We start from the raw sequence: 98,738 nt of genomic DNA on the forward strand, positions 1-98,738 counted from the left end.
AATATGTTCACGCTTCGAATGGAGAAGAACGATTACGAGTTATTCTCGTTATTGGATTCTATGCTTGTCCCTGCGGTAAATAAACATCTCTTTAAGGAAAATACAAAGTTTACAAACTTTACGCTTGTATACGATGATGGAACAGAGTATTTCCGTAGCGGTGAGTTATGGGTAGGTAATTTCTTACCAATCTTAAAAGATATGATACTGGCACATCTTACGGATGGAAACTATCTTGGTTTCCGTGATAGAATCGATGAGGTCGGTTCAAAACTGGTAGCTACAGAAGAAGAGGTGCAGGCAAAAGAGGACAATAGTATCTCAAAAATCACATCTGCAAGAGAAGCAATTGCTCAGCAACAACGTAAAAGAGCGGCGGCAACTCGTTAATAGGAAGGCAGTAGACTCATGTGGGTCTACTGCCTTTTTCTATACGCTAGATTTGATAAGAGTTAGGCAGTTTAGTCACGCAGTAGGTGGTATGCTACGAGTATAGAAAACACGAAAACAAATGCAGGGGGTTGTTTTAATGAACGGTTTATATGAACAATTTGAGGGTCAAAATATTCAATTGTCTGATGGGTATGAAGATGAAATGATGGAGCAGTTAATGGCTACGGGAGATAATTATCAATAAGACAGTAACTAGTTGTAGAAACAAAACTGGTACGGTAACTAAATATATGAGGTAAACAAAGGTCTAGTTGTTTCTAGACCTTTTTTCTATGGGAGGTTGTTAGATATGCCAACACAGGAAGATAAAATAAAAGATAGTTTAGAGTTTTGTAGAGTGACGATAGATACATTATTACGTAGCGAGTACGGACTAAGGTTACAAGCTCCGGTGGTTGTGAATCCCTATTTACGTAAGGCACACGGGTTAGTGAGGGTAGCTTCTCTTAAAGGGACAGGAAAACCTGATGTAACAAAAACGAGAATTGAGTTCAATAAAAAGGTCTTGTTAAACGCAAGTAAAGAGCATTTGCGTGGGGTTGCAAGGCACGAGGGAGTCCATTATGCGTTATTGATGCTTGGAAAGCCGCATAGGGACGGCACAAAGATGTTTGAGTCTGAAATTAAAAGGTTAGGAGTTCCGAGTAATTTTGGAGAGGTTACAGAAGAGAGCAGGGAGTTATATAAAGACTCAATTAAAGGCTCATTGTGGTATTTCTGTGAGTGTGAGTCCTGCGGGAAGTTAGCGAAGATTTGGAAGAGAACACCCCCTAAAGGTGCGGTGCAGAAAATGGCTCGGTATCGCTCTAGTTGTTGCCGTTCGAAATTGGTCTATAAGGGCGGAGAAGATGCGCAGGTAGTTATGGGTAGAGTTGTAAAACAAAACGAGGAAAGCCGGGCAAAGAGGGGCTTAAAATAGGCATAGGGTTTTAGAGTAAAAGAAACATAGGGTTAGGGGAAATGAAGCTATAAAACTAAGATAGAAAAAGGGGTTGATGTTATGTATGGAGATTCACTGACGGTAAAAGAGAGATATGCGTTACATGCGCTATGGGTGAGCTTTGCTTCGTTTTGGGGTGCGGTAGGTTACGTAATATATCGACTGGTAGCAGGTGTATAGGATGTGGAATCCAGTATTGTTTGGGATTTTAATGTTAGGTGTTTCGTTGGTACTTTGCGGAGTGGTTACGCATCGGTTAGAGGTAAGTAAGAAGAAAAGAGTAGCGAAGGAACGTAAGGTATACAAGGAAACAAATCAGAAAGCACAGTGATAGGAACAACACAATAGATAATGAACAATGATAAGAAAGGCAGAGTCACAAATTCGGTTATGCGTTAAGATAGAGGTAGAAAACCTTTTGAGCTGTAATTCGAAATAGGCGCTGTCTTTTTTGAATTAAGAAAGCAGGTGATTTAGTTGAAGCAAGGCGTATTTGCAGACGGAAAATGTATCACAACGTTTGAGGATGAAGCGGAAGCAAATAAGGAGTTTGCTATACTGAATAAACTGATGCCTACTCGGTACGAGTTACGACCTGTGGAGGGTAAAGAAGGTGAAGATAGTCAGTAAATGGAGGGATAAGTTATGAATCGGATACCAAAAATGCCGGGGGATTTGTATTTATTTCCGGTAGCAAAGAAAGAAGTAAAAAAGTTAGATATCCTTAGGTTACTGAGTGCTATCAGACATATGGAAACGATGCAGGATAACGGATTCCAAAAACTAATGATAACGTTCAGCGGGTGGGACGATAACCCGAATGATATTTATGAAATCCCTGAGATTCGTGCGTGGGTAAAGATGGTTGTAGAGCGTATGCCACATATTTTTTATTTCATTACGGATATTGAGAAGATGAATAGTCTAGTAGCTTGCTGCTATTTTGATGTTTTGGTACATCATGAGGGCGAGAAGTTAACGGAGAAAGAGTGGGCGGAACGTGGTCAATTTACAGTAGACTCTCGACCTACCAATCGTATTGCAATTACGTGGGATAAAGAAAAACTAGCTAAAATCCATAAAGGGTTATTGGACTACGGAGAAACAATTGGGCAATTAGATTTAGCAAATAAAGCGTTCCGAGATATTACAGCTGATAAAGAATAGGTAATGTAGGGGTCTGTGAGGTGTTGTTGTGTATACATCATTATGTATAAAGGATTTTGAGGGTTGTAAGCGAGGGGACTTTTTTGATACGTATGAGGAAACAAAGTATACTTATGTTAGAAAAGAAGATGGGGGCAGTGGTGAGTTTATAAAGATACTCAGTAGGGAATTTAAAACTTACTTTTGGCATACATTTGATGCGGTGTTTGTTCCCCATGTGGTTAAAGAAACAACGTTTAAGTTCTTCTCAATTAAATTTACGAAGGATACTGACTACGACGAGCTTTATAAATTTGACTTTGAGTTAGAGACAAAGTACTTGAGGAGAATCCAAAGAGAAATTATCTACCCTATCCATCGAATAAAAGATAGGGATTTCCTTAAAAACTTTTCGTCTACGTTGAATTATACCTTGGGTAGTCTAGTAGAGTTAGCGAAAATGCATAAGGATACGGATGTAGATTTGGATGCTGAGATTACTAGAGCGGCAAGCTACTGTAGTGAGTTAGAGACTTTGTATTTTAGTGCAAATAAATTACCTAGATTGCAGGTAACACATATGTTAGAGGAACATCATACGCATATGGATGCAATTGTGAAAACGATGAAAGAAATGAATAAACAATAACATGGAGGTTTGATACCAATGATGAATAGGGTCATACTGGTCGGGCGATTAACAAAAGACCCCGATTTGAGATACACGCCAAACGGAGTGGCGGTTGCTACGTTTACGCTTGCGGTTAATCGTCATTTTGCGAATCAGCAGGGGGAACGTGAGGCAGACTTCATTAACTGCGTGATATGGAGAAAGCAGGCTGAGAATGTAGCAAACTATTTAAAGAAAGGTAGTTTAGCAGGGGTCGATGGACGCTTGCAGACACGTAACTACGAGGGGCAGGACGGTAAGCGAGTATATGTTACGGAGGTTCAGTGTGAGTCAGTACAGTTTTTAGAGCCACGTAATGGCGGAGCGCAGCCTTATCCACCTGCAGGTAACGGTGGAAGTCAATTTGGCAATCAAGGTGGAAGTCAGTTCGGTACTGGTGGAAATTCTGGGTTTAGGAAAAACGATGACCCGTTTAGTAGCGCAGGACAGCCAATTGATATTTCGGACGATGATTTACCATTCTAGGTTAAGGGAAATAGATGAGGCTAGTGAAAGTAGGCAATAGGTAATGTAAACAACAACGCCGTTGCATACCTTTCTAGGTACGCATGTAGCTGTCTTAAACGTTATATGAATTTCATATAACCTCTCCTTTATAACATAGATAAAGAGAAGCGGGGATTACCGCTTTTCTTTCGGGATGTCTATTGACTGAAATATAATAAACTGGTATAGTAAAAATAACAAAAACAACAAAACAAAAGGTGGTTCACATATGAAGAAAGTTGTAAAGCCTTGTGTAGTGATTACGAAAAAAGATACAAATATAGTAGGGTTACGTCTGGTACAGGTGATGCCTGTGGATTATATAAAAAAGAATTATGGTGATTTAGATAGTTTTTATGATTCTTTAGAAGGAACGATTTTAGAAGGTGGCGTTTGTAAGATTCAAAAGTCTAACGAATACGATGAGTGTTTCATTGTAGCGTAAACAAAGGAGAGGTTACTGTTGAAAAAAGAGTATAAAGCGTATCCGAATGCCCATCTACTCTCAAATTGGGGAGAGTTAATCAAACTAACTAGAGATGAAGTTGTAGGTATTATGGCTGACTGGGAAGAAATTGAAAAGTACAACGATGGATTAAATAAAGAAATGTATACAAAACGACAAGAAGAGCAGCAAAAAGCGGTCACAGCTATGCAGTCGTTAGGGATTCAAGTGAAGAAGTATAACAGAAGGAGCTTAGTGCCTAAGTTTACAGGGTATGTTCCTTGGTTTAAGAAGAACGTACTGGATGAGTTAGATAAAAAATACCCTTCTTGTAATCGTGATAAGCCGTATGCGCATATGTGCGAAAAAGAGGTAGATGGAGTTAAGCTTTACAACAACCAATCACCTACAAACTTGGTGCAGTTATATGACCGTATAACGTGGCAGTACAACCGCAAGATTAAAGAGGTAAGTAAAGCAGATAAATTGCTTGTTAAATCTATTCAGTACGCTGCTGAGAACGGTATTAATATCGAAGGGCTATCACCAAAAGATATTGTAAAGGCAGTGGATGAGGTAGCGAGAGATAAGTACCGTGAGGAAATCGTAACTTGGGAAGAAGTTGATTTAAAACATGGGTGTTCGGAGTGTAATACATATGTGATGGGTGAACATCGCTGCTCCTGTGGTAACGCTAGAATCAGTATCAATATTGAAGGCGATATTTTAGATGGATTTTACTACGACTTAGAGAATTGTTAAAGAAGATAAAGGTACTTGCGTATAGGCGTGAGTACCTTTTATTGATTACAATAGAGGTACTAAAACCAAGGAAAGCGGGGTGGGTTAATGTTAGATAATAAACTAGGAATTGCAACCCAAGATGAGTTAGACAAGGCAGAAGAACGAGTAAGTAAAGTCAGCGCAAAACGACTATATGACTCTGGGGATATTGATAACATAGAGGTAGGGACGTATAAAGGGCTAGTGGATATTCATACCTATCTGTTTGAGGACATTTATGATTTTGCCGGGGAGATACGTACGGTAAATATAGCAAAAGGGAATTTTATGTTTGCACCTGTTATGTATTTAGAAGGTTCTCTTAGGGGTATTAATCAAATGCCACAAGCTAGCTTAGACGAAATTGTTGAAAAGTATGTAGAAATGAATATAGCGCATCCGTTTCGTGACGGTAACGGTCGGAGTACACGTATTTGGTTAGATTTAATTTTGAAAAAAGAATTAAAAAGGGTTGTGGATTGGGGTGTAATTAAGAAAGAAGAATACCTTTCAGCAATGGAACGAAGTCCAGTAACTGATTTAGAGATTCGTAACCTTATTGGAGGAGCGTTAACGGATAAAATACATAGTCGTGAGGTGTTCATGAACGGTATAGATGTTAGTTACTGCTACGAAGGTTTTTCACATTATCGTATAGATGGGTTATAGATAAATATAAGCAGATGTGCAGGTGTTCAGTCAGACACCTGCTTTTAAATTATTTTCAATTTTACATTGACCAAAATATAATAAACTGGTATAGTAAAGATAGTTAAAACAAACCAAATTACTAGGAGGAAATACCGTGAATAAAGAGTCAGTTCAAAGATGTTTAGATAAAGCGAAGGAAGATTTAGCAAAAGTACGTAAGAAAAAAGCAGAATTGGACATGCAAGAACGTAGATTAGAAAGTGAAATACGCGAGTTTGACCTTGAGTTACAAAGAGATAAATACGCAGGTATGACACAATCTGAATACTTTAAAACAATTTCGGGTGTTGAGTTCCAAGAGGGTGATTTCCAAGTAGTAATTGGTGGGTTATATGGGAACGGAGTGTATGTGTTTGGTAACGATGGAAGCATGGAATTACAGCTTAACGGTTTATTCGGTGAGCAAGCTAAAAACGAGCTTTGGGTAAGTCGTGCTAATGTTCCAGGTAAACAGGATTACTACAAAAAATATCAACCGGGAGAAGTACCTAAAAATAAAAAAGCTATTTACGATGCAATGGTGTCTGTTAAAAATAAATACGGTAAGATGATGGAGAACGGGGAAATCGAACCGAAATAAGGTACAAAACAAAAAGGAGACCTACCTACGGGCGGGTCTTAACCTAGCAAATGTGGAGGTTATTGCTGTGGGAACATCATCTAAAGTCGAGAAGTTACAAAATGAGTTAGCTAGGGTTAATGCAGAGAGTGAAGATGTAAAAAAGAAAATAAAAGCGATGCAGAGAAAAGAATATAAATTGGAGAAAGAAAAAGAAGATATAAAAGGTAGGCTAGAACGAGCTAAATATTATGGAATGTCCCGTAAAGAATATCTTAAAGCAATCAAAGGAATTACGATTCATGATGAGGGTGTTGTAATTGATGTCAGGGGAAGTGCTACTGTATACGTGACGTGTAGTAATGCGGATGTGAGGTTCTGGGTGTGCGGTGCGTTCGATAGGTATAAGGTAGCTCTAAACGTAGAGGAGACTGTGGACGGTAAAGTTAAGTATAAGCTGTATCACCGAATACCGAAAGATAAAAAAGAGATTTATAATAAACTAATTTCAATTAAAACAAAATACGGAAATATGATAGAAAACGGGGAAATTGAACCACATAAAGATGTAAAATAACTAATCAAAAAGGGGATGTAGAAATGCATTACGTAGACAAAAGTGGTAAGAAGATTACAGTAGGTAGACAAAACCTTACGAAAGAGACAGTTGAATTAGTGGACGGAAATAAAAAGGTAGAAGCACCGATGTTCAGTGATGAAGATGGGGATATTGGTTTCGTATATAACGGCGAGGAAGTATTCTTTAGGTTTTTAAAACCATATTGACCAAAATATAAAAAATTGGTATAATAGAGGTAACAAAACGAGCAACGGGAGTGGTTACTGTGGGTAAAAGAAAACGTATAGCGATTATGTGGTTAGCAGAGGATATGTTATATCATAGTAGTGATGAGGTAAGAGCTAAAGCACATAAGGAAGATGCTAAGCCAGTGTGGGTAGGTCTGGATGATGATTACTTTATCGGGACGGTACAACACGTAGATGTAGCAGAAGGCTTGATTTTTGATAGTGTGAAAGAGGCTGAAGAAAAGGTTAATGCTTACAACGAAAAACTAGTGGTGTAAGTAAAGGCATTCGTTGAGGATGCCTTTTTATTACGCTAAACTATTGACTAAAATATAAAAAATTGGTATACTAAAGCTAGTTAGAACAACAAATAATTTTACGTATACCTGTGATAACGGGGTACGAGAAACGGTATAAAATTCTACTTATAATAAATGTATACACTGGAGGATGGTGATTATGTATTACTACGTACATAAAGAACATATAAACGAGCTAGAGGTGTGTAAAGGGGAGTTAGGTCTACAGGATGCATTAGATAAGATGGTTGCAGAGGATAAAGGGTTTCAGATTATTTCTGATTTCACTAACTTTGCCGCTGAGTTCGAATTTTTCCCTTTGAATCCTGATGACGATGCTGTAGATGAGATTGATGTTATGAATCTTGTTAAGCGTATGGAGTATATTGATTCATATGTGTTGTATACAGTTGAGGATAAGACTCCACCATTAAATCGAGCGGATTCAAGTGCTGGGTTTGATTTAGGAGAGTTGGTACGTATAGGTACTAGTAAATACTTTGATAGTCTAGAGGTTATGGTTCGGGAGTCTTTAGAGACAAAGAAAGCATTCCGTGTACCGGATATGGATGCGAGTATTGTGTATAAAACGTTTGGTACACAGTTCAATATGTATATCTTTATTGATTGTGAATTTGAGGATTCTACAATGGGTGTACTAACTAAGGACAGTATGGTTATGAATGTAAATAATACATTCCCAGTTGCTAAACTTGTGGAATGTGTCGGTAAGGATAGTGCGATTGTGTGTATCCGTGAAGATAGAGTTATGTCGGGGTTCTTGGGTGGTTTAGAGGCTGCGGGAATCCCGTGTGCGGTAGTTGTTCCTCGTTTCTTGGGAACTGCTGACGACTGGTTATAAACTAAAAGGCTGCTCCAAGAGAGCGGTCTATATAATAAGGGGGTAGAAGTATGAATTATTATGTACATGCAGAACATCATGACGAGTTGGTAGCCTATGAAGAGGGGTTAGAGCTGCAACAAGCCTTAGATGTGTTAGTAGAAGCAAACAAGGCGTTCAAGATTCCAACGGACTTCAGCAACTTCCCGAGTCCGTTTGACAGAGAAGGTGTTGAGCAGTTGCAAGATATTACGAAGATGCTAGTGTTTAGTGATAACTTTGTGAAATATGAGGTTAAAGATGTTGAGCCTACAAAGAATGTGTTTTTAGATGGGGAGGGTGAAATGCTATCTTCTCTGAGTTTGACGGCAATACATAAGTTTTACGAAGATGTAAAAGGGGTTATTCGGTATGCGGTAGTAAAAGGAGATACATTCCGAATTGCAGACGGGGCAGCCACTCTCATTCCGCATTACTTTTTAGATGAGTTTGATGTAATGGTTTGTGTAGGGTACAAATTCGGGTTCTACGATATGAAAGACCTTGTAAGGCATATGGAGTTGCTGCAATTTGATGATGCTACACAAATGAAAGAGGTTGCGGAACGGAACAAAGGCGAGAGAGCGCTTGTACTGGTTAGCGAAGAGTTTGCAACCGATGAGGTACTGGAGGAGCTAAAAGAAGCCCGTATCCCTTGTGGGGTTATTATGAAGTGCTTAGGTGTTGAGGAAGAGAAAGAGGCACTAAACATTACGGTTACGATTGAAGAAAAATAAAAGGAGGTAAGGAAGATGACAAACAATAAGAAAAACAAACAGGACGTACAGTCGTCAGGATTAAGTGAACACATTTCTAAAGGGTATCTAGATAATGTAACTAAAGGACAACGAAAAAACGAGAGTCTAGATATGTTAACGGCAAGTAACTACCATTCTGGTAAAGAAGGTGAGAAGTTGCCAGTACCTGAGGGTGGTTGGGTTTCTGGTTCTTATGCAAAAACAGTCATAACTGAGGGCACTATGGATGACATGAGATTAGCTGAGTCGGGTATCGAAATGATGGAGTATGCTGCAGGGGATGTGGATGCGGTACGTGGTATGTATATCGTACAGAAAATTGCTGATATGCTGTCTAAGCTAGAAAAAGGCGAAGATTTCGAGGTTAAAGATTCTGAGTTGTACTACCTGCGTGAAGCAATTAAAAAGACAGGTAAACGTGCAGTAGCTATCGGAAGTTATTTAGATGAGGAAGATGAAAACGGGGTTACGATAGTAAAAGATGACTTAATCGATGCGTTACGTGTACCTATTTCTTTTGCGGTTGCTAGTGTACACGACAGGGCGGTTATAAGCCGACAAGAAGGAGTTTTATATATCTGGGTTAGAGACTAAAAAACACCGTCTGGAGCGCTTCTAGGCGGTTGAAACGGTAAGAAATACTGTATAACTAAAGATGGGAGGGAGTAAGGTATGAAAACACATGAAATTTTTGCTTGTTTAAAGCCGGGATATAAGGCAGTTTGTGTCGGGAATGAGCAGGTCGAGGTCTTTTGCAATCGATACGGAATCTATTTTCAAGTAGATGAGTTCGGGGTGTCCCATGATTTTAAGCCAGAACAGTATGAAGATGTAATGTGGAAGTTGGTGTCTGTGAAGTGATAGGTGCTGAGGAGATACTTGGTAGCTTAGCTAAGAAAAAGAGTTTTGTAGTACCAAAGGAAGATAGAAGTCTAGTTATGGATGTACTTGCAAATAAAGGTGTGGCATATCCACATATTACTGATGTACCGGGAGTACACCAGTATACGAATTCGAAAGAAGGGATGTGCAGGAGGTTGCAGCCCTTCTTTCGTAAATACAAAGATGAGTTTGATTGGTTTCTTGTGGATACGAACGAGAAAACCTTTGTTTGGAATATCGATAGTGAGATAAGGCAGATTTATCTTGGTGTTGAGGTAGGAAAGTTGGTTCTCGTAACCGCTGCGCTTGTTGTGGCTGTTTGGGGAGTTTTCCATTTTGGACTACGGTTAAATATTATGTAGATGTGATAGGGTGAGGTAAATGAGTGATTTAGTAGGTGCGTTTCAAAAGATGTACCAAGGAGAAAGTTTTCATGCAACAAAAGAAGAGGCAAAAGCAATACGTGAGATATTCGATACGGATGGGGTTCGTTACGTTCATATTGCAAACTGTCCGGAGCTGCGTGAAAATGGGATTGACCCTGAGGTACTGGGGTCTATTGCGCACAGCCACGGCGTAGGAGCTAAATGGTTAATGTTAGAGGATAAAGACGGGGAGTTTCTTTGGAATATAAGCGATGAGTTTTACAGTCGTCCTTATAGAGGAGATATTCCTTGGATAAAGAAACACTTTGGGTTTGTATTTTTAGGCTCTGCAGTATTATTAATCGCACTTACGTATCTTCTACAGGGTTTAGGTCTATGAAGATTCAGTCTAAGGAAGATATGTACAAGAAAAGAAAGCAGATGTGGTTAGAATATAAAATACTGACGGAGCTTTTGTATGTTGGTTCGATACTAGGTATTCTAGCGACAGCATTGGCATTACATAAAGTATTTATAGGGTAACGAATTTGAAAGGATGCTTTGTATGTCTCGAGAAGAGAAGGTAAGTAAAAAGGGAAAAGGCTTAGGTCGTTGGAGATGTTTCGATGACATTACGATTAAAGCCAGTATCCCTGTGTTTCTTATAATGGTTGGGATTGTTATGTATGTACTTTATTTGGATTTTTACGAACCTCAGGTACAAGAAGCGGCAATTAAAAAGGGTAACGCTACATACGTGACAGTGCTTGAAAAGAGCAGAAACGACAGGGGTAATGAAGATACACGGTACGAAATCCGTGTGAATGGTGAAGGGGAAACAATACAAATTGGTGTAGACGATAAGGTATATAAGGATGTAAAAATCGGAGATACGATAGCGATTACTGAGTACAACGGTAAATTTTATGTAAAACAAGTATGAGAGGGCGGTTAATATGGATAATAACGACTACTTTTTAATTGTAACGCAGGAGGATGGAATTAAGTCTTATTCTAGGTTAATAACACATGAGAATTTCGGGTTAAACTTAGAGATGAATGGGGATAGAGACCTTGTGTTAAAAAGGATGGTTAGTGCTATCAAATCGGGAGAAGTTATCGGTAGTGAGGTTTACACTCCTGATAAAGTTATCAAAGTTGGGGTTAAGAAGCTGCATGTAGGGAGATTAGACAACCCACTACACAAAGGTGAAATCAACGATGATATTCAATTAAAACTTAAAAATGGTGCAGTGATATACACTTCTACATCTGAGGCATATTACGCAGAAAATACGGCTTACGGTAATTAAGGGAGAGCTTGTAGATAGGAGGGTTCGCATGTCTGTAGAAAATAAGTTAAAAGAGACGGATAAACGTAAAGGAAGTTTCGCTTTACCTTTAGGTCTTTTCTTTTTAGGTATGGTCTGTCTGATGGTAGCTAAATTTATTTGGGATGTTATGTGAGGTAATAATAAGAAAAGGAGAGTTTCACTAATGAAGAAGTTCGATGGGTGGTTTGCTGTTATATTTGGGGTTTTCTTTATTGCAGCGGTTTGTTTAGTGGTAGGGAAAGGTATTTGGGATACGATAGGTGAGCATAATGCCTTACAAAAAGGGGATGTACATTACGTACAGGTTAGTGATAAGGAAATAAACGAAACAAAGAAGGGCGAACCGCCTATGTATAAGATAAACGTACAGGATGGTGACGGAACTCGTGTAATAACCGTAGACAAGTCGGTGTACAAAAAAGTGAAAAAGGGTGACGACCTGCCGGTTGTGATGTATGGAGATAAAATGTTAGTAAAGGACTGATAGCATATGGGTGAATCAAAAGGTATGTTTGGTCTATTAGTTACTGCGGTAATCCTTCTATTATTTATGGGGAGTATGGGGTATAACTTTTACCAACTTGCTGTAGGTACGTCTGAAGATGCTACAGATGGTGCAGAGGTCGTGAGTGCTACTGTTGTAGGTAAGGAAGAAGTAGAGAATGAGGTAACGGAGAGTAGTTATGTAGCTATGTTGACTGTTCCGGTTATTATGCCTGTGTACACAAACTCGACTGCAGATGGTGTAAGTGATTGCTATATAACCGTTCTGGTCGATGGGAAAGAATACAGGATTCTTGTGGATAAGGATACCTACAACAAAGTAAATAAGGGGGATACCTTGGAGGTAATGAAGAATCTAGATGTTGTTTGGTTACAAGGGAACGGTGTCCCGATTACTGAATTTAAACGATAAAGGCAGGTGTCTTAATGTTTGAGAATACGAAGCAGTGGTTTATTGCAGCAGGTCTACTGTTGGTGTTCATTGGGGTATCAATCGGGTTTTCGATAGATAAAGGTTTACGGGAACAAGAAGCCTTGAAGAATGGTAGAGAAGTACAGGCAATTGTGGTAGATAAAGAAATGGTACAAGGTGGTTCGAATATGCTCCTAACAAGTGGAATGCCGATTCCACTTTCAGATGACCCAGATACTTGCAGTATTAAGGTCTATATGGGGAAGAAAAACCACGATATAGATGTAGATGATAAGGTGTATGAGTCCTTACAGATTGGCGATAAAATTAATGTTATTGAATATGAAGATAAGGTTATATTGAAAGACAAGTAGGATATAAACAAACTCCTTGAAAGTACAAATAGATAAGTGAAAGTCATTTGTACAAGGAGAGGTTACATGAGTAAAAAGAAAGCGATTATCGCATTGGGTGCTGTTTTATGTACGATTGTAGTTTCTGTATCTGGGTTAAAGGTGTATGCGCATACAGAGAAACAAGCAGTTATTGAGAAAGGTAAAAGTGAGACGGCTTACGTTGTGTCTAAGGAAGTAACAAGTGGTTCTGATAAGTCCTATGGGGATTTAAAAATAGATGTATCTGGTAAAACGTATCTTGTAGGTGTAAGCAAGGAGCAGTATAACAAGGCAATAGAGGGTACAGATATTTCTGTTTATGAATATGAGAACAAAGTAGTTATCGATGAAAATAGAGGATAATGAGGGTTGTGTCCGAGCAATCCTTTTTATTTTGCCTAAAAATGTGTGTGACTTTATGTAGACGTAATGTGAGTTTAATGTAGACTTTGAATTCGACTATATGCCTTTGATATAGGGGAAGTTATGTATGAATAAAGGGAAGAAGAGTCTATGTTGACTTAAGTACACATTTAAGTTGACTTTATGTAGACTGTTTAAAGTCGGTGTAGAAATGGAGTATGTTCTGAAAAGGGTGTAGTTGTATAGAAAGAATGTAATGGAGGACGTTTTATGCGTAGGGTTGTTGAATTTTATATAGGTTTATTGGGAAGTACATTCGGTGTGTTGGATACGATTTTATATGGGTACAAATTGCAAATGTTTGATTGGAATACATCTGGAGCGGTTGGAGTTATTTTGGCTGCTCAGGTAATAGCCCTCGGGTTAAGTGTAGCTATGACAAAGATAAACAGGTTTGTGTACGGAACGTGTATGGTAGCTATCGGAGTGATGTCCTTATGGGTATCAGTATCGGGGTTATTGATTCCGGCGATACTTGAGGTATTGTGTGGTGTGTTAGTGTTTCGAAAAATTAAGTTGGTCGGTAAGGAAGCCTAAGGTTATGGGCTTCTTTTTTGATACAAACAATCGAGATTCTTGGGTAGTCTTTTGATATAGTTAAAAATAGTAAGACGGATATGTATTGACTAAAATATAATAAACTGGTATACTAAAGATAGAAAATACGGAAGGGTGAATGTAGTATGAGTCAAGAAATTAAAAAGAAAATCGATGAATTACGGGGTGAAATTATTCACCACGATAAGCTATACGCTGCAGAGCGACCTGTCATTACAGATACGGAGTATGATGTGCTATACAATCGACTTGTTGATTTAGAGCAAAAGTATCCAGAGTATAAAAGCGAAGATTCACCTACACAACGAATTTATACGTTTGTGCGTAAAGGTTTAATGGAGGTAAAGCATCGTAATAAGCTGCTATCTTTAGAGAAAGCTACCGATAGAGAGGGTCTAGTGTCGTTTACAAATCGTTTCCCGAACTGCTCATTTAAAACAGATGATAAGGAAGATGGATTAACAATCGGGCTTACATACATAGATGGGTTGCTCCTTCAAGGGGTCACTCGTGGTGACGGTACAGTAGGTGAGGATGTTACGCATGCAATTCATGTATTACCAAGTGTACCGAAGGTTATTGATGCAAAAGGTCTAGTTGAGATTCGTGCGGAGGCTATTATCCCGTTTGAGGACTTTGAACGTATCAATGCGGAGCTAATTCGTGAAGGAAAAGAGCCGTACGCTTCTCCACGTAACCTTGCTAGTGGTTCAATTCGTTCCTTCGAGGCAAAGGTAGCATTAGAGCGTGGAGTACAGCTACGAGCATATCAAATTGTTGAAAACGGAACGTCTACGGCTATGGGTGACATGGAGCTGCTGCGTAAGTGGGGCTTTACAGTAAGTACAACAAAACTATTCCAGTCCGATGAAATTGAAGAGTTAATTGAATATTGCTTAACGTACGCAGAGGAAAAACGTCCTCATATTGACCACTTAATCGACGGATTGGTTATTACGGTTAACGAGAAGGAAGAACATATCCGTGCGGGTTCTACAAACAAACACCCTAAATATGCGATTGCGTTTAAGTTCGATTCAATGGATGCAACAACGAAGATGCTAGATACGGTTTGGACGGTAGGTAAAACAGGGCAGTTAACACCAAACGCAGTATTAGAGCCAGTTACGATTGCAGGGGCGACGATTAGACGAGCATCTCTTGCTAACATTTCAAACATCCAGAGACGAGATATTCGTGTAGGGGATACGGTTGTAGTGGCTAGAGCTAACGATGTAATTCCACAAGTCACTTCTGCGGTTAAAGAGCTGCGAACTGGGGAAGAGGTAGAGATTCAAGAACCTACAGAATGCCCTGTATGTGGGGGTCATGTAGAGCGTGTTATTGGTAAAGATAAGCATGGCGATGAGTCTATTTCTCTGTACTGCGTAAGTAATAGTTGCCAAGCACAGGTAGAACGTGTCTTGCAGTATTTCGTGTCTCGACCTGCTATGGATATCGATGGTTTAGGTGAGAAAACAGTAACCATGTTATACCAAAAAGGGTTTGTGAATGGAATTACAGACATCTTTAAGTTACAAAGCCATGCAGAAGAGATTGCGGGATTATCTGGCATGGGTAAAGGTAGTGTTGAGAAAATGCTAAAAGGGATTGAGCAAACAAAAGGAACGCCATTATCCCGTGTTATGTCTAGTTTAGGGGTTCGAAACATTGGTAAAAACGTTTCTAAAATCCTTGCCGATAAGTATCACAGTTGGGAACATATCGTGAGAGCCTACGCAGCAGGTACGCTTCATGATGAAGTGATTGAACTGGATGGAATCAGTCATGTACTGGCGGGTGAAATCGTCAATTTCGTAGGTAATGAGGATGTACGAGAAACAATGCAGTTCCTACTTTGGGAAGGGTACTGTGTCGATGAGCCGATTGAAGAACCATCCGAAGTTGAACCTTCATTAGATGGGTTATCGTTCGTTATTACAGGTAAGTTGTCAGAGTCTCGAGACAATATCGCAAAGCGTATTAAAAGCCTTGGCGGTAAGGTTAGTGGTTCTGTCTCTGCAAAAACGTCTTATCTAGTCTTAGGTGGCTATAATGATGAGACAGGGGAGTTTGAAGGTGGTAAAATGAGTTCTAAACATAAGAACGCATTAGACCTGCAAGAAAAAGGGTCTGAGATTCAAATTATCTCTGAAAACAAACTAAAAGAATTGATGTAATTGAGAGGGGGCTTTATGTCTCCTTTCTTTATGAAATGTATAATTTGCAGGAGGGTAATTATGAATTACAGTCAGGAAGAAAAATTTAAACCATTTACAAGTGAAACATTGGAGTACAGAGATGGTAAGTTGTTCATGGTACATAGCGATATTTCCTTTAAGTGTTTAAAGGTTGTGGGAAACCGTTATAAGGTATTTGTAGATTACGGGTTTAAAGGGAATTCTCGATATGCAGACGATAAGAGTGATTACTATGTGGTGGATACAAAAGGTAATACACTCCTTAAGCCATTAGACTACAGTTTCGCGGCACTTGTTAAATCGTTAGAAGATAAGGTTGAAAAAGAGACGCCTACAGAGATGAAAATCGCACCGTTTGTTACAAATACACGAGTGTTTACTATGACTATACAGAATTTGGTTCATGATGGTTGGGTATTTTCAGAGTTAGATAGCGGGGATTTAAAGGTTGAGAACAAAGGACTTGGAATAGAAAAAACGTTTAAAGATGAGCAAAAATTCGAATCTTGGGTTTTTGCTGAATCGGAGAATTTCTAAGAGGTTAGTGTAAAGGACGGGGTTAGTTTGTTTCAAAACGTAGATTTGATGTCGTTAGTTCCTGATACGATTATGCTACTTATTTGTATTGGGTTAATGAAAGGGATTGAGTGGAAAGCTTCTGAGAAAGGTAAGTATTCCTTTTTCAAATTTGACCATAAAAGGTTAAACGGAACGGGGTTAATGCTGCCGTATATGGTATTAATTCTCATGTCTGTCTGTGAAGCAGGAAGATGTGTAGCGAAGATGTTGGGGGTGTTGTAAATGAATTGGGTGGTCGAAGCATTGTTGGCTATTGTTCAGTTTATAGGGGCTATAGTTATATCTCGTTATTTGCTAGGTTGGTATCAAAATAAATACGCAAAGGATTGTAAGAGATTCGAGATTCGCAGAGTTTACAGTCTTGTACCAAAAGAGCGTAAGGTAAAGTACGTTTGTGGGATAGTGGGTATATCCTTGCTTTTTGTTGTAGCAATAAAAAGAACAGTAGAGGTTGTTGGGTATCTATTTGTTTAGGGGTGGTTGTGTGGATTATCTAGTTAGGTTTTTATTGTCGTCTGTATTTTTATTTATATCGTTTCGATGGGTTGTGTATATAAAGGATACTTACAAATATACAGGTGTTGTGCGTATAGTTATGGGGTTATGTAAATTCTCAGACTCTAGGCTAGTTGGTGTGTGCTTGGTAGCTTCATTGTTTGCATGTATTGGGATTTCGGGACTTATTTTTGTTTTATACCAAATGGTTTACGTATAGAGGGTGTGTACCCTCTATTTTTTATGGGAATGTAAACAGAGTGGGAAAGTTCTTTATAAGGGTATAAAGGAGTAGGAGGTTCTGAGATGGTTAGGGACTTAAACATTTCGGCTAAAAAGGAAGAAAAGGCGAATAAAAAACCGAAAAAGCGTGGTGTAGGTTCGCGTATTTTACAGATAACAGCAGCGGTTGTTGTTATTATACCTATCGTTTTTGCAGTGTATCTGTTTTATTGGAAAGACATTAAAGATGCGGGTACAAATGTAAAAAGCGGTGTAGACACTAAGGTAGATAAGGTAAAAGAGAGTGTAAAAGAAGATAACGAGAAGGGGTCTACGGATTTACCTAGTGATGGAAATTCTTTTATTAAAGACAATATGGATAAACTATTCAAGTAAATAGGGGTGTTGGTAATGGGTGTAAGTGGATTACGTTTATGTATACATAATGATAGGGATATGGTACTTTCTATACCGGTCAATGATGGGACTGAGGTAAAGGAAACTTTTACAGTAATGGAAGATGCACTCGGGGCAGTTTTATACTACGAGGAGCATGGAGCTGCTGTAGAGGTGGTTGATGAGAGGGTTGCGCTTAAATGCGCATAAGGCTGCGGAAGCCTTTTCTTTTTATAATTCCATTGACTAAAATATAATTTCTTGGTATACTTAATATAAGATAAACGAAAACCACTGGAGGGATTGCAATGTTATATATTTCAAGAGAGAGTCGTGAAAATTGGAACGGTACTATTTCGGAGTTAAGACCGCATGAGTTTAACGGTAAGAAGTGGGATGAAATGTTCGGTTCAGTTGAGGAACTCGTTCAGTGTACTAAAGAAATTGATATTGAAAAATTCAAGAGTGCAAGACATAGTGGTTGGGGTTATATAAATAGTTTTGTTAAAAGATTAAACGATGATGGTGAGCTTTCACCCAAACAGGTTACGCAGTTAAAACGTTTGGCAAGCGAAGTGTATACATATACTTGGAATGTAGAGAATATTGAGAATTACGGAAAAAGAGCCATAGATAACGGAAGATAGAGCTAACAACAATAGCGGGTTATGTAGAGAACCGATAAGGTTAGGTAATCCTAACCTTTTTATTAAGGAAACACATTGACTAAAATATAATAAACTGGTATATTTAAAACAACAAAAAGGAAATGGGGATGGGGAATATGAGAAAAGATGTTGTACTATCCGAAAGAATCGATAGAAACGGGACAAAACACCAAATAGTGGAGACAAACTGTAGCAGATGTGGTGGGGCAGGTTTTAGTGATAGATGGAAGCTTACAGGACGGGTATGTTACCAGTGTGGCGGGGATGGGCGCATGAATGCGAAGCGTAAAGTATATACACCAGAGCATGCTGCTAAACTAGAGGCTAGAAGACAAAAACGAGAAGAGAAAAGGTTGGCAGAACGTCGGGAGAAGGCGAAAGAAACAAATAAGCAGAAGATGGAGGACTTAGGTTTTCACAAAGGGACAATACACATGGTACTTGGGGATATATTCTCCCTACGAAAAGAGTTAAAAGAGGCAGGAGCTAAACATATATCAGGGGTGGGTTACTACTTTACAGATAAACCAGAGAAGTATCCAACAGCTGAGTTAAACGTGGAGGAGTTAGTTGCTTATACGGATTATGGTGCTGTATATGTGTGTAGTCCTGAGTTCACAAAGGATTATATTAAATCGGTCAGACTTGCAAATGAGTATCAAAGCCAGTACGTGGGGGAAGTTGGGGATAAACTAGAATTAGACCTAACGGTTATGGTTTCTATTGAGCTTGAAGGTATGTATGGCTACACGTATATTAATAAAATGCAGGATGAAAAGGGTAACATATTTATGTGGAAAACACAGAAAAATCTAGAAGCCTATGCAGATGATGACAAGAAAATCAAACTAAAAGGAACGGTTAAAGACCATACTGAATATCGTGAGGAAAAGCAAACGGTATTAACTCGATGTAGGGTAGTAGAGGACTAGCGATAGTCCTCTTTTTACTTTCTATTGACTAAAATATAATAATATGGTATATTAAAAACAACAAAAGATATATAACGAAAACAGGAAAGGGAGCGGTCAATATGACAGAAAGTCCATTAGATACATTACAAGGTGCGGAGGATTATAAGAAAAGTCTTGAGGGTTATATAAAAGAAATCGAAACCGATATTCTAAATAAAGGTAAGAAGTTGACTAAGGCGTTAGAGAAGGCAGCTAAAAAAGGTGATTGGCACGATGTATCACATTTAAATCATATGATAGGGTTAAACTTACGTCACAAGCAGAAGTGGGAAGATAAGTTACCCGAGGCAAAATACTTTATTGAACGTGCGGGATGGATAGAGTCAGGACGAAGAGTTATTGTTGATTTCTTAGACCGAGTTTTCGAACACGATATGAGATGGTACAGAGACATACAGGAGAAATATGGGAAGGACGTTATGACGGACAGTGAACGTAGTAAATTAGTGCGTGAAGGAAAAATCAGTAAGGCAGATGTCTCATTTGTAGTTAAGACAGAACTAGAGGCGGAACGTTGGTTTCGTTTAGATATAATCCAGAGGTATTACGGGATAATTGGTAGAGTAGAAAAGAAAGCAGGAAAGATTGTTGATGCTTCCCATTTACATATTAACGCAAAAGGTGGTATCGATGGTTATGTAGTGGGGGAGATTGCAGAGGTTCAGTTGAATACTATTCCTGCGGGTGGCGAGATACAGCGTTTCCATTATCGTACTTTGGTTAAAGAGGTCAAAGGTAGTCGAAAGTAGCGGTCTTAGGGGATTTCCCCTATTGACCAAAGTATATAATGGTGGGATAAAATAAGGAAGGTACTATAAGGGGGTTGGTAGGATGGTGTTAAAAGACGAAGAGCGTAAGCAGGATATTTCCGATAGTATTAAAGATATTGAGGAAGTTATTGTTAAGTACAGTAAGGAGTTAGCAGTAGCTGCAGATAAGGCTGCGGTTAGTGGTAACTGGGGTGAGGTAAGGAATCTGAATAGACTAATCGGTAAGAGTTTGAAAACAAAACAGAGATTGGAAGATACGTTATGGAAGCTAGAGATACCTCTACATAATAGCCATGTTAGAGTGACTGTAGAGGAGTTTGATGAATACGTGTATTTGGCAGCGATTGAGGTGTCTCCCGGTTATAAAAACAGGGGTCATGGTAGCAAAGCGTTACAAAAAGTTATTGATTTCGCTGCTTCTAGAAAGAAACCACTACTGGCGTTTGTTACAGGTGAGTTGGGCGGCGATGTAGAGAGGTTAAAGGTTTGGTATAAGCGATTCGGGTTTTATGAAGAACATAACGTGATAAACGCTGAGTACAACTACAACTTTAGGAGAGATTGGTAGGGTTTCTATGTATGGAAAAGTAGCGGATGTATGGTACAAGGATAAGGAATATCGGGTGTTTGTAACCTGTACGTTTAGGGATACACCGGAGGATTTGAGTCGGATGGGTTTGTACAGGTTGACAAACGCTCTGTTAGAGAATCCAGAGCTTACAGTAGATGAAGTTGTGGATTTGATAAACGAAGGAAAACTCTAGGGTTTTCCTTTAAAAATAGGAATATAGGTAAAAGATTTATTTTTGATAACAATGATGAACATGAAAAACAAAAGGCGGTATATACTAACCTTAACAACAAGTTAGCTGCATGTTTTCTAGTATGTGCGGATAAGAAGATTAGTAATATAAATAAGCCTAGTTTTAATAGCTAAGTACATGAATATGTGTTTACGGACTAAAATAAAGGAAGTCTGGGGGCTAATATATTGTATAATGTGTATAGAAAAATATTGAAAACAATAAAAACAAAAACTATAAAAGGAAGAGGGAATTACAAATGAAAAAACAATATAAGAAGATGGTTGGGGTTGCCGCAACTGCTGTAATGGCGGTTACAATGGTATCAGGAGTAGCACAAGCACAAACAGTAGATACATTAAAAGTAGGTGAGGCTGCTTATGTACAAGGAGTAGCACAATACAATGTACCTATTACATTTGATAAACCTGAGTATACTGTTAAAAAGGGAACACAAGGATTTGTACATAACTTAGTAGATATTTTAGGGTTAAAAGCTCAGGTACAGACTTCAGAAGGCATTAGAAATCTAGATTACTATGTGAAGTACGATGTTAATTCTGTAGATGTGAATCAAGTAGGGGATTATCGTGTGATGTTTAATTTAGATAAGACGGACGATAATGGGTTAGCTAGATTTGTAGGTAAAGGTGAAGCTGTAGTGCATGTTGTGGAGTCAGGAAAGCCTATCATTTCGTTTAAGACTGAAGATATGGTGGCATATGTAGGGGATACATTTAACCCTGCTGATTACATTAAAGCCATTGATGACGAGGATGGAGACATTACGGGTAAGGTTAAGGTGTTCGATTTAAAAACATGGAAGCCGCTAAGCGTACTAAGTCAAGAGGGCGACTACAAATTACAGTTTACGGTTAAAGATAGTGATGGGAATCTGGCTGTGGAGGAAAAAATCTTAAAGGTGTTACCTAAGAAGCAGGTAGAAGACCAAGCACCTGTGCTGAACGTTCCGGGCGAAGTTACAATTACTGAGGGTTCTGAGTTTAAGGTGATGGATGGCGTAACTGCTAACGATAAAGAAGATGGGGATATCACTTCTAAAGTAACGTACAGCGGAAATGTAGATGTAAACGTACCGGGAGTGTACGAGGTTACGTATAAGGTTGTTGACTCAAAAGGGCATGAAGTTACAGCAAAACGAAAAGTAACAGTAGAAGTTAAACCAGAAGTTAAGCCGGAAGTTAAACCGGAAGTGGATGGTTCAGCATTTACAGATGTTCCTAAAGATAGCTGGGCTAAAAAGGCAATCGACCAATTAGCAAAAGACGGGTTGGTTAAAGGTTACGGAGACGGACGCTTTGGTTTTGGAGATAACGTGACTCGTGGTCAGGTAGCTTCTTTAATCAGCCGCCATCTGAAACTAGCAGATGTTCAAGGTGGAACAGAGTTTGGGGATATTAAAGGCGATATCTTTGAGCAAGATATCAAGAATGTAAACCATGCAGGGATTATGGTTGGTGATGGTTCTGGTAACTTCCGTCCAAACGATGGATTAACACGCTACGAGCTATCTGCTGTACTTAAAAAGGCGTTTAAACTAGAGGCTAAAGGGATGGAAAACTTTGCGGATGTACCTAAGGGACATTGGGCATATGATTACACTCGAATCCTTCTAGGTAACAATATCTCAAACGGTATGGGAAATAACGAGTTCGCAGGTAACACAGTAGTAAAACGTGAGCAATATGCACAGTTCTTATATAATGAAATTGTAAGAAAGGCATAAATCGCTATACACGAGAGTATGTAAGTTAGCGGGGGTTTAGGTACTCCCGCTATTTCTGTATAAAATACTAGGGAAGTAATGGGGGTTTACGATGTCGGCTTGGTTTAGTGACTTTAGGCAAAAGCTGCAGTACACAAAATATGATGAGGATAAGACAAAGGGGTTGCTCGATACAATAGAGGAGCTTGATGAGTTTACATTTCGAGATATGCCGGGGTTTAAGAGGATACATACAAAGGAAAATGGTAACGATATTACGCTTTTTATTAAAGTAAGTAAGGATAATCGGATACAGGAAGTGTATGTAAATAACGGAAAAGTGTACAATGCACCTAGCGATTTAGCTACATGGGGTTGTCTAGGCGGGATAGCGGTTATTGTGGCTCTTGTAGGGTGGTTTTTAGTTTCTGTGGTGTCAGTCTTCATGGATGGTGTAGAAACGGACACAACGCCCGACAACCCGTATATAGAGGATTTTAACGGTGATGGTTTAGGAGGAACAAAAGAAGACCATGATATATACCATAAATACTACAAGTAGAAGGTGGTTATTGTGGAAAAACCGTATAAGAGTATAGAGTCTGGGAGTTATCCTCCATCTGTTGTCCCAGAGGATGAAGAAAGTATATGTAAAGCGGTGTACGAATCTTGTTCCATCACTTTTCGGTTTTTTGAAGATGAGGGGTCTGCTGACCAATTTGTGGGTATGTTCCCTAAATACGTAAGGGTAAAAACGTGGAGTGAGATGGGTTTGTCGGGTACTTCTGGAAATAAGTCTAAGAGTTTCCATGTTTTGTTCCATGTGAGTAATGAAGTGACTAAAGTTACCGGAGAGAGGAACGAAGCAGGAGATAAAAGGCTGAAAGGGTTATTGAAAACGTTAAAGAGATATAAGCTGATTTCGTAAAGAGGTCGGCTTCTCTATTGCTTTACTATTGACTAAAATATAATAAAATGGTATAGTAAAGGTAACAAGTTAAGTAACAAATGGAAGTAAAAAGTGTGTTATATAAACTAATCGGAGGGAAAGAAAATGGCAAAAACATTCACTAAAGTACGTAAATGGGTAAAAGAACAAGGGCATGAAATAGAAGATAGAGAAGCGTATGGGGATGAAGTTTGTGTGGTTATTCGAGCATCTCTAGGAGACCGTGTACTTTCTTTCCGGTTAGAGCAACGTGAAAGCACAATTTATCATAGCATTCGAGGAATGAAGGGTGACCCAAAAGGTATGTACTTATCGGTTATTGGTAAGCGACGTTGTTCTAGTATGTTGCAAAGTTCTCAAAAGGAAGCAATTACTGAAATGGAGCGCTTTATTGCTGAAGAAACAAAGAAGGGTAATTAATGGTTTAATAAATATAGATACTCGAGAGGGGCTACAGGTAATGGCAAAGACAAGAAATAGATATTATAATCCAAATCCTAAAAAGAATGATACAAGCGACTGTGTAGTTAGGGCGCTTTGTAAGGCTACGGGTAAGGACTGGGATACGGTATACAATGAGTTGTATGCTATAGGTTTTGAGTTGAAGGTAATGCCAAACGATAAGGATGCGTGGCGAGAGTATTTAAAACGAAACAATTTCATTGAATATAAGATTTCAAATAAGAAGGGGACAAAACGACCAAAAGTACAGTCATTCGCAAGCAGTAACAAGGAAGGTACGTTTGTATTGCAGGTAGCAAAACATATTGTGACTTGTGAAGATGGGTATTTCTATGATACGTGGGACTGCGGGGGTTCAGCACTGTACAGTTACTGGGAAAAGGCAAGTGCGTAACAAAGCGGAATAGAGAGGAGATAGAATCATGAGTTTTACGTGGGAGCAAATGTTAAATTACCTTAAACAGTTTAATGGGAAGTTTTATCATAGGGATAACGAAGAGGGTGTATTGGAAGCAACAAAAAAGATTGAGGAAATCTTAAAACGTTTCGGGTTTCAGTACCATAGTTCTTTTAACATGAGAATACGTAAATTTAGATGTAAAGATACTTCATGGTTCTATCGTTTATATAAAAATGAGCATGACTACATGGAGATACAGGTAGGTTACGTTATTCAAACAAAACCGTACGGTAGGGGAAGAAATAAGAAGACGTATGTAACTGGATACGAGGGTATGTGCAGGGTTTATGAGGAGGTTAAGGAAATCAATCCAAGTACAGGAAAGCCGTATCAAATCGGAGATATAAAACATGTTAATGCGAACTATTCCTTGATATTGACAGATAGAGGATGGAAAAGCGGAGATTGATATGTGGGGGCTTTCTTATTAGTTCTATATAAGAGAATATTGACTAAAATATAATATTGTGGTATACTTTAGGTAATAAAGCGATATGTAAATTACGGGAGGTTTTATAAATGAAAGTATCAAAGGCACAAGAAAAAGTATTACAGGCGTTGGTAAATCCGTTTAGCGAAAACGTGTTACGTCACCCATCTGATGCGTATAATCAACGAACAATAGGTAGCCTTATTGAAAAAGGTTTAGTAGAAAAGTATCACTATCAAGGGTTTTTACATGGAGCAATTCGATTAACTGCTGCGGGTAAAGAGTTACTAAAATAATTATTGGGGGTAATGGTTTATGGAGAAACATTGGTATGGTTATACACTAAGAGGGTGCAGTCCGGGTTGTCAGCCTAGAGATTTTGTAGATACAGATGAGTCATTTGGAAAATTCGGAGCGGTTGCGTATAACAGGGAATTAACGGAACAGGAATTAGACAATTACGAGTTATTCGTAATTCCGGAAGCAGATGCGAAGATGTTAGGGGAAAGTAAGTAAACAGTAGGGATTGGAGGAGGGGTTGCTATGAAAGGAATATCGAGACCGCAGTTGTCAGTTTTGCTGCTTATGTACAAACAGAATTACAAACTAATTTGCAATGAGGGTGCTGATTATAAGTGTTGGTTAGAGGATGAGAACGGCGTAAAACTGCCATATGTCATAAACCGAAATACCGGAAATTCACTACATACTGGTGGTTGGGTTGAGGGAGATATGTCTGTCGCTGTACGTGGTAATAAGTTCTATCATAAGCTTACAAAGAAGGCTAAAAATAGGTTGGAGTTTTGGTACGGTTTCCCGTCATACCGCCGAGAAATGGACAGTTTATTGACCATTTTACATCGGAAAATGCATGTTAAAGAGTCAGTAAAAACAGTGAGGTGAGTATGTAGATACTCACTTTTTTGTTTGAAATGAACAAGAATTAGGTAGCGGGAATAAAACAAAGAAACAAGAAAGGGGAGTGTAATTAGGTGGGTGTAAAGTTGAATTTTGCACTACAAGGAGACGCAATAGTCTCTATAGACGATAGGTTATTGCGTGGTGTGATTTATACATGTCCTCATTGCGGTGAGGATGTCGTGTTTCGAAAAGGGAGCAAGCGGGAACACCATTTTAGTCATAAACCTGATAGTCAGTGTTCGGTCACAAAGGAGACGTTGTTGCATTTTGAGGCAAAGCATTACATATCGAGGGCTATTAAGAGGGGCGAAGATATAAAATTAGATATAGGGTTAGATTACTTTCCATCTAGAATTAAAAATGTGTTTTGTTCCTTAGGGGTAGAGGATTATAAAATTTCAGTCTTAGATGTGTTAGCACATTACAAGAAGGTTAGGGATATCAGTATTGTTGAGTACCCTGTAGGTGATTATGTGGCTGATGTAGGGGTTTTAGGCGATTATAATGCTGTGGATGTGGTTGAAGAAGATATGAAGCCTTTTGTGTTCGAAGTATTTGTGACGCATAGAAACGAAGATAGTAAAGTTAAGTATTTTCGGGACAGTAATATACATTACATTGAGGTAGTTCCGGTCAGGGTTGGAAAGGATTTTGTATTCCAAGTTGAGGATTGTTTTATTTCTGAGTTTATTGGTAGTATAGCGGGGGATATTTCAAAGAAGGTGACGGATGTTTGTTACGAGGAGTTTAAGTCTGATGTGTTGCGGGTAGCTGAACAGAGGTTAACAGATGAGTTGTTATCTAGTTACAAAGATAAGGCATTTTCAGAGGTGGAAAGGAAGTTGAAGGCGGTTAACTTAAGGGACTTTATTAATGGGCGCACGTATAAGAAAATGAACAGTATTGAGGCGAAGGTATATAAAAGAAATGTAAGTAGAAGGGTAGAGTTGTTGGGGATTTCTTATCAATCAGGTAAGGATGACAAGCAATGGTTAACCATCAATAACTCGTTTATTGTGGCAAATGAAAGAAATCTATTATATGCTCTTATATCAGAATTGCAACAATTCTACGCTATGGAGGTTCTTGTTGATTATGGTGGCGGAGGTAGATATGCAAAAGCAGTAGGGATTAATGTGTTGCTGCCTAACAGTACAATTATAGGTGAGGAGTTACATAAGGTGTTAGATTCTGCGGTTTCTGCAGTTAAAAAAGGTTGGGTAGAGAAAGAAATAGATGACTATGATTTTATTGACTAGCAGGTTTACCCTGCTTTTTCCTGACTATCTATTGACTAAAATATAATAAATTGGTATAGTATAAGTAACAAAAGGGAACAAGAAGGGGTTGCAGTGGTTATGAAGGATACAGTAGTTCGAGTAATAGATGAAAAGAAGGATAAGGGGCTTGATGTAATCAGTAAGTTGTTGGCAAGTCGCCATTTAGATAATGGTGATAGAGCAAGAGTGCAGGTGGTTCGCCGTGAGTTTTCAAAACTGGTTAATGCGAAGGGGCGTAAACAAAGGTTAGAAGCTTATGTAAGAGCTGCACGAACACTTGATAGTTTTAAGAGTAAAGAGGATGTAGCAGTTGAAGTAGGTGAAAAAGTATCCATATTGCGTTCGTTAGTTGAGGATTTGCGCTCATTATATTGGTTTGTAGATGCAGTAAACCCTGCTGAGGATTGTATAGGTAGGGAAAAGGTAGACAAAATATTGGCTCGTGAGTGTGTGGCGTAAAGCAGTGCACAACCATATGTGTTTGGAGGTAAAGGTATGAATAGTCGGGTAACAAAGAAACAAAACAAGAGGTTAAAGGTCGCTATTCGGGAACTAAACAACGATGTAGCTGCTGATTTAGGCGATGAGCCTATTCCTGATATAAAGGTACTGGAAACATTCAATAAGATTAAAAACAAGCCAGAATCGGTAAATAAAACGCTTAGAGATTACCGTAAATATATAGTAGGAAAGAGGAGATAAGTAATGAGAAAAATATATAATGAGAATCCGCCAAAAGACGGAGTAAAGTGGATAGTAAGGAATTTGAAGATATGTTTCAGCCGTGATGGGATTATCGAGGCTTGCAATAAGAACATTGAGCATTGGTTAGATAACGGGGTTAGTGAGGATGACAGAGGCGTTCAGTTTATGAGAAATCTAATTAATGAGATGTATGTTAACTCACACGCTATGATGTTTACCTATTATTCTGAAAAGCTAGAGGAATATGAGAATGCGGAAATAACTAGCAAGTAATTGCTTGATAAGGGTGTACGTGTTTTTAACACGTATAAAGTGTAAAATAAAACCAGTAGAGCGTAATAGGTAATTGTTCTACTGGTTTTATTTTTATTTATCTTGTTTTATTCAACTAATATAGAAAAAGGATGAGGTCTATGGATAAGAATAAGTTTTTAGTAGAATTACATGAAGATATAAAAACACTTACAGGTGGTATAGGGTTTACGGTTGAGTCTATTTCGGATACAGAGGGTAAATTGCAGAAATATTTTGATGTTATGAAAAAAGTTATAGAGCTTCCGGATATAGGTAGTCCTAATACGGTTGAAAGGGTCACTGAATTAGATGGTTCAACAAACAATACAGAGGTTTCAGAGGTCAAGAAGGCTTATGTTTTCGAAAGAAGGTTACGTGGAGGGCAGTTACAAGGAAAGGATTGCTTTGTTCCGGAGCAAATAGTTAGGGATTTAGAGATTGAACATGGGGATTTATTATACGCCGTTAATGATGGGTTAACAGGTAAAGGAAAACCGAAGCATAGATTCGAAGTAGCGGAGAGAAGAAATATGCCACCAAACGAGGACAGGGTTGTTATTCCTTACGCTCTTGTAGATACAGACTTTGAAGATGGTTGTCTTTGTGTAAAGATGGATATGTCAAGAAAACCAATCATGGTTAATGGGAAAACAGCAACGTTGCGACTACCTGAGGGAGATGTAGAAAACTTAGGGGTTGCAAGTGGGGATGCGGTTGATGTGGCGTATTCTAAAAGCAACCCTGATATCGTAAGGGTTGTTTGGAGATATGACTCTGATTTTGTTATGGATTTCTCAAACACAGTTACATTTTCTAAGACAAAGGAAAAGGTGAAAAAGTCATACCAACAAACATTGAAAGGTAAGACAGTCCTTATGGTTGGTTTTGAACCTGGTCGTGCAAGAATGGAGGAAGAGGTCACAGCTCGTGGCGGGAAACTTCTTTGGTTGCATGGTAAAAAAGAGCGTGAAATCACTATACGTAAGAACTTGGAAAAAGCAGATGTGGCTATCCTAATGTTAGAGTTCATCGGGCATGGTGGTAACGGTAGCGGAACAAAAGGGATTGTGAAGCTTGCTAAGGAAATGGGTGTTAAATTTGCAAGTATGCACCCTTTAGGTCGTTCCATGTTTATTAATAAGGTATATGAGCAGCTAGGGATTACTACAGCAGAAGATAAAACAGTTGTTAATAGTTAAGGGATGAGGGGTAAATTTACCTCTCTTTTTTGATAAACTGAATAAGGAAATTCAAGTAACATCCTTGTATAGTAGAGAGTGTAAAGGATGTGTAGGTTATGACTTCTGGAGATATGTTACTGATTATGATTAAGTGGGTAGGTATTTACCTATTGGTAGGGATTAATGTGGTGCTTATTTACAACGAAACAGTTATTAAGGAAATGGCTGATGGTGTAAGTGAGACTACCCCATTTGATTATAAAATAATATACGGAGTTCTTATTTCGATGGTGATGATATTTTGGTTGCCTTTTGTCATTTGGGATATCGGAATGGATATAAAATTCGCTATTGAAAATCTATTGGGGTATGGGGACGATGAAGAAGATGATGATGAAGACTTGGACGAAGATGAAGAAGACGGTGAGGGTTTAGAGGACACTGGGGATTCAGAGTTAGATAAACATAAATAAAGAAGGTAATAAAGAGGTGAAGAACTGTGGGGTTTAGTTTTACTGATGCAAAAGAGAATCTAGTGAGTGTATTGCAGAGTGAGCAGTTAACCGAGGATGGTCGTAAAAATGTGCAAGAGGTTATAGATTTATTCGATAAGGTAGTTAAGAGGAAAGAAGATAAAGATAGGGTATTTGCAATGGGTGTGAAACTTACGAATGAGTCTGGAGTGAGTGGTTTGCCACGGCTCTTTAGTGCGTGTCAGTCTTTGTTTGGTAGCGTACCGAAACAATACGAGTTAGCGGTGGAAGATTTAGAGACAACACAGAGGTTGCAAGAGGATATTTTACATTCATTAGAGTTAGATAAGGACGTTGACTTCGAACAGGCAGGAAAAGACTTAAATGCGGTAAGACAGCATAGGAGACATGCGAAAGATTACATTGAGTTAACAAAACCTATCTGGGAGTTAGCAAAAAAACATGAGGGAATTTTAAATGAGCTTGCGCAGGTACAGGGGCATGTGAGACAGGTTAAAGAAAAGCATGCCGCTAGGGTATACACGCCACGGGAGCTTTCTTCCTTAGCCGTAGCGTTTAAGCTTGCAAGTGCGCCAAAAGAGGAAGAAGGTGCAAAAGGAATGGTGTTACAGAAAGAGTAAGAGGTGGGTGTATATGCCGCCTTTTTTACTGCCGAAATATTGACTAAAATATAATAAACTGGTATAGTATAAAGAAAGAACAGACAGGGGGATTTGCTGTGAAATATAGACCCAAACGATTAGACCATTCCAGTAAGTACGGGTTAAAGCCGGAACAGTTCGAAAAAGATATAGAGGAAAATCAACGTAAACATGTGGAAAGGAAGAAGAGATTTAAACAAACACTGGTTGATTTAATCAATGATACAACCTATCAAGAGGATAATTTTCATTTAATCTTGGAGTGTATACGTGAAATAAAGGAAGAGAACCAAAAAGAAGCAGGGTGAAATTTGGTAATTATGGGAAAGTATGTAGAGCGTTATATAGGAAGGGTGAGGGTGTAATGTTGAGACAACTTAGAGAGAAAGTGAGTACAGAGTTGGCAGAAGTAGAAAAAGGAGTTCTTGAGCTTGGGGACAATCGAGATACAGTAGAAGGGAGAAAGCTTCGTGGGAGGTTAGATGGGTATTCTGAGATTTCTATAATACTAGAGAAAAGAGGAATCAAAGAGTTACAAAAGCAAACAAGTAAGTGGCTGTATGTATCTAGGGATTGGGAACGTAGTGTAGCTAATGTTCTAAGCGAGGATGAGTTAGCGTTCTTTAGCGGTAGAAAAGCAGTATTTGTGGAGATAAATAATATGTTGGTACATAACGGAGTTATAGGTTAATGAAAGCCTATGGCTCTTTTTTCTTTATATTATTGACTAAAATATAATAAACTGGTATAGTATAAGTAACAAAGGAAAACAAAAGGAAATAAAGAAACGGGAGGGGTTACATAAAATGGCTGTAGATATGATTAAGGTTGTAGATGAAGGTCTTGCACTAGAGAGTGTGAAACGTGGTGAAGAGTTAACAAATTATTTAGTGGAAGGTAAGGTTGAAAGTAAGGAAAAATCAGAACGACATCACGGAAGATACCTTGCATATCATGAGGTTAATAGTTTACGTATGAGAGGTAAACAGGATGAGCTTTGGAAGTGGTTACATATTTGGAAGCAAAGAGCTAAAAAGTATATCAGATGGTACAAGAAAGATGAGAATGTTGACGAGGTTGCGGTACACACAGGTAAACTTGAAGTAATTACTGAGTTACAAAACATGTTCATACAGTCTGGGAAAGTTCAGGCTACTATTGTGGAAATTAAAACAGTGACAGGACAAAACATGTACTATCTTGAGGACGCTATAGGGAATCGTTTCAAAAAACGAGGGAATGAAATCAAAATGATAGGGGATGCGGTTAGTCAAATACCTGCAGGTGTAAGTCCTGCCGAGGCAGCAATTGGTCGTGAAGTTTTAATTTTAAAATAAGGGAGAGGTACATATGATACCGTTTAATTTAAAAGTAGAGAAATATAAAAACCATCCAATGGACAACAAGTTCGGGATGATTATTACAAATACACCGTATGCAAACTATCCAGTAACGATTGTCGATAATAGTGAGGAGGTAGAGGATGGGAAATATACTCGTAAACCTGCTTTATGTTTACTTCACTTATCGGAGAATGTAAGAACGTATACTAGGTTAAAGTTGTTTTCTGAGTTCCTGTACGTAAGTTTCGCGTGGAAAGAGCCTACGTATAGAATGTATGAGTACAAGAAAGAAGAGCTTTCAAATGAAAAAGTGATTGCTATCTTGCATGGGGTGTTATACGGTCTACAGCCAAGGTTACAGACTCGTTCGTTGGTTGGTTGGAAAAGCGAGAAATTAGAAGATGACCCGAATTATTATGTAGGGCATTATGTGTTAAACGATGAGGAAGAGTATACAGTCTTTAAGTGTGGTAAGAAATACGGGTTCGTTAAAGGGAGATATGATTATTCCAAACTACTTGAAACGTCCGACAATTGCCTGTACGTGGGAGAAATCGATTTTGAGTTATATGCCTTAGCGGTCGAGGTACATGAGCGTAGGGGTCGCATTGTAACACAGACAAACCAAATGTTAGATGAGGGGAAAGAGGACTCTATTCTGGAGTACCGTGATTTAAACAAAAAGCTAAAAGGGTTATTGGTAGAAAAGAGTTATTGTTAGTTGTTGAGAAGGTATGTACCTGATGACTTTTTAAATATAAGGAGGTTGCACATGTCTGGGTATATAGGAGTACAAGACAGTTCAAAAGAAACGGTGTTTAATAAGCTAAAGGAATTGGAGAAAGAAATAGTAGAAAAGATACATAAGGCAGATAAAGGTTCTGTTGAGGAATCAAAATACCATGAGGCATGGACTGTATGCCTTTATGTATTGCAGCACGTAGGTAGCGGAAAATATACCTTAGCGGATGTAAAAGAAAATGTTGTCGATATTATCAATTCTGCGGGTGACGTAAAGGATGAAACGGATAAGGAAAAACAAAGAACTGAGTTCCTTTTAGAAGCGTTTAAGGAGGTACTTAAGGTATTTGAAGAAAACGATGCTTAAAATATAATAAACTGGTAGATTATTAAGTAATAAATAAATAAAAATTACGGGGGAACTAGCATGATTCGAGGCAGATTGTATAAATCACAATATGCAGGTAAAACAGTTTATGGAATTTTTACTGGGGTATTAGATGAGGTGTGGGGTACTTGGGTACAACACGATAAGGGTGAGCCTGAAGCAATTGAAATTTCCTTATTGGAGGAAATGACATCCGAGGATTGGAAACAGCTGCAGGAGCTAAACGAGACATTACAGGGACGTAGAGTAAGTGTAGGGTTAGAAACGAAAAAGCGTGAAGCATCTGATATGGCGGTAACATCCATACAGCTAGGCGATAAAGAGAAGTTCGAATACTGGGATGGTATGTGTTCTGCATATAAGAAAGTGATTCAATTCTATGAGGATTTACCTGTAGATGAGGTGATTGTACAGGTAGTAAAACTTGCAGGTAAGAGCAAAGATGCGGAACAAGATTCTCTGAAGACGGGAGCAAGTCTAGCTGCTAGTCACTCTAAAGGGAGATACGAAGCATACGAAGAAGCACTTAAAATTGTAAAAGAAGCGTAAATATAGGGACTATGTTATGATTGTATCGGCGGTTCTAGTAGAAGGAGCGGGTTTGGTCACCTGCTTCTTTTTTGTTTATCTATTGACTATAATATAAAATTATGGTATATTTAAGACAAGGAAATTAAGGGAAAACATAAGGAGGAAATTAAGATGAAAGTACAAGAAAAAATGATAGAAATTAAACCAGAGTTACATAAAGAGGTAGGTAGACTTAGCAACGCTTTAGTAGTGGTTAAAGTCTATGATTGGTCTGAGCGTGGCGAAGATGGTTTTGACGTTGAAATATTCTGTTATGATGCAAACAATCCAAAAGAGTATATAGAGTGTTGGGTAACGAATACGTATACAGCAGATGAGGAAAAAGATGCTATGAATCGTGCGAGAGCTGTTCTACGTACGGTTAAGAACTGGTTTGAATACGATAAGGAAGTCACAGTTGAAGAAAAGGTTGTGAAGTACACAGCGTAGGTCTGTGTGCTTCAGTCTTATACAAAGGGGGTTCAAAAGATGCAGGTGATTGGGTACGGTGAGCGTAAAAAGGTTCAAAACGAGGTTATTGAGAAAACGGTAGATGTTGTGGAAGCAGTAAAGTCATTAACGAAAAAAGAACAGGTCGAGTTGCAGTATCTATACATGTTGGGTTACCGATACATTGCAAAAGATAAGAATAGAGCTGTACAGGTATGGGAATGCAAGCCGGAACGTACTCCGGTATTTTGGATGTCAAAGGAAGTATTCCCAGTAAGAAAACAGTTTTTAGAGTATGGACAATACTTATTTGTTGAATGGGAACATACACCGGTTAAAATATCGGACTTAGTTGATGTTTCTGGACTTACTAAATAAAAGGAGTGGTTAATGTGGCAGATGTACTTCATCCATTTTACTGTACATTTTGTGGGGAAACGTTAAAAACAAAAGAAGAGTTTGATAAGCATTATCAAGAGGAAATGGACGAGTTTAATAAAAGGAACGAGTTAAGTGAGGAACAGGTATTTGATTTAGTGTATAACGAAAACAATTACTAAGGTAAAGAGGTGTAAAGGGTGACAAAACACGTTTGTAATGAAATGGTCGAGGCTAACAAAGAGTTACCTAACTACGACGAGGTTTCTGTAGAGAAAGATGATGAGTTAGGTATTTGGATTATGGGAGGTCAGATGGGGAATGAAGGTTTATGGTGTCCCGCTAATTACTGTCCTTTCTGTGGTAAAAAGCTAGCGGACTTAGAGGAGGAATAGGTCATGATTAAAGTAAAAAAGTTTGCGGATGGTCTGTATACGCCGTGTGATGACTGTGAAAACATAGCAAACAATCGGGTCAAAATTGCAAAGGTAAAGGTTGAGTTATGTGATAGTTGCTTGGAGGAGTTAGTAGGTAAAATTGAAAACCGTGAAACAATATCTTACGATTTTCCAGAAGACTGGCGATAGTTCAAAACTTGCAGGGCTGTCAGTTACATCTTGTTGTAAATAGATTAAGGTGCGGAGAAATATACGGGAATACATAAGGAGGAAGATGAGGATGTACATTTACAAAATTAAATTAGGTGACCCATTTTCTAGTAGTGACTGGGGTTGGGAAAATCTATGTCATGTTACTGATTTTACTGAAGAAGAATTTAAAGATGTACTAACAAAAGCGGTTCGGTTTGCTAAGTATGAAGGTAGAACTTTAGATGTAAACAATATATGTGAAGTATTGTGTAAAGAATACGGGTTCACCACAATTGAGGACAACACTACGATTTCTTATTCTATAGATGATATCTTGGCTGAGGTTAGCGAGGAGACTCGGTAAGAAATAACTAGCGTAATGCTAAAATCGTTAAATAGTAGCTTATGATTTTTAGAAAGATTGGTAATGGTTGTGGAAGATAAAAACATGTTTATACAAACTAGAGTTGTTGAGTATTTCCAAGAGCTGTCTAGTGAGGGGAAGCAGGTAAATGCTAGAGAACTAGGTGAAATGCTTGTAGAGTGGGAGTACCATTGGGGAATGAGGAAAGTTCAAGAAGGGGCTAAATAAAGCCCTTTTCTTATGGGAAAATATTGACTAAAATATAATAAATTGGTATACTAAGAGTAGAAAATAAGCGGAGAGGTGTTTAGAGTGAAAAGAAGATTGCTGTTTGGTATGGTTGGTGGGAGTCATAATCATGGGTTGGATGATGATACTTCGGATGTAGATAAAAAGGAATTTTATGTACCTACGTTTTTAGATATGTTCCACAATGTCAAAATTGAAGATACAAAAATTGGCGAAAGCGTAGATGTAGTGGTTAAAGATATTCGGAGTCTAGTCAACTTATTTACGAGAGCAAACCCAGACTCCATTGAGATTTTATTTTCTAAAGAGTTTACAACAAACGAAGAAACTGAGGAGTTTTTCAATCTGTTGTACAACTTGAGGGACGATATTGCCAAGATGAATTTACCGGGGTTTATTTCTTGCTGCTTAGGGACAGCGTTGAACAGTATGAAATGGGCGGAGAAAACGGATGATGAGTCTAGAAAAGGTAAAGAGTTGATGAGGGCGTATCGTGTACTGGATTTATTCCTTAAGTATTACGGTAATGGGTTTACGGATTTCGGCTCTGCTCTTTTATATAGCGGCGAAGAGCGAGAATTTATGCTACGTATTAAGAGTGGGGAAATCCCGTATGACGAGGCGTTAAAGCTAGTTAAAGGTAAAGAAAAAGAGGTTCTTAATTTAAAAGAAGAAATTTTCAAGAATCATAGCGAAGAAGAATTTAAAGAAACAAAGAGACAACTAGAGGCTGTTTTAGAGGCTGTAACAATGGAGTTTGTCGCTAGGGATTTGAGCGTGGCGGGGTCTAACTAAAGACCTTGCCTTTAAACTGGATTACTATTGACTAAAATATAATAAAATGGTATATTATAACTAACGAAAACAAAGAACTTGTAAACGAGAGGGAGAAATAAAATGGGTGAGATTAAAGTAATTGAAGAGTTTCCTGATAAAGAGATAGTTGCTTCTGGGAGTATATCTATCGCAGATAGCGAATGGATGACAGATTTTTATGTAGGTGATGATTTTAAAGGTAGTTGGGGTGATATTGTTTCTTTCGCCTGTGAGGTGTTAGGGAGTCAAAACACTTGGTTAATTGCACCTAAGTTATATAACCGTGGGTGGTCAAACAGTGGATATGTAGGTTGTATTTACGATAAGGAAGTCGATTTCCCTGTTGATTATGTTAGTGGTGGTAAAAGGGTTAATCTTATGAAGTCAAATTCACATCCTCAATTATTTTTCGGGTTCGGTAAAGATGAGTCTTGTGTGTTTGAGGGTAGTTGGGGGCATATGGTTGCTTTCGCTTGCGAGGTGCTTGCTTGCGACAACACAAAATTAATTGCTCCAGAATTGTACCGTGAGGGTTGGAAGAATGAAATGTACCAAGACAAAATAGCTAAATATGAAGTACGGGACTAGGGGGTTTAACTCCTTAGTCTTGGAAGATGTCGGTGATAAGCGAGAACAACATACAGGGTTTTCAGTAAGTTACACTTAGGTTAGAAAGCATAGGGAGTGTTGGTTATGGATTATAACTTAAATGAAGTACATAAAAAGGCGATACGTATTTTGATGAAGCCAAATCCAAAATTTAGAGACGGTCATCCGGGTTACACGTTCTCTGGGGAGTTAGGGATTGCCGTTCGACAACTAACAAAAATGGGTTTGGTTGAGAGGGTACAGCATCTACCTACGGGCGGGATGTTATATCTAACACGTCAGGGAAAAGTAGTCGGTAACACGTTTAAATATGAACATGTGTTAAAAGGGTTGCAGGTAAGCGATGCGCAGAAGAAGGTGTTATACAAACTAAACCATGCGTACCATCGACCACATCCAATTGAGGAGTATAACAAACGAACAGTACAGTCATTATTAAATAAAAAATTAATTGAGAGATATCCATGTGAGGGTTGTCCAAAAGGGGCAGTACGGTTGACAGGGATAGGTCTTAATGTATTACGTGCGCTAGGTTAAAAATAAATCTGAGATGTGGGGGTAAATAAGGTGAAGAGTATTGATGTAATTGAGGATTATTTAGCGGGCGAAGAATTCGGTTATCCTGAGTGGTTAATGTATTTAGTGTCAGCGGAAGAGGTTCATCAGAATTATGAAAATGTAAAAACGTTAGGAACAATAAAAACCGATGCGGTGTTGCAGTACGTGTATCGCACGTTGCAGGTGTTGGATGGGTTAAATATAGACGAGGAATTGTATCAAATTATTGAAACGGTTTTAACATATAGCGAACTAGCAAAGGCAGGGTCTTTAAAGCAGCGTGAAGAGTGGATAAGTAAAGGGTTTAACTTGATGATACACAACGAGGGTTCTGCTGATATTTATAAAGATATTTGTCTGGGTGACGACGAAGATGAAGATGATTTACAGGATACATATTATGCGTTCATCAGAGACCTAATTAGAACACATGGGTTAATTGGTCAGTATATTCGAGGTGAGGCTCGTTTAGAGTCCCATTACGAGTTGGTACATGCACATAAACAAAAATATGGTGTGGAAAAGCTAAAGGATGTGTTACGTCATTTGAATCACTGCATTATTGCGGGTGTGTCTGAGTCTCTATGGAATGAAGTGAAAAATGATGTGGTTATTGCGATTGAAGGTATTTTTGAGGGACATAAAGAGCCGTTTACGTCACGTATACATAGGTTAACAGCAAAACATAATGAGTCGGTCAGTGAGAAACTTGATATCATGGGTAGACAAAAATGGGATATCAAAAACTTTTTAGCAAATAAGGACTTATGGTATGTAGAACCTGCTATGCATTCGCTTAGTTTCGAGGATGTTTGGACGGTACTTGTTCTGGTTAAGAAAGCAGTCGGGGATAAGGATGTACGTCATATCCACTTTGAGAAACTAATGCAGCAATTACATTACGATTTTAAAGGTGAGAAGAAGGATAACGTGTACCGTAAACGAGTTATTGAGAAGTATTTACGTGAATACCGTGAAACGAAAAACCCGGATACAACGCATGTTTCGTTTGAGGTTGATATTGACGAGGAAATGAAAACGGCGCATGTTTCGTTCCAGTTCTCTGGTATGGGTGAGGCGATTATAACGTTCTGTGTAGAGGCTGAGAAGGTCGATATGATGCATGCAAGGGCGACTGTAATGCTGTTTGATTTCTTTGGGTTACGTAAAGATGCCTATGACCGATTCCACAACGAGGAAGTGTATTTGGAACATATGAATAGTTCAGCCGATGATAAACGAGTTATTCTCGATTACCTTAAAGGCGAGACGATTGTAGATGTGGGACCCGGTGGTGGAGTCATGTTAGACATGATTGAGGAAGAAACCGAGGGTAAGAAAATCTACGGTATTGATATTTCTGAAAACGTAATTGATGCACTTAAAAAGAAAAAGCAGGATGAGTCACGCTCTTGGAATGTCATTAAAGGGGATGCGTTAGAGTTTAGCGGCTCGTTTGAGAAAGACTCCATTGATACAATCGTGTATTCTTCTATTTTACATGAGTTGTTCTCGTATATTCCTTATGAGGGTAAAAAGTTCAACCATGATGTAATTAAAAGGGGTCTACAAAGCGCATACAACGTTTTAAAGCCGGGAGGTCGTATTATTATCCGTGACGGAATTATGACCGAAGACAAAGGGTTAAAACGTGTGATTCGCTTTAAAGATGCGAGCGGGATGAAGTTCTTAGAACAGTACGCTCATGAGTTTAAAGGTCGTGAAATCCGATATGAGGTAGTGGCAGAGAATACAGTCAAAATGTTGGTTAACGATGCGATGGAGTTTCTATACACGTATACATGGGGTGAGGAGTCCTTCGCTCATGAGGTACAGGAGCAGTTCGGAATTTACACGCCAAACGAGTACAAAGAATGTGTAAAAGAAGTATTTGGGGATAAGGTACAAATTGTGCAGGCAATGAGTTACCTGCAGGACGGGTATACATCACATTTAAGTAAACAAATTGATTTTGAAGATGAGTCAGGAAACGCAGTAGATTTACCAAATAGTACGTTCTTTATGGTGTTAGAAAAAGCGGAGTAAGGGAGTTGTTGGGTGTGCCTACATTTTCATTGCTTGTACAAATACCTAAGGGTGTTCGACTGGATGGTGTTAAGGGTTACATTGGAAGAGTCCTAGAGCCTTACAGTGAGCGCAAAGTGGTAGATAAACAGGTCTATAAAACAAAAGAAGAGTTACGAGAGGAATATGAAACATTTCCATTCCCTAATGGACATAAGTTACCGTACAAAACATGGTTAGATGATTGGTACGATGACTTAGAGTTTGATACTGAGGGGAATGCAGTTAGTACCAAAAACCCTTATGGGAAGTGGGATGAGTGGTCATTATCTGAACATTTCCCTACCAAACTGGTAACCCAGAACGGGGAGACTTGCGTAGTTGCTAGGGTTAAGGATATAGATATAGCTGCGTTAGATGGATTTTATACACATTCGGTATTAGATATATCGGGAAGATGGTTTTCAAGTAAGCATATAAACTACTGGGCTAAAAAGAGTGTTAACGAAGATAGTAACCTCTGGAAAAGCAACTTTATACAAAGGTTCATAAGTTGTTTGGACAACAATGATATTGTAGCAGTAGTTCATTGCCATATTTAAAAAAGGGGGGTTGTTGTATGAGATGGTTGGTGCAGGAGTTTTTAAACAAAGGAGAAAATAGTGTCCGAATGATGAAGGCACTAGATGAGTGCAATACGGAATACCTATTAGTGAAGATAGAAGAGGATAATACGCTTACGGTGTTAGATAAAGAAACGAAAGTACCTGTTGTGGACTCGGATAGGGTTCTCAACAACTTTACAAAAGGTCGTATGGTTGTAGTATACGGTTCAAAAACACTGTCTGATATAGCAAAAACTATGGGGTTGTATCCGGGTACGTTCCATAACGAGAACTTTGAGTTTGATGTGTTCCGTGGTTGGTTAGGAAATGAACTGGTAAACCATGATTTTGTTTGTGGGGAGCTGCAGGAGCTTACACCGATTGCAGATAAGTTCTTTATTAGACCTACGGGAAATACAAAACTGTTTACGGGTCAGGTGGTTACAAGAGAAGAGTTCTTGGATTGGCAGGAGCGTGAAAACCGGGAGGGTAGTCCGTATGAGGGGCAAAGATTGATGATGTCTCCAGTACGAGAAATACTTTCAGAGTATCGATTCTTTGTTGTAAATCAACGGGTTATTACAGGTTCTAGTTATCAAGTAAACGGTAAGTCGGATGTAACAAAGCCTATATCGGATAGCCTGTTAAAATATGTGGAAGGTAGGGTTTTCGAGTTCTGGGTAGCAGATTCTTATGTTATTGATGTAGCGGAAACACCTGATGGATTTAAGGTTGCGGAATATAACAATACGAATACATCTGGTCTGTATGGTTGCGATGAGGTTGCTATCGTACAAGCCATAAACAAAATACAGGAGGGTTAATGGTCATGAAAGTGTTAGAGATGCAATATACCAAAGAGGATAAAACGTCGTTACAGTCTAGAACAGTAGAAGTGAAGGATTTTAATGAGTATCATTACGATGTAAAAGAAGAAGGAAAAGGGCTTCCTATAGGTGCTGATTATGTGCTAGGTTCTTATTATAAGCATGCGAACGGTACGGAATTTATCTTTGAGTTTCTAAGTGAAGGTAAGGTCTGGGTACATTACGCAAAGGTTGTTGAGGTATAATCTAAATAAAAATAGATGAGGTGTAAGTGTGGCAGGAGTTCCTGATTTTGTGTTTAGTTTGGGCATTACGTTTGAACGTAATGAGGTAGTAGTTATTAAGTTGCTCGACGCCCATATTGATTGTTATTACGATGATGAGGGTTATGGATTCCATATTGATATTGCGCCATATGAATGCGCACGTGAAGACTATAACCCTAGTGATAGGGAAAAGGTTGTGAATGTAAAAACCATCGATAAAACGGTTAAAGAAGCTATAGGTGTGGACATATTTAAGTAATAAGATGTAAAAAGCTATCTCGTATGTTGAGATAGCTTTTTCTATTAACCTATAAAGAACATATAAACGGTTATAATTCCTGCAACAATATAAAGTAACTCTTTTAAAACTTTACATACTTTCTTTGTAACGCCCCATGCTTTTTTCATAAATTGTTTCATGTTTACCACCTCCTATTACTGTATTGAGCTAAAAACGTAAAACTCCTTATTTATTTTTAAAAAGTTGTTAAAATGTTTTAGCCTTATATAATAGACTTTTAGATATACATTTATAACGAAAAATAGATATTATTTTGAATTCATTTGTTCTATCTATTTATCAGATAGAGGAAGCGGGTAAATGAAGATAATTTATTGACTAAAATATAATAAAATGGTATATTTAGGTCAACAAAGGAAAACAAAAATAAAAACAAGTTGGGGGAATTATATATGCGTAATGTGGAAGAGTTAAAAGGAAAGTCAATTGAGGAGTTAAATATGCCAAAGGGTACAATCATGCTTTTACAACAAAATAATGTACATACGCTATATGATTTACTACAAAAAACAGAAGATGATTTCATGCAGATGGTGGGTGTACCACAACGTAAGGATACCGAGGGGGTGCATATAGTTAAGAGGTATTTTGGTAGAAAAGAATTACATTTGACTTTACTTGAAATTGAAAAGTATAAGGTGGAATATAATATACAATAACACTATTGACTAAAATATAATAAAATGGTATATTTAAGACAAGAAAAACAAACAAACTTTGGGGGTAAGGAAAATGGAACTTAGAGGACAGTTATTAGAACTTGCGGGACGATTAGAGGCGGTAGCCAATGAGTTAGATTCGTTAAACGTAAATACACATGAAAGTGGTTCTGCTGAGGATAAAAAACTGGAAGCCATTTATATAAACTTACGTAACCAAAAAGAAGAGTTGGAAGATTTCGCTGAGGAGCTATAAGCTCCTTAGGGATTAACATGTATAATATAGAATAAAAATAGGAAATGGAGATGTTGAATATGTTTATTGTGGGAGAGGCTTCTGCAACACGTTATGAAATTATGGTAAATAAAATCGAGGATGAGGGAAGCTACAATAATGGAATGTTCGTTGTTTCGTTAGTGAATTTCGGTGAGTGTTTCGTTATGAAGAGTTTACGAAAAGTAGGGGAAGAAATTTTCTACAACTCAAAACGTAAATTCGGTACGGTTGACTGTGCAAACATTCAAAACATCATTGCAAGTAAATTTGACGGTGTAGAGGAAATCGAATATACGTCAATTCGATAAGGTCGAAACATGTGGGGATTCCTGCATGTCTACGGAAGAGTAGCGCTCTCCGTACTGATGAGACAATCTAAGGGGGGAGTTATGGTGGAGAAGTTGTATGAAGGTGAATATAAGTTCAAACATGAAGATAAAACAATGCGGGACATTGATTTAGATAAAGTAAAACAGGTGGGTGATAAGTATCTGACAGTATTTAAACCTTACTATGCTATGGTAGTAGATAACGGAAGGGTTATTTTCGCCTTTTATAATGACGAGTGGTATACAGTATTTAAACTTAAATTTGCTCAAAAGGATGAGCAGGGTAACGAGTGGACTCAGTGCGGTGAAGAAAAAGTGTTTACTTGGCAGGACAAGGACAGTACACGCAAAGTAGTGGTAGCTGAGTTCTGGACGGATGCTAAATTCGAGTATGAAGAGTCCAAGTACATTTCGGGTTAATGTAAGGTACTGAGGGCTTATATAAGCCCTTTTTCTATAAAGAGCGACAAATACTATATAAAAAGAAGAGCAAGGCTCAGAAAGGGTGTATATGCGTGATAAACAGAGATAGTGTAGATATGAGTAACTTAGTCGTACCTAAACTTGGAGGTATGGGAATGGGTAAGAGTTTTTTAATGCCTGACCTTAGTTTTTTAGAGATTCGGGTTATGTCTGAGTACAATGAACACATGTTAGGGATTCGAAGAAAGCGTAATTGGTTTGTATGTACAAAAGAGGATGGGGTTATTGCTTCTGGAAATTCATTGCAGGAGGTTGTAAAGAAATGTGGAGCAAGCTCGGTTAAAGTGTTAGGTTCGGGTTATTGTGAGTTTCAAATAAAAGACGAGTGGTGGAAGCGTACAGCATGGGCATACAGAGGACAAAGTCTTATGAATAAAGATGGCTATAAGGTTGATGATGTAAGAAACAGTTGGAGTATGGATTTAAGATAAAGATTTAGTATTGTAAGGTTCAAAATACATAGGGGGTTAATGTTATGCAACTTGCAAGCAGTCAGGCGTTCTTCTGGGACAGGGAGACAGATGAGTATTACTTAGTTAATTTCCAAGAAAAAAGATACATGAAGATAGCAGAGAAAGGTAGCAAATACTACGAGTTGTGTAGTCATTTATACTGTAATAGTTGGGATATGGCTGAGAATTCTTATAAAATTCTATCAACGTTTAGAAAAGTAGATAGATTACGGCAGATTGATGGTTGTGAAGATTGATATAAGTGGGAGGGTAATAATGTGGTAAGCAAAGGAAATGTTATTCAATCAGAGTTACGTGCAGTATGTAAACATGCGGAGGTTTTTCTTAGTTCGAACGTAATAAAAGGGATATTAAGTGATACAACAAAAGGGTTTATCTTCTTTAATTCCACTAATAGTGATGATTATTTACATATTGTCAATTACCTAGAAAGAAAAGGGTACGCAAGGACGCAGGTTATGGAAGCAAATCCTTATGATGGCTGTGAAGATGTTGAAGCGGAGGCAGTCTGGTACAGTACCGAGGCGTATCAAGTCTGCAAAGATAAAGGGTTAAGTATAGAAAAGTATAATAGGTGTTTTGAGTTCTATATTACTGAGGAAAAGGGTACAGATTACGAATTAGTTGTAGATACAGGTACAAATACTTGGGATGTTTTAGTAAGTAAGGATACAGACAGGGGTGTAGGTATGGATAAGTGGGAAGGGTTAAAAGGTCAAATTGAGAACAAAATAAAAAGTGCAAAGGGGATAAAAAAGCGGGACTATAAACAGGCTGAAGTGCTAGAGGATGTTTTAAGTCTTATGTCAGATATTGAAAATAGTGAAAAGGCTGAGATGTCTGAGGTTATGGCGTTACAGAGAGAAACGAATGAGTTAACACATGCAGTGGTGGCGTATTATCGGATTGGCTTAGATAAAGAAATAAATGAATATATGAATAAGATGGCAGCGGTAGTTGCTAAATCTAAAAAATTAAAAGAAAAGACGCAGAGTGCCGCTGTGGTGTCTGGAATAAACACGTTACTTGGGTTAACTAATACGGTATTGTCTGCAATTGAGTTTTCTGTGTCTGATTTTCAAGAACTGGCAGATAAAAAGTATGAAGAAATGTATGGGGAGTCTGTAAAGGTTAGTATATTGGCTACACATTTAGTTGAGTTGTCAGCACATGCAAGAATGTTGGCTGCTCATGGAAATGATGAAGAATCTAAAACGGGGAATGTGGTTAAGGAGTTAGCATCCGAGTTAGCTGCGATTAATGGGATTTCTTCGGAAGAGTTTAAGGATTTAGCGGTTAAGAGATATTTAGATTATAACGAAAAATACTGGGGTCGATTATGACCCTTATTTCTTTTTATAATATATTGACTAAAATATAATAAAATGGTATATTTAAACCAACGAAATAAGGAGAGGGTGACGGGTTGTGGATATTGTTAAATTTTTCGAATTTCAAACGGGTATAGATGGTGAAATTGCTAAGGAAAAAGGCGAAAACAATGTGGATTTTTTGTGGGATAAAATCATTTCTCTGCAAACTGAAATAGGTAAACTGTCACAAGTAAGTAAACGGTTCGATTTAACCGATGAAGACGCTATGGACACTATATTTAATGCGTATATGGGTGTACTAAGAGGGGTGTTATCTTTAGGTGTTGTAATGCGTTGCCAGAATAGAATCTTCACATATGAGTTTTCTAATTTGGATACATTTACGCCTTTAAAGGTTTATTTAACTAAAAGCTTTCATCAGATAATGTTTAAACTTTCTATGATGTACGCAGGTACAAGTAACAATCAATTACCAATCGGAAGAGACTATAAAGAAGTGTTAGGAACTGTACTAGCTATCGGAGCTTATTACGGTTATGAAGAAGATGAACTATATAAGAGTTTATAAATCAGGTATGAGAGGGAGATAAAAATGGAATTTGAATTATTTAAAACAAGAGTTGAGTTTGAAACGGATGATAGCGGAACAACTACTTCTGGGGTTGTTGTTCAGATTCTAGGGGGTCAAACACTTAGGGTTAGGGATGAAAACAACGCAGTTTGGGAAGTTGGTAAAAGTCACGTAACTATTGTTTAGAAAGTACCTAAAGTATGAAGTAAGGCAGCGTAACAGATGCCCTTTTTATTTTGTAAAACTTATAGTTGACTAAAATATAAAAAAGTGGTATATTTAAGTCAAGCAAATAAGGAAAATAAAAACTAGCAAGTATAAATAAAGGAGCGGGTCGTAATGAGTAAAAAAGTAAAAGAAATTCGTGAGGATTTAGTGGCTATTGATGAAGGCGGTAATGTTCGATTTAATCAGTTAAAAGCACTAGCTAAAAGTGAATATGATTACGATTCCGTGATAATTTCAAAGGAAGATATTATTAAATTAGCTGAGGGGTTAAAGCAAGAAAAAGAGGGAGATAAACAAATTGTTATTGAGCTACATACAGGTGAGGTTCTTGTTAATGACCCGAATTTAGGTCAGAATTTAGATAATGTTGGAGAGATTTGGGAGTGTTTGAATCATGGTAGTTATGTTTTAGCGGTTGAAGGTAAGTTCGGGTTTGAGTTTATATCTAAAAGCAACGTCAAAGATGTTAGGTTAGTGTAGGAGGTATTTATATGCGGCATGCAGGTGGGTATTCCTATGGTGAGGATTATGATTTAGATAAATGTGTGATTTGCGGGGTTAAGATGCCGAATGAATATGAGCCTACTTGTTCTTTAGAGTGTGAGGAAAAGCGTGAAGAGCAGGAAGATAAGAAGCGAAAAGAGGGTTAAGTATGTCTAAGAAATTTGATTTTAATACAGGAGATATTATCTCTTACGCAGGTGAGACATTTGAGGTTCTTGAGGTAAACTTTACGAATACAGGAGGTACGGTTGCTTACTGGCATAACGGTGTTCGTGGTGATGTTGTAACCGAATACTTCTATTGGTCAGCGTATGGTGAAGATTGTCAATTAGTAAAAAGAGCGGGTTAAGGAGTGGGTCGTAATGGTTAAAGAACTTAAGATAAATGATGAGACTATTGCAGATGTTGCAGAGGACACTGTAATAATTAAGCAACGTGTAAAAGGTACGGATACTATTGTTTCTGTGCAGATAACAAAGAAAGAACTTGCAGAGTTAGCCAATCGTGTGAAGTACCCTATTTTCGATTTGAAGAAGTGTGTGCATTGTGAGGAGGTTGCAAGTCCGGCTACACCTCTTATGAATTACCCAAGTGGTAAAGTGGCACATTTAGATTGTCATATAGAAAACAACGGTGGGGAAATGTAAGCAGTGTAGAGAGACTTTACGTAGTCTCTTTTTTATACAAGTAACTATTGACTAAAATATAATAAACTGGTATACTAAAGGTATAAGGTAAGGAAATTAAAAAACAATTTATATAAATAAAAACGTTGGAGGAATGTAAAATGTGTAAACAAGGTGAAGTAAAAATTATTGCGGTAGATATGGGTGATGATGATTTCACATGTGAGGTGGAAACAGAAAAAGGAATTTGCGGTAACACGGCTGTAGGGGGAGGGTTTTCGAACTGTGACGAGGAAGGTAACGAAATGGAGCCGTTAGAGGGACTCTGGAATGGTCATTACCGTTGCTGCGATTGTGGACAAATCTACTTAAGTGTATCTGCTGAGGAAGAAAGTAACGAAGAGCCTAAAGAAAATCCGGGTCGAGAAAAATCACCTATAGAGGTTATGGCGGAGCAGATGGGCGCTATGACAATTGATGAGCTGCGCACATATTTAAACGGGTTAGATAAAAAGTATGATAAATTTAGAATTGTTGTAGATATGGAAAACGATATGCGCCCTCTTATGAAAGAAGAAATATGCTTATCTGTTGAAAATCATGTAGCTCTAATTTAATTATAAGTAATGTAGCCCCGGTAAATGCCGGGGTATTTTTAATTCTAAAAGGTAAATAGTTTTCTGTTGACTAAAATATAATAAACTGGTATACTAAAGGTATAAGGTAAGGAAATAAAAAACAATTTATATAAATAAAAACGTTGGAGGAATGCACAATGTGTAATCAAAAAGTTGTAGAGATAATTATGGAAGATGGGTTCAGATGTAAAGCTAAAACAACTAGAGGGGTTTGTAATAATGATGCTATGGATTACGGGTTTTCTAGCTGTGATGAGTACGGGGAAATTATAGAGCCAACTAAGGGTATTTGGAAAGGTCATTGGGTTTGTGATAAATGTCAACAAATATATCTAGATACGAAGGTGTACAATAGTTATCTTGCAGGTGGCTCAGGTAAAGGCGGAAAGAAACATTCAGTATTTGGGTTTTTAAAGAAATAAATAGGGTCGAGGATAACCACATTTGGTAAGAGTTAAATAAAAACTGAAAATAGGTGAATGATTTGAGAAAAACAACGAAATGGTACTACGCAATGGAAAACAAAAGAGTTATTGATTTACTAGTGGAGCATAAACCGGAGGTCGGAAACCGCATTTTGGGAAAATGGAAAACAATTGTATATGAAGAAGCTACGCAAAAACAATTCGAAGCTGCTTTGGAGCAGGGAATCAAAATGTTAAAAGAGTTTGGCATTCCGTATGAAGGTAAATACATACATAGTCAGAGATTAGATGACTAATAAAGCGAAAAGTAAATAAGAAAGAATAAAAGAACCCTCCTGTCGAAGAGAGGGTTCTTTTGTAAAGGGTATTTGCGATAAACCATTTGGTAAAAATAGTCTCAAAGACAAGTAAAATGATAACAAACGGTAAATAAGTAGTCAACGAATTTGGTATAAATAGGTTAATAGATATTCTAGATAAAACGGTTAATGGGGTGTTAGCTGTGGTGTTAGATGAGAAATACTTAAGGAAGAAAGTCAGTCAGATAGAGTCTTCTATGCCTAAGGATGAGAACGATAGACTGTATATGCAGGGTGTTGTAGGTGCGTTTAACAGCCTTATAAAGCAGATTAAAGAGGGTCGACTAGAAGTTAAGGATTCTGGGGAATCGCTGCATGTGGCTAAAGATATGGCTGTGATGGGTCGGGATATGGATACTACGCCAAGACAAACGCTAGGGACGGATGTGAGTCTAAATCTTGGGGAATATAATAAGATGGTTAATATCTATATCAACGAGTCGGGAGCCTTATTAATTGAAGGGTTGCAGATGAGAGCATTTCATTATAATTGGGTATTGCATAGTGAGAATGTAACCGAACTAAAAATAATTGCACCTGGTCAGGGTAAGCAGGTTATGTATGGGTAGGATTTAACTACCCTATTTGTTTTGATTACTATTGACTAAAATATAATAAAGTGGTATATTATAAGTAACGAAAGAACAAAACGTATATCGGGGGAATGAAACAATGTTTAAATCACAAGAGCAAGCAGATAAAGTAGTAGAAATTTTAAAAAATTCAGGTTTTACTAAAGCAACATGCGAGGATTATGCAGACCATTGGTCATTTTTCGATATTGGAAGAAATGCGGGACTAAAATTTACGTTCATTGATTTTTATGATAAAGGGTTTGAGATAAATGCAACTGGTATGAGAATACGTGATATGGAAGATGCTAAAAAGTACGCTGAGGAATTGAACTTTTTATCTGATGTAATAGATAAATTAAATAAAGTGTTAGCTGAGTAATTGGGTGTATTAAAACTAACGAAATACTAAAACGTATCGGAGGAATAAAACAATGTTTAAATCTCAGGAGCAACTAAATAAGGTACTAGAAATTTTAAAGGACGCTGGGTTTTCGAGAGCTAAATGTGACGATTATAGAGATTGGACATTTTTCTTTGTTGGTAGAAATGAAGATTTACAGTTTGTCACTTTTAATTCTAACGATAAAGGGTTCGAGGTGGGTGCAGTGGGTATGCGAATCCATACTGCTGAAGAGTCTAAAAAGTACGGCGAGGAGCTTCTGTTCTTGGCGGGTGTGATGGAGAAATTAAATAAAGTAATGAGCGAGTAAAAAGAGGGGGCAAACCCTCTTTTTTAAGTAACAAATATTGACTAAAATATAATAAAATGGTATAGTATAACTAAGGAAAACAAGTCGAGGGGGAAATTGAAGATGGAAATTAAGGATACTATGTACTTTAGAACATACGATAACGCTTTTTGTAAACTTGAGAGGTTTGTCGGTAATGCGTTTAATGTTTTTTGGAATAACTATCCTAAATCTTTTGTTGTTTGCGAAAGTTATCAAATAGAGGAGCAAGTCAAAAAAGGATTGTGGATTGAGGTAGATGAAAATAGTTATAACGACCATTTTAATAATTAATGGAGTTAGTGTACGTTACCTAAGTTAGATTAAAAGAAAGTAGGGGATTGGAATGTTAAACGTAGTAGTTAAAGGCGAAGAGTTACAAATTTCAGCAGGTGAGTTAGAAGAACATAAAAATATTGCTTGGGATTTGGCTGCAGATGTTATGTCTTTAATTGAAGATGTAAATGTGCGTGTGTTTGTAGAGCATATGTGGGAAAATGCTCCTGAGTATTTCTTTGTTGTTCCTGCTTCGGTGTCAGGTAAGTTCCATGCGGATTGGTCAACAACTAAAGGTGGGTTAGTCCGTCATGTGGTTATGGGTGCAAAGGTGGCTTACGACTTAGCCAGAACTTTCGGGTTAACGGATTTAGAGCGTGACTTAGCAGTTGCGGCAATGTTCGGGCATGATATTTTGAAGTATGGAATTGATTTAGATATGCGCTACATAGGTATGCATCCGTTCTTACCTAGAGATTACTTTGGGAGTAGTAAATCTAAGGGGTATGCCTTTGCTTTTGCTGAAACGGAAGAGTTTGATGTTATTATGACGGCTATTGAGCGACATATGGGTAATATCGCTACAGGAGAGTGGACTTCGGTTAAAGGTATTAAACCAGAAACACCTTTGCAGCAAGTTGTGCATTTAGCAGACTACGTTGCGAGTCGTAAGGATTTGGTACTTACTGATTATGTGAGTGGTTTTCGTTATCCAGAAGCTTCTGAGAAATAAATCAGGTAAGACAGTTTATAAGGTATCTGATAAGAATGGGTCATGATAAAAGAAATATTTGAGGTACACTAAGGGTAACAAAACAAAGGTGTGGGGTGGCTAAGAAATGGCAACGGTTAAAGAAAAGGAAACTGTAGAAGTATCGGGGCAACAAGAAGAGCAAGTGGTACGTATGGAACATGAAAAAATTACATCTATTACAAAAGAGTTTAAATGGGGACTTCCCTACGGTGTAGCGGGTTATACGCATCGTGAGTCTATGCAGTTTAACGAGGATGTGCCACGTAAGGCGGTTACAATGGAATCCATTCTATTAGGGTTAAAGGTTAAACATGCGGTGTTAGAAGATGCTCGTTTAGATGGTCATCTAACGGAAGAAGAACATACTAACTATTTAAAAGGTAGTGTGGAGCAATTAAAACGTGCTATGACTTTATTAAAAGAGCTTGATGGGGTTTATCTTGATTTTGCTGAGGCGAAGGAATCGGGTAAAGAAATCCATCGAGACTTAGTAAAGTACGGGGTTATTAAGAAAAAACCTAAGAACTAAGCAAGAAAGCGGGGCAAAACAAGGCTCTGCTTTCTTTTTAATATAGACGGATTTTGATAAGCAAAGTGGAGTAACCACCTAGTAGGTCATTTACACTAAAAGTAACAAAGCCAAAACTAGGAGGTTGCATGGTATGTCAGATGTTGCATTTAGTTGGGTTCGTGAAAATAGGGAAAAGTTAGATAAAGAAGATGTAGCAAAACTAAGTAGGGTTCGTTACTTTGATATGATAGATAAAGGGTCTACCTTAGGGGTTATGGATTTTATGAGTCTGGGAGAGTCGGTGGTAAGCATCTACCGGAAATATAATATATAAATCTGAAATAAATTAAGAGATTGAGGATTGGTTTCAAATTTGAATTTTGTATGAAATGAGGTGGGTTGGTGTGAAAGTGTGGGAAGCGGAAGATGGTAATTACACATACCGTATCACTGAAGAAAGAGAAGCTAGATTTAATATAACAATAGATTTTTTGGGGAAAATAGAGTCTCTATGGTTTGAATCTTATTCAGGAGCAAGAACCTATTTAAAAAGGGAGTATTACTTTACTGGAAGGATGAAACGAATTTCTTAATAAAAGCGTTAATTTAAAGGGTTTAGTACAGATTAATCTTAATACAGAGATGGAGAGGGGAATCAGCATGGTTTATGAAGTTATAGATTACTGTGCGAAGTGTGAGGAAAAATTAGAGAACTGCGGCTGTGAATGCGGGAAGTGTGATGAATGGTTGCATGATTGTAAATGTGGAGAAAACTAAATATGAAACGAAACCATATACCTGTAGCTAAAGACTCTTATTTTGTAAGGGTCTTTTTCTGTACCTGTAAGTATCCAGTATGATAACAAACGGCATATAAACAGCAGGTAAATCAGGTAGACTGATAGTAAGAAATGGCAAGCAGGGGTGGTGTAAAACATGACGATGTTGAGCGATGTAAAAGTGGGGGCAACGTTCCAAAAGGGTAGGTACACGAGAACCATAAGAGCGATTCACGGGGTTATGATTTTTTATAAAACACCTTCTAATCCAAACAAAGTTGTAGGAGAAAGTATGCCAAAATTTAATAAATGGTTAATGGGTGCAGTTAAGGTTGATTAGGAGGTAGCGGATTGGAGAAACAGATTCAAACGCAGAATGAGACAGAAGATGTACCAGTATATGAAGATGTTGCGAGTGTTGGTTGGGATGATAAATTAGCAAAAGAGCTAGAGGATTCCATAAAAGGGTTTGAGTCACTGGGGATAGGTGATACGCTATGTTGAAATGGTTGGGGGTGCTTGCAACCCTAGCGGTGGCGGGATTACTCATTACGGTGTTATGGGCGTTCTGTGTAGCTGCTCTTGCAACAGGTACTTCGGACTTAGTTATACTTGCGCTTCTACTAGGAATCTGGGTAACTGGTGGACTAACTATTTACATTATAGTTTGGATTATAAAAACACCGAGGCTGCGCTCAGGAAAGTAATTTTGTAGCGCAAAAGGTTTTATATGTTGGGAGTTAACAAACATAAGGGAGAGGTTGAAATGATTAAAAGAGATGTACTATTCAGCGATAAATTTAAATATGAACATTTAGCGGTAAACGTGATGGAGGCGCAGGGCGATGATGTATGTGCGTTTAGTGCCACGTTTTCAAATGCTAACGTAGATGGTCGTATGAGTCCGGGTCTTATGGAGGTTAATGAGACACTCTGGTTGCAAGACTCTGAAAAACGCCCTGAGGGGTTTGTAGTGGTTCGTACGGCGATTAAAGGTACAACTACTACAACTGTGTTGGCAAGTCGTGAATGGTTCTATACTAAGCTCGACAAAGAGGGTCGAAAAGCGTTTGATGACCGTTTAGATAAAGAGGTTGGTAAGCAGTCCTAATTAGGGGCTGCTTGTCGTGTATGGGAGGGAGTTATATTGGGTAAAAAAGAGGTTTTAGCGAGTAGTTGTGGGTTCGGGACGTTTGGTACAGAGGTAGTAGAGGTTCTCTTAGACGACTGTCCAATTCGAAGAGAAGAGACAGCAACGGCTACACCTAAATATGCCTTTCGTGAGGTAGGAGAGGACAATCCAATTATCCATGAGTGTAAGTGTATAGCGTGGAGCGGGTTGGAAGAGGAGCATAAAGTACCGAAATGTTCTCATTATAATGGTGTGAAAAAGGTTCAGCGTGACAAGCAGAAGCGTTACAAAGTGGAATGCGCTGCAGTACAGGGTTAAAGACTGGGAGGCTATTAAAATGTTAGATATGAAACGTAGTACACATAATTTTGTATATGTATCAGTTATACACAGCCAAGAAGGAGTACAGGTGGCTTATGTAGGGACGGATACAAAAGAAGGAATGAAGGTTATCGGTAAGGCTTGGGAGACATCTGGCTCGTTTATTGCAGGGTATAAAGAGACATGGGTCGATGGGGAGTTACGATACATGCACAAAGCAGCACATTTCCAAGAGGGTTGGTTACCGGGAATGGATTCATTAAATGCAGCTGAGAAGGAAGCGTACCATGAACTTTGCAAAGGTTTGGATTGGCGTGTTGAAAATAAAGTAGGAGGTGCTGCGGCATGACGATTGTTGGGTTAGTGTATTATGAGGAACGAATCGGTAATGAGTATGCGGGTACAGATAAGGCTGCAGTAATTCAAGCCTTACAACAGGCATACCGTGAGAGTTCATCGTTTGTAGATAGCTATATTGAGTTATGGAAAGATGGTAAAAAACTAAGAACCTATAGGGTTTCGGGTCTGGATTATGGGGAAACACCTGATATGGAGCTTATGCCGGGGTTCGAAAATGTTGAGTTTGATGTAGATGAAGAATTGGAGTCATTTTTACAGGGGGTAAAAGAAGATGCTGAATGAAAATAAGATTGATTTTTTAGTGTATACGGTACAAGAAACACATAAGGTACAGGTATATAGAGGGACTGAGGGTGCTGAGGCAATTCGTGCAGTAAGAAAGTCTAGCAAAGAGAAGGGGTTTGTTTACGGGTTCGTTGAGGCAACTAAAGATGGGGAACTTGTTAGAAAATACAAATATACCATGCCGAGCGGCGGGGTTGAGCCGCGTGTTACCGTAGAGTACAACGTCGATAGGTTAGATAACCCTAAAGAGGTTGATTTCGGCGGGTATCAATTCGCAAGTACGGTTACGTTAGTAGGAATAGCCTATCATCAAAACTATACGGAAACAGTATATGTTGGGGATAGTGAAGATGAAATCATTACTAGATTACGTGAGTTATATAAACACGCACCAGAGTTTAATATAGGTCGAATTGAGATGTGGAACAATGGGAAACTGAAGTGCAGTTATGAGGTTAAATTCCATGACGAGGAACTGGGAGATATTTCAGATGACCCAGTGCTTGTATTAGATACTGATACGTTTCCAAGAACATATAGATAGGAGAGGTTAATGTGGAGCAAAAAGAGGAAATTCGGTTACAGGCGATTGAAGAAACAAAGAAAATCATTGCAGAGCTTGAGGGGTACGAAACGTCTAACGAGCAAGTATCGTTAGTGCTGCTGCAGGAGACGGTAGAGTTGCGAAAACAACTAGAGTATCTGGAAAACCCAGAGCTTAAAAAGAAAGACAGAATCTTTAAAGTGTGTGAAATGAATCCTTATGGAGAATGTGAAGATGAAAAATTCTTCAGACGTTTAGATAAGGCAGAAAAGGAATTCGATACAAAGATGGCTGAATTACAGGGCGAGTTGCAGTTGGTCGATGCTGATGACGATGACTTCCCAGTTGGGGATGCTCCTGTATATGTCCGTGTAGGCGGGGAAACCATGCACGAACCGGCATTAAAAGAGGGTGTGCTTAACTATTGGTATCAAACAGGTGGGGAGTGTGTTGAGTGGGAAAGGAACTTCACAACTGTTGTGATTGTTGAGATAGAAGTGGAGTAATCTGGTAATGATAAGGACGAGCCATTCCGGTCTGGGAAGACTTGATATAATTGAATTAACGGGAAAGAACTAGGGACACATCTTAGTTCTTCGGATAAGCAGGTGTTGGTGACAATCCCTGCTTTTTCTGTATTTAAAACAGGTTAAGGGGTGTGTTGTGTTGCTAGGGTATTGCTGTAATTGCAAATATAAAGTAGGGACGTTTGCCGATACAGAAGGAGTACATCGTTGCTCTGACTGTGGGTCGGATGTTGTTGTAGAGGATGAGTAAATATGAATCTACGAGGATTTTGGGTAAATAGCGCAGAGAGGATTGCTGTCTTTCGGGTTACAGAAGACGGTGAAATCTATTATAGACGGGTCGATAAGTTAGGAAAACCTATCGACAGGAAGATGAATAGGGTACTAGCAGGAGATAAGTTACCGTCTTTCGTTAAAGAGGGGTCGGGACATACATACAAGGAGTAAGGAGGAAGTAAATTGATAGATACAGAAAACAATCTACAAAAGGTTAAAGATACGTTCATCAATAACGGGGAGTATGAATTTCCGAATAAGGAAGATGAAGAACGATTTGCAAAGAAATTATTGTTTAGGATTGAAGAGGAATATCGCTCCGAGAATTATTACAGGGAGTACGATACCTTAGCTGATTTTATGTTCAGTGATTGTGCGGATAAATTAGCATACTGGTTATATGAAGATGGGAACTACTAAGGAGGTTGATAAGTATGTTGAAGCCTAAAAACAAAATCGTAGATTACGATGGGAATGGTCTTAGATTCGAACAAAATGGGGAAAACAGACCTCATGTGCAAGATGTAGGGGACGGAGAATTCCACCTGTACGGGTTAAAGAATGGAACGGCATGTATCAATAAGGAAGATGTAGATGATTTAATTTTGCTGCTACAAGAAGTAAAAGCGCATGAGTACACAATAGATTACTAAATAAACATTAAAGGGTGAGCGGAAGTGGCAAAGACAGAGCTTACATCCGAGATGGAACGTCAAATATACACGGCTACGAAAAAGAAGGGTGTGTTTGCATGTTTCGAGGTTACTATCGGGTGGTTCGGTAAGGAAAGAGTCGATTATATTACGTACGATACAAAGGGGATTTGGCGCTGCTACGAGGTTAAAGTGTCGATAGCGGACTTTAGGAGTAAAGCAAATAAAACGTTCTGTGGTCACTTTAACTACTATGTAATGCCTGAGGAACTGTACGAGAAAGTAAAGGACGAGATACCTAAACATATTGGTGTATATCTGGGCGGGACACTAGTGAAGCGGGCAAGGAAGCAGGAGCTTACAGTGGATGAGCAGGTGTTAAAAGATTCACTTATTCGGTCGTTGTACCGTGAGGCGGATAAAACGATTAGAAGTAAAAACCCTGCGGTTGTAGATTCGTTGCAAAGGCAATTAAGAAATGAACGTAAGCAAAAAGAAGAGTACCGAAGAAAGTACCAAGAGGAGCGTAGGAGACGAGTGCCACGGAGTGCTGCTAGGTAATAAGGAGGGTGTTAGGGTTGGATGAGGTAACAAAAGTACGTATACGGGGTGTTCTGTACCGTGTAGGGGATATAGTAGCTCTTGTCGGGTATAACGAGAGGAAAGGGTATACGGCAGTAATGAGGATAGACAAATTCAGTAAAACGGGTAACCATATTGGTGAATACCTGAACGGGGAGAAGATTTACACAGCAAATGCATATTTTATTCGTTCAATGGCTACTGCAGGTGAGATTGCTGATGAAATGGAGCGACGTAAAAGTGAAAATCTAAGAGGGTCTTTATAGACTGGGAAAGAGGGCATAGTTGATGGTATTTGAAATAAACAGTAACAGTCATAAGAAGTACGAAGAGTCTGGTGGGGATGTGATGACGCTAGATGCATTTATAAGCGGGTGTGAGTGTAGAGGATTTATAGATGGAGACGGCGTTGCTTCTGCGCTGCTGTTGAAGGGGTATGTCGTATTTGAGGGTGAATTTAGTCCGTCGGATGTAATGGGGAATAAGAGTTATTTAGAAAACAAGCAAGATAGTTTAGGGAATTTAGACGTCGTGTGGCATAACAAATAAAGTCAGGATGGTGTAAAGAATATGAGAGAACTTAGTTGGGAAAATGCTGTAGAGTGGGGAGAAATTTACTGCCCGATGTTAAAGAAAACGGTCATGACGTACTATGCAAAAGGAGTACCGCCTTACGATACGTATACAAATCCCTTTGTGGATGAAGATGGTAATGCTTTTTGCTACAAATTCGACCAAGATGAAGGGTGTTGGGATGAAAGCTCATATCCATTGTTAGAGCATTGTGAGGGGGTTCGTTATGAGTTGGGAAGCTGAAGAAGGTAAACTCGCAATTACAGGTGTTCCAGATGTAGGGACTTGGGTCGTCTTAGATGGTTGTGTTTGTCGAGTTATTCGGGTAGAAGATAAAGATACTGTTGTGGTTGATGAGTTGTTCCACTTACGTGAGCAATTGGTTTCTCTAGATATGTTAGAACGTTACGCAACGGAAGAGGAGATAATGTTGGAGAGACAAAGACGGTTAGAGTCTGTTGTGTTAGGAGCAAAAAGTCAATTGGAGTATTTACAACGTGAGTTAAGCGGGGCTACGGGAGACTATAAAGAAAAACTAGGAAAAGCTATCGAAATTACAAAAGAATCGATACATGCATACCGGGAAGCGTTACACAACTAGGAAGGGGGAGTAAATATGGTTCGCTATATTAGAGTAAAGCGTGGGACAAGGTTATACGATTCCCTTGTTCTGGCGGAGAAAGATATAGATAAGGTAATTGAAAACAAGGATAGAATTGAAAAGATTATTGGCTGCAGTATGAAAGATAATTTAGCGGGGAGTACAGACTTACAGCTATTAAAAGTACCGGAGGAGTTAAAAAATCAATTCAAGAAGAACCCTAATGGTTACGGGTACTATGAGGTTAAAGTTCGTTCGCAGGTTAAAAAAGATTGGGATGCGTTTGTGAAGGAAACAGGAGTTCAGTTTATGGACTTAATGACGGTTATTCGAATGTATGGGTTAGTGCCACAATTTAGGCAACCACGATTCCATCATTTCCACGCAATGGACGATGATTTTTACTTCACGGCGTATGAAAAAGATGACAAAAATGAGTTATTACATAAAGACATGGAGTTCATTTCAGAATTGGATTACATGAAGATTCGAACGGATTATCTAAATCGAAATCCAGAAGAAGGTGTTGCGTAATGTGTGAGGTCGATACGGTTACGTATACGGGGCGTAAAGTAATAGAACGTATGAAAACCTATTGGGTTGTGTTAGAGGGTAAGAAACGTAAGAATATCGAGGCGTATACAATAAAAGAGGAAGGTTTATATGTACGATTCGGTGATAACGATGATGAGGTTATGATAAGTGAGAAGCCATTTAACTTTTTCTTTGAGAACACGTTCGTAGATTATGAACCGCAGAAAAAGGCTTACCATGTTTGGGATAAAACAGGTGAAGGTGATGAGGCAGGGCATGAAGTTGTGTTTGCAGAAACAAGCAGGAAAGCAATTAAGATGAGTCAGGCATTCGGTATGAGTGGGTATGTGGAGGATATGTGTGCTGAGAGACAACATCATTTTGATAAATACTCAGATACGCAAAAAATACCGTTTGCAGAGATGATGAAACATGGTTGGTTATATGAATGTTTATGGTGCAGCTCCTTTACAGATAATGATTCCGGTGAGGTAGTAAATGAGAGTGTTATTTGTGACGATTGTATTTATGATGCAGAAAAAGAGGCACGAAATGAAAGTAAAGTAGATTAGTATACAGCGGGGTGTTGGGTCTGTGATAAGATTCAGCGCCTTTTTTCATGGTGTATTTAGTAATATAAATATAGGAATTTCATTTCTTGTATGGAGGTGTTGATTTGAAGTTAGATGTGACGCTAAAGGCGGAGGTACATATCGATAAGCAGGTTATGGAAGAGTTAGACCTTACACCAGAAACAATTCAAACAATGGAAGACTATCAAGTTATTGAAGATGAGGCGTACAAGGTCGTAACAAGCGTCGTAAAGGTTAAAGAATCGGGCGCTGCTTCTGATGTACCTAAAGGGTTGGCGGCGTTTATGTATGGGGTTATGAAAGGGGCAAGACGTAGTGATTTTACAGAGTTCTTAGAAAACTGGGAATTAACTATGACCGATTTTGCTGAGATAGAAGATTGGTTTCAGCGTAAGGCAGAGATTAAGTTATGACAAAATTAGAATATAAAGAGTGTAAGTGGTGTAGCGGTACAGGAAGTGAGTATATGCATATTCCTTGCCCGGATTGTCAGGGACATGGTCAGTGGTTTATCGATGAGTCTGGTAAGGGTTATAGCTTTGACGAAGGTATCGAGTTAATAGAGGCGCAAAAGAAGGAGGGGATATCGTGAAGTTCGTTGCAATTATGAGAAAAGATGAGGAAGATGTGTTTTATAACGTAAAGAATAATGAAGATACCGATACGTTAAACGAGGAGTGTTTCTTGCCTTCTGAGGCGTTGGCAAAACAAATTATTGAGGATGAGCTATGTATCGATTACAAGCCTGTAACGGTTATGTTAGAGGTGCTTGAGCGCAGCGGGTCGTTTACGTATGAGGTGACTGAAATCTAAGTAAATAAATAAAACAGTAAAGGTGGAGAAGAGTAATGGCTAAAGTAGTTATTTCTGTAGAGGAAACAATCAAATATAGAAGTGATATTACAGTAGAGGTTCCGGATGGTTTAAGTGAGAAAGAGCTGAACAGTATTTTAGATAAAGTAGAAGATAAACATAAATACGATGGTGGCGCTAAAGATATTGCACATACGTTAAAACAAAATCATGGATTTAATGTGGTTGAGGTAGCTAGTGGATTCCCAGATTCACCTTCTAGTTCTGAGTCTGAAATTGAGGACTTCTCGTTCGTTAAAGGTAAGTAAAAAGTAGGCAGTAAGGAGCTTTTATATGTTTAAAAAAGTCATAGGGTTTATATTGGTTGCTAGTGTGCTGACTGGGTGTGGAGGGGGTTCAGATACTCAAAATAAGAAAACGTCAAAGGAAGTAGCTGAGGAAATTGAGAAACAAAACAATAAAGGCAAAGAACCTCAAAAGCTAGGTAATTTCGAGGTGTTAGAGGATTACAAGGCTTTAAGTGGTGATACGGAAACTATAGAAGAAATGAAAGTGCTGCGAGATGTGGAGACTCAGTGTAAATATGTCTATATTTATGGACGCAAAATGGATGGCGGCGGGGCTACAATAACGCCTAAATACAAAAAGGGTCAAGTGGATTGCGGACAAGTAGAATAAAAATTAGAGGGTCGTTGGACTCTCTTTTTTAAAGGGTAACTATTGACTAAAATATAATAAAGTGGTATAGTATAAGTAAGCTAACAAGGCAAACAACAAATAAAAACTTAAAATATAAATAATAGCTAAGGAGCTGTTTTTAAAATGAATATACAATTAACTAAAGAAGTAACTACAAAATATAAAACGTTATGGGAAGTTATTGAAGAATCAAAAGCAGGTAAAGAGTATTTAGCTAGTGAAACACAATATGAAAACTTGAAAAATATCTTAGCAACAATGGAAGAAGAAAATATAAAACAGGTTTATAAAGATTGGAAGGAAATCACAAGCCCGTGGCATGATGACGTTGTGTTTAATTTGTTACATGGGGGTAACGGTGGTTTTGTATGGGCGGGTGATGATGGATTTTATATGGATTTCGCTCACTGGTTAATGGTTCAAGGGGAAGAGTTATACAATGATTTTAAAGCAAGAGGGGTTAAGGCGGTCGCTGAATATGTTAATAAACATAAAGTAAGTGAAGATGATTATGTGTTTGAATGTATGATATATGCGTTTCATCCTTATATTGATTAATAAAAGGCAAATAATTACCTCACTTAGTAGAATTAAGTGGGGTATATTTATATGTAAAATCGTCGGGAATTGCTTTTGTTATAAGAAGTTCAAATATATCACAAACTATTGACTAAAATATAATAAAATGGTATAGTATAAGTAAGGAAAAATACTGGAGGTATGGGTTATGAAAATGTTTTTCATCTTACATAAAGATACGGGTTATAAATACTTAGATTTAGAAACAATGGAGTTGGTTGATATTGACGGGTTCTCGGAGCGATGCCTACTACCTACAGAGTGGTTAGCTGAACAGGTGATTGAAACACGGTTGGATGCCAACTATTTTGTACATCCTGTAGTTATCGAGGAGTCTTTTGCTGATGGCAGTATGTCGTTTGATTTTACTGCTCCTGATGCGTGGAAGGATTTTACCGAGTTTGAAGTAAAATAATGAACTACTGATTTACAACAAGCATATTGACTAAAATATAATAATATGGTATACTATAGGTAAGTTAGCAAGACAAGTAATAACTAAGGAGCTGTTTTAAATGTCTAAAGGGTATAAAACGTTATGGGAAGTTATAAAAGAAACCAAGGATGGTAAAGAGTATTTAAATAGCCAAAAACAATATGAAAATTTAGAAAAAGTCTTAGCAAATTTAGATATAGAGAATGTGAAAATTATAAACACTGAATGGAGAAAAATCACGGACGCTTGGTATGATGATGTAGAATTTAACAAGTTACATATAAGTGAAGGTGGATTTGTTAATGCCGGGGATGACGGGTTCTACATGGATTTTAGAAATTGGCTTCTTGTACAAGGCGAAGAATTGTATAACGAAATGAAAGAAAAGGGTCATATGGCTGTCGTTGATTACGTAAACAAACATCAAATTGGGGAGTCTGAGTATAGATTTGAATGTATGGTTTACGCTTTACATCCTTACTTGGATTGATGTAAAGGATAGGGCTTACCTCCCCGGTATTGTGGTAGATGTTCCTATACCGGGGTACTTGTAATGAGTATAGAAACAACAAAAAGAAAGGATGTTGTATTGTGGGGTTTATGGGCGGACTAAATAAAGCGGAAAAGGTTATTAATGGGGTAACTTATACACTTGCGAAAATTGAAGCAGTTGATTTATCTGAGGAATTTGACCATGTTCCTGGGGTTATTGAGGTGACACATAGATTAGATGGTTTTACTGTACCGATATTTATCATTGTAAATCACAGGCTGCAGGAGATGTCAGCAGTAACAAAGGAAGCAGGAGAATACGAACAAGTGCAAGATAAAGGATTAATGAAAAGCGCAAGATTAGTTGTGGAGGAATTGTATGGAGATTGGAGACGTCTGAAGCAGGAAAATAATCTAATATAGAAGACTTCTGTAAAGAGGTCTTTTTTTGTGTAATTGTTGACTAAAATATAATAATATGGTATACTGTAAGTAAGTTAACAAACAACAAACAAATAAACCGATAGGGGCTGTATAAAATGGAAAAAACAATGTGGGAAGTTATTGAAGAATCTAAAGCAGGAAAAGAATTTATGACAAGTAGAACGCAATATAAGAACTTAGAAAAGATTTTATCAAAACTACCTAAAGAGAATATAAAGAAAATCGAGGAAGAATGGCAAGGTATCGTAAACAAGTGGGGTAAGGATGCTGAATTTGATAAACTACATAAAGGTAATGGTGGCTTTGTTAATACCGGGGATGTTGGTTTCTATATGGATTTTGCAAACTGGTTAGTGGCGCAAGGAGAAACGTTGTATAAGGATTTCAACGAAAGAGGTCATATAGCGGTTATTGAGTATAAAAGAAAACATAAGGTAGCTCCTAAAGATTATAGATATGAGTGTATGGGTTATGTGTTCCAACAGTTTTGGGAAGATAAGTAAAAGGTAAAGGCTTCTATAATGAAGCCTTTTTTTATTTGATAATAACTAACACCTTTTAAATAAAGGAAGCTGATACAATACAGGTAACGGTAAGGCAGAGCCTATTTACATTATCGAACAAGGTTCTGCACAATAAAACAAAGGGGTTGTTCGCTTATGTTGTGGGGTATTGCTCTAGCGTTGGTTAATGTGTTAGTAGGTCTGTATTTTGAAAAACCGGAGAAGTGGAAGCCAGTAACGAGGGTGTTAGCTACATTATTTTGGTTGCCGTTATTGCTTGTTGCAATTACTTTGATTGTGGCAAGAAAAGGAAAGAAAAAGGTACGAAATGATAAGACTGTAGCGGTTTGATATAAGTAAAAATTTTATAATAAATGTATGGAGCAGGTGATGTATAATCTCCTGCTTTTTTGTAATAAAGAATACCTAACAATACAAATACAAAGGGGATAAAAAGATGAGTGAATTAAGTAATGCTGCAGTATTGGTAAAGCGTGATTTGGATGGGGGTAACGGTCAGGCATCTATGGCAAACGCAAAGATGGCGGAGCAGGTGTATTATGAGCTAAAAGAGTTCTACCCAACGCTTCACATGGTTACGGAGGGAATCCATCAACACTTCTGTACGGGAATAGAACCATTAGAAAAGTTAGAGGAAGAACTTAAGAAAAGACGAAACTGCTTACGTGATGAGTTAGATGGGATTAACGTGGCATTAGAACAAATTGAAATCAGCAAATAAAGCAGCTAGGTAACTATAAGTAAAGGGTTGGTTATGGTGAGTCTAAGCCGAGGGTTTGCAGGTAGGGTTACAAGAAGGGGTAAGGGTTTATATACCCCTTCACAAAAGGATAAGGTTCTAAGTAAGGTGACAAGGCGTGTAGAGTCGTCGTGTTTGGGTAAAGACGGATTCGGGGTTGGTTGGGTTAAGATGAACCTCGCAGCAATAAGCAGGTTAGACGATAAGGAAGAGTAAACAAAGAGAGGGATTGTAGAATGTCGAAAACGTATTATAGCTTTAATCTTGCCAGACTCCCTGCAGGTACAACGTTTTATGTTGTAAATGGGGCTTGGAATGGTGAGGTTATTCTTAAAGATGGTGTTAAACATTTAGTTATAGCAGGAGATTTAGATAACCCACGAATGCTTACAGATGAGAGAGGAAAAAGATGTAAGGTAGACATAAGAATCGAATATCTAGCGGGTCGTGTAGAGCCGTTACCTTTTGATGAGGGTACGACGTATACAGCCCTAGATGTTATGGAGTTACCTGTAGGTACAACGTTCTATGTAGAAAATGGAGATTGGCACGGGGAAATTGTGGTAAGTCATGGACATGCGTGTCTTTGGGAGAAAGAAACTGGTGATATCGATATTGATATGAAGAGCGGTAAAGTTATAGGTCATGACTCATATGTTATCGATAAGGTTACAGTAAATACATTAGGGGAAGATATAGCGGGTAGAAAAGAAGACAGGAATATACCTGAAGATGAACTGAGAAGAAAGTGCCTTGAAATGTTCAAAACTGAAGCGTTAACTGTAGGGGACTGGGTTATAGATGTAGTTTGGAATGATATGACACTGATTACGAAAGAAAGCGATATTGAGTTACTGCGTGATTTCTTTACAAACCGTGGAAAGATATATCGAAAAGCTACGCCTGAGGAAATTAGAATTAAGGAGCGTACTGGTGTATTTGAGACAGATGGACGCATGCTCGATGGGTGGAAAATAGGTGATGCTGTCGAGAACGGTGGGTATGGTTACGGTCGTGTATCCGAAGTTCATGGCGATGAAGTGCGTGTATTAGGTATGGGCGAGAAAGAATGGTATCACAAAAGCGAAATAACGCCCGCATTCTTTGTAGGGTCAAAGCCTAAAGGTCTTTCCGTAATGAGGTAAGGAAAGCGTACATGGGGTAAAATAAAGCCTTGTAAAGTAAGTATCGGGGGAAGTATATGAGATATAGAGTTGTTAGTCTGAGGATTCGGCATATACGTGTAAACCTGCTTAATATGGTACAGGTAGACTTTGCACAAGAAGTAGGTGTAAGTGCAAAGTCTCTCATTTCTATGTGGGAAAATGAGTTTATAGAGCGCAGTCCTTCTCGTAAAACAAGCATAAAAATTGCAGAGTTAGCGGGTGTTCCTCTTGACTATGTGATGGGTGAGGATATCGATATTGAGGGGGAAATGCCTGTAAATGAAATAGATAAACTATTGGAGGAAATTTTAGTAAAGACACCAACTACACAGCGAAAGATTATAAAAGCAATGAAGGCTATTGTTGATGTAGTAGATTAAGGGGGCTGCAAGTGTGGGGGTACGTTGTATTGAAGATGTGTATCTAAATCCAAATCAAGAGTATGAAGATTCGGGTAAAAAGGTATTTACAAAAGGAAAATGGTATAAAACAAGGCATGCAAATATAAAAGTGGGTAACCCGTACGAGCCTGAGGTGGTTAGGGTGTTACGTGCGAAAAACGATTTAGAGCAGCAACATATTATTAAACACTGCACAGAGGGAGCAGATAATTCCTTTTACGATAAGCATTTTAAAGAAGAATAAGATATAAAGAGTAGAGGTGGATTACATTGGTGGATATGAAGGTTACAGATTCCGAGAGAATTATGGTAGAGGCGATTCGAGGGGTTAATTTTCACCCTTGTCATGCATTAGCAGCGTTGAATAACACATTATCTCAAAATGAGGCGTTCCGAAAAGAAGCAAACAAGATAGCCGATGCTATTGTAAGTATGGGTGAGGATGCACTGGGTGATGGTGTATTAGATTGAAGCGTCAATTAGGTAAGACATCTCTAGGAGGTGTCTTTTTTCTATGTCCTGATAAGGAATCGATTCAGATAATCAGCTAGTTGGTTAAAGGAATTAGTATTTTGGAAAGGGTGAGTAAATATGGTAGCTGAGCCAAAAGAGATAGCTAACTATAAAGCAGGTGACGGTACAGAGTTTTGGGTATCTGTAGACGAGGAAGGTTTGCATTACATTACAGCAAAATTCCCGTACTTAACTGGTTCGATTAAGTATAGAAACAATTTTGTTCAATATATTCAAAACGGTATAGAAGACGAGGCTACTGCAAAGGGAATCGCTAAGTTCGCTTTAGCTTGTTACGAGAGGTCGATAACGAAAACTGGGGAGTCGAAGTACAAGGTATTTTTACCGACTTCATATGTAGGGACGTATTCCTTACAGGACTTAAATATCGATGATGGGACTTTAGGTCATGGCTCTATTATAACGGTAGAAGGATGCAGGTATCTTGTTGGGAATGTGTATATAAGTAAGGATGAGACCATTGGGTTAGAGGTAGCTAGAGTTGGTAAACCTGTTGAGTAACTCACCCGTAATAAAAACATACTCAGGTTCCTTAGGTATACAAGAGGTTGTGGGTATGCTCTTTAAAGATATTAAGGATACTTTAGGTTCGGTTGTAACTTCCTACGTAGCGGATACGTTTCTACAGGCAAAGAAGCATAAAGGGGTTGTATTGACGGATACCGGGATGATTCTGAAGGTGATAGTGGAGTTTACGGACAGTAGTTGGGTATGTGAAGTGAGAGACGCAGTATAGAAAGTGACAACAGGGTTAGATACAAGACGGTAAGTTGCGGTATACTGGAGGTACGTTCAAGTTAAATTTGACGGGACACTTCTGTTAGAATTCTATTGATATTCCTTAAGTTGAGGAGTCCTACCGCCGTAGGACTCTTCTTAAACGATTTAATATTGACTAAATTATAATAAATTGGTATAGTTAAAGTAACAAAAACAAGCGGACTATAAACGTATAGCAGCCGCTACGGGGAGAGGTTATTGATGGAGTGTCCATGTTGTGGTGCAGACCTTGTTTATCACGATTATTACTATAGAGGGAATATGGCAGGGGGTACGGCTGAAAAGATTGGCGATATCTTCAAATGTCCAAATGCAGAAGAGTTCGAGAATATAGAAGATGCAAAGGATTACATAAAGAAGAACAACATTGAGATTGGCGAAGGAAAAGATTTTGAAACGATAGAAGAAGTTTGTTGTGAAGGTGAATTTTATTATGAAGATGCACAAGGAAATCTAAATGAGGGTTATCCTTGCTAAAATAAGATAGGAGGAATATGGGATGAGTAACGGAAGAGAATTCAGTTTTAGTGAGGAAACATCGCTGAGGTTGGAGATGGATAGAAAATATGAGTACGATAGTATCGAAGCGGAGGTTAACGCAGTACATACGGAGTTTGCTGAAAAGTTTCCAGAAAGTTGGGGAGACATTGTAAAGGAGTCCCATATAAGACGTTTCCCGTTTGTATCTGAAGTTGTTGATTGGGACAGTTATGAAAAAGTAATCCAATTTAAAAATGTAGGTTATATGCATATTGTATGTAAGCTAATTACTCTGAGAACAAGAATTAAAACGTTTTGGGTTTGTAACGCATATCGTGTAACTAAGAGAAGTGGTTATAGCTCTGGTGTAAATAAAGACAAAATTGACCGTAATGAAAAAGAAGACATGTATCGAAAAGCGTTAGAAGATATTATGAAACTCGGAGACGATAAACCTATAAGCCATGCGAAGCAGATAGCAAGACGAGCGATGCAGGATGTTAGCAGTGGTGTGGAAGAAGAGAACAAAAGAGAGCCATTACTTACAATGTCGATTCCGAGCGGTAGTGATGCCGTTAAGGTAGGTACTGCGTATAAAATACTGGCTGAGAAATTTCCTGATGTGTGGGGAGATGTTGCGTTTGCAACACCACTTTATGAGGTGGTACGTATGTATGGTAACGGAACACATAGAGTTAAAGGTTACACAAAAGAGGTAACGTTACTCTCAGGGTTAAAGGTGGAAGTTTCAATATTGAAATTCCCCGGTGAATGGTGGTGTGAAGTACATGAGTCAAAATAATAAGGAAAGTATACAAGAACTTATGGTTAAGATTGCAAACATGAAGTTCCAGTCAAATTCTGATAGGGACTTAGTGTTGCAAACGATAACTAAGCTGCAAGTAAAAGTGGAACATTACAAAGAGAGTTTAGACAGTATAGATACTTGTTTAGGTAGTGATAATCTTGATGAAGTAAGTAAAATCATTAAAGACACGAGAAAAAATAACGAAACTATAAATGAAGATGTGGAGGAGTTTATTCGGACTGTGGACGAATCAACAAGAATAGTGCTTGATGATTGGTGGCTATCAGCTAAAGCGGCACTGAGAGGGTTTATTTATCGCTTCCCAACCTGTTGGGGTAAAAAAGTTCGTATTTACAGGAAGGAAAATACAGAGGACTTAGGGTATATCTTGGAATTAGATAACGGAAGTACAGTAGAAATAAAATTATACTATGTTAGACGAGGATGGCTCTGTAAAGCGTGGTTACGCAAAGCTAACAGCAAAAAAGTAGAGTGGATTTGGTAAAAAGGGAGGGATTTGCCTCTCTTTTTTTAAATAAATGAAGAAATTTTCGAGTTTTGATAAGCGAAGTAGACAGGAAGATAAAAAAGTTCTGTAAAATGGGTTTTATAGAATACGGAAGGTGAGGTGAGGGGTGTAATGAACTCCAATGGATTTGATTACAACCTTGATGACTTTGGTGCGACTCATGGTTTGCTAACACCTGAGGATTTGAATTGGATTGATGCGGCTGCAAACCACCGATTTGAGTCCCTGAGTGATAAGAGGATATCGATGGCAGTTGTGAAGGAACTGAATGATAGGATGTTGGCTAGCGCCAAGGAGTTGCACAAAAGGAAGATGGGGTCGGAAAGCGAGGGGTTGGGTATACTTCCGGAGCTGAAAGAACTCCTTAAGGAAGATAGACCAGTAGAAGATAAGATTCGAGTAACGGCGGTGTACGGTAAGAAAGAGACGTTATTTGAAGTCATGACTAGGTTCTTCGATAGTTTTAAAGAAGAGAGATGGGGCGGGGGAGTCCTAGAGGTGTATGGCGCAAATGTGTTGGGTGCATTTTCTCGATATATTAAAACGGGGGATGGGTCTAAACTGAGAGTGGAGTTTACCTATACGTACGATGGGTGGATGTGCGTAGCCTACGAAAAGGGACAGAGATAACAGTACATCAAATAGAAGGGGGTAATGAAGATGAGGGATTTGCGAAAGAGAGCATCTTTTTTAGAGAGATATACAGTGCCGGACACAGGTATAGCTGCGGGAGTATTGGCGCACATGCACATCTTGGCGAATACAACGTTCCAGTCAGATGGGGATAGAAACAATACGCTGCTAGCACTTATGGACTTTAACGATAAGATGGTAGAGGATGCGAAAACAATAAGCAGGTTAAAGGCAGACAAGGTAGTTGCGGAATCGCCGGAGGGTATGAGAGCGATGTGGGACACTGTCCGAAAGGTTGCAAGAGTTGATGAAGATGTGAGAGTTGTCCATGAGAAGAAGTATAGCCATTGGACAACGTTTGATGCAGTAGTTGAAAAGTTTGTTGAGACCTTCCCTGCTGAGTGGGATGGAGTTATCGGGATGTTTGGGGAACACGATTTGGGGTTCTTTGAACGTTACGTACGGTTAGGGACAAACGAGGTTGTTACAATGTCCGTGAGGTTTACGGAAGACTACTGGGACTGCAAAATCTACAAATAAGAGGTGCAGGAGTATGGTAATTACGGAGTACGAAGAGGAGTTGCTTAAAACGATTCGGAGGTTAGGGTACAATCCGCTGAGTGTACTGGCATCCTTGCAGGAGTTGGCTAAAATCAACAAGGATGTCACAGCAGTACAAGAGCTTGAGGTAGTATTAGCAGGGTTAGAGACACAAATTAGAGGTACGGGTACAGGAGAGGTCTTGTACGAGAAAACGTATCTTGCCCTACCTGCTGTAAATGAAGCCGATAGAGATAGGGTGTTGGAGTTATTCTATGGAAGTTTTCCCAAAATCGGCGGAGGTATAAAGAGTAAAACGGTAGTGTTAACAGAGGATACGTTTTACGAGTGCGCTGCGGAGCTACATAACACCGAAGAGGTTAAAGTAATCGTTCAAAAGGTAGGCAGTGAATGGAAGTGCGTGGCTTATAAAATGCTATAAGGGCGGTGTCTAAATGGGAACGTACAAAACCTATGAGGAAAAGGTAAAGCAGGAGAAGGACAGGCTAAACAGTAGGTTAAAGGGGCTAAAAACATACGAGGACTTGAATGAGTTCCTAAAGGATATGGGCAATTCGGAGTATGGGTTTCGACTCGTTGGGAAGCGAAGAGGGTATGTAGCCTATTCGTTTAGCCATATGTACATGGCGAGGAAACCAAACGGGGAGACGTACATGTTCACCGGGTTAAAGGAGTACGAGAACCGGGTTCATTACTTATATGGGGATGGTGTAAGTGTAGGTCAAGCCTACGTTAAGAACCTGTATAAAGTATTGGAGGTGGACGACTGATGGGGCGTAGGTTCTGGCTAGTGGCAGGTACAATCCTCTCGTGGTCAAAGGATATTATGTATTTGGCGGCGGTTGTAGGTGCTTGGTGTACATACAGTTGGTTTAAAACAACGGATGTGATTATAGAATCAAAAGGATTTCATCATGCACTTACGGAGTATGTTGTGTTCCCTATGGTCGTAGTAGTCCTTGCGATAGCTATAGGGGAGTTGTTACTAATCTGGGTCGATAGGGTTAGGACTATATTATCTCGATTGTAGGGAGGGGAAAGAGGTTGGTTAAACTATCTGGTGTTTGGTTTGAAAGTGTAGATAATGAAGATGCAGGGGCTGTAACGCCTGATGAGTATCCAAAAGTAAAAGTACATGCGTCTTGCGGGTGTTATGTAGGTGCTGCTAAGTGGAAACAGGGTTTACATGACTGGTACAAAGAGCCGGACGAGTGTAACTGGGAGGATGTTGTGTTACTCAATAAAGAAGATTGGGAAGATGGAACGGCTTCTGTGGAGTGTCCGAAGTGCGGGGCAGAACTAACGCAGGATATGGAGCATTTTGAGTTAAGTAACGAGTGAGGGAGGGTTTAGTGTGGATAGATGGAAGAAAAATATGAGTCTAGCGGAGAACGTTTGTTTAATTGGGTTAGCGGTGATGTTGCTGCTCTATTGTGACTTTATGAGTTCTGATTTTAGTGCGTTCAGTGAAGGGTTGTATGTCTATGTGACTGGTTGGACGGGACTTATAGCGGCTACAGGTGAGTTTGCGTTACTTAGTATGGTGATGGAAATTTGGTTAGAACGTAAGAAGATGTGGTTGTTATGAGCCTTCTGGAGTTTATGAGCAGTCCGTTGTATGCATCCGTATCTTTATTTATAGCAATGTTAAGTTTTTATCTATTTTCTTTTTCGTCAGGTAAACTCGTTGTGACTACGGGTATAGCCTTAGACGATAAAAATAAAGAGGGTTGGTTACAAAGTAAATGGTTTTTCTTTAGTATATTCCTTGTGGCGGTAGGGTTTGGTTACCTGCTGTTGGGTGTGGTTCAGATTTCTTGGGTACTGCTGACTATAGGGAACTAAGAGGGGTGAGTAGGTTGAGCGATGTCCTTTCAATTAATGGGGTAAAATTTGAGGTAAATCAGATTACACATCTTATCGGTACTGGGAAGTGGCAGGATGCTGCAGATGGGGAGGTTTACGATATCCATATGATTAAGTATCCACCAGTGGCGAGCGGAAAACATGTGTATGTTTGGGCAAAAGACGGGTCGAAAACCTTAGAGTATCGGGCGTTTTCAGATGGTAAAATTCTATCTCTGCAGGTTAATGAGGTAAAACATGTTGATTATTAGTTGGAGGTTGTAAATATGGATGGAGACCGTGATAAATATATAGGGTTTGCTGTAAGTGTAATTGCGGCGAATATAGGTTGTGCGTTCTTAGTAGATTTCGGTTATAAACTCATACAGGATGGTGGAGTAGCAAATAAGTTGTTAGGATATGTGTCGGCATCTTCGGCAGCCCTGGTACTGTTATTGCTGTATGGAGGCATCGTTTGGGGCATTGGTGCTAAGGTAGTTAGAGGTGTAAAGAGCCTACGTAAGAGTAAGAAGATGGTGTGAGGATTCGTTTACATCTATATGTATATATTATATAATGTACGTACAACAACAATCGCAGGGCAACGTAAACCTTACGCTAGGGTCTACAGTTACCTATTTAAAATTCAGAGAGTTCCCGGCTCTCTTTTATTTCGGGAATTTATTGACTAAAATATAATAAAGTGGTATAGTAAAGGTAACAAAACGAGGGAGGAATTAAAGATGGGAGTTCGTGTAACAAAAGGTATGAAAGACATGTTCGAGTTGCAAAAGAGAACAGAAGATGAGTTATTAGTATGTAGCGAAGTTGGGCGCTCTGAGGTGTTTGACGAGCGTGTAATGGGTTTGCTAGAGGATATTGGGGAGTGTATGAATAACTGGCAGGGTCATAAATACTACCAGATGACGCAGGAGCCGATTACGGCTGTAAAAGCTACAGAGGTTTGCGAAAACTGCGGGGGTACGGGTTATGAAGATGAAAAACCAGAGAATGGGGTTTGTCAGAACTCGGACTGTAAAGGCGGTCAGGTGTACGAGAATCCGTTGTTAATGGCGTATATCAAGGGGTTATGGCAATGTATAGGACTCTGTCAAGATTTTGGTGTAAGCCCGAACTACGTAGGGGTTATACAAGGCGGGAGTGTAAAAACGCAGTTCTTTATGGCGTATGAGTGGACGTTACGTGCAAAACGAGAACCTTCTATGGAATCCTTTGATTATCTACTAGCAGTATATATGGGGTTAGGTGATATGTTAGGGTTCGATTTCGATTTTATTGTACGAGAATTTTTAGATAAAACAGAGTAAAATAAGGTATATAAACGGGAGGAGAATACATATGAAAATCGATTTTATGATACATATGCAAGAGATGGTAGATGCAGAGGAGTTTAGTGTTAGAGGTGTAACTAGGGAAGAAACAAGGGAGTATAGGTTATTGAACTTTGTTTCCTGCCTTACGGAATGTATGAACATTTGGGGGCAGTTTAAATACCCACATGATGAGGTAGAGTCCTTAAATGTGGGCAACAAGCAGAGCAAACAGTTCCTAGAGTCGTATGTCGAGGGGTTAGGTTACATACTAAGTGTTTGTAAGGATGACGAAGTTGAGGGCGAAAACGTAAATACAAATAAGGCGTTCACTATAACGAGACAATTCTTCTTATTGTTGCAACAAGTAGAAAAGGTACGTGAAGAACAAGATGGGTACACAACTCGTTGGCTTCTAGACATGTACGTAGGATTAGGTGAGCTTGCAGGGTATACGTTAGAAGAGATTGAAGAGGCATTTTCAACGTATACAATCGATAAGGCTGATGTGTTACGAAGAGAAGGTTGAGTTTCGCCTTCTCTTTCTTCTAAATAATTGTTGACTAAAATATAATAAACTGGTATAGTAAAGACAGATAAGAAAAACAAAGGAGTTGTAGGGGATGGTTAAAATGACACCGCCACTAGGAATCAAAGGGTATGTGGTACGGGTAACAAAGAAAAAGTTAAAAGAGTTGGTGGAAGGTAAGCAAGACCATTGGATTCATATGTCATCCCCTGCATTCTTTATGGAAGATACGGGGACGTATCGATGCCATACGGATGAAAGATTCGATGGAGTTACATATGAAGAAGCGTGGAAATTGATTAAGCAATATGGAATTACAAGCGCAAGGATTTGCTACCAAGACGTAGCGTAACCAAAACTACATACTAAGGAGAATGATGAAAATGTTCAACTATAAAAAGGTATTTAAAACAATTAGCGGGTTAGTAATTGCAGGGTCTATTTTAGCGGGCTGTACGGCGCAACAAGGCGATGCAAAAGCAAAACAAGTAAATGGCAGCAACGGCGAGAAAGTCGCTCAGGTGGTCGAAATACCGTCTGACAAGTATCCAGAAACGGCACAGCATGTTAAAGAGGCAATTAAAGAAGGGCATACGGATATTTGTACAATCGACCGTGGAGGTGCGGCTGACCGTCGTAAGCAGTCACTAGCAGGGATTAAAACGGTTAAAGGTAAAGACCGAGACGAGTTTCCGATGGCGATGTGTAAAGAAGGCGGAAAAGGCGCTCACGTTAAGTTAATTGACCCGTCTGATAACCGTGGGGCAGGTTCTTACGTAGGGAACAAACTTGATAAGTTATCCGATGGTACAAAGGTGAGAATTACAGTAAAATAAAAACAGGAAGTACATAGGAGGGTTTCACATGGCGACAAAAGAAGAATTTTTCGCAGTAGTTAGGGAAAAGAAAGAGTTAGAACAGGTACTTGAAGGCGCAGAAAAAGAGTATTACGAGAATACATACTGGGAAGCGCCACAGCATGTTATTGAAGAAGAGTATCAGAAACTTGAACAATTCCGTAAAGATATTCAAACAAAGCGTGAAAAGTTAGAAGAACTAAGAAAAACATTTACTCGTGATGAGTTACGTGCAATGTTTAAAGAGTTTTACGGATATGGGGAATCGAACTGATTCCCTGTTTTTATATCAGGAGGTTGTTATGAACAAGGAAGATATAACAGGGTTGGTTAGGGTTTGGGCAATTAATTTACTTGCGTTCTTAATCTGCGTTATAGCATATACGATAGTAAAGCAACTATGGGTACTTAGTTTAGCGGTTACATTGATTATTGCACCTTTGTTGGTTACGGTATATGTGTGGTTGAATAGGAGATAGGAGAGGGAATAGAGATGTCAAAAATAGAAATTCCAGAAGTGTGTCCCTACTGCGGGAATGGGGTCGTATTTACTTCGGCGGAGGAGTTATATCGTCAAAAGAAATACGCAAACATAAAAATATACTTGTGTCGTAACTGTACGGCGAGCGTAGGGGTACACAAGGGGACAAACAGACCTTTAGGGGTTATGGCAACAAAAGAGATGAAAGTGCTGAAACGGGCGTGTCACGACCTGTTTGACGTTACGTGGAAAAGTGGGATATTACATAGGAACACAGCGTATGGGAGATTATCGGACTTATTAGGGATTCCAAGAGCGGAGTGCCATATCGGGTACTTCAAAACAGATATGTTGTTAAAGACATTGGAAATCTTGGCGAACCCTGATTGGTACAAGAAGAGTGCGTAAATAAAGGAGGGGTTTTAGGATGGAAAATACAGTGCGAGAGAGAAAGACGGACATCGCATTCTTCGGGTTTATAGGTAGTGTAGTATTGTTGTTTACCAGTTTCTTTTTACTAAGCTATAAAGTAATGTTGGTTAGTTTTGTAATTATGATAGGTAGTTTGGGGTTAAACGTATACAATCGGTTTATAAGCATCGGGAGCAGCCTTAGCACTATGTTAGAGGAACATAATAAAGATATTGATAACGCCGAGGGGCGTGTAAAGAAAGGTACGTATTTCATGGTAATTCCGATGTTAGGTGTCGGTGTGGTTATGCTAGGGATGTTAATGTTAGCGTTAGTATATAAGGCGTTCTAAAAAGGGGGTGTTTACACTCTCTTTTTTATCGTCTTCTATTGACTAAAATATAATAATATGGTATATTAAAAGGAGAAAATGAGTGCAGGATGGTGAGTGTGTTGAAAGGAATACATAAACGAACGTCCTTTTATGTTTCATATAAACGTAAAGGCAAGTTTGTATACCTAAGTATAGGGAGAAAGTTCTATAAACATGTACCAAAAACAAAAAGGTTGCGTAAGAAAAAGGGTTGGTTTTTCTGCTTTGAGTGTAAGGCTTGGTTTAACAGGTTCTGGGGTTCACATGGGACACTCAGTAACGGTGAGAGGTTATGTAACAGATGCACAACAAAGAGAACAGAAAAGATATTGGCTAATTTGAGAAATAAATAACTATTGACTAAAATATAATAAACTGGTATATTATAAATAACGAAACAAACATCCACTAAGGAGGAAATGTTATGAAATATGGTTTTCAGTATTACGGTGAAGTAGATGAGCTGCAAGTATTTATGGTTAAGAAAAATGATGAACGTGGATTTAGCCGTGAGGGTGTTGATGTAATGCACTTGTACTACACGTTAGACCAAGAGGGTACTATTGAAAAGATATGGCATGGTAGTCCGTTAGTGGGTAAATGTAATGCGACAACAATTAAAGAAGACAATAAGGTCATCCCGTCAAAAGCAACGCAAGTAACGGTTAGCGAGGCAGAAGGGTTACTAAACAGTTTAAAAGATAACAAGACATACTTAGATGGTGTAGGTAGAGTGGATGCGTTAGATTTTGATATCATTACACATTATCTATTCGAAATTGAGTATAAAAAGGGGCATAAATCCCTTCACTACTACAGTGGAATAGATTTACATGATGCCATAAGGGTAGCGTTGGTGAATAATCCTGCGTTAGTTGGAGTTCGTTTACACGACGGAGATATGACAGGCTATAGAGGGTACTGATTCCAGTACCTTTTCAAATACGGAGGGCGGATAGAATGATTGATTTTAAAAATATATCAGAAGATGAGTTGAGAGAGCTAGAGGAGAAACGTGAACAGCAGTTTAGGGACGTAATGTCTGGGATTTTTGTTGAGAGTCTAACTTCCTCACCTATTCTAAATGAGTTCCGATTTAACTTTGGATATATCTACTTAGGAAACTTCTTAATCGATATGAATACGGGCGCTAAGTTTGAGCTACATCTAAACGATGACAGTACAATACATCTAGCGTTCATCGGTGTTCCGGACGATAAGCGAGAGCAAGGATTGGGAACGAAGATGATGGAGCAGCTAACATACATTGCAGATAAGTACCAATACGCTGTGCAGCTAAATATTGAGCCTAAATTCGGTGTAGGTAAGAAAGTGCTGAAAGGGTTTTATAAGAAGCACGGGTTTAAAGAAACAAGTATGTATAAATACAACGCTGAAATGATACGAAAACCTAAAGAGGGGGAAATGTGATGGATTTACGTACAGGGTGTACAACAAAGAAGGGTGAATGGGTTAGAATTGGGGACATTCTAAGTAGTCCAAATACGCATGATGTGGTCGTGGTTGTAGATATTGAAGGTACTTTGTTTGCTCAGATTAAACACGAGCCATCTATGGCATTTGAATTAGAGTATTTTTTAAGACAACACAGTGATTTAACAATAACGGGAAGTGTTGTTGCTAGAAGTAAGAAGAAAATATTCGAAGACGAGGAGATGTAGGTATGAACGAAAATACGGCAGCGGTACTAATTGTATTTGGGGTATTGGCGCTTACAGGGTTTGTGTTTTACTTAACAAATAGTTGGTTTTCATTAGTCATTCTGTGGGGGTTATCTGTTGCGACAGGTAAAACATCAGAGTGTAACTGCAAATGTGAAGATAACGAAAAAGTGGGGGTTTAATGGCTCTCTTTTTTGTTCCATCTATTGACTAAAATATAATAATTTGGTATAGTAAAGGTATCAAATAAGAGAAACGAGGGGTAAACATGGTGCGAGAAATTAAGTTCCGTGGTAAACCAGTTGGGGATTTAGGAGATACAAAGTGGGTATACGGAAGTGCCATTTTAAACTATGAAGACGAGTTGGCGTATATTGAGGCTCCGGGTCTTGGGACAGTCCCTGTTCAGTGGGGAAAAGTCGGTCAGTTTACTGGGTTAAAGTCTAGAAAGAGCGGAAAAGAGATTTATGAGGATGACTTGGTTGAGGGGATTAATTACGGGTTCAATAACCCTAAGAAGTATATAGGTGTGGTTGAATACAATTACGCAGGGTATACAGTCAAGGAAGTATCTAAACATGGTGGTGTACGAGACGAGTTAAATGTGACCTACGATGTTGTTGGGAATATTCATGATAATCCAGAGTTAGTAGCGTAAACAACAAAAATAAAGGGGATGTTTGCTGTGAGTAAAAAGGTATCGGTTAGTTATAATCAAGCTGCGGATAAGGCGGTTAAAGAGCAAGAGGGTTGGGAAAGTAAAGGGTATTTAGTTACAGATACATATGGGGATGATTTCGATTGTGGAAACGTTTTAGAATTACCAGAGGCAGGAAATGATGTAGAGAAGAGACATGCGGAGCATATGGAGCGCTGCAAAGAAAATGAACAGTGGAGAAACGGGAGATTATAGAGAGTCTAATGGCTCTCTTTTTCTATTGACTAAAATATAATAATATGGTATATTTAAGACAACAACAAACGGGAGGAATGTAAAATGAAAGGTAAGTTAATTGGTCACCAAGTAGATAGTCTTATTACGGTGCAGTACGAGTCAGAAGAGGATAAACTTGCGGGTGTTACCGAGTTCAAGGCTAAGGGGTTTCATGCGCTTGAGCCGTTTGTGAAAGACGGAGTCCATACTGTAAGTTATGCAAAAAAGGAATTTCGCAGCGTAGATGAGGGGGCTGAACTGGAGGGAGAGCCTTTATTTTGGTCGCTGAATGGTTCTTTTGGGACAATGAAGGGGATAAGGGCGTTGATTGAAAAGGAGAGAATAAAGTCCATACAAGAGTTATATGCGTACGGGGAGAGGCATCTAGAGTTGTTACATGAGGACATGGTTAAAGTTAGTCCGTTACCAGTAACAATTAAAAATAAAGAAGATGAAAAGTAAAGGGGTTTTGTAAGATGGTTCGATTTGGGGTAGACATTGACGGGACAGTTACATCCCCGTCTTCCTTTTTACCTGCAATTAATAAGAAGTTCGGGTTGCAGTTAACCTTGCAGGATATAACAGATTACAATTTAGGTAGGTTTGTAGATGTGCCTGAGGATGAATTTTGGGGTTGGTTTGTTGCGAATGAGGTAGGTTTATATAAAGAAGCTGTAGTAGCGGACGGGGCTTTCAAAAGTTTACATACCTGGTCAAAACAAAATGAAATCTTCTTTATTAGTGCCAGAAACGAAAGGTTTTTAGATGTTTCGGAGGATTGGCTGCAGGAGAATGGGTTTATATACAACGGAATCAGGTTAGTGGGTCGAACGTCTAAAGTTGATACGGTTCTGGAGCAAAAAATAGATATATTCTTTGAGGATAAATACAAGACGGCATTAGAAGTCCATGAGGAGTGCGGAATTCCTGTTATTTTGTTCGATACGCCGTATAACCAAGGGTTTACACCTAAGGGAATTGTTCGGGTTAAAAGTTGGCAGGAGGCGGAGTCGTGGGTTGATGGTTACATTTATGGTGGTTTAGGTTCGGTCGTTGGGTAAAAGAGGCACAAGGTAGTAGATACATATACATGTAAAGAGAGGATAGATAGCGATATGGGTACAATAAACACGATTGAGGAGTTAAAAGAAGCAATTAAAGTAAAGAAAGTAGACGGCTTTGCGTACTCCTTCTGTATGGAGAGTCTTCAAGTTAGTAGAAAGGTTTTGTTGGAGTTATTGAATGTTCAAGATGGTTCTGATTTCTACTTAGACGAACAAAACGTAACAAACCGCTTAATTAAAGAGTGGGAGAAGTATGGTTCTATTGTGGTGGCATACGATTTTGATAATACGGTCTACGATTACCACAAAGAGGGACAAACATACGGGTCAGTTATTCAGCTGCTTCATGAGTGTAAAGAAAATGGAGCGTATTTAATGGTCTACACGGCAAGAAAGGATAATGAACTGGCTTTTGTTAAAGAATACTTGGAGCAAAACAACGTACCTTTTGATTCTATTAACGAAACGCCTGATTTTATCCCGTGTAAGGGCGGTAAAAAGCTTTACTATAATATCTTACTAGATGATAGAGCAGGGCTTCCTTCGGCTTACAGAAGCCTTAAAAGTGCTGTACGACATATGCAGAGGGAACAGGAAGAGAGTGTGTAAGCTCTCTTTTTCTTATTTTATTGACTAAAATATAATAAAATGGTATAGTAAAGGTAATAAATTTAGAATATATGGGAGAGATTTAGGTGAAAGGTGAGGCGTTCAAAGCTAAGATTGTAGACTTACTTACGTTTGAGTCTAAAGAAAGGGATTTTTATTACGAGCTTGGGGACTTTTGGATGTTTAGACGTATTTCAAATATTAATCCGGAAGGGTTAGATATATCTGTTGAAAAAGATTTGAAAGTTCGTAGTTATGTGGATGATTATGCACATGATGGTCGTTCACGGGATTTACAGGTGCTTACATACAAAGGGAAACCGTTTGCAATCTTCCAGTACCGAGGCAGGGGTAGTGTGGAGGAAGAAGAGGTATTCAATAAAGAGGTGTACGAGAAATTTAATCGAGACTATTTTAATGAGTATTTATCTAAGGTAGATTTCGGGGATGACATTACCGATATTGAATCGGAGTACGTAGTTACAAACTACAATATGAGTTATTACGGAGTGAAAGGTAACCAAATCTGCTCCTATGAAGGCGATAAGAGTAGGCTATAGTGGCGCGAGCAAATCTACTATAATTAAGAATATAAAGGGAGTGGTTAATGTGAATTCTGCTAAGTTTACAAAAGATTTGATTGTAAAACTGGATGAGTTTATTCATAGTGATGTAGTTGCTGAGAAGCATTTATTTTCGGAGTATGACAAACAGGCGCTTAAAGATGCTGCAGTATATCTTGAGCAGTTAGAGGGTTCTGAAATCAAGTTATTTAAGGTCAGAATGATACTAGAGAGTGCGTGTAAAGTTATTGCCGCTAGAAATAAATACGAGGCAGTTGGTTACTACTTACTTAAGTGCTGTAACGGTTCTGGCTGTATGGACGATGTGGAAGTTGTGGAAGCAGATATGTATGAGAAAATTGAAGTCGAGTGTATTGGAATCCCTAAATATAAAACACTTGAGGAAATTTACAAAGCGTTAGACGTACGTACAGTTCCTTGTGTGGTTATTGGGTTAATAGAAGGGTAGGAGATGATTGTATGTCGGGGTGCAGAGAGAACATGACAGATGCTATGCTGAACGTGTATGATGGTTTTGAGGAAGATATGGAAAAGGACTGCTTACATTGTGTGGCGAAGCTAAAAGAGATAGAAGATACTATAAATTTCTCATTACCACAAACAACTGAGCGTGGGACTCCTGTGCTTCATAGCGCTCGAATGGAAATCTATAAAATACAGAAATATTGGTACGGTCGGTTACATTTAGCGATTGGGTTTGTATCTAGGGAGTTTCAAGACAATCATGGTTTGTGGCAAATTGAAATACGCTAAAAGGAAGAAGGTATAACTATGCGTGAGGTAAAAAAGAAGGATATTGAGCGTGCCAGATTTGAGTATCAAATCATGGGAAATGATAGAGATAACTTTACGGCGCAGCTGCTTCGGTTAATCATTAAATCAGATTTACGAAACTTCTGGAAGTTGGCGAGTGTGTATCCTGCTGAAGCTTACGTAATCGCTAAAATACATGGGAAATGTGATTTAAGTAAGTTTAAGATTATTGAGTAGAGGTTTGTATTAGAGGGAGGGGTTTACATGGAGTACATTACAAAAATGGAATGGCATGATGAGACAAAAGCTATTAGAGAGTTAATACCTGACTTAGAGGCTACGGTTTTTCTTAAGGATTACATTATACATAAGGAAATTCGGTTCAATGATGGTGTAGGACTTAGTGTACAAGCAGGGACAGGGTTTCACTCTATACCTCGTGAGTCTGTAGGACTTAGTGATTATAAAGCTATGGAGATGGCAGTAAATAAACATGGTGACTTAGTCCCTATAGAGTCCGTTCTTCCGGAATTTAAACATAAAGAAGTTATGCATGAGAAATTACTAAGCGATAACATTTCTGTGTATGGTTGCGTACCTGTAGAGATTATTGAAGAAGTCTATCAAGGGTTAAAGAAAGAATATGGGTTAGAGTAAAGAGGGTCTAGTGGCTCTCTTTTTTAGTTAGTAATCTATTGACTAAAATATAATAAAATGGTATATTAAATGTAACAAAAACAAAGGGAGTTGGCGGGTATGGATTCACTTAAAGTTGTAGTAGAGGTTTGGGAGAGTAAGGTTATTGGTCATTTAAAAGAAGACAAAGGACGTATTGATACGTTAGAGGATTTATTGAAAGATAAAGAGGTCAGAGGTTGGGTAAGTACTGGAAGTGGACGTTTAGTAGAGTTAGCTGCGTTGGTGGAAAAAGTAGCAGACGAGTATCAAATTGTACGGAAGTATACAACCTTAGAGACAAGAATGAACAGATTGGTCGCTGAGGAAGATAAAGCGATAGTTATGAGACAAATAACAGCTTGGATGGATAGACAGAATCACAAAATAGAAGATGTGTTAAACTTAGTACAAAAATTTACTGATTGAAAACAGGGTTACAGTAATGTGGTTATCGTAAACTAGACAGCTTTTACAGATTATAAAGGGTATTAGCTCTCATCTTTTTACTTACTATTGACTAAAATATAATAAAATGGTATATTATATGTAACAAAAGGAAACGGATAGGGGATGGATTAGATGTTAGAAGTAGTTGATGTTCCTGTAATTTTAGTAAAGCAAGAAAAAATCGTATTGTGGGTGTTAAACGGAGTTAGATTAGGATATTTACCTATATCGGCGGGAAGAGAACCGGCATGTACATCTGCAATTGAATGCTTGGACTGTGAGGAGCCTGTGAAAAGGGAGCTTAACACGAGAGGCTATGTAGATATGTGGAAGAAGTATAATAGCTACACAAGAGCGCAAAAGGATGCTATGAATCAAGCAATTTTAGCAGGTGCTTATAGACTAACTACCGATATAAAAGAGGGGCAAGTTGTTACGGACGGTAACCATGTTGGGTTTGCGTTTGAGTTTGACTACCGTTGGACGAGACGTACTTTCAAACTAGCTTCTTCTAAACAGGGGAGCGTAGACTGGTGTCCTACACATAAAATAGGTGATTTTAAAAAGGTGATTCAAAAATAAGGAGGAATTTACTTTGAAACAGGGAGATTTGTACAACCATCATAAAAATAAAGAGTATTGGTACGATGGGATTGCGCTGCCGATTTCTCAGCTTGATAAACGACACGTAGCGGTCAGTGAGAATGGAGTAGCATATGACGCAGCTACGCCGGAGGGTGAAGAACCCCATCAAGTACAACTTTACTTTAGTAATGGGATAACATTTGTAGATAAAGAAACACCGCATGTGGTATACCAGTCTGAGGATGATTACGACACAGATAAAGTATGGGTACGCGAGGTAGATGAGTTTTTCGGAATGGTTAAAGATAAGCAGGGTAAGTTAGTGCGAAGGTTTTTAAAAAAGGATTAATGAGAGTAAAAAGAGGTTATGTCGTTCGTTGGTTGTTCGACATAACCTCTTTTTAGCGGTTATAGGTTATTTAACATACCCTTCAAAATGGCTTGGAGCTGCAAAGGATAGATAGTACTTTTTAGTTTTATCTAAGCCAGATATCGTACCCGTAGATGTGCTAGCTGGGTCTATATTTAATGTTTGCGTTGCGAACCAAGCACCTTCTTCATAAACCTTAACGGTTAGTTTTCTTTCTTTGTTTAGGTTCTTTATTTTGTAACTAACTGTTGATTTACCTTTAAAGTGGTTGTTTGTGTATAATATGGCGCTTCGTGCCTGACCTGCAAAGTCCATTTGTGATTTCGTTAGGTTTACAACGTCCGATGAACCCGGTTTCGTCATTGAGCGTTGAATAATTGGGGCTTTAGGTTGGTTTTCTGAAACGCCGACGTTTACGGTTTGAGTAACTACCGTATCCGGGTTACTGTTAGCGTTTTCAATAGTGTCTGCGGAAGCGCCAACTGTAGGAATAGTAAGGCATGCACAAACTGCAAGTGTAGATAATACTTTTTTCATAATTAAAAATCCCCTTTTCATATATTTTCTAAACATTGTATACATTAACACATTTAGATAATATAATATATTGAATTTGACAATATTTCACATTTAGTTCATATATGTGGAAATGATTTAACTTTATTTTATTGACTAAAATATATAAAAGTGGTATAGTATAAATAAGATAACGAAGATAAGGGAGTGGGTATTTTGATTAATTATGGGTTTACGGTTACAGATTTGATGGGCGGTGTGACGCAGGTTTGTTATCAAACAAAGGTTGCGTTAACGAATGAGGAAAGAATACAGAGACTTACAGACCATTTAAACGTGGAGACAATGAGTTGTTGTGAAGATTTAGATATAGGGTTTGGGGTGTACAGAACGTTAGACGGTGGAAAAGAGGTAAGACAAGTTAAGGATGTAAAGTTAGAGTTAGTAGATGTGAACGAAGTCGATAAAGTAAGAAAGTTACTTGCTGAGCAAGAAGCGAAGCATGAATATGATTTCTTCATACTGGATTACCCGCAGAGCCTACTGGATGAGAAACCACTTAGCGGGGAGCAGGCTATACAGATTGTAAATAAACTTAAAGAATTAGCTAAAAAACATGGAGAACCAGAGAAGAAGGAGTTTGAAATCTGGAACGAGACTAGCTCTGGTTTGGATAATTATCTTGGAGAATCTGAAGGTGTTGATTTCAAGGATGCTTGTATTAACTATGCTAAAAAGCATAAATGGTTCTTTGAGAGTTTTGATGCAGGTAAAATGACTTTTTATGGTAGTAAGTTAATCGGTAAAATACCAGAAGAATAAACAGGTGCGGGAGAGGTGTATTGGTTTGCAGAGTATAGAAAGGGACTTACGTTTAACCCGAATAGGTCTTAAGGATGCTATGGTGCTGTTGGATTTGGGAGGTACGTTATACGAGGTTCGTCAAGATTTGTTAAGTGCTATCTACAAAGATGGGGACATTATTTACAGAAAGTTAAGCAAAGGAAGAAGGATAGCGGTACATAGGAGGATGTTACCTAGACTTAAGCTTTTTGTTTTGTCGGTAGATGACAATAAAGAGGGTCTAAGGGTGGTTAATACTGAAAGGGACTTGCTAGAAACAAAGATTGACAGGTTAGGCGAAGAGATAACTCATCTATATAGAGACAAGGAAAACCTAAGTATGCAGGTGACTGGAGTGTCTGAGGAGGCACGTATGTGGAAGGAAAAGTATGAATCTCTAAAGAGGGATACGGAGAAGCTTTAAAACTACGACAATGCTTTCTTTCTCAATATTAGGTACAAATTTATATAGAATGATAACAAAGCCCTTACAATGTACTGTAGGGGCGTTAAACTAGATAAGAGGAGGTTGGTCTATATGGGTTATGCAACACAAAAAGTAGAGAACGTTGTAATTGATGCGGTAATTCATAATTATTTAAAACATAAATCAATTCGTAGTGTACGTTCAGACAAGCCTGAGTGTGAGCTATGTCATCATACATTCGAGACTACAGATACCGTGAATTTGGCGTTAACATCAAAAGAGTGTAGAAGTGGAAACCTATTTCTTTGTAACACTTGCGCTGATAAAGCGGTTAAAGGTGGGGCAGATGAGTCGTACTTGAATAAGCCGGGCGAAGGCGGATTCTAATATCGATGGAGGGGGAGATACTATGATTACAGATAAAGAATTAATTGACATGCTGCGTGAACGGATAAGTGAAAGACTTGGGGTTGACCACAGTAACACCGATTTTTGCACAGTAGATAACAAGGTTATGGACGATACATACGGATGGTTTATTACAGATGATGAAGATGTTGTTAAATGGGTAAATGCGGTTAACTCATTAGATGGAAATGTCGAAAGAATCAACAGACAGATTCATATGCAAACAGAGAAATACAGTTGGGACTTATCGTTAGGTAGTGTAATAACAGGGTTTTATAATACGTTGCCTACGGGGATTTTGCGTACGTCAGCTGCAGAAAAAACGGGGGCTGATAAGTACGAGGGGGTTATCCATCTCGATAGTGGTGTAGGGTTTAAGATTGAAATTCGTCTTTGCGATAGGGAATGGGTTTGTAAGGCATATAAACTTTGGTAAGGAGTGGGAGAATGCGTAGTATACAGTGGGTAAAAGTGGATGGTAGGGATACAGAGCTGTGGGTTCGGGATTCCTTTAATGAAGTAGGTGGGGAAGATTGTGTGAATGTGAGTGTAGTCGGTGCAAAGACTCGTATCGATATACCATTAAATAAGGCTGAGGAATTGGCGTATCACTTGTTAGATGTTATCGGTAAGCTGCCGAAGAGACCTGAAGAGGTGTTACGTGAGGCAATGGGTGAGATAAGTGAGCTTATCGACAATAACATAGGTCAGGAAGCTAAGGTAAAAACAACAAATGACGCTAAAACGATAAGTAATTGGAATGGTCAGAAACATGGGTTAAAGAATGCATTGAGTGCAGTATCTGATGTAAGAAACAAATACATGTAAGGCGTTTTTACAAGATTGCGTATAAGGTTAGGGGTTATGTTATAATATAGGAAGACGGGATGCTGTCACATCTGTCTAATTTGTAACGGTCGCCTTAAGGTAACTGGTCGCAAAAGAAAATTTATTTGTTCTTTTAGAGCCATCTCTTTTACGTTTGGTCGACGTCGGGGTGGTTGTTATTATGCATTATCTTTTTCTAAAGCCTACTCTTGAGTTTCCAACGGAAAGAGTGGGTTTTTTGTTGTATTTTTTAGTTTGGGTAAAAAGAGTTGGACTTACGATAACATTAGGGACAGTATCTAACGTGAGGAGTAAATACATATAAGACAGTTTTACGAAACTTCCCATAAAACTGTATATAAATAAATAGGACATGTTATAATCTAATCAGATATAGATTTTGTATTTATGTGAGGGAGAACTTTCATAGTTCATGTAAATACAAAAGCAGTGTATACAGAATTATCATTTTGCATACACTAAAAAACAGGGTGAGCCAACACCCTGTTCTGCAACTACCGCTAACGGTGGGGGTTGCTACTAAACCAAATTACTTGTGTCTAGAAGACTTCCCACGCTTGCGAGGCTTATGGGAGGTCTTCTTTTTGCTCTTTTTGTTCTCAAGCTGTTTAAGGACAAATGTTGTGCCTTCTTTAGCAAGTGTCTTAGCAACCTCTAGGGTTACGGCAATCAAAAGGGCTAAAAGAAATTCCATGTGGCTACACCTCCTTTCTTCGTACAAATCGTGTGAAGAAAGGGTTTGTGCAACCTCCCAACCTATAACGTAGTTACTACTCCATTTTACCATATAAACGTTTTTCATGAGCTAAGAAAACCCATACAAATGAATGTATGGGTCTTTTACTGTCATGGGTGACAGTGTGTTATTTTGTAATTTGGAAAGTACCGCCATGATAGTAGCTGTTGCCTACTTTTAATACCGCTACATAAGTACCTGGAGCGAATCCAGTTGTAATCGGTGTTGTGAATCGGCTTGAGTTGTGGTTGCCTGTGTTTGTAGCGTAAATTGTTTTATATCGCTGTAAATCACCGTAGTCGCTACCATTTGGGTCAAGTCGGTATAGTTTTACTACGCCATTTGAAACGCCGCCGACGTTAATTGTTACGTCAAACTTACCACCATGTCTTAAAGTACCTACCGCTAATTCTGAGATAAAATCAGCGTTGTGGTGGATTTCGAAGTTTGTGCTGTAGTCCCAGTCGTCTGGAATTACAAATGCTCGCTGAACTGGGTCAGGAGTTGCAGCAGATGCTTGGTTTGCTGAAAATAGACCGGATGCCGTAAAACCACCGATTGTTAGTGCGCCGATAAGTGCTAATGTTTTTAGTTTTTTCATTGTAAAGTCTCCTTTTAGTTTAGTAAGTTAACTATAAATTTGGATTTACTTCGTAATTTTGAATTTGCCACCGTAGTAGAAGCTGTCGCCAACTTTTAATACTGCTACGTAGTCACCCGGTGGGTAGACGTTTGTAATTGGTGTTGTAAATCGGCTGAAGTTATGGTGACCTGCTTCAGCGCCGTAAATTGTTTTATATCGCTGTAAGTCACCGTAGTCACTAACGCCGTTAGGGTCGATATAGTAAAGCTTAAGGATGCCGTTATCAACGCCGCCAACTTCTACGTTAATATCAAGTGTAGAGCCGATACGTAGTGTACCTAAGTTCAATTCTTGGCGATAATCAGCGTTGTGATGTACGTGCTGATAAGTTGGGAATCCCCAGTCATCTGCTACTGCATACTGAACGTTTTGTGGTGTTGCAGCTGCTGCTTGATTGGATGAAAACAGTCCTGATGCAGTGAAACCGCCGATTGTTAATGCTCCAATAAGTGCTAGTGTTTTTAGCTTTTTCATGCGTTAACTCCTCCTAAGTTTGTTATTAAGTAACGGGGGTAATATCACTAATATATGGCAATATTCCCATATATGATTATATCACTAATAAGTAGGAAAAGTTCGACAATTTATGGGAAGATTTCTATATGATGGGATTTAGGAAGATTAGAAAGTATATGATAAGGGGAATTGAGTAAAGGGAAAGTAAGTAGTTTAAAATATAAGGTAGAAATAAGGAAAGGGTTGGTATAGGTCTATGGATGTACATGAATTTGAGAGAAGGGTTATAGGAGGTAAGGATGTTGACCTTGAGATGGATAAGGTAGAGGCATCTCAGGAGGCGATTTTACTTAATTTCAGTAGACGACCTTACCAGAGTACGTTGAAGTTGTTGGATAATATGATTAAGGCTCATAGTCAGGAAGAGGGAGCTGTGCCTTTGTATATGAGGTTTGGGGAATTGGACGATGAGGCTTACAACCTTGGGGTTTTAGTAGAAGGGTACGAAGATGAAGATGGCGAGATTGTAACAGAAGAAGATGGAGATAAAGTTTATCTAGTTGGGAGATTGAACCTAACACTTGAGTTTTGGGTAAAGCTTGGGAATAACTTATACAGCTTTGAGCCAACGTTATGTAGTTGGGTAGATGGTCGAGTTACTAAATTAAGTCGTGATGACTATGTGGGGACGATTAAGCTGACTGTAGGTGATGACGATGAGCTTATTTAGTTCATGGGCAAAGAAGAATAAGCGGGACAGTAGTGCCAGAATGAGTTCTCAAATGCTTGGAAGTATCAGCGAGTCGCAGAGTTCGCTCAACATCAATATTGGAGCGGGCGGGTTACTGAATACGGGCAGTTCCGATAAGGAAACCTACTATAGAGAGTTGCGTACAAAGATTTCGGACGAGACCTTAATCCTTATGGAGAGTGTATTTAAACTACATAACAGCCGGAAAAGTATATTTTCTCGGTTAGAGGATGAGGGAGTTTCTCTTATGTATTTGGTGGCGCTTGGTATTACCTCTGAGGAAGATGTACAGAGTTATCTTACGTTAAAAGAGCGTGGGATTGATATAGGCAATATGCTGCAGGACGCTAAAAATAATACGTGGGACGAGGTATATGCAAGGGAGATTTTAAGTGGGGAAGAGGCGTACCCAATACTTCGGGATATCTACGGAAACCCTGTACAGTATGTAGAGGATACTGAGCGCCCAACGACTCCTACGCCGAGCATTCAAATTCAAAAAGAAGAACCAAAAGAGCCAATTCACATAAAGGTTATGGGGCAAACAGAGGTTGAGGATTTAACCGAACCAGAGGAGCAGGTTATGGAGGACGTTGAGGTAGCGGCGGATGAGGTAGCCAGTACTACAGATGTATCGCAGGTTACAGTTTCGGAAGAGACCGCAGAGGTTACTGCAGGTAAGGAAGATGTGAAGAAGTCAGATTGGTTTGCAAAACTAGACCAAATCATAAACGAGGCGGAAACCAGTGCAAAGCATGATGAGGAAGATGAAAGACTGAAACAAGAAGAGGAAGAGCGTGAGCCGGAAGAGGTTGTAAAACCAAGGTTGAAGCAGGTATATATTCTTGCGGAGTCGGTAGCTATTCCGAAGCTTGAGGGGTATGAGTTCTTTATGGTTAAGGGTGTGCAGGATTTCAACAACTTTACATCACATCGAGACAACTTACTTGTTATTACGCAGCAAGTACCGAAGAGGTTAGCGAACCATTTCCTTAACTGGCTAAAAGGGGTTATGAGTAGTGGGGATAGATATCGAGTCGTTACGTTGAAGTCTTCTGCAGTACCACATGATATTGTAGAGGCTGAGGTGAATCTCACGCAGGAAGACTTGGATAATTACTACGGTGAGAAAGATGCGAAAGATTATATGGGAACTGGTGTAGGTTCGTTTATGGATATTTCAAGTGCATTAAGCGACGAGAGTAAAATGTAAGAGAGGGAGAGAGTAGAATGACGGTTGCGGAAAAAGAACAATCGAAATATGCCGATGGGTATGTGACTACGCTTGAGGATGCTGATTTTAAGAGAAGACAGGATAAAATTTCAATGATGTTGCGTACAGCGGTTGCGAATGAGACAGATGCGCAGGATGTGTTGATTGTCGAGGGCGAGATTATCGATTTTAAAATACGTGGACGTTGGGTAAAACAAAGCCAATTAGAGGTTTGGGACATCGATGATTTCAATATCTTCTTGAATAAATTTTGCAGACAAGAGACTGTAAGCCGTAAAGGGTACAGCACTCCGTTTACACCGGGAGATACAAACTATGAAAGTAAGAACGAGAGAACGATTGATAACCTATTCTTCTCGGCGTTAATGAACGATAACGGGAAGAGCTTCGACTTTAGCGCACATTTAAACAAGACGCTACGTGTACATGTGTATTCGGCGTTTACTAACAATGTGAGCCAAGAGAAAGCGGTTATTGCTATCCGATTAGTGCCGAATGAAATCCCAGACTTAGATGACTTAAATTTACCTTCGGCGGTTGCTGAGGTGCAAAAACAAAAGTCGGGTATTTTCATTATTAGTGGACATACAGGGGCAGGTAAAACGACAACGGCAGCTGCTATCATAAAAGCGATTAATATGGACATGGACACAAGACGAGTGACGCTTACGGTAGAAGACCCGATTGAGTTCGTACATGAGTCGGCTAACGGTCGTGTGATTCAACGCCAGTTGAAGGTTAACGTATTAAGCTACTCGGATGCGGCAAAAGATGCGGTTCGTGAGGGCGTAGACGTTGTGTATTTCGGGGAGTTGCGTGAAGAGGCTGAGATGTATCAGGCGCTGCGCTTAGCTGAAATGGGTAAACTGGTTATCGCTACAATGCATGCAAATTCGGTAGCGGATACAAGTGACCGATTTGTTGGGGAGTTTAGTCCAGATATTCAAGAGAGTATTCGTTCTCGACTGTTTGAGAACTTAGTGGGAATTTTACATCAAAACCTTAAGGTGTATAGAGATAAGCAATTCCCGGTTGCATCTACGTTAATGATAACAAGTGATGCAGTGCGTACACAGGTAAGGGACGTATTTACTCGTGCAGGTGTGAATAATCTCTTAGACAATAGTTCAGAGACTTGGGCGGTATCTACTAAAGATGCATTTAGAGAGTTGATGGCTCGAGGAGTAGAAGGACTGGATGAAGAAGCAGAAGAATTGTTCTCCTAAAAACCAGAATAACTGACAAAATATAGGGTTATAACCGTACAAATTATGGTTATAACCCTATTTTATTTGAAGATTGACGAAGAAAGAGATAATGGAAGCCTAACAAAGAAAGACTAAGTCTGCTATACTAAAGGTAACAAGTTAGCGGTGTATATCGCCACAACTGGGATAAATGATATAAGAGATAAATAAAAGACATAAACTAACTAGACAGACTATAGATAAAAGACAGCGTTTAGTCGTATATAAAAGGGAAGCAATTAACGAGATAATAGATAAAATACAGAGATAAAAAAGAGATGAAGAATAGATTAGGATAGGTATAAGGAGGATTTTGTTATGGGTACAGAACAATATATTGGAGAGTCTTTAGGAGAGTTTCAAATCAATAAGCCTGACGAGTACATGGTGAGTGGAAACATCTTATTAGGAACATTATTTGATGAAATGACATTAAACGTATTTAAAGTGCAAGAAAACGGTGGACGTGGAGAGTTACTAGAGCAGCATACTCGTCGTTACCCGGTTGCGCCGACAGGTGGTAAATTTAATCTAATGAGAAAGTTCCGTAACGTAATGTTAGAGAGAACATTCATGGAGTTTGAGAAAACAAATAATCACGGCATCTTATTCAGTATGCAGTAATCCCAGAGTTTACTGATTACCGAGAATTAGGGGGATGTTATGATTTACTTAGATAAAGACACAGAGGACTATTTAGAAAAATACGGAATCGGGTTAAAGGTACGTAAAGATAAAGTAATGGTGGCAGATGAAGAAGGTAAGGCAACTATCCCATCTAAGTTGTACCCATTAACAAATAAGAGAACTATACAGTTTTACTGCTATGTAAATACGGAGCAGATAGAGGAAGGAATCGAGAGTTTCCAGACGATTAAGGACGCATACGATTCAGTTAAGTTTGAAGTAGGAAAATGCTATCAAAATACAGAGAATTTATATAGAAGTTTATTACAGGCAGGGGTTCCTGAGGACGACATGAAGACCTATGTAGGTTGGATTTTAGTAGGAAGTAAGCCAATCCATCATTGTTGGTTAGTGTATAAGGATAAGCATGTATTAGATGGAAGTATTACAGCTGCTGAGATGCATGCGCAGCAAAAGATTGTAGATGAGCATATTACGGACATTAATAAGCAGCGTGAAATCGTGGTAGGACTTACGTTAGAGGCGTTAAAGTTACCTAACTCGCAGATACGTACATTCGGTAAGGTAATGCCAATATATGATTATGTAGGTACAGTATGTGAGCCGGATGCAGGACGTGCAGAGTATCGAAAACTAATCAGTGCATACCCAAACCACCCATCGTACGCAGGTGCAGGGTCAAACCCGACAGGAGCTTCTAAGGCGCAACAAATGATATTAGATAGAATGTAAGTAGGTAAGGCGGTAGTGATGTTCGCCTTACCTTTTTGCGTATAAAAACACCAAAACATTGACTAAAATATAATAAACTGGTATAGTGTAAGTAACAAAACAAAGCAAATAAGGGAAATTATATGGAGGTAAGGAACATGTTAAAATACGGAACAAAAGAACGTGCAGAGGTTGTTAAAGAGGTAAAGAAGCTGAATCCAAATTTATCACATATGGAGGATTTCGATTGTGGTTCTTGTGACCATGCGGTTACTGGTGAGGGTGGAAGATTGTACTGTTCTTTACATGAATTTAAGAAGGTTGCGGATTTTAACTTATGTTCTGATTATAATTAAGATGAAAAAGGAGGAGTTAGTATGATAGCTGTAAAATTAAGTAGAACAAAAGACGGAGATGCGGTAGTGGAGGGTGTAGAGCATAAAATGAAGCATCACTCACCTTCTGGTTTTGAGTTCGGGTATGGTGGTAGCGGACCCGCTGATTTAGCTTACAATATCCTGTTAAAGTATGTGAAGAACATGGATGTAATCAACACGAAATATCAGCAATTTAAGTGGGATGTGATTGCTGCTATCCCTGAGACGGGAGGAGTTATCACAGTAGAAACCATCCGTAACTGGGTTAAAGTTAATATTCCTGAGGTAGATACGGATACGTTAACTTGGGGTTAATATCGGAATTAAAGTAGGAGAATCGCTCAAATTGGGCGGTTCTTTTTTCGGTTGATAAGTAAGTAGGCAACCGGTGTCGGGGTATGTGATAAACTGTGTGTAGGTAAATAAAAGATGATTGGGATTTAAATAAGGAGGTAATAGTGTGAATAAAAAAGACTTGTTTAATGAAGTAATGGTGAGTTTAGAGAAGGAGAAAATAGATATAAATAAACTTGAAGGAGAAGTTAAGTTGTTTATATATGGTGAAAAACCTGCACTACTAACAAATCCAAGGCGTAGATATGTTCAGATTTTAATGGGTATCTATCCTAGTTTATCTATGCCAAACATAAACTCTGTTCTTATTTTTCAAGATGGAAACATAACTATGAGATACATGAGAGATGTTGCTGAGGTTAAGATAGGTAAGAAAAGCGGCAGGGCTTATATAAATTACAATCAAGGGGAAATGGGGACGACTCTGGGGTATCCTCCTTTTTTAAGTAGTTTATACAATAAGTATGGGGATGACTTAGATAGAGATAAGGATAATACAGAGAGATGGTGCAGAGTTAGATATCATGGGTACTCTTTTGTAGCGCCTAAGAACTTGGTTATAGCTAGTGTAAATTGGATGTTAGAGAATCGACCAATTTCTGTAGAATTACAAACAGGTATTACAGTTGCGACACCTAAGGAAGTATATAAGGAGAGAGGACTATTCTTAAATCCTGATATACCTTACGAAGAGTTCAAGGCGTTGCAAGAATTTGTTGCTCATAACTAGATTATGTAAAGTAAAGAACCTCTCAAACAGGAAGGTTCTTTTTAGTTACGGGTTACGTTGGTCATTAGGTATTGGGTCATTGCTTTTAAGGAGGTTACATAAGCATCCAGAACCAGTATTTCATCGGCGCTAAGTTGTTGGAGGTATTCGGTAAAAGGTTCAAGTTGCTCAGGAGTAAAACCATCACCGCCCCGGACGGCTTCTAGTTCGTTAATGATTTGGATAGGTTTTCTCATGGATGCACCAACTTTCTTTTTAAGAGCAGTATGGGCAGGATTGCATCACTATAAACAAAAAAGAACCACTCGGTTAAAGAGGTTCTTTTAAATGAAGATGTGAGTGGGTGTATGAATCAGTGTGACCGTAATTAGTCGTTGACTTGGAGATGCTCATGTGGAGTGCTAGTGACTGATGACCTACCCGACTAACATGTCGACTAAACACCCACTTCAGCTTTTAAATGAAGATGTTAGTCGGATATGCCACCCATCTTTTACAGTCTATGTTTGGGACTTGGGTGTTGTGCAGATAATCTATATTCAAGTATGTTTATGTGCGAATAATTAAACTTGGAGGAATGACTTATAAAGACTTCAGTAAAGATTGGAATTGTAACAGCAATGTATCTACTTATATTTTTCATGACGAGTTCGTGGTTCTTCATACGTGCGTTCACTTTGGGATTTTTCACACCTCCACCTAGTTACATAGATTCGTTGGTGAGTCTGGTTATTTTATGTTTATATGGAAATACGTTTGTATTCTGGTTAGGAAGATTTTCGAGTTGGACTACAAGCCGAAAGGTTAAAGTTCAGATTCTCACTTTTATTGGTTTATGGGTTTTCCACCTTATTTTACGTTTGTTCGGAGCATGGTAGCATCTGAGAGCAAACGAGACGGGTAAACCCCTACCCTTTTCATTTTCGTTATGTCTCACGCACGTTTTTAATCTCTGACAGTTGACTAAAATATGTATAAACTGGTATACAAAATTTAAAAATATCCCGTTTTTAATAAATTATTTTTGTTGATATAAATGGGTTTTCGGGGTACGATGAAGAGGACAGAAAATAGGTGATTTTTTCCTAAAATCTGGAGAATTGAGGTAGAGAAATGGGAATATATAATGTAAGACCGCTGCGAACAAATGAAGAAATAAAGGATATGTTGTGGGCGATTCAAAAAACGAGTAGACGCTATAAAAGGGATATGTTTTTATTCAAACTTGGAATCAACACAGGCTTACGTGTGAGCGACTTGGTACGCCTTACAGTAAAGGACATGTCGACGCAAAGACCGAGGATTCAAGAGAAGAAAAGAAAAAAGAAACGTACGTTGTTCTTGGAGAGTATTTGGGAAGATGTGCAGGAGTATACAGCAGGTAAAAAACCGGAAGAATATTTGTTTCAAAGTCAGAAGGGTGACAACAAACCATTATCGACTGTAGCGGTATATCAAATGTTAGATAAGGCTGCTAAACTACTGGAGCGAGACGATGTGGGAACACATACGATGAGAAAAACGTTTGGTTATCATTACTATAAGGCAACAAAAGATATTGCATCGTTAATGGATATTTTTAATCACAGTGACCAAAATGAAACGAAAAAGTACATAGAAATTCATGAGGATGATTTAGCTGAGTCTATGAAGGGATTCCGTTTGGGTTAAATCTAAATTTTTTAAATGAAGATGTTGGAGGTGTTAAAATGAATCAATGCCCTAAATGTAACGGTGAGTTAGTCCGTGAAGTGAATAAGGAGTTGCAGATAGTTGAGGTTGCTTGCAGAGACTGTACGTATTACACATCTTATGACTTACCTAAGTAGAATTATATAAATGAAGATGTTGAGGTTTAGAGCTTGCTAGATTTGCTTTAGACCTCTATTTATTTCCTAAAATTTAGGCGGTCGTGAGAAGCAACGAAAATTAAATATGTGGGTACTTGGTCACTAAGTTTGTTCTCACAACCCCTATTTTTCTTGTAGAATATCGTTATATGTAACTATAGAACTTATTTATTTGCAACTAGTAAATATAGACCTTTTTTGAGTAAATTTAGACCTTGGAATATCCCCTCCCCTATTTTTACTATCCAAATTTCATTTAACGAAGATGTTGATATTTTTATATACAAATAGGTATGTAAATTTAACCCATCTAGTAGTTTCAAAGAGTCATAGACAGGTAGATTCGTTTTAAGAGTTTCATATTTTCAATGATTCATATATTTTTATATAGTTATATTTATAAATTGATATATTGTTTAGTCTTGTGATTTTCATTTTACAAGTTACGAAGTCTCTCATTTTTAGATTTGGAATCTGCTAAGGGTTTTGGCTATCTCCCCTGCTTCCGACCTGCGTGATAAGGAAATCGGAGTTTTTAATCCTAATATTGTTATGATTGAATATATAAAGAGGGTTTAGGAGGCTATATATGGAAAATGAAAATCTTGATATATTAATAGAGGATATTCGGACTAAATGGAATCCGGAGCGGTTTGGTATTGTTCGTTACCCTCACCCAGTTGCGGTTGTGCGGGATAGAGAGTCTTTCGGACAAAAGATTCGTAGTGTGTTAGATATGCCTATTAAATTGCCAAACTCGGACGTTCGTATTCCGAGAGACTTACAGACACCTGGAATAATAGAGGTCGTAAATACTTGTCTAGAGTTTGAGAAAGGTATCAATCCAAATTGGGAAGACTATTATCTATATCTTACAGTCCACCATTCTCCTGTAAAGAAAGCATCAACACAGAGAAGAGCAGGTGCGCATATTGATGGGATGCAGGGTGAAAGGTATCCTGATAAACTACCAGTCTGTCACTCCTATGTGGTGAGTAACGCTATACCTACTCGTTTTTACCATCATCCTTTTCAAACAAACTTGTGCGAAATGACACAAAATTGGTTCTGCGAGTTTGATAAGGTTAAAGATAAAAAGAGGTCTGTGCTAGCTAAACCGTTTGAAATCAACCTTATGACAGCATATTCAGTACATGAGAGTACAGCAACATCTAAAGATGTGTTGAGAACGTTTGTAAGATTAGAGTTTTCATTAAAGAAATTTGATAGAAAAGGAAATAGTGTGAATCCCCTGTTTGATTTAGATTGGAACTATCAAGAGCGTGAGATTCCGAAACATCTTGCGCAGGGTATATTTGATTGATACAATCATTTATATAAGAAGAAACACGGGGATTATAAGTCTAATGTGCTTGTAATCCCCTTTCTTATTTCGATAACAAAAGTCGAGTGCTGCTTGCCAATAATTGCTATGATAAAAGAAGATGAAACAAGAATTACGCAAAGAGGTGTGTGGCTTATGGGTAACGTAATAACAAAGGATGTATGGGTAGAACGGTTTATATTGGCAATGGATGGGTTGTATAAAGGGATTTCTAAAGGGAATAAGGATATCTATCAAACACAAATAGATTTGGGGGTAAAGTTTTCTGGTGATGCATATAATAGAAAGCTAAAGAAAAGCGGTGCGGTTACCTGCGAAGATTTTAATGAATTTATATCTACATATAAAGGAAGGTAAGCTTCCCCTTCCCCCTTTAAATAATAAAGAATATATTTTCAAAATAAATGAAGATATTCTGTTGACTAAAATATAATAAAGTGGTATATTAGAGTCAACAAAGGAAAACAAAAGGAAAATTAAAGGAAAGAGGGAGATTTAAAATGGCTAAACAACCAAAATTAGATTATGATTCAATCGAGGTATTATATAACTACGGGTACAATACAAAGGAAATTGCAGCTCTACTGGGTAGCGTTAATGGTCACATTTCAAAGGTCTTACGTAGCTTAGGTGTACCAACTCGTAAACGTGGGGAAGTTGCTCACAAAACGGCTTTTTACGATATGGATAGCGATGCACAAACACTGTTAGGTGATTATAAAGCATCACTCGATGATATGTACCAAAACTGGGCTGAAAGGTTAAAGAACAAGCAACCTAAAAAAGTAACAACGGTTAAACGTAAGGCTAAAGCAAAGGTAAGTAAAGCGGATGAATTTCCTGCTGAAGAAGTAAGCCAGATAAAGAAAGAAGCAGAAGTCGCTGTTACGGTAGCTCCTGTTGAGTCAAATGAAGTTGAGTCAAATGAAGTCGAGGCAGTTGAGGCAGTTGAGGCAGTTGAAGCAGAAACTGATATTCTAGATGAATTGGCAGAGGATACTGTACCTGTTGAGGTGGTAGAGAAACCTGTTACAATCGAGTTAGAAGTAGAAAAAACAGAAGAAGGTTATGAAATCCTTCGTGGAGAAGCGTTCCGAAGTGCTGATTTAATGGTACAAGGGTCTATTATCCAACATTTCATTAACAAAGGAATGGCACAACGTCCAATCGCTAAAGAGTTAGAAATTGCTCAGTCTAACGTATCTAGAATTTGGAGTAAATTTAAAAAAGTAAATAAGTAACCCTGTGGGACTTACCCATAGGGTTTTTTGTTTGTCTTAAAATCGTGTTTTGATATGAATAAGCACCTTTACATTTCCGCTATGGGTTAGAATAAGACTATAAATTTAACGGCAAAGAAAGGGTGCGAGATGCAAATGATTCACTTTGA

199 protein-coding genes (2 of these 199 only partly in view) are annotated in these 98,738 nt (G+C 38.6%); 194 read left to right on the forward strand and 5 right to left on the reverse strand.

What is annotated here, in order from left to right; all coding sequences use genetic code 11:
• From ACTFR8_RS23435 to ACTFR8_RS24310, 176 genes are all read left to right on the forward strand, one after another.
• Window positions 1-390 carry the final stretch of a DNA polymerase gene (locus tag ACTFR8_RS23435; RefSeq protein WP_440028296.1) on the forward strand. It extends 3,087 nt beyond the left edge of the window, so 390 of the gene's 3,477 nt are visible here — the last part of the coding sequence; its start codon lies beyond the left edge, outside the window; the stop codon is at window positions 388-390.
• Between the two features lie 352 nt (window positions 391-742).
• Entirely contained in the window at window positions 743-1,372 is a 630-nt protein-coding gene (locus tag ACTFR8_RS23440; protein WP_221660460.1) for a hypothetical protein, read from the forward strand.
• 202 nt (window positions 1,373-1,574) lie between these two features.
• A complete protein-coding gene (locus ACTFR8_RS23445) occupies window positions 1,575-1,724 on the forward strand; it encodes a hypothetical protein (protein WP_221660461.1) in 150 nt (49 codons plus the stop codon).
• A gap of 146 nt (window positions 1,725-1,870) precedes the next feature.
• A complete protein-coding gene (locus tag ACTFR8_RS23450) occupies window positions 1,871-2,023 on the forward strand; it encodes a hypothetical protein (protein WP_193635430.1) in 153 nt (50 codons plus the stop codon).
• Between the two features lie 15 nt (window positions 2,024-2,038).
• Window positions 2,039-2,560 carry a hypothetical protein gene (locus ACTFR8_RS23455; RefSeq protein ID WP_221660462.1) on the forward strand — a complete coding sequence of 174 codons (522 nt, stop codon included), beginning with the start codon at window positions 2,039-2,041 and terminating at the stop codon, window positions 2,558-2,560.
• Between the two features lie 400 nt (window positions 2,561-2,960).
• Window positions 2,961-3,188, forward strand: coding sequence for a hypothetical protein (locus ACTFR8_RS23460; protein WP_440028301.1), 228 nt, complete (start codon window positions 2,961-2,963; stop codon window positions 3,186-3,188).
• A gap of 18 nt (window positions 3,189-3,206) precedes the next feature.
• Window positions 3,207-3,695 (forward strand): single-stranded DNA-binding protein, encoded by a 489-nt coding sequence (ssb, locus tag ACTFR8_RS23465; protein WP_221660464.1) that lies wholly within the window; start codon window positions 3,207-3,209, stop codon window positions 3,693-3,695.
• 250 nt (window positions 3,696-3,945) lie between these two features.
• Window positions 3,946-4,161 carry a hypothetical protein gene (locus ACTFR8_RS23470; RefSeq protein WP_221660465.1) on the forward strand — a complete coding sequence of 72 codons (216 nt, stop codon included), beginning with the start codon at window positions 3,946-3,948 and terminating at the stop codon, window positions 4,159-4,161.
• 18 nt (window positions 4,162-4,179) lie between these two features.
• A complete protein-coding gene (locus ACTFR8_RS23475; RefSeq protein ID WP_440028304.1) occupies window positions 4,180-4,923 on the forward strand; it encodes a hypothetical protein in 744 nt (247 codons plus the stop codon).
• Between the two features lie 87 nt (window positions 4,924-5,010).
• A complete protein-coding gene (fic, locus tag ACTFR8_RS23480; RefSeq protein ID WP_440028307.1) occupies window positions 5,011-5,613 on the forward strand; it encodes a protein adenylyltransferase Fic in 603 nt (200 codons plus the stop codon).
• A 136-nt stretch (window positions 5,614-5,749) separates the two neighbouring features.
• Window positions 5,750-6,235, forward strand: coding sequence for a hypothetical protein (locus tag ACTFR8_RS23485; RefSeq protein WP_440028309.1), 486 nt, complete (start codon window positions 5,750-5,752; stop codon window positions 6,233-6,235).
• Window positions 6,236-6,302: 67 nt separating this feature from the next.
• Complete coding sequence (locus ACTFR8_RS23490) at window positions 6,303-6,791, forward strand: hypothetical protein (protein WP_221660469.1); 489 nt, start codon at window positions 6,303-6,305, stop codon at window positions 6,789-6,791.
• 23 nt (window positions 6,792-6,814) lie between these two features.
• Complete coding sequence (locus ACTFR8_RS23495; RefSeq protein ID WP_193635439.1) at window positions 6,815-7,000, forward strand: hypothetical protein; 186 nt, start codon at window positions 6,815-6,817, stop codon at window positions 6,998-7,000.
• Between the two features lie 59 nt (window positions 7,001-7,059).
• A complete protein-coding gene (locus tag ACTFR8_RS23500) occupies window positions 7,060-7,299 on the forward strand; it encodes a hypothetical protein (protein WP_221660470.1) in 240 nt (79 codons plus the stop codon).
• A gap of 181 nt (window positions 7,300-7,480) precedes the next feature.
• Complete coding sequence (locus ACTFR8_RS23505) at window positions 7,481-8,182, forward strand: hypothetical protein (RefSeq protein ID WP_440028312.1); 702 nt, start codon at window positions 7,481-7,483, stop codon at window positions 8,180-8,182.
• A gap of 50 nt (window positions 8,183-8,232) precedes the next feature.
• Window positions 8,233-8,937: a hypothetical protein gene (locus ACTFR8_RS23510; RefSeq protein WP_440028315.1), complete on the forward strand. Its 705-nt coding sequence runs from the start codon at window positions 8,233-8,235 to the stop codon at window positions 8,935-8,937.
• A 15-nt stretch (window positions 8,938-8,952) separates the two neighbouring features.
• Window positions 8,953-9,552 (forward strand): hypothetical protein, encoded by a 600-nt coding sequence (locus tag ACTFR8_RS23515; protein WP_440028317.1) that lies wholly within the window; start codon window positions 8,953-8,955, stop codon window positions 9,550-9,552.
• A 78-nt stretch (window positions 9,553-9,630) separates the two neighbouring features.
• The gene (locus tag ACTFR8_RS23520; protein ID WP_221660474.1) at window positions 9,631-9,819 is read left to right on the forward strand and encodes a hypothetical protein; all 189 of its coding nucleotides are present in this window, start codon (window positions 9,631-9,633) and stop codon (window positions 9,817-9,819) included.
• The gene (locus ACTFR8_RS23525; protein WP_440028320.1) at window positions 9,795-10,202 is read left to right on the forward strand and encodes a hypothetical protein; all 408 of its coding nucleotides are present in this window, start codon (window positions 9,795-9,797) and stop codon (window positions 10,200-10,202) included. The genes ACTFR8_RS23520 and ACTFR8_RS23525 overlap by 25 nt, the downstream gene beginning before the upstream one ends.
• Window positions 10,203-10,221: 19 nt before the next feature.
• Window positions 10,222-10,605: a hypothetical protein gene (locus tag ACTFR8_RS23530; protein ID WP_221660476.1), complete on the forward strand. Its 384-nt coding sequence runs from the start codon at window positions 10,222-10,224 to the stop codon at window positions 10,603-10,605.
• The gene (locus ACTFR8_RS23535) at window positions 10,602-10,748 is read left to right on the forward strand and encodes a hypothetical protein (RefSeq protein ID WP_221660477.1); all 147 of its coding nucleotides are present in this window, start codon (window positions 10,602-10,604) and stop codon (window positions 10,746-10,748) included. Before ACTFR8_RS23530 ends, ACTFR8_RS23535 begins: the two co-directional genes overlap by 4 nt.
• Before the next feature lie 22 nt (window positions 10,749-10,770).
• Window positions 10,771-11,148: a hypothetical protein gene (locus ACTFR8_RS23540; protein ID WP_440028323.1), complete on the forward strand. Its 378-nt coding sequence runs from the start codon at window positions 10,771-10,773 to the stop codon at window positions 11,146-11,148.
• Window positions 11,149-11,161: 13 nt separating this feature from the next.
• Entirely contained in the window at window positions 11,162-11,518 is a 357-nt protein-coding gene (locus ACTFR8_RS23545) for a hypothetical protein (RefSeq protein ID WP_221660479.1), read from the forward strand.
• Window positions 11,519-11,546: 28 nt separating this feature from the next.
• Entirely contained in the window at window positions 11,547-11,672 is a 126-nt protein-coding gene (locus ACTFR8_RS23550) for a hypothetical protein (protein WP_260459668.1), read from the forward strand.
• Between the two features lie 30 nt (window positions 11,673-11,702).
• On the forward strand, window positions 11,703-12,023 hold the full coding sequence (locus tag ACTFR8_RS23555) for a hypothetical protein (RefSeq protein ID WP_221660480.1): 321 nt from the start codon (window positions 11,703-11,705) through the stop codon (window positions 12,021-12,023).
• Between the two features lie 6 nt (window positions 12,024-12,029).
• Window positions 12,030-12,455 carry a hypothetical protein gene (locus ACTFR8_RS23560; RefSeq protein WP_440028325.1) on the forward strand — a complete coding sequence of 142 codons (426 nt, stop codon included), beginning with the start codon at window positions 12,030-12,032 and terminating at the stop codon, window positions 12,453-12,455.
• Window positions 12,456-12,469: 14 nt separating this feature from the next.
• Window positions 12,470-12,829: a hypothetical protein gene (locus ACTFR8_RS23565; protein ID WP_221660482.1), complete on the forward strand. Its 360-nt coding sequence runs from the start codon at window positions 12,470-12,472 to the stop codon at window positions 12,827-12,829.
• 66 nt (window positions 12,830-12,895) lie between these two features.
• Window positions 12,896-13,213: a hypothetical protein gene (locus ACTFR8_RS23570; RefSeq protein WP_221660483.1), complete on the forward strand. Its 318-nt coding sequence runs from the start codon at window positions 12,896-12,898 to the stop codon at window positions 13,211-13,213.
• 270 nt (window positions 13,214-13,483) lie between these two features.
• Window positions 13,484-13,810 carry a hypothetical protein gene (locus ACTFR8_RS23575; protein ID WP_440028327.1) on the forward strand — a complete coding sequence of 109 codons (327 nt, stop codon included), beginning with the start codon at window positions 13,484-13,486 and terminating at the stop codon, window positions 13,808-13,810.
• 146 nt (window positions 13,811-13,956) lie between these two features.
• Entirely contained in the window at window positions 13,957-16,011 is a 2,055-nt protein-coding gene (gene ligA / locus ACTFR8_RS23580) for an NAD-dependent DNA ligase LigA (protein WP_440028329.1), read from the forward strand.
• A 60-nt stretch (window positions 16,012-16,071) separates the two neighbouring features.
• Entirely contained in the window at window positions 16,072-16,569 is a 498-nt protein-coding gene (locus ACTFR8_RS23585) for a hypothetical protein (protein WP_440028331.1), read from the forward strand.
• A gap of 27 nt (window positions 16,570-16,596) precedes the next feature.
• On the forward strand, window positions 16,597-16,833 hold the full coding sequence (locus ACTFR8_RS23590; protein ID WP_440028333.1) for a hypothetical protein: 237 nt from the start codon (window positions 16,597-16,599) through the stop codon (window positions 16,831-16,833).
• Window positions 16,834-17,085 (forward strand): hypothetical protein, encoded by a 252-nt coding sequence (locus ACTFR8_RS23595; protein WP_440028335.1) that lies wholly within the window; start codon window positions 16,834-16,836, stop codon window positions 17,083-17,085.
• Window positions 17,086-17,412: 327 nt separating this feature from the next.
• Window positions 17,413-17,724 carry a hypothetical protein gene (locus ACTFR8_RS23600; RefSeq protein WP_221660489.1) on the forward strand — a complete coding sequence of 104 codons (312 nt, stop codon included), beginning with the start codon at window positions 17,413-17,415 and terminating at the stop codon, window positions 17,722-17,724.
• 15 nt (window positions 17,725-17,739) lie between these two features.
• Window positions 17,740-17,934: a hypothetical protein gene (locus ACTFR8_RS23605; protein WP_440028338.1), complete on the forward strand. Its 195-nt coding sequence runs from the start codon at window positions 17,740-17,742 to the stop codon at window positions 17,932-17,934.
• A gap of 98 nt (window positions 17,935-18,032) precedes the next feature.
• On the forward strand, window positions 18,033-18,371 hold the full coding sequence (locus tag ACTFR8_RS23610; protein WP_221660491.1) for a hypothetical protein: 339 nt from the start codon (window positions 18,033-18,035) through the stop codon (window positions 18,369-18,371).
• Window positions 18,372-18,508: 137 nt separating this feature from the next.
• On the forward strand, window positions 18,509-19,324 hold the full coding sequence (locus ACTFR8_RS23615; RefSeq protein WP_221660492.1) for a hypothetical protein: 816 nt from the start codon (window positions 18,509-18,511) through the stop codon (window positions 19,322-19,324).
• Between the two features lie 101 nt (window positions 19,325-19,425).
• A complete protein-coding gene (locus ACTFR8_RS23620; RefSeq protein WP_440028341.1) occupies window positions 19,426-20,115 on the forward strand; it encodes a hypothetical protein in 690 nt (229 codons plus the stop codon).
• Between the two features lie 82 nt (window positions 20,116-20,197).
• Window positions 20,198-20,704: a GNAT family N-acetyltransferase gene (locus ACTFR8_RS23625; RefSeq protein WP_440028344.1), complete on the forward strand. Its 507-nt coding sequence runs from the start codon at window positions 20,198-20,200 to the stop codon at window positions 20,702-20,704.
• 494 nt (window positions 20,705-21,198) lie between these two features.
• Window positions 21,199-22,686 (forward strand): S-layer homology domain-containing protein, encoded by a 1,488-nt coding sequence (locus ACTFR8_RS23630; protein WP_440028347.1) that lies wholly within the window; start codon window positions 21,199-21,201, stop codon window positions 22,684-22,686.
• A 91-nt stretch (window positions 22,687-22,777) separates the two neighbouring features.
• Complete coding sequence (locus ACTFR8_RS23635) at window positions 22,778-23,227, forward strand: hypothetical protein (RefSeq protein ID WP_193635468.1); 450 nt, start codon at window positions 22,778-22,780, stop codon at window positions 23,225-23,227.
• Window positions 23,228-23,239: 12 nt separating this feature from the next.
• Window positions 23,240-23,593, forward strand: coding sequence for a hypothetical protein (locus tag ACTFR8_RS23640; protein WP_440028349.1), 354 nt, complete (start codon window positions 23,240-23,242; stop codon window positions 23,591-23,593).
• 126 nt (window positions 23,594-23,719) lie between these two features.
• Window positions 23,720-24,034 (forward strand): hypothetical protein, encoded by a 315-nt coding sequence (locus ACTFR8_RS23645; RefSeq protein WP_440028352.1) that lies wholly within the window; start codon window positions 23,720-23,722, stop codon window positions 24,032-24,034.
• A gap of 40 nt (window positions 24,035-24,074) precedes the next feature.
• Window positions 24,075-24,470 carry a hypothetical protein gene (locus ACTFR8_RS23650; protein ID WP_221660497.1) on the forward strand — a complete coding sequence of 132 codons (396 nt, stop codon included), beginning with the start codon at window positions 24,075-24,077 and terminating at the stop codon, window positions 24,468-24,470.
• A 28-nt stretch (window positions 24,471-24,498) separates the two neighbouring features.
• Entirely contained in the window at window positions 24,499-24,945 is a 447-nt protein-coding gene (locus ACTFR8_RS23655; protein ID WP_440028354.1) for a hypothetical protein, read from the forward strand.
• Window positions 24,946-25,055: 110 nt separating this feature from the next.
• The gene (locus tag ACTFR8_RS23660; RefSeq protein WP_221660499.1) at window positions 25,056-25,262 is read left to right on the forward strand and encodes a hypothetical protein; all 207 of its coding nucleotides are present in this window, start codon (window positions 25,056-25,058) and stop codon (window positions 25,260-25,262) included.
• A 19-nt stretch (window positions 25,263-25,281) separates the two neighbouring features.
• Window positions 25,282-25,482, forward strand: coding sequence for a hypothetical protein (locus ACTFR8_RS23665; RefSeq protein WP_221660500.1), 201 nt, complete (start codon window positions 25,282-25,284; stop codon window positions 25,480-25,482).
• A 27-nt stretch (window positions 25,483-25,509) separates the two neighbouring features.
• Window positions 25,510-25,869: a hypothetical protein gene (locus ACTFR8_RS23670; RefSeq protein ID WP_221660501.1), complete on the forward strand. Its 360-nt coding sequence runs from the start codon at window positions 25,510-25,512 to the stop codon at window positions 25,867-25,869.
• 161 nt (window positions 25,870-26,030) lie between these two features.
• Window positions 26,031-27,146 (forward strand): competence protein CoiA family protein, encoded by a 1,116-nt coding sequence (locus ACTFR8_RS23675; protein ID WP_440028357.1) that lies wholly within the window; start codon window positions 26,031-26,033, stop codon window positions 27,144-27,146.
• A 99-nt stretch (window positions 27,147-27,245) separates the two neighbouring features.
• Entirely contained in the window at window positions 27,246-27,626 is a 381-nt protein-coding gene (locus ACTFR8_RS23680; RefSeq protein WP_221660503.1) for a hypothetical protein, read from the forward strand.
• Between the two features lie 36 nt (window positions 27,627-27,662).
• The gene (locus ACTFR8_RS23685; protein ID WP_221660504.1) at window positions 27,663-27,869 is read left to right on the forward strand and encodes a hypothetical protein; all 207 of its coding nucleotides are present in this window, start codon (window positions 27,663-27,665) and stop codon (window positions 27,867-27,869) included.
• A gap of 3 nt (window positions 27,870-27,872) precedes the next feature.
• Entirely contained in the window at window positions 27,873-28,145 is a 273-nt protein-coding gene (locus ACTFR8_RS23690) for a hypothetical protein (RefSeq protein WP_440028360.1), read from the forward strand.
• 140 nt (window positions 28,146-28,285) lie between these two features.
• Window positions 28,286-29,365, forward strand: a complete 1,080-nt coding sequence (locus ACTFR8_RS23695) for a DUF2325 domain-containing protein (protein WP_221660506.1) — start codon at window positions 28,286-28,288, stop codon at window positions 29,363-29,365.
• Window positions 29,366-29,463: 98 nt separating this feature from the next.
• On the forward strand, window positions 29,464-29,820 hold the full coding sequence (locus tag ACTFR8_RS23700; protein WP_440028362.1) for a hypothetical protein: 357 nt from the start codon (window positions 29,464-29,466) through the stop codon (window positions 29,818-29,820).
• Between the two features lie 26 nt (window positions 29,821-29,846).
• Window positions 29,847-30,461 (forward strand): hypothetical protein, encoded by a 615-nt coding sequence (locus ACTFR8_RS23705; protein ID WP_440028365.1) that lies wholly within the window; start codon window positions 29,847-29,849, stop codon window positions 30,459-30,461.
• A 98-nt stretch (window positions 30,462-30,559) separates the two neighbouring features.
• Entirely contained in the window at window positions 30,560-30,790 is a 231-nt protein-coding gene (locus ACTFR8_RS23710; protein ID WP_440028367.1) for a hypothetical protein, read from the forward strand.
• A 56-nt stretch (window positions 30,791-30,846) separates the two neighbouring features.
• Window positions 30,847-31,173, forward strand: coding sequence for a hypothetical protein (locus ACTFR8_RS23715; protein WP_221660510.1), 327 nt, complete (start codon window positions 30,847-30,849; stop codon window positions 31,171-31,173).
• 115 nt (window positions 31,174-31,288) lie between these two features.
• Window positions 31,289-31,819 carry a hypothetical protein gene (locus ACTFR8_RS23720; protein ID WP_440028370.1) on the forward strand — a complete coding sequence of 177 codons (531 nt, stop codon included), beginning with the start codon at window positions 31,289-31,291 and terminating at the stop codon, window positions 31,817-31,819.
• 13 nt (window positions 31,820-31,832) lie between these two features.
• The gene (locus ACTFR8_RS23725; RefSeq protein WP_440028372.1) at window positions 31,833-32,546 is read left to right on the forward strand and encodes a hypothetical protein; all 714 of its coding nucleotides are present in this window, start codon (window positions 31,833-31,835) and stop codon (window positions 32,544-32,546) included.
• Between the two features lie 51 nt (window positions 32,547-32,597).
• Window positions 32,598-32,933: a hypothetical protein gene (locus ACTFR8_RS23730; RefSeq protein WP_440028373.1), complete on the forward strand. Its 336-nt coding sequence runs from the start codon at window positions 32,598-32,600 to the stop codon at window positions 32,931-32,933.
• Window positions 32,934-32,993: 60 nt separating this feature from the next.
• A complete protein-coding gene (locus ACTFR8_RS23735) occupies window positions 32,994-33,503 on the forward strand; it encodes a hypothetical protein (protein ID WP_440028376.1) in 510 nt (169 codons plus the stop codon).
• A gap of 153 nt (window positions 33,504-33,656) precedes the next feature.
• Window positions 33,657-33,974, forward strand: coding sequence for a hypothetical protein (locus tag ACTFR8_RS23740; protein WP_440028378.1), 318 nt, complete (start codon window positions 33,657-33,659; stop codon window positions 33,972-33,974).
• Window positions 33,975-34,013: 39 nt separating this feature from the next.
• Window positions 34,014-34,352, forward strand: a complete 339-nt coding sequence (locus ACTFR8_RS23745; protein WP_440028381.1) for a hypothetical protein — start codon at window positions 34,014-34,016, stop codon at window positions 34,350-34,352.
• A gap of 14 nt (window positions 34,353-34,366) precedes the next feature.
• Window positions 34,367-34,534, forward strand: a complete 168-nt coding sequence (locus ACTFR8_RS23750; RefSeq protein WP_440028383.1) for a hypothetical protein — start codon at window positions 34,367-34,369, stop codon at window positions 34,532-34,534.
• Between the two features lie 18 nt (window positions 34,535-34,552).
• The gene (locus ACTFR8_RS23755) at window positions 34,553-34,747 is read left to right on the forward strand and encodes a hypothetical protein (protein ID WP_440028385.1); all 195 of its coding nucleotides are present in this window, start codon (window positions 34,553-34,555) and stop codon (window positions 34,745-34,747) included.
• A gap of 3 nt (window positions 34,748-34,750) precedes the next feature.
• Entirely contained in the window at window positions 34,751-34,939 is a 189-nt protein-coding gene (locus tag ACTFR8_RS23760; RefSeq protein ID WP_440028388.1) for a hypothetical protein, read from the forward strand.
• 91 nt (window positions 34,940-35,030) lie between these two features.
• Window positions 35,031-35,306 (forward strand): hypothetical protein, encoded by a 276-nt coding sequence (locus ACTFR8_RS23765; RefSeq protein WP_440028391.1) that lies wholly within the window; start codon window positions 35,031-35,033, stop codon window positions 35,304-35,306.
• Window positions 35,307-35,390: 84 nt separating this feature from the next.
• Window positions 35,391-35,534, forward strand: a complete 144-nt coding sequence (locus ACTFR8_RS23770) for a hypothetical protein (RefSeq protein ID WP_440028392.1) — start codon at window positions 35,391-35,393, stop codon at window positions 35,532-35,534.
• Window positions 35,535-35,618: 84 nt separating this feature from the next.
• Window positions 35,619-36,350, forward strand: a complete 732-nt coding sequence (locus ACTFR8_RS23775; RefSeq protein WP_440028395.1) for a DNA polymerase beta superfamily protein — start codon at window positions 35,619-35,621, stop codon at window positions 36,348-36,350.
• A 102-nt stretch (window positions 36,351-36,452) separates the two neighbouring features.
• Complete coding sequence (locus ACTFR8_RS23780; protein ID WP_440028396.1) at window positions 36,453-36,959, forward strand: hypothetical protein; 507 nt, start codon at window positions 36,453-36,455, stop codon at window positions 36,957-36,959.
• Window positions 36,960-37,064: 105 nt separating this feature from the next.
• Window positions 37,065-37,517: a hypothetical protein gene (locus ACTFR8_RS23785; RefSeq protein ID WP_440028399.1), complete on the forward strand. Its 453-nt coding sequence runs from the start codon at window positions 37,065-37,067 to the stop codon at window positions 37,515-37,517.
• A 15-nt stretch (window positions 37,518-37,532) separates the two neighbouring features.
• Window positions 37,533-39,584, forward strand: coding sequence for a class I SAM-dependent methyltransferase (locus ACTFR8_RS23790; protein ID WP_440028401.1), 2,052 nt, complete (start codon window positions 37,533-37,535; stop codon window positions 39,582-39,584).
• Between the two features lie 116 nt (window positions 39,585-39,700).
• Window positions 39,701-40,165, forward strand: a complete 465-nt coding sequence (locus ACTFR8_RS23795) for a hypothetical protein (RefSeq protein ID WP_440028404.1) — start codon at window positions 39,701-39,703, stop codon at window positions 40,163-40,165.
• A gap of 17 nt (window positions 40,166-40,182) precedes the next feature.
• A complete protein-coding gene (locus tag ACTFR8_RS23800; RefSeq protein WP_440028406.1) occupies window positions 40,183-40,992 on the forward strand; it encodes an ATP-grasp domain-containing protein in 810 nt (269 codons plus the stop codon).
• Window positions 40,993-40,997: 5 nt separating this feature from the next.
• A complete protein-coding gene (locus ACTFR8_RS23805; protein ID WP_221660527.1) occupies window positions 40,998-41,240 on the forward strand; it encodes a hypothetical protein in 243 nt (80 codons plus the stop codon).
• Window positions 41,241-41,289: 49 nt separating this feature from the next.
• Window positions 41,290-41,520, forward strand: coding sequence for a hypothetical protein (locus ACTFR8_RS23810; RefSeq protein WP_440028408.1), 231 nt, complete (start codon window positions 41,290-41,292; stop codon window positions 41,518-41,520).
• A 434-nt stretch (window positions 41,521-41,954) separates the two neighbouring features.
• On the forward strand, window positions 41,955-42,221 hold the full coding sequence (locus tag ACTFR8_RS23815; RefSeq protein WP_440028410.1) for an RNA polymerase: 267 nt from the start codon (window positions 41,955-41,957) through the stop codon (window positions 42,219-42,221).
• A 73-nt stretch (window positions 42,222-42,294) separates the two neighbouring features.
• Window positions 42,295-42,477 (forward strand): hypothetical protein, encoded by a 183-nt coding sequence (locus tag ACTFR8_RS23820; protein ID WP_440028413.1) that lies wholly within the window; start codon window positions 42,295-42,297, stop codon window positions 42,475-42,477.
• 59 nt (window positions 42,478-42,536) lie between these two features.
• Window positions 42,537-42,806, forward strand: a complete 270-nt coding sequence (locus tag ACTFR8_RS23825; protein ID WP_440028416.1) for a hypothetical protein — start codon at window positions 42,537-42,539, stop codon at window positions 42,804-42,806.
• Window positions 42,807-42,890: 84 nt separating this feature from the next.
• Window positions 42,891-43,247 carry a hypothetical protein gene (locus ACTFR8_RS23830; protein ID WP_440028417.1) on the forward strand — a complete coding sequence of 119 codons (357 nt, stop codon included), beginning with the start codon at window positions 42,891-42,893 and terminating at the stop codon, window positions 43,245-43,247.
• A gap of 95 nt (window positions 43,248-43,342) precedes the next feature.
• Window positions 43,343-43,741 (forward strand): hypothetical protein, encoded by a 399-nt coding sequence (locus tag ACTFR8_RS23835; RefSeq protein ID WP_440028419.1) that lies wholly within the window; start codon window positions 43,343-43,345, stop codon window positions 43,739-43,741.
• A 44-nt stretch (window positions 43,742-43,785) separates the two neighbouring features.
• Window positions 43,786-44,019, forward strand: coding sequence for a hypothetical protein (locus ACTFR8_RS23840; protein WP_193635504.1), 234 nt, complete (start codon window positions 43,786-43,788; stop codon window positions 44,017-44,019).
• 21 nt (window positions 44,020-44,040) lie between these two features.
• Complete coding sequence (locus ACTFR8_RS23845; RefSeq protein WP_440028421.1) at window positions 44,041-45,126, forward strand: hypothetical protein; 1,086 nt, start codon at window positions 44,041-44,043, stop codon at window positions 45,124-45,126.
• Between the two features lie 85 nt (window positions 45,127-45,211).
• Window positions 45,212-45,685, forward strand: a complete 474-nt coding sequence (locus ACTFR8_RS23850; RefSeq protein WP_440028423.1) for a dUTP diphosphatase — start codon at window positions 45,212-45,214, stop codon at window positions 45,683-45,685.
• Window positions 45,686-45,709: 24 nt separating this feature from the next.
• Complete coding sequence (locus ACTFR8_RS23855) at window positions 45,710-45,874, forward strand: hypothetical protein (protein ID WP_440028426.1); 165 nt, start codon at window positions 45,710-45,712, stop codon at window positions 45,872-45,874.
• Between the two features lie 153 nt (window positions 45,875-46,027).
• On the forward strand, window positions 46,028-46,396 hold the full coding sequence (locus tag ACTFR8_RS23860; RefSeq protein WP_440028428.1) for a hypothetical protein: 369 nt from the start codon (window positions 46,028-46,030) through the stop codon (window positions 46,394-46,396).
• A gap of 11 nt (window positions 46,397-46,407) precedes the next feature.
• A complete protein-coding gene (locus ACTFR8_RS23865) occupies window positions 46,408-46,566 on the forward strand; it encodes a hypothetical protein (RefSeq protein ID WP_440028431.1) in 159 nt (52 codons plus the stop codon).
• A gap of 2 nt (window positions 46,567-46,568) precedes the next feature.
• Window positions 46,569-46,769 carry a hypothetical protein gene (locus ACTFR8_RS23870; RefSeq protein WP_440028432.1) on the forward strand — a complete coding sequence of 67 codons (201 nt, stop codon included), beginning with the start codon at window positions 46,569-46,571 and terminating at the stop codon, window positions 46,767-46,769.
• A 13-nt stretch (window positions 46,770-46,782) separates the two neighbouring features.
• Entirely contained in the window at window positions 46,783-47,067 is a 285-nt protein-coding gene (locus tag ACTFR8_RS23875) for a hypothetical protein (RefSeq protein ID WP_440028435.1), read from the forward strand.
• Between the two features lie 140 nt (window positions 47,068-47,207).
• Window positions 47,208-47,663 carry a hypothetical protein gene (locus ACTFR8_RS23880; RefSeq protein ID WP_440028437.1) on the forward strand — a complete coding sequence of 152 codons (456 nt, stop codon included), beginning with the start codon at window positions 47,208-47,210 and terminating at the stop codon, window positions 47,661-47,663.
• A gap of 158 nt (window positions 47,664-47,821) precedes the next feature.
• The gene (locus ACTFR8_RS23885; RefSeq protein ID WP_440028439.1) at window positions 47,822-48,106 is read left to right on the forward strand and encodes a hypothetical protein; all 285 of its coding nucleotides are present in this window, start codon (window positions 47,822-47,824) and stop codon (window positions 48,104-48,106) included.
• A 62-nt stretch (window positions 48,107-48,168) separates the two neighbouring features.
• Window positions 48,169-48,405, forward strand: coding sequence for a hypothetical protein (locus ACTFR8_RS23890; RefSeq protein ID WP_440028442.1), 237 nt, complete (start codon window positions 48,169-48,171; stop codon window positions 48,403-48,405).
• Window positions 48,406-48,614: 209 nt separating this feature from the next.
• Entirely contained in the window at window positions 48,615-49,037 is a 423-nt protein-coding gene (locus ACTFR8_RS23895; protein WP_221660543.1) for a hypothetical protein, read from the forward strand.
• A gap of 103 nt (window positions 49,038-49,140) precedes the next feature.
• Entirely contained in the window at window positions 49,141-49,422 is a 282-nt protein-coding gene (locus tag ACTFR8_RS23900) for a hypothetical protein (protein ID WP_221660544.1), read from the forward strand.
• Window positions 49,423-49,474: 52 nt separating this feature from the next.
• Window positions 49,475-49,753: a hypothetical protein gene (locus tag ACTFR8_RS23905; protein ID WP_193635517.1), complete on the forward strand. Its 279-nt coding sequence runs from the start codon at window positions 49,475-49,477 to the stop codon at window positions 49,751-49,753.
• 102 nt (window positions 49,754-49,855) lie between these two features.
• Complete coding sequence (locus ACTFR8_RS23910; protein ID WP_221660545.1) at window positions 49,856-50,065, forward strand: hypothetical protein; 210 nt, start codon at window positions 49,856-49,858, stop codon at window positions 50,063-50,065.
• A 52-nt stretch (window positions 50,066-50,117) separates the two neighbouring features.
• Window positions 50,118-50,780: an HD domain-containing protein gene (locus ACTFR8_RS23915; RefSeq protein WP_221660546.1), complete on the forward strand. Its 663-nt coding sequence runs from the start codon at window positions 50,118-50,120 to the stop codon at window positions 50,778-50,780.
• Between the two features lie 106 nt (window positions 50,781-50,886).
• Window positions 50,887-51,330, forward strand: a complete 444-nt coding sequence (locus tag ACTFR8_RS23920) for a hypothetical protein (RefSeq protein WP_221660547.1) — start codon at window positions 50,887-50,889, stop codon at window positions 51,328-51,330.
• 133 nt (window positions 51,331-51,463) lie between these two features.
• Window positions 51,464-51,646 (forward strand): hypothetical protein, encoded by a 183-nt coding sequence (locus tag ACTFR8_RS23925; RefSeq protein WP_193635520.1) that lies wholly within the window; start codon window positions 51,464-51,466, stop codon window positions 51,644-51,646.
• Window positions 51,647-51,716: 70 nt separating this feature from the next.
• On the forward strand, window positions 51,717-51,905 hold the full coding sequence (locus tag ACTFR8_RS23930; protein WP_221660548.1) for a hypothetical protein: 189 nt from the start codon (window positions 51,717-51,719) through the stop codon (window positions 51,903-51,905).
• A 343-nt stretch (window positions 51,906-52,248) separates the two neighbouring features.
• On the forward strand, window positions 52,249-52,431 hold the full coding sequence (locus ACTFR8_RS23935; protein WP_221660549.1) for a hypothetical protein: 183 nt from the start codon (window positions 52,249-52,251) through the stop codon (window positions 52,429-52,431).
• An 11-nt stretch (window positions 52,432-52,442) separates the two neighbouring features.
• Window positions 52,443-52,595, forward strand: coding sequence for a hypothetical protein (locus ACTFR8_RS23940; protein WP_221660550.1), 153 nt, complete (start codon window positions 52,443-52,445; stop codon window positions 52,593-52,595).
• Entirely contained in the window at window positions 52,589-52,798 is a 210-nt protein-coding gene (locus ACTFR8_RS23945; RefSeq protein WP_221660551.1) for a hypothetical protein, read from the forward strand. Before ACTFR8_RS23940 ends, ACTFR8_RS23945 begins: the two co-directional genes overlap by 7 nt.
• Before the next feature lie 122 nt (window positions 52,799-52,920).
• On the forward strand, window positions 52,921-53,202 hold the full coding sequence (locus ACTFR8_RS23950) for a hypothetical protein (RefSeq protein WP_440028647.1): 282 nt from the start codon (window positions 52,921-52,923) through the stop codon (window positions 53,200-53,202).
• Between the two features lie 36 nt (window positions 53,203-53,238).
• On the forward strand, window positions 53,239-53,541 hold the full coding sequence (locus tag ACTFR8_RS23955) for a hypothetical protein (RefSeq protein WP_221660553.1): 303 nt from the start codon (window positions 53,239-53,241) through the stop codon (window positions 53,539-53,541).
• Between the two features lie 19 nt (window positions 53,542-53,560).
• Complete coding sequence (locus ACTFR8_RS23960; RefSeq protein ID WP_221660554.1) at window positions 53,561-53,893, forward strand: hypothetical protein; 333 nt, start codon at window positions 53,561-53,563, stop codon at window positions 53,891-53,893.
• Window positions 53,890-54,186: a hypothetical protein gene (locus tag ACTFR8_RS23965; protein ID WP_221660555.1), complete on the forward strand. Its 297-nt coding sequence runs from the start codon at window positions 53,890-53,892 to the stop codon at window positions 54,184-54,186. Before ACTFR8_RS23960 ends, ACTFR8_RS23965 begins: the two co-directional genes overlap by 4 nt.
• The gene (locus ACTFR8_RS23970; RefSeq protein WP_221660556.1) at window positions 54,176-54,733 is read left to right on the forward strand and encodes a hypothetical protein; all 558 of its coding nucleotides are present in this window, start codon (window positions 54,176-54,178) and stop codon (window positions 54,731-54,733) included. The genes ACTFR8_RS23965 and ACTFR8_RS23970 overlap by 11 nt, the downstream gene beginning before the upstream one ends.
• Before the next feature lie 11 nt (window positions 54,734-54,744).
• Entirely contained in the window at window positions 54,745-55,239 is a 495-nt protein-coding gene (locus tag ACTFR8_RS23975) for a hypothetical protein (RefSeq protein WP_221660557.1), read from the forward strand.
• Between the two features lie 273 nt (window positions 55,240-55,512).
• Window positions 55,513-55,707 carry a hypothetical protein gene (locus ACTFR8_RS23980; protein WP_221660558.1) on the forward strand — a complete coding sequence of 65 codons (195 nt, stop codon included), beginning with the start codon at window positions 55,513-55,515 and terminating at the stop codon, window positions 55,705-55,707.
• 12 nt (window positions 55,708-55,719) lie between these two features.
• Complete coding sequence (locus tag ACTFR8_RS23985; protein ID WP_221660559.1) at window positions 55,720-55,956, forward strand: hypothetical protein; 237 nt, start codon at window positions 55,720-55,722, stop codon at window positions 55,954-55,956.
• Window positions 55,957-55,970: 14 nt separating this feature from the next.
• Window positions 55,971-56,189: a hypothetical protein gene (locus ACTFR8_RS23990; RefSeq protein ID WP_221660560.1), complete on the forward strand. Its 219-nt coding sequence runs from the start codon at window positions 55,971-55,973 to the stop codon at window positions 56,187-56,189.
• Window positions 56,190-56,213: 24 nt separating this feature from the next.
• Complete coding sequence (locus ACTFR8_RS23995) at window positions 56,214-56,750, forward strand: hypothetical protein (RefSeq protein WP_440028452.1); 537 nt, start codon at window positions 56,214-56,216, stop codon at window positions 56,748-56,750.
• Between the two features lie 17 nt (window positions 56,751-56,767).
• Window positions 56,768-57,037 (forward strand): hypothetical protein, encoded by a 270-nt coding sequence (locus tag ACTFR8_RS24000; RefSeq protein WP_440028454.1) that lies wholly within the window; start codon window positions 56,768-56,770, stop codon window positions 57,035-57,037.
• Between the two features lie 22 nt (window positions 57,038-57,059).
• Window positions 57,060-57,320 (forward strand): hypothetical protein, encoded by a 261-nt coding sequence (locus ACTFR8_RS24005; protein WP_221660563.1) that lies wholly within the window; start codon window positions 57,060-57,062, stop codon window positions 57,318-57,320.
• Between the two features lie 21 nt (window positions 57,321-57,341).
• On the forward strand, window positions 57,342-57,587 hold the full coding sequence (locus tag ACTFR8_RS24010) for a hypothetical protein (RefSeq protein WP_221660564.1): 246 nt from the start codon (window positions 57,342-57,344) through the stop codon (window positions 57,585-57,587).
• Window positions 57,571-57,945: a hypothetical protein gene (locus ACTFR8_RS24015; RefSeq protein ID WP_440028458.1), complete on the forward strand. Its 375-nt coding sequence runs from the start codon at window positions 57,571-57,573 to the stop codon at window positions 57,943-57,945. The genes ACTFR8_RS24010 and ACTFR8_RS24015 overlap by 17 nt, the downstream gene beginning before the upstream one ends.
• A gap of 15 nt (window positions 57,946-57,960) precedes the next feature.
• Window positions 57,961-58,479 carry a hypothetical protein gene (locus ACTFR8_RS24020; protein ID WP_440028461.1) on the forward strand — a complete coding sequence of 173 codons (519 nt, stop codon included), beginning with the start codon at window positions 57,961-57,963 and terminating at the stop codon, window positions 58,477-58,479.
• Complete coding sequence (locus tag ACTFR8_RS24025) at window positions 58,479-59,051, forward strand: hypothetical protein (RefSeq protein WP_440028463.1); 573 nt, start codon at window positions 58,479-58,481, stop codon at window positions 59,049-59,051. The genes ACTFR8_RS24020 and ACTFR8_RS24025 overlap by 1 nt, the downstream gene beginning before the upstream one ends.
• Before the next feature lie 104 nt (window positions 59,052-59,155).
• Window positions 59,156-59,485 carry a hypothetical protein gene (locus tag ACTFR8_RS24030; protein WP_440028465.1) on the forward strand — a complete coding sequence of 110 codons (330 nt, stop codon included), beginning with the start codon at window positions 59,156-59,158 and terminating at the stop codon, window positions 59,483-59,485.
• The gene (locus ACTFR8_RS24035) at window positions 59,482-59,664 is read left to right on the forward strand and encodes a hypothetical protein (protein ID WP_221660569.1); all 183 of its coding nucleotides are present in this window, start codon (window positions 59,482-59,484) and stop codon (window positions 59,662-59,664) included. The genes ACTFR8_RS24030 and ACTFR8_RS24035 overlap by 4 nt, the downstream gene beginning before the upstream one ends.
• Entirely contained in the window at window positions 59,661-59,885 is a 225-nt protein-coding gene (locus tag ACTFR8_RS24040; protein ID WP_440028468.1) for a hypothetical protein, read from the forward strand. The genes ACTFR8_RS24035 and ACTFR8_RS24040 overlap by 4 nt, the downstream gene beginning before the upstream one ends.
• A gap of 35 nt (window positions 59,886-59,920) precedes the next feature.
• On the forward strand, window positions 59,921-60,193 hold the full coding sequence (locus ACTFR8_RS24045) for a hypothetical protein (RefSeq protein WP_440028471.1): 273 nt from the start codon (window positions 59,921-59,923) through the stop codon (window positions 60,191-60,193).
• Between the two features lie 25 nt (window positions 60,194-60,218).
• Window positions 60,219-60,563 (forward strand): hypothetical protein, encoded by a 345-nt coding sequence (locus ACTFR8_RS24050; protein WP_440028473.1) that lies wholly within the window; start codon window positions 60,219-60,221, stop codon window positions 60,561-60,563.
• 144 nt (window positions 60,564-60,707) lie between these two features.
• Window positions 60,708-61,142, forward strand: a complete 435-nt coding sequence (locus ACTFR8_RS24055; protein WP_221660573.1) for a DUF4240 domain-containing protein — start codon at window positions 60,708-60,710, stop codon at window positions 61,140-61,142.
• Between the two features lie 169 nt (window positions 61,143-61,311).
• Entirely contained in the window at window positions 61,312-61,578 is a 267-nt protein-coding gene (locus tag ACTFR8_RS24060; protein WP_221660574.1) for a hypothetical protein, read from the forward strand.
• A 100-nt stretch (window positions 61,579-61,678) separates the two neighbouring features.
• A complete protein-coding gene (locus ACTFR8_RS24065) occupies window positions 61,679-62,089 on the forward strand; it encodes a DUF4240 domain-containing protein (RefSeq protein ID WP_221660575.1) in 411 nt (136 codons plus the stop codon).
• Between the two features lie 101 nt (window positions 62,090-62,190).
• The gene (locus ACTFR8_RS24070) at window positions 62,191-62,514 is read left to right on the forward strand and encodes a hypothetical protein (RefSeq protein WP_221660576.1); all 324 of its coding nucleotides are present in this window, start codon (window positions 62,191-62,193) and stop codon (window positions 62,512-62,514) included.
• A 116-nt stretch (window positions 62,515-62,630) separates the two neighbouring features.
• A complete protein-coding gene (locus ACTFR8_RS24075) occupies window positions 62,631-63,038 on the forward strand; it encodes a DUF4240 domain-containing protein (RefSeq protein ID WP_221660577.1) in 408 nt (135 codons plus the stop codon).
• 156 nt (window positions 63,039-63,194) lie between these two features.
• On the forward strand, window positions 63,195-63,389 hold the full coding sequence (locus tag ACTFR8_RS24080; protein ID WP_221660578.1) for a hypothetical protein: 195 nt from the start codon (window positions 63,195-63,197) through the stop codon (window positions 63,387-63,389).
• A gap of 106 nt (window positions 63,390-63,495) precedes the next feature.
• A complete protein-coding gene (locus tag ACTFR8_RS24085; RefSeq protein WP_221660579.1) occupies window positions 63,496-63,780 on the forward strand; it encodes a hypothetical protein in 285 nt (94 codons plus the stop codon).
• A 254-nt stretch (window positions 63,781-64,034) separates the two neighbouring features.
• Window positions 64,035-64,943 (forward strand): hypothetical protein, encoded by a 909-nt coding sequence (locus ACTFR8_RS24090; RefSeq protein ID WP_221660580.1) that lies wholly within the window; start codon window positions 64,035-64,037, stop codon window positions 64,941-64,943.
• A 56-nt stretch (window positions 64,944-64,999) separates the two neighbouring features.
• Window positions 65,000-65,344 (forward strand): helix-turn-helix transcriptional regulator, encoded by a 345-nt coding sequence (locus ACTFR8_RS24095; RefSeq protein WP_221660581.1) that lies wholly within the window; start codon window positions 65,000-65,002, stop codon window positions 65,342-65,344.
• A 13-nt stretch (window positions 65,345-65,357) separates the two neighbouring features.
• A complete protein-coding gene (locus tag ACTFR8_RS24100) occupies window positions 65,358-65,609 on the forward strand; it encodes a hypothetical protein (RefSeq protein ID WP_221660582.1) in 252 nt (83 codons plus the stop codon).
• A 29-nt stretch (window positions 65,610-65,638) separates the two neighbouring features.
• Complete coding sequence (locus ACTFR8_RS24105; protein WP_221660583.1) at window positions 65,639-65,836, forward strand: hypothetical protein; 198 nt, start codon at window positions 65,639-65,641, stop codon at window positions 65,834-65,836.
• 120 nt (window positions 65,837-65,956) lie between these two features.
• Window positions 65,957-66,400, forward strand: coding sequence for a hypothetical protein (locus ACTFR8_RS24110; protein WP_440028480.1), 444 nt, complete (start codon window positions 65,957-65,959; stop codon window positions 66,398-66,400).
• Window positions 66,401-66,455: 55 nt separating this feature from the next.
• Window positions 66,456-66,635, forward strand: coding sequence for a hypothetical protein (locus ACTFR8_RS24115; protein WP_440028483.1), 180 nt, complete (start codon window positions 66,456-66,458; stop codon window positions 66,633-66,635).
• A gap of 245 nt (window positions 66,636-66,880) precedes the next feature.
• On the forward strand, window positions 66,881-67,156 hold the full coding sequence (locus ACTFR8_RS24120; protein ID WP_221660584.1) for a hypothetical protein: 276 nt from the start codon (window positions 66,881-66,883) through the stop codon (window positions 67,154-67,156).
• Between the two features lie 22 nt (window positions 67,157-67,178).
• A complete protein-coding gene (locus ACTFR8_RS24125) occupies window positions 67,179-67,961 on the forward strand; it encodes a hypothetical protein (RefSeq protein WP_221660585.1) in 783 nt (260 codons plus the stop codon).
• Window positions 67,939-68,472, forward strand: a complete 534-nt coding sequence (locus tag ACTFR8_RS24130; protein WP_221660586.1) for a hypothetical protein — start codon at window positions 67,939-67,941, stop codon at window positions 68,470-68,472. The genes ACTFR8_RS24125 and ACTFR8_RS24130 overlap by 23 nt, the downstream gene beginning before the upstream one ends.
• 135 nt (window positions 68,473-68,607) lie before the next feature.
• A complete protein-coding gene (locus ACTFR8_RS24135; RefSeq protein ID WP_440028485.1) occupies window positions 68,608-69,126 on the forward strand; it encodes a hypothetical protein in 519 nt (172 codons plus the stop codon).
• Window positions 69,127-69,156: 30 nt separating this feature from the next.
• Window positions 69,157-69,669, forward strand: a complete 513-nt coding sequence (locus ACTFR8_RS24140; RefSeq protein WP_221660588.1) for a hypothetical protein — start codon at window positions 69,157-69,159, stop codon at window positions 69,667-69,669.
• Window positions 69,670-69,682: 13 nt separating this feature from the next.
• Entirely contained in the window at window positions 69,683-70,111 is a 429-nt protein-coding gene (locus ACTFR8_RS24145; RefSeq protein WP_221660589.1) for a hypothetical protein, read from the forward strand.
• Window positions 70,112-70,124: 13 nt separating this feature from the next.
• Window positions 70,125-70,460: a hypothetical protein gene (locus tag ACTFR8_RS24150; RefSeq protein ID WP_440028486.1), complete on the forward strand. Its 336-nt coding sequence runs from the start codon at window positions 70,125-70,127 to the stop codon at window positions 70,458-70,460.
• Window positions 70,460-70,720, forward strand: a complete 261-nt coding sequence (locus ACTFR8_RS24155; RefSeq protein ID WP_221660591.1) for a hypothetical protein — start codon at window positions 70,460-70,462, stop codon at window positions 70,718-70,720. The genes ACTFR8_RS24150 and ACTFR8_RS24155 overlap by 1 nt, the downstream gene beginning before the upstream one ends.
• A gap of 14 nt (window positions 70,721-70,734) precedes the next feature.
• Window positions 70,735-71,031, forward strand: a complete 297-nt coding sequence (locus ACTFR8_RS24160; RefSeq protein ID WP_440028489.1) for a hypothetical protein — start codon at window positions 70,735-70,737, stop codon at window positions 71,029-71,031.
• A 13-nt stretch (window positions 71,032-71,044) separates the two neighbouring features.
• The gene (locus ACTFR8_RS24165) at window positions 71,045-71,278 is read left to right on the forward strand and encodes a hypothetical protein (RefSeq protein WP_221660593.1); all 234 of its coding nucleotides are present in this window, start codon (window positions 71,045-71,047) and stop codon (window positions 71,276-71,278) included.
• A 14-nt stretch (window positions 71,279-71,292) separates the two neighbouring features.
• Complete coding sequence (locus tag ACTFR8_RS24170) at window positions 71,293-71,535, forward strand: hypothetical protein (RefSeq protein ID WP_440028490.1); 243 nt, start codon at window positions 71,293-71,295, stop codon at window positions 71,533-71,535.
• Between the two features lie 14 nt (window positions 71,536-71,549).
• Window positions 71,550-71,807: a hypothetical protein gene (locus ACTFR8_RS24175; protein WP_221660595.1), complete on the forward strand. Its 258-nt coding sequence runs from the start codon at window positions 71,550-71,552 to the stop codon at window positions 71,805-71,807.
• Window positions 71,808-71,822: 15 nt separating this feature from the next.
• A complete protein-coding gene (locus tag ACTFR8_RS24180; RefSeq protein WP_440028493.1) occupies window positions 71,823-72,077 on the forward strand; it encodes a hypothetical protein in 255 nt (84 codons plus the stop codon).
• A 201-nt stretch (window positions 72,078-72,278) separates the two neighbouring features.
• Window positions 72,279-72,863 (forward strand): dUTP diphosphatase, encoded by a 585-nt coding sequence (locus ACTFR8_RS24185; protein ID WP_221660597.1) that lies wholly within the window; start codon window positions 72,279-72,281, stop codon window positions 72,861-72,863.
• Between the two features lie 31 nt (window positions 72,864-72,894).
• A complete protein-coding gene (locus tag ACTFR8_RS24190) occupies window positions 72,895-73,395 on the forward strand; it encodes a dUTP diphosphatase (RefSeq protein ID WP_221660598.1) in 501 nt (166 codons plus the stop codon).
• Between the two features lie 94 nt (window positions 73,396-73,489).
• Window positions 73,490-73,747: a hypothetical protein gene (locus ACTFR8_RS24195; RefSeq protein ID WP_221660599.1), complete on the forward strand. Its 258-nt coding sequence runs from the start codon at window positions 73,490-73,492 to the stop codon at window positions 73,745-73,747.
• A gap of 31 nt (window positions 73,748-73,778) precedes the next feature.
• The gene (locus ACTFR8_RS24200; protein WP_221660600.1) at window positions 73,779-74,231 is read left to right on the forward strand and encodes a NucA/NucB deoxyribonuclease domain-containing protein; all 453 of its coding nucleotides are present in this window, start codon (window positions 73,779-73,781) and stop codon (window positions 74,229-74,231) included.
• A gap of 28 nt (window positions 74,232-74,259) precedes the next feature.
• Complete coding sequence (locus tag ACTFR8_RS24205) at window positions 74,260-74,526, forward strand: hypothetical protein (RefSeq protein ID WP_221660601.1); 267 nt, start codon at window positions 74,260-74,262, stop codon at window positions 74,524-74,526.
• 28 nt (window positions 74,527-74,554) lie between these two features.
• A complete protein-coding gene (locus ACTFR8_RS24210) occupies window positions 74,555-74,731 on the forward strand; it encodes a hypothetical protein (RefSeq protein WP_221660602.1) in 177 nt (58 codons plus the stop codon).
• Window positions 74,732-74,745: 14 nt separating this feature from the next.
• Window positions 74,746-75,141, forward strand: coding sequence for a zinc-finger-containing protein (locus tag ACTFR8_RS24215; protein WP_221660603.1), 396 nt, complete (start codon window positions 74,746-74,748; stop codon window positions 75,139-75,141).
• 19 nt (window positions 75,142-75,160) lie between these two features.
• Window positions 75,161-75,496 (forward strand): hypothetical protein, encoded by a 336-nt coding sequence (locus ACTFR8_RS24220; RefSeq protein ID WP_221660604.1) that lies wholly within the window; start codon window positions 75,161-75,163, stop codon window positions 75,494-75,496.
• A 195-nt stretch (window positions 75,497-75,691) separates the two neighbouring features.
• The gene (locus ACTFR8_RS24225) at window positions 75,692-75,859 is read left to right on the forward strand and encodes a hypothetical protein (protein ID WP_221660605.1); all 168 of its coding nucleotides are present in this window, start codon (window positions 75,692-75,694) and stop codon (window positions 75,857-75,859) included.
• Between the two features lie 82 nt (window positions 75,860-75,941).
• The gene (locus tag ACTFR8_RS24230) at window positions 75,942-76,442 is read left to right on the forward strand and encodes a hypothetical protein (protein ID WP_440028499.1); all 501 of its coding nucleotides are present in this window, start codon (window positions 75,942-75,944) and stop codon (window positions 76,440-76,442) included.
• 35 nt (window positions 76,443-76,477) lie between these two features.
• A complete protein-coding gene (locus ACTFR8_RS24235; protein ID WP_221660607.1) occupies window positions 76,478-76,948 on the forward strand; it encodes a GNAT family N-acetyltransferase in 471 nt (156 codons plus the stop codon).
• Window positions 76,945-77,199 (forward strand): hypothetical protein, encoded by a 255-nt coding sequence (locus ACTFR8_RS24240; RefSeq protein WP_440028502.1) that lies wholly within the window; start codon window positions 76,945-76,947, stop codon window positions 77,197-77,199. The genes ACTFR8_RS24235 and ACTFR8_RS24240 overlap by 4 nt, the downstream gene beginning before the upstream one ends.
• Window positions 77,200-77,201: 2 nt before the next feature.
• Window positions 77,202-77,381, forward strand: coding sequence for a hypothetical protein (locus tag ACTFR8_RS24245; protein ID WP_221660609.1), 180 nt, complete (start codon window positions 77,202-77,204; stop codon window positions 77,379-77,381).
• 89 nt (window positions 77,382-77,470) lie between these two features.
• Entirely contained in the window at window positions 77,471-77,857 is a 387-nt protein-coding gene (locus ACTFR8_RS24250) for a YopX family protein (RefSeq protein ID WP_221660610.1), read from the forward strand.
• 27 nt (window positions 77,858-77,884) lie between these two features.
• Window positions 77,885-78,112 carry a hypothetical protein gene (locus ACTFR8_RS24255; protein WP_221660611.1) on the forward strand — a complete coding sequence of 76 codons (228 nt, stop codon included), beginning with the start codon at window positions 77,885-77,887 and terminating at the stop codon, window positions 78,110-78,112.
• Window positions 78,113-78,196: 84 nt separating this feature from the next.
• A complete protein-coding gene (locus ACTFR8_RS24260; protein WP_221660612.1) occupies window positions 78,197-78,595 on the forward strand; it encodes a hypothetical protein in 399 nt (132 codons plus the stop codon).
• A 14-nt stretch (window positions 78,596-78,609) separates the two neighbouring features.
• Window positions 78,610-79,194 (forward strand): 5' nucleotidase, NT5C type, encoded by a 585-nt coding sequence (locus ACTFR8_RS24265; RefSeq protein ID WP_221660613.1) that lies wholly within the window; start codon window positions 78,610-78,612, stop codon window positions 79,192-79,194.
• A 54-nt stretch (window positions 79,195-79,248) separates the two neighbouring features.
• On the forward strand, window positions 79,249-79,806 hold the full coding sequence (locus ACTFR8_RS24270) for a hypothetical protein (RefSeq protein WP_440028507.1): 558 nt from the start codon (window positions 79,249-79,251) through the stop codon (window positions 79,804-79,806).
• A gap of 86 nt (window positions 79,807-79,892) precedes the next feature.
• A complete protein-coding gene (locus tag ACTFR8_RS24275; RefSeq protein ID WP_440028510.1) occupies window positions 79,893-80,366 on the forward strand; it encodes a hypothetical protein in 474 nt (157 codons plus the stop codon).
• A 49-nt stretch (window positions 80,367-80,415) separates the two neighbouring features.
• Window positions 80,416-80,838: a hypothetical protein gene (locus tag ACTFR8_RS24280; RefSeq protein ID WP_440028513.1), complete on the forward strand. Its 423-nt coding sequence runs from the start codon at window positions 80,416-80,418 to the stop codon at window positions 80,836-80,838.
• 11 nt (window positions 80,839-80,849) lie between these two features.
• On the forward strand, window positions 80,850-81,143 hold the full coding sequence (locus ACTFR8_RS24285; RefSeq protein ID WP_440028515.1) for a hypothetical protein: 294 nt from the start codon (window positions 80,850-80,852) through the stop codon (window positions 81,141-81,143).
• Window positions 81,144-81,161: 18 nt separating this feature from the next.
• Window positions 81,162-81,380, forward strand: a complete 219-nt coding sequence (locus ACTFR8_RS24290; protein ID WP_440028518.1) for a hypothetical protein — start codon at window positions 81,162-81,164, stop codon at window positions 81,378-81,380.
• A gap of 27 nt (window positions 81,381-81,407) precedes the next feature.
• On the forward strand, window positions 81,408-81,800 hold the full coding sequence (locus ACTFR8_RS24295) for a hypothetical protein (protein WP_440028521.1): 393 nt from the start codon (window positions 81,408-81,410) through the stop codon (window positions 81,798-81,800).
• Window positions 81,801-81,899: 99 nt separating this feature from the next.
• Window positions 81,900-82,247 (forward strand): hypothetical protein, encoded by a 348-nt coding sequence (locus ACTFR8_RS24300; RefSeq protein WP_440028524.1) that lies wholly within the window; start codon window positions 81,900-81,902, stop codon window positions 82,245-82,247.
• 153 nt (window positions 82,248-82,400) lie between these two features.
• Window positions 82,401-82,850, forward strand: coding sequence for a hypothetical protein (locus tag ACTFR8_RS24305; protein WP_221660620.1), 450 nt, complete (start codon window positions 82,401-82,403; stop codon window positions 82,848-82,850).
• Between the two features lie 13 nt (window positions 82,851-82,863).
• The gene (locus ACTFR8_RS24310) at window positions 82,864-83,202 is read left to right on the forward strand and encodes a DUF1653 domain-containing protein (protein WP_221660621.1); all 339 of its coding nucleotides are present in this window, start codon (window positions 82,864-82,866) and stop codon (window positions 83,200-83,202) included.
• Between the two features lie 66 nt (window positions 83,203-83,268).
• On the opposite strand, the gene ACTFR8_RS24315 is transcribed toward ACTFR8_RS24310, so the two are convergent.
• Window positions 83,269-83,760, reverse strand: a complete 492-nt coding sequence (locus tag ACTFR8_RS24315; protein WP_221660622.1) for a hypothetical protein — start codon at window positions 83,758-83,760, stop codon at window positions 83,269-83,271.
• A 195-nt stretch (window positions 83,761-83,955) separates the two neighbouring features.
• Between ACTFR8_RS24315 and ACTFR8_RS24320 the strand changes: the two genes are divergently transcribed.
• From ACTFR8_RS24320 to ACTFR8_RS24340, 5 genes are all read left to right on the forward strand, one after another.
• Window positions 83,956-84,561, forward strand: coding sequence for a hypothetical protein (locus ACTFR8_RS24320; RefSeq protein ID WP_440028528.1), 606 nt, complete (start codon window positions 83,956-83,958; stop codon window positions 84,559-84,561).
• A gap of 25 nt (window positions 84,562-84,586) precedes the next feature.
• A complete protein-coding gene (locus ACTFR8_RS24325) occupies window positions 84,587-85,006 on the forward strand; it encodes a hypothetical protein (RefSeq protein ID WP_440028529.1) in 420 nt (139 codons plus the stop codon).
• A 114-nt stretch (window positions 85,007-85,120) separates the two neighbouring features.
• Window positions 85,121-85,396 (forward strand): hypothetical protein, encoded by a 276-nt coding sequence (locus ACTFR8_RS24330; RefSeq protein ID WP_440028531.1) that lies wholly within the window; start codon window positions 85,121-85,123, stop codon window positions 85,394-85,396.
• A gap of 22 nt (window positions 85,397-85,418) precedes the next feature.
• Window positions 85,419-85,853 (forward strand): hypothetical protein, encoded by a 435-nt coding sequence (locus tag ACTFR8_RS24335; protein WP_440028532.1) that lies wholly within the window; start codon window positions 85,419-85,421, stop codon window positions 85,851-85,853.
• Window positions 85,854-85,864: 11 nt separating this feature from the next.
• Window positions 85,865-86,245, forward strand: a complete 381-nt coding sequence (locus ACTFR8_RS24340; protein WP_440028535.1) for a hypothetical protein — start codon at window positions 85,865-85,867, stop codon at window positions 86,243-86,245.
• A gap of 550 nt (window positions 86,246-86,795) precedes the next feature.
• On the opposite strand, the gene ACTFR8_RS24345 is transcribed toward ACTFR8_RS24340, so the two are convergent.
• The 3 genes from ACTFR8_RS24345 to ACTFR8_RS24355 form a co-directional block, all read right to left on the reverse strand.
• Window positions 86,796-86,960 (reverse strand): hypothetical protein, encoded by a 165-nt coding sequence (locus tag ACTFR8_RS24345; RefSeq protein ID WP_193635601.1) that lies wholly within the window; start codon window positions 86,958-86,960, stop codon window positions 86,796-86,798.
• 169 nt (window positions 86,961-87,129) lie between these two features.
• Window positions 87,130-87,603 (reverse strand): DUF5065 family protein, encoded by a 474-nt coding sequence (locus ACTFR8_RS24350; protein ID WP_221660628.1) that lies wholly within the window; start codon window positions 87,601-87,603, stop codon window positions 87,130-87,132.
• Window positions 87,604-87,648: 45 nt separating this feature from the next.
• A complete protein-coding gene (locus ACTFR8_RS24355; RefSeq protein ID WP_221660629.1) occupies window positions 87,649-88,119 on the reverse strand; it encodes a DUF5065 family protein in 471 nt (156 codons plus the stop codon).
• A gap of 238 nt (window positions 88,120-88,357) precedes the next feature.
• Between ACTFR8_RS24355 and ACTFR8_RS24360 the strand changes: the two genes are divergently transcribed.
• From ACTFR8_RS24360 to ACTFR8_RS24395, 8 genes are all read left to right on the forward strand, one after another.
• The gene (locus ACTFR8_RS24360) at window positions 88,358-88,831 is read left to right on the forward strand and encodes a hypothetical protein (RefSeq protein WP_221660630.1); all 474 of its coding nucleotides are present in this window, start codon (window positions 88,358-88,360) and stop codon (window positions 88,829-88,831) included.
• Window positions 88,832-89,099: 268 nt separating this feature from the next.
• Window positions 89,100-90,065 carry a hypothetical protein gene (locus ACTFR8_RS24365; protein WP_440028539.1) on the forward strand — a complete coding sequence of 322 codons (966 nt, stop codon included), beginning with the start codon at window positions 89,100-89,102 and terminating at the stop codon, window positions 90,063-90,065.
• Window positions 90,066-90,082: 17 nt separating this feature from the next.
• On the forward strand, window positions 90,083-91,312 hold the full coding sequence (locus ACTFR8_RS24370) for an ATPase, T2SS/T4P/T4SS family (protein WP_221660632.1): 1,230 nt from the start codon (window positions 90,083-90,085) through the stop codon (window positions 91,310-91,312).
• 339 nt (window positions 91,313-91,651) lie between these two features.
• A complete protein-coding gene (locus tag ACTFR8_RS24375; RefSeq protein ID WP_193635607.1) occupies window positions 91,652-91,957 on the forward strand; it encodes a hypothetical protein in 306 nt (101 codons plus the stop codon).
• Between the two features lie 39 nt (window positions 91,958-91,996).
• The gene (locus tag ACTFR8_RS24380; RefSeq protein ID WP_440028542.1) at window positions 91,997-92,713 is read left to right on the forward strand and encodes a hypothetical protein; all 717 of its coding nucleotides are present in this window, start codon (window positions 91,997-91,999) and stop codon (window positions 92,711-92,713) included.
• A 137-nt stretch (window positions 92,714-92,850) separates the two neighbouring features.
• Window positions 92,851-93,048, forward strand: a complete 198-nt coding sequence (locus ACTFR8_RS24385) for a hypothetical protein (protein ID WP_440028544.1) — start codon at window positions 92,851-92,853, stop codon at window positions 93,046-93,048.
• A gap of 21 nt (window positions 93,049-93,069) precedes the next feature.
• Window positions 93,070-93,384, forward strand: a complete 315-nt coding sequence (locus ACTFR8_RS24390; protein WP_440028547.1) for a DUF6166 domain-containing protein — start codon at window positions 93,070-93,072, stop codon at window positions 93,382-93,384.
• Window positions 93,385-93,529: 145 nt separating this feature from the next.
• Window positions 93,530-94,153 carry a hypothetical protein gene (locus ACTFR8_RS24395; RefSeq protein WP_440028550.1) on the forward strand — a complete coding sequence of 208 codons (624 nt, stop codon included), beginning with the start codon at window positions 93,530-93,532 and terminating at the stop codon, window positions 94,151-94,153.
• A gap of 41 nt (window positions 94,154-94,194) precedes the next feature.
• Here the strand turns inward: ACTFR8_RS24395 and ACTFR8_RS24400 are convergent, their stop codons facing one another.
• Window positions 94,195-94,389, reverse strand: a complete 195-nt coding sequence (locus ACTFR8_RS24400) for a hypothetical protein (protein ID WP_193635612.1) — start codon at window positions 94,387-94,389, stop codon at window positions 94,195-94,197.
• A gap of 877 nt (window positions 94,390-95,266) precedes the next feature.
• Here ACTFR8_RS24400 and ACTFR8_RS24405 point away from each other — a divergent pair.
• The 5 genes from ACTFR8_RS24405 to ACTFR8_RS24425 all read left to right on the forward strand — a co-directional run.
• Complete coding sequence (locus ACTFR8_RS24405; protein WP_193635613.1) at window positions 95,267-95,824, forward strand: tyrosine-type recombinase/integrase; 558 nt, start codon at window positions 95,267-95,269, stop codon at window positions 95,822-95,824.
• Between the two features lie 768 nt (window positions 95,825-96,592).
• Window positions 96,593-97,327, forward strand: a complete 735-nt coding sequence (locus ACTFR8_RS24410) for a hypothetical protein (RefSeq protein WP_440028552.1) — start codon at window positions 96,593-96,595, stop codon at window positions 97,325-97,327.
• A gap of 108 nt (window positions 97,328-97,435) precedes the next feature.
• The gene (locus tag ACTFR8_RS24415) at window positions 97,436-97,705 is read left to right on the forward strand and encodes a hypothetical protein (protein ID WP_440028554.1); all 270 of its coding nucleotides are present in this window, start codon (window positions 97,436-97,438) and stop codon (window positions 97,703-97,705) included.
• 143 nt (window positions 97,706-97,848) lie between these two features.
• Window positions 97,849-98,589: a hypothetical protein gene (locus tag ACTFR8_RS24420; protein ID WP_440028555.1), complete on the forward strand. Its 741-nt coding sequence runs from the start codon at window positions 97,849-97,851 to the stop codon at window positions 98,587-98,589.
• A 135-nt stretch (window positions 98,590-98,724) separates the two neighbouring features.
• Window positions 98,725-98,738 carry the start of a hypothetical protein gene (locus ACTFR8_RS24425; RefSeq protein WP_440028557.1) on the forward strand. The gene runs 964 nt beyond the window's last position, so only the first 14 of its 978 coding nucleotides appear in the window; the start codon lies at window positions 98,725-98,727; its stop codon lies off the right edge, out of view.

This window comes from Bacillus cereus group sp. MYBK15-3 (assembly GCF_051916765.1).
Taxonomy (GTDB): Bacteria; Bacillota; Bacilli; order Bacillales; family Bacillaceae_G; genus Bacillus_A; species Bacillus_A cereus.

Coding starts and splice junctions, on each gene's coding strand:
- ACTFR8_RS23440 (WP_221660460.1), top strand. CDS start 743: ATGCCAACACAGGAAGATAAAATAAAAGATAGTTTAGAGTTTTGTAGA.
- ACTFR8_RS23445 (WP_221660461.1), top strand. CDS start 1,575: ATGTGGAATCCAGTATTGTTTGGGATTTTAATGTTAGGTGTTTCGTTG.
- ACTFR8_RS23455 (WP_221660462.1), top strand. CDS start 2,039: ATGAATCGGATACCAAAAATGCCGGGGGATTTGTATTTATTTCCGGTA.
- ssb (WP_221660464.1), top strand. CDS start 3,207: ATGATGAATAGGGTCATACTGGTCGGGCGATTAACAAAAGACCCCGAT.
- ACTFR8_RS23470 (WP_221660465.1), top strand. CDS start 3,946: ATGAAGAAAGTTGTAAAGCCTTGTGTAGTGATTACGAAAAAAGATACA.
- fic (WP_440028307.1), top strand. CDS start 5,011: ATGTTAGATAATAAACTAGGAATTGCAACCCAAGATGAGTTAGACAAG.
- ACTFR8_RS23495 (WP_193635439.1), top strand. CDS start 6,815: ATGCATTACGTAGACAAAAGTGGTAAGAAGATTACAGTAGGTAGACAA.
- ACTFR8_RS23505 (WP_440028312.1), top strand. CDS start 7,481: ATGTATTACTACGTACATAAAGAACATATAAACGAGCTAGAGGTGTGT.
- ACTFR8_RS23510 (WP_440028315.1), top strand. CDS start 8,233: ATGAATTATTATGTACATGCAGAACATCATGACGAGTTGGTAGCCTAT.
- ACTFR8_RS23515 (WP_440028317.1), top strand. CDS start 8,953: ATGACAAACAATAAGAAAAACAAACAGGACGTACAGTCGTCAGGATTA.
- ACTFR8_RS23520 (WP_221660474.1), top strand. CDS start 9,631: ATGAAAACACATGAAATTTTTGCTTGTTTAAAGCCGGGATATAAGGCA.
- ACTFR8_RS23530 (WP_221660476.1), top strand. CDS start 10,222: ATGAGTGATTTAGTAGGTGCGTTTCAAAAGATGTACCAAGGAGAAAGT.
- ACTFR8_RS23535 (WP_221660477.1), top strand. CDS start 10,602: ATGAAGATTCAGTCTAAGGAAGATATGTACAAGAAAAGAAAGCAGATG.
- ACTFR8_RS23540 (WP_440028323.1), top strand. CDS start 10,771: ATGTCTCGAGAAGAGAAGGTAAGTAAAAAGGGAAAAGGCTTAGGTCGT.
- ACTFR8_RS23545 (WP_221660479.1), top strand. CDS start 11,162: ATGGATAATAACGACTACTTTTTAATTGTAACGCAGGAGGATGGAATT.
- ACTFR8_RS23550 (WP_260459668.1), top strand. CDS start 11,547: ATGTCTGTAGAAAATAAGTTAAAAGAGACGGATAAACGTAAAGGAAGT.
- ACTFR8_RS23555 (WP_221660480.1), top strand. CDS start 11,703: ATGAAGAAGTTCGATGGGTGGTTTGCTGTTATATTTGGGGTTTTCTTT.
- ACTFR8_RS23560 (WP_440028325.1), top strand. CDS start 12,030: ATGGGTGAATCAAAAGGTATGTTTGGTCTATTAGTTACTGCGGTAATC.
- ACTFR8_RS23565 (WP_221660482.1), top strand. CDS start 12,470: ATGTTTGAGAATACGAAGCAGTGGTTTATTGCAGCAGGTCTACTGTTG.
- ACTFR8_RS23570 (WP_221660483.1), top strand. CDS start 12,896: ATGAGTAAAAAGAAAGCGATTATCGCATTGGGTGCTGTTTTATGTACG.
- ACTFR8_RS23575 (WP_440028327.1), top strand. CDS start 13,484: ATGCGTAGGGTTGTTGAATTTTATATAGGTTTATTGGGAAGTACATTC.
- ligA (WP_440028329.1), top strand. CDS start 13,957: ATGAGTCAAGAAATTAAAAAGAAAATCGATGAATTACGGGGTGAAATT.
- ACTFR8_RS23585 (WP_440028331.1), top strand. CDS start 16,072: ATGAATTACAGTCAGGAAGAAAAATTTAAACCATTTACAAGTGAAACA.
- ACTFR8_RS23595 (WP_440028335.1), top strand. CDS start 16,834: ATGAATTGGGTGGTCGAAGCATTGTTGGCTATTGTTCAGTTTATAGGG.
- ACTFR8_RS23600 (WP_221660489.1), top strand. CDS start 17,413: ATGGTTAGGGACTTAAACATTTCGGCTAAAAAGGAAGAAAAGGCGAAT.
- ACTFR8_RS23605 (WP_440028338.1), top strand. CDS start 17,740: ATGGGTGTAAGTGGATTACGTTTATGTATACATAATGATAGGGATATG.
- ACTFR8_RS23610 (WP_221660491.1), top strand. CDS start 18,033: ATGTTATATATTTCAAGAGAGAGTCGTGAAAATTGGAACGGTACTATT.
- ACTFR8_RS23615 (WP_221660492.1), top strand. CDS start 18,509: ATGAGAAAAGATGTTGTACTATCCGAAAGAATCGATAGAAACGGGACA.
- ACTFR8_RS23620 (WP_440028341.1), top strand. CDS start 19,426: ATGACAGAAAGTCCATTAGATACATTACAAGGTGCGGAGGATTATAAG.
- ACTFR8_RS23625 (WP_440028344.1), top strand. CDS start 20,198: ATGGTGTTAAAAGACGAAGAGCGTAAGCAGGATATTTCCGATAGTATT.
- ACTFR8_RS23630 (WP_440028347.1), top strand. CDS start 21,199: ATGAAAAAACAATATAAGAAGATGGTTGGGGTTGCCGCAACTGCTGTA.
- ACTFR8_RS23635 (WP_193635468.1), top strand. CDS start 22,778: ATGTCGGCTTGGTTTAGTGACTTTAGGCAAAAGCTGCAGTACACAAAA.
- ACTFR8_RS23645 (WP_440028352.1), top strand. CDS start 23,720: ATGGCAAAAACATTCACTAAAGTACGTAAATGGGTAAAAGAACAAGGG.
- ACTFR8_RS23650 (WP_221660497.1), top strand. CDS start 24,075: ATGGCAAAGACAAGAAATAGATATTATAATCCAAATCCTAAAAAGAAT.
- ACTFR8_RS23655 (WP_440028354.1), top strand. CDS start 24,499: ATGAGTTTTACGTGGGAGCAAATGTTAAATTACCTTAAACAGTTTAAT.
- ACTFR8_RS23660 (WP_221660499.1), top strand. CDS start 25,056: ATGAAAGTATCAAAGGCACAAGAAAAAGTATTACAGGCGTTGGTAAAT.
- ACTFR8_RS23665 (WP_221660500.1), top strand. CDS start 25,282: ATGGAGAAACATTGGTATGGTTATACACTAAGAGGGTGCAGTCCGGGT.
- ACTFR8_RS23670 (WP_221660501.1), top strand. CDS start 25,510: ATGAAAGGAATATCGAGACCGCAGTTGTCAGTTTTGCTGCTTATGTAC.
- ACTFR8_RS23680 (WP_221660503.1), top strand. CDS start 27,246: ATGAAGGATACAGTAGTTCGAGTAATAGATGAAAAGAAGGATAAGGGG.
- ACTFR8_RS23685 (WP_221660504.1), top strand. CDS start 27,663: ATGAATAGTCGGGTAACAAAGAAACAAAACAAGAGGTTAAAGGTCGCT.
- ACTFR8_RS23690 (WP_440028360.1), top strand. CDS start 27,873: ATGAGAAAAATATATAATGAGAATCCGCCAAAAGACGGAGTAAAGTGG.
- ACTFR8_RS23695 (WP_221660506.1), top strand. CDS start 28,286: ATGGATAAGAATAAGTTTTTAGTAGAATTACATGAAGATATAAAAACA.
- ACTFR8_RS23700 (WP_440028362.1), top strand. CDS start 29,464: ATGACTTCTGGAGATATGTTACTGATTATGATTAAGTGGGTAGGTATT.
- ACTFR8_RS23715 (WP_221660510.1), top strand. CDS start 30,847: ATGTTGAGACAACTTAGAGAGAAAGTGAGTACAGAGTTGGCAGAAGTA.
- ACTFR8_RS23720 (WP_440028370.1), top strand. CDS start 31,289: ATGGCTGTAGATATGATTAAGGTTGTAGATGAAGGTCTTGCACTAGAG.
- ACTFR8_RS23725 (WP_440028372.1), top strand. CDS start 31,833: ATGATACCGTTTAATTTAAAAGTAGAGAAATATAAAAACCATCCAATG.
- ACTFR8_RS23730 (WP_440028373.1), top strand. CDS start 32,598: ATGTCTGGGTATATAGGAGTACAAGACAGTTCAAAAGAAACGGTGTTT.
- ACTFR8_RS23735 (WP_440028376.1), top strand. CDS start 32,994: ATGATTCGAGGCAGATTGTATAAATCACAATATGCAGGTAAAACAGTT.
- ACTFR8_RS23740 (WP_440028378.1), top strand. CDS start 33,657: ATGAAAGTACAAGAAAAAATGATAGAAATTAAACCAGAGTTACATAAA.
- ACTFR8_RS23745 (WP_440028381.1), top strand. CDS start 34,014: ATGCAGGTGATTGGGTACGGTGAGCGTAAAAAGGTTCAAAACGAGGTT.
- ACTFR8_RS23760 (WP_440028388.1), top strand. CDS start 34,751: ATGATTAAAGTAAAAAAGTTTGCGGATGGTCTGTATACGCCGTGTGAT.
- ACTFR8_RS23765 (WP_440028391.1), top strand. CDS start 35,031: ATGTACATTTACAAAATTAAATTAGGTGACCCATTTTCTAGTAGTGAC.
- ACTFR8_RS23770 (WP_440028392.1), top strand. CDS start 35,391: ATGTTTATACAAACTAGAGTTGTTGAGTATTTCCAAGAGCTGTCTAGT.
- ACTFR8_RS23780 (WP_440028396.1), top strand. CDS start 36,453: ATGGGTGAGATTAAAGTAATTGAAGAGTTTCCTGATAAAGAGATAGTT.
- ACTFR8_RS23785 (WP_440028399.1), top strand. CDS start 37,065: ATGGATTATAACTTAAATGAAGTACATAAAAAGGCGATACGTATTTTG.
- ACTFR8_RS23800 (WP_440028406.1), top strand. CDS start 40,183: ATGAGATGGTTGGTGCAGGAGTTTTTAAACAAAGGAGAAAATAGTGTC.
- ACTFR8_RS23805 (WP_221660527.1), top strand. CDS start 40,998: ATGAAAGTGTTAGAGATGCAATATACCAAAGAGGATAAAACGTCGTTA.
- ACTFR8_RS23815 (WP_440028410.1), top strand. CDS start 41,955: ATGCGTAATGTGGAAGAGTTAAAAGGAAAGTCAATTGAGGAGTTAAAT.
- ACTFR8_RS23820 (WP_440028413.1), top strand. CDS start 42,295: ATGGAACTTAGAGGACAGTTATTAGAACTTGCGGGACGATTAGAGGCG.
- ACTFR8_RS23825 (WP_440028416.1), top strand. CDS start 42,537: ATGTTTATTGTGGGAGAGGCTTCTGCAACACGTTATGAAATTATGGTA.
- ACTFR8_RS23840 (WP_193635504.1), top strand. CDS start 43,786: ATGCAACTTGCAAGCAGTCAGGCGTTCTTCTGGGACAGGGAGACAGAT.
- ACTFR8_RS23855 (WP_440028426.1), top strand. CDS start 45,710: ATGGAATTTGAATTATTTAAAACAAGAGTTGAGTTTGAAACGGATGAT.
- ACTFR8_RS23860 (WP_440028428.1), top strand. CDS start 46,028: ATGAGTAAAAAAGTAAAAGAAATTCGTGAGGATTTAGTGGCTATTGAT.
- ACTFR8_RS23865 (WP_440028431.1), top strand. CDS start 46,408: ATGCGGCATGCAGGTGGGTATTCCTATGGTGAGGATTATGATTTAGAT.
- ACTFR8_RS23870 (WP_440028432.1), top strand. CDS start 46,569: ATGTCTAAGAAATTTGATTTTAATACAGGAGATATTATCTCTTACGCA.
- ACTFR8_RS23875 (WP_440028435.1), top strand. CDS start 46,783: ATGGTTAAAGAACTTAAGATAAATGATGAGACTATTGCAGATGTTGCA.
- ACTFR8_RS23880 (WP_440028437.1), top strand. CDS start 47,208: ATGTGTAAACAAGGTGAAGTAAAAATTATTGCGGTAGATATGGGTGAT.
- ACTFR8_RS23885 (WP_440028439.1), top strand. CDS start 47,822: ATGTGTAATCAAAAAGTTGTAGAGATAATTATGGAAGATGGGTTCAGA.
- ACTFR8_RS23900 (WP_221660544.1), top strand. CDS start 49,141: ATGTTTAAATCACAAGAGCAAGCAGATAAAGTAGTAGAAATTTTAAAA.
- ACTFR8_RS23905 (WP_193635517.1), top strand. CDS start 49,475: ATGTTTAAATCTCAGGAGCAACTAAATAAGGTACTAGAAATTTTAAAG.
- ACTFR8_RS23910 (WP_221660545.1), top strand. CDS start 49,856: ATGGAAATTAAGGATACTATGTACTTTAGAACATACGATAACGCTTTT.
- ACTFR8_RS23915 (WP_221660546.1), top strand. CDS start 50,118: ATGTTAAACGTAGTAGTTAAAGGCGAAGAGTTACAAATTTCAGCAGGT.
- ACTFR8_RS23920 (WP_221660547.1), top strand. CDS start 50,887: ATGGCAACGGTTAAAGAAAAGGAAACTGTAGAAGTATCGGGGCAACAA.
- ACTFR8_RS23925 (WP_193635520.1), top strand. CDS start 51,464: ATGTCAGATGTTGCATTTAGTTGGGTTCGTGAAAATAGGGAAAAGTTA.
- ACTFR8_RS23935 (WP_221660549.1), top strand. CDS start 52,249: ATGACGATGTTGAGCGATGTAAAAGTGGGGGCAACGTTCCAAAAGGGT.
- ACTFR8_RS23945 (WP_221660551.1), top strand. CDS start 52,589: ATGTTGAAATGGTTGGGGGTGCTTGCAACCCTAGCGGTGGCGGGATTA.
- ACTFR8_RS23950 (WP_440028647.1), top strand. CDS start 52,921: ATGGAGGCGCAGGGCGATGATGTATGTGCGTTTAGTGCCACGTTTTCA.
- ACTFR8_RS23960 (WP_221660554.1), top strand. CDS start 53,561: ATGTTAGATATGAAACGTAGTACACATAATTTTGTATATGTATCAGTT.
- ACTFR8_RS23965 (WP_221660555.1), top strand. CDS start 53,890: ATGACGATTGTTGGGTTAGTGTATTATGAGGAACGAATCGGTAATGAG.
- ACTFR8_RS23970 (WP_221660556.1), top strand. CDS start 54,176: ATGCTGAATGAAAATAAGATTGATTTTTTAGTGTATACGGTACAAGAA.
- ACTFR8_RS23980 (WP_221660558.1), top strand. CDS start 55,513: ATGAATCTACGAGGATTTTGGGTAAATAGCGCAGAGAGGATTGCTGTC.
- ACTFR8_RS23990 (WP_221660560.1), top strand. CDS start 55,971: ATGTTGAAGCCTAAAAACAAAATCGTAGATTACGATGGGAATGGTCTT.
- ACTFR8_RS24005 (WP_221660563.1), top strand. CDS start 57,060: ATGGTATTTGAAATAAACAGTAACAGTCATAAGAAGTACGAAGAGTCT.
- ACTFR8_RS24010 (WP_221660564.1), top strand. CDS start 57,342: ATGAGAGAACTTAGTTGGGAAAATGCTGTAGAGTGGGGAGAAATTTAC.
- ACTFR8_RS24015 (WP_440028458.1), top strand. CDS start 57,571: ATGAGTTGGGAAGCTGAAGAAGGTAAACTCGCAATTACAGGTGTTCCA.
- ACTFR8_RS24020 (WP_440028461.1), top strand. CDS start 57,961: ATGGTTCGCTATATTAGAGTAAAGCGTGGGACAAGGTTATACGATTCC.
- ACTFR8_RS24025 (WP_440028463.1), top strand. CDS start 58,479: ATGTGTGAGGTCGATACGGTTACGTATACGGGGCGTAAAGTAATAGAA.
- ACTFR8_RS24035 (WP_221660569.1), top strand. CDS start 59,482: ATGACAAAATTAGAATATAAAGAGTGTAAGTGGTGTAGCGGTACAGGA.
- ACTFR8_RS24045 (WP_440028471.1), top strand. CDS start 59,921: ATGGCTAAAGTAGTTATTTCTGTAGAGGAAACAATCAAATATAGAAGT.
- ACTFR8_RS24050 (WP_440028473.1), top strand. CDS start 60,219: ATGTTTAAAAAAGTCATAGGGTTTATATTGGTTGCTAGTGTGCTGACT.
- ACTFR8_RS24055 (WP_221660573.1), top strand. CDS start 60,708: ATGAATATACAATTAACTAAAGAAGTAACTACAAAATATAAAACGTTA.
- ACTFR8_RS24060 (WP_221660574.1), top strand. CDS start 61,312: ATGAAAATGTTTTTCATCTTACATAAAGATACGGGTTATAAATACTTA.
- ACTFR8_RS24065 (WP_221660575.1), top strand. CDS start 61,679: ATGTCTAAAGGGTATAAAACGTTATGGGAAGTTATAAAAGAAACCAAG.
- ACTFR8_RS24075 (WP_221660577.1), top strand. CDS start 62,631: ATGGAAAAAACAATGTGGGAAGTTATTGAAGAATCTAAAGCAGGAAAA.
- ACTFR8_RS24080 (WP_221660578.1), top strand. CDS start 63,195: ATGTTGTGGGGTATTGCTCTAGCGTTGGTTAATGTGTTAGTAGGTCTG.
- ACTFR8_RS24085 (WP_221660579.1), top strand. CDS start 63,496: ATGAGTGAATTAAGTAATGCTGCAGTATTGGTAAAGCGTGATTTGGAT.
- ACTFR8_RS24090 (WP_221660580.1), top strand. CDS start 64,035: ATGTCGAAAACGTATTATAGCTTTAATCTTGCCAGACTCCCTGCAGGT.
- ACTFR8_RS24095 (WP_221660581.1), top strand. CDS start 65,000: ATGAGATATAGAGTTGTTAGTCTGAGGATTCGGCATATACGTGTAAAC.
- ACTFR8_RS24110 (WP_440028480.1), top strand. CDS start 65,957: ATGGTAGCTGAGCCAAAAGAGATAGCTAACTATAAAGCAGGTGACGGT.
- ACTFR8_RS24115 (WP_440028483.1), top strand. CDS start 66,456: ATGCTCTTTAAAGATATTAAGGATACTTTAGGTTCGGTTGTAACTTCC.
- ACTFR8_RS24120 (WP_221660584.1), top strand. CDS start 66,881: ATGGAGTGTCCATGTTGTGGTGCAGACCTTGTTTATCACGATTATTAC.
- ACTFR8_RS24125 (WP_221660585.1), top strand. CDS start 67,179: ATGAGTAACGGAAGAGAATTCAGTTTTAGTGAGGAAACATCGCTGAGG.
- ACTFR8_RS24135 (WP_440028485.1), top strand. CDS start 68,608: ATGAACTCCAATGGATTTGATTACAACCTTGATGACTTTGGTGCGACT.
- ACTFR8_RS24140 (WP_221660588.1), top strand. CDS start 69,157: ATGAGGGATTTGCGAAAGAGAGCATCTTTTTTAGAGAGATATACAGTG.
- ACTFR8_RS24145 (WP_221660589.1), top strand. CDS start 69,683: ATGGTAATTACGGAGTACGAAGAGGAGTTGCTTAAAACGATTCGGAGG.
- ACTFR8_RS24150 (WP_440028486.1), top strand. CDS start 70,125: ATGGGAACGTACAAAACCTATGAGGAAAAGGTAAAGCAGGAGAAGGAC.
- ACTFR8_RS24155 (WP_221660591.1), top strand. CDS start 70,460: ATGGGGCGTAGGTTCTGGCTAGTGGCAGGTACAATCCTCTCGTGGTCA.
- ACTFR8_RS24170 (WP_440028490.1), top strand. CDS start 71,293: ATGAGCAGTCCGTTGTATGCATCCGTATCTTTATTTATAGCAATGTTA.
- ACTFR8_RS24180 (WP_440028493.1), top strand. CDS start 71,823: ATGGATGGAGACCGTGATAAATATATAGGGTTTGCTGTAAGTGTAATT.
- ACTFR8_RS24185 (WP_221660597.1), top strand. CDS start 72,279: ATGGGAGTTCGTGTAACAAAAGGTATGAAAGACATGTTCGAGTTGCAA.
- ACTFR8_RS24190 (WP_221660598.1), top strand. CDS start 72,895: ATGAAAATCGATTTTATGATACATATGCAAGAGATGGTAGATGCAGAG.
- ACTFR8_RS24195 (WP_221660599.1), top strand. CDS start 73,490: ATGGTTAAAATGACACCGCCACTAGGAATCAAAGGGTATGTGGTACGG.
- ACTFR8_RS24200 (WP_221660600.1), top strand. CDS start 73,779: ATGTTCAACTATAAAAAGGTATTTAAAACAATTAGCGGGTTAGTAATT.
- ACTFR8_RS24205 (WP_221660601.1), top strand. CDS start 74,260: ATGGCGACAAAAGAAGAATTTTTCGCAGTAGTTAGGGAAAAGAAAGAG.
- ACTFR8_RS24210 (WP_221660602.1), top strand. CDS start 74,555: ATGAACAAGGAAGATATAACAGGGTTGGTTAGGGTTTGGGCAATTAAT.
- ACTFR8_RS24215 (WP_221660603.1), top strand. CDS start 74,746: ATGTCAAAAATAGAAATTCCAGAAGTGTGTCCCTACTGCGGGAATGGG.
- ACTFR8_RS24220 (WP_221660604.1), top strand. CDS start 75,161: ATGGAAAATACAGTGCGAGAGAGAAAGACGGACATCGCATTCTTCGGG.
- ACTFR8_RS24225 (WP_221660605.1), top strand. CDS start 75,692: ATGTACCAAAAACAAAAAGGTTGCGTAAGAAAAAGGGTTGGTTTTTCT.
- ACTFR8_RS24230 (WP_440028499.1), top strand. CDS start 75,942: ATGAAATATGGTTTTCAGTATTACGGTGAAGTAGATGAGCTGCAAGTA.
- ACTFR8_RS24235 (WP_221660607.1), top strand. CDS start 76,478: ATGATTGATTTTAAAAATATATCAGAAGATGAGTTGAGAGAGCTAGAG.
- ACTFR8_RS24245 (WP_221660609.1), top strand. CDS start 77,202: ATGAACGAAAATACGGCAGCGGTACTAATTGTATTTGGGGTATTGGCG.
- ACTFR8_RS24260 (WP_221660612.1), top strand. CDS start 78,197: ATGAAAGGTAAGTTAATTGGTCACCAAGTAGATAGTCTTATTACGGTG.
- ACTFR8_RS24265 (WP_221660613.1), top strand. CDS start 78,610: ATGGTTCGATTTGGGGTAGACATTGACGGGACAGTTACATCCCCGTCT.
- ACTFR8_RS24270 (WP_440028507.1), top strand. CDS start 79,249: ATGGGTACAATAAACACGATTGAGGAGTTAAAAGAAGCAATTAAAGTA.
- ACTFR8_RS24285 (WP_440028515.1), top strand. CDS start 80,850: ATGTCGGGGTGCAGAGAGAACATGACAGATGCTATGCTGAACGTGTAT.
- ACTFR8_RS24290 (WP_440028518.1), top strand. CDS start 81,162: ATGCGTGAGGTAAAAAAGAAGGATATTGAGCGTGCCAGATTTGAGTAT.
- ACTFR8_RS24295 (WP_440028521.1), top strand. CDS start 81,408: ATGGAGTACATTACAAAAATGGAATGGCATGATGAGACAAAAGCTATT.
- ACTFR8_RS24300 (WP_440028524.1), top strand. CDS start 81,900: ATGGATTCACTTAAAGTTGTAGTAGAGGTTTGGGAGAGTAAGGTTATT.
- ACTFR8_RS24305 (WP_221660620.1), top strand. CDS start 82,401: ATGTTAGAAGTAGTTGATGTTCCTGTAATTTTAGTAAAGCAAGAAAAA.
- ACTFR8_RS24315 (WP_221660622.1), bottom strand. CDS start 83,760: ATGAAAAAAGTATTATCTACACTTGCAGTTTGTGCATGCCTTACTATT.
- ACTFR8_RS24330 (WP_440028531.1), top strand. CDS start 85,121: ATGGGTTATGCAACACAAAAAGTAGAGAACGTTGTAATTGATGCGGTA.
- ACTFR8_RS24335 (WP_440028532.1), top strand. CDS start 85,419: ATGATTACAGATAAAGAATTAATTGACATGCTGCGTGAACGGATAAGT.
- ACTFR8_RS24340 (WP_440028535.1), top strand. CDS start 85,865: ATGCGTAGTATACAGTGGGTAAAAGTGGATGGTAGGGATACAGAGCTG.
- ACTFR8_RS24345 (WP_193635601.1), bottom strand. CDS start 86,960: ATGGAATTTCTTTTAGCCCTTTTGATTGCCGTAACCCTAGAGGTTGCT.
- ACTFR8_RS24350 (WP_221660628.1), bottom strand. CDS start 87,603: ATGAAAAAACTAAAAACATTAGCACTTATCGGCGCACTAACAATCGGT.
- ACTFR8_RS24355 (WP_221660629.1), bottom strand. CDS start 88,119: ATGAAAAAGCTAAAAACACTAGCACTTATTGGAGCATTAACAATCGGC.
- ACTFR8_RS24360 (WP_221660630.1), top strand. CDS start 88,358: ATGGATGTACATGAATTTGAGAGAAGGGTTATAGGAGGTAAGGATGTT.
- ACTFR8_RS24365 (WP_440028539.1), top strand. CDS start 89,100: ATGTATTTGGTGGCGCTTGGTATTACCTCTGAGGAAGATGTACAGAGT.
- ACTFR8_RS24370 (WP_221660632.1), top strand. CDS start 90,083: ATGACGGTTGCGGAAAAAGAACAATCGAAATATGCCGATGGGTATGTG.
- ACTFR8_RS24375 (WP_193635607.1), top strand. CDS start 91,652: ATGGGTACAGAACAATATATTGGAGAGTCTTTAGGAGAGTTTCAAATC.
- ACTFR8_RS24380 (WP_440028542.1), top strand. CDS start 91,997: ATGATTTACTTAGATAAAGACACAGAGGACTATTTAGAAAAATACGGA.
- ACTFR8_RS24385 (WP_440028544.1), top strand. CDS start 92,851: ATGTTAAAATACGGAACAAAAGAACGTGCAGAGGTTGTTAAAGAGGTA.
- ACTFR8_RS24390 (WP_440028547.1), top strand. CDS start 93,070: ATGATAGCTGTAAAATTAAGTAGAACAAAAGACGGAGATGCGGTAGTG.
- ACTFR8_RS24400 (WP_193635612.1), bottom strand. CDS start 94,389: ATGAGAAAACCTATCCAAATCATTAACGAACTAGAAGCCGTCCGGGGC.
- ACTFR8_RS24405 (WP_193635613.1), top strand. CDS start 95,267: ATGGGAATATATAATGTAAGACCGCTGCGAACAAATGAAGAAATAAAG.
- ACTFR8_RS24410 (WP_440028552.1), top strand. CDS start 96,593: ATGGAAAATGAAAATCTTGATATATTAATAGAGGATATTCGGACTAAA.
- ACTFR8_RS24415 (WP_440028554.1), top strand. CDS start 97,436: ATGATAAAAGAAGATGAAACAAGAATTACGCAAAGAGGTGTGTGGCTT.
- ACTFR8_RS24420 (WP_440028555.1), top strand. CDS start 97,849: ATGGCTAAACAACCAAAATTAGATTATGATTCAATCGAGGTATTATAT.